Here is a 114,018-nt window from a genome sequence, read left to right as displayed (position 1 = left end):
CCGCCTGCCCTACCTGCGGCTCCTGCTCCGGCATGTTCACGGCCAACTCGATGAACTGTCTGACCGAAGCCCTCGGCCTGTCGCTGCCCGGCAACGGCTCGACGCTCGCCACCCACGCCGACCGCAAGCGCCTGTTCGTCGAAGCCGGCCACCTGATCGTCGACATCACCCGCCGCCACTACGAGCAGGACGACAACAGCGTCCTGCCGCGCAATGTCGCCTCGAAGAAGGCGTTTGAAAACGCCATGGCGCTCGATATCGCCATGGGAGGCTCGACCAACACCGTGCTGCACATTCTCGCCGCCGCCCATGAGGGCGAGGTCGATTTCACCATGGCGGACATCGACCGCCTGTCGCGCAAGGTTCCGTGCCTGTCGAAGGTCGCTCCGGCGAAAAGCGACGTGCACATGGAAGACGTGCACCGCGCCGGCGGTATCATGTCGATCCTCGGCGAACTGGAAAAGGGCGGCCTCATCAACCGCGATTGCCCGACGGTGCACAGCGCCACGATCGGCGACGCCATCGACCGCTGGGACATCACCCGCACGTCGAGCGAAACGGTCCGCAATTTCTTCCGTGCAGCACCGGGCGGCATCCCGACCCAGGTCGCCTTCAGCCAGGAAGCCCGCTGGGACGAGCTCGACACCGACCGCGAAAAGGGCGTCATCCGCTCGGTCGAACATCCCTTCTCCAAGGATGGCGGCCTCGCCGTCCTCAAGGGCAACATCGCCATCGACGGCTGCATCGTGAAGACCGCGGGCGTCGACGAGAGCATCCTGAAATTCTCGGGCCCTGCCCGGGTATTCGAAAGCCAGGACGCGTCGGTCAAGGCGATCCTTGCCAACGAGATCAAGGCCGGCGACGTCGTCGTCATCCGCTATGAAGGCCCGAAGGGCGGCCCGGGCATGCAGGAAATGCTCTATCCGACGAGCTACCTGAAATCGAAGGGCCTCGGCAAAGCCTGCGCGCTGATCACCGACGGCCGCTTCTCCGGCGGCACCTCGGGCCTGTCGATCGGCCACGTTTCGCCGGAAGCGGCCAATGGCGGCACGATCGGCCTGGTGCGCGAGGGCGACATGATCGATATCGACATCCCGAACCGCACGATCAGCCTGCGCGTCGACGAGGCGGAACTTGCCAAGCGCCGTACCGAGCAGGACGCCCAGGGCTGGAAGCCGACCGAACAGCGCAAGCGCAAGGTGACGACGGCGCTGAAGGCCTATGCGGCTTTCGCCACCTCCGCCGACCGTGGCGCCGTGCGCGACCTCGGCGAGCACTGACCAGCCACGTTCTGGCAGCGCTCGAGAGGCGCAAGAAACAACGAAGGGCTCCCGCGCGGCGGGGGCCCTTTTCTTTGATCTCGTCCTAGGGATAGGCCCGGCTTTGCCGGACAGGAACCATCTGTTATTTTAGTTTACCCTAAAATCACACAGGTGGATCATGGCGGACGAGTCTGGATTGCTCGGCACCTGGAAGATGCTTTCCTGGACGCGCGAGGTCGTCGCCACTGGCGAGGTCAGCGATGCCATGGGTCCTGACCCCATCGGTTATCTCTCGTATTTTCCGGATGGCCGGATGACTGCCGTCGTGGTGAAGCGCGATCGGCCACAGCTCAAAGGGCTCGTGCCCTCTCACAACGAAAAAGCGGCACTGTTTGATTCCATGCTCGCCTATTCCGGCTCCTATTCGCTCAAGGACGGCCGGATCATCCATCATGTCGAGGCAAGCTGGAACCCGGCCTGGGGCGTCTCCGACCTGATCCGCCCCTTTGCCCTGCAAGGCGACAAGCTGGTGATCTACGGCGCGCCGGGCGTGGACCCGGCAACCGGCGAGGAGGTCATCTACCACCTCGAATTTCGCAAGATGTGACCAGCTTGGCCACGGGCGTCAGAGATGACGCGTCTCGGCCGGCGCGTGGAACCAGTTGTTGTTGCGCCCGTCCATGTATTGCACCGGTGCTTCGGCCAGCACCGCCGGGTCGAGATCGTCGAGGCAGGCGACGTTGACGGAATAGTAGGCGCCGCCGATCTCCTCGATGTAGCCGTGACCGAAGGCGGCAACGCCGCAGGTCCTGCAGAAGCGGTGATGCACGCTGTTGCTGCCGAACTGGTAGTCGGCGATGTTGGCTTCGTCGCACTGCAGCCGGAAGGCGTCGGGCTTCACGACCACCCCCCAGTAGCGCCGCTTCCAGCAAATCGAGCAGTTGCATTTGCCGGTGCCGGCATCGAGGTCGATATCGGCCTCATAGCGGATGTTTCCGCAATGGCAGCTTCCTTTGTAGGTCAGTTTCATAGCTGTCGCTCCCGCTGGTGGGCCCGTCAGCCCCCATATTGCCGCCCACCCGGCAGGCGATATGCCTGCCGGGTGAAGCTCATGCAATGCAAGTGCCATATTGACAACATATTGTCAATTAAGAACCGAATCCCGGCACGCGTCAGAGATGACGGACTTCGGCGGGTGTTTGATCCCATCGGTCGTTCCGGCCATCCAGATATTGCACCGACACCTCGGCAAGTACCGATGGATCGATATCATCCAGCGTGGCAACATTGACGCTGTAATAGGCGCCGCCGAGTTCCTCGACATAACCGTGGCTATAGGAGGCGATGCCGCAGGCTGGGCAGAAACGGTGATTGCCAACCTTAGCGCCGAATTGATACCGGCCAACCTGATCTTCCGGCGACAGGAGGCGAAAATCTTCCGGCTGGACCTGCGCACCCCAGTAGCGGGCTTTGCCGCAGAACGAGCAATTGCATCGCGTCGTCCCGGCATCGAGATCGAAAGTCGCCTCGTATCTGAGCTTGCCGCAATGGCAACCGCCGCTGTAAGTCCTTCTCGCCATGCTCTCATCTCCCTTGCTAAAATGACTTGCCGAAACAACTGCATCATGACAACATGATGTCATATAAACATTCACACGACGCTGGTGCTGTCAACATGAAAGATCCTGATCGGACACCCGCCGGAGACGCCTTTGCGGAGTTCGCCATATCGGTATTACGGCTGGCGGGGCCCCTGACCCAGGCCGGCGATGCGCTCGCCAAACCTTCCGGACAAACGAGCGCCCGCTGGCAGGTGCTGGCCGCGGCAAACCATGCGCCGATGTCGGTGGCCGATGCGGCACGCGCGCTCGGCCTTGCGCGCCAGGGCGTGCAGCGCATCGCCGATCTCCTGGAGGCCGAAGGGCTGATCGCCTACAGGGGCAACCCGACCCACCAGAGGGCGAAGCTCATGGTCCTGACCGCGGCGGGAGATACAGCGCTGCACGATATCAAGGAGCGGCAGGCGGCCTGGGCGGATGGCCTGGGCGGCGCGCTCGGCGAAAGGCGGCTACGCCAGGCTTCCGCCTTGATCGCCGAGGTGATCGAGGTACTCAGGGAACGCCCCACGCCAGAGCGGTCCGAGGACTGACCGACTGCCGGTCAGGCCAGCCTTAGGAGATCCGCACGCAGGCGGTCCGGACCACCGTCCCCGAACACCGGATCGAGCGCCTCATGGAGGTCCCGCCAGATCGGCACGGCGCGCGCCAGCAGCCCCTGCCCCTCCAGCGTCAGCCGCAATCGGCGCGACCGCCGGTCGTCGGCATCCGGGAAGCTTTCGACCAGGCCGCGCCGTTCCAGCGGCTTCAGCGCCGCCGTCAAGGTCGTCCGGTCCATGGCGAGAAGCGATGCCACCGAGCCCATATTGGGCGCTACCGGGCGGTTGAGCGACATCAGCAGAGAGAACTGTCCGTTGGTGATATCGAGCGGGCGCAGCCCCTCGTCGAACCGGCGGGCAAGGGCGCGCGCGGCACGCTGCACATGCAGGCAGAGGCAGGTGTCCTTCACATGCAGGGTGGTATCGAACGAAACGAGCGGCATCTTTGACATGGCCGATTAATGTTGATATCAACGTAAATAGTCAAGTGCAACGTTGGAAGGAGGAACGGGCATGAGACAGGACCACGCAGTGGTATCGCCTGGAGAGTGGCTGAAGGCGCGCAGAGACCTACTTGCGCTGGAAAAGGAACACACCCACGCACGCGACAAGGTCAATGCCGCCCGGCTGGCCTTGCCCTGGGTGAAGATGGAAAAGACCTACGTCTTCGATACGCCGGCGGGCCGCAGATCACTCTCCGAGCTTTTCGACGGCCGCAGCCAGCTCATGGTCTATCATTTCATGTTCGGCCCCACCTGGGAGGCCGGCTGCCCCGGCTGCTCCTTCCTGGTCGATCACTTCGCCGGCATGCTGCCGCACCTCAACCATCACGACGTCACGCTGATCGCCACATCGAACGCGCCGCTGGTCAAAATCGAAGCCTACAAGAAACGCATGGACTGGCATTTCCCCTGGGTCTCGGCGCAAGGCAACGGCTTCAACCATGACTTCCACGTGGCCTTTTCGGCAGACGAACTCGCCAGTGGTAAGGTCGGTTACAATTTCACCGACATCGAAAGCGCCAATGCGCATGAGGAACTGCCCGGTCTCAGCGCCTTTCAGAAGAGCGAGGACGGCACGGTCTACCACACCTATTCGTCCTATGCCCGAGGGCTCGAGGAACTGGTGGGCACACTGATGCTGCTCGACCGCGCGCCGAAGGGCCGCAACGAAGACGGTACGATGGACTTCGTCCGGCGCCACGACGAATACGACAAGGAGCCGGGCCGCAAGGCAGGCTGACCTTCGCATCCGCCGCGGGCGGAACTTTTCGCCCGCGAAATCGTTTTGAGAACGCTCGCGTGCCGGGCCGCTTGCCTGTGCCCGCACGTGCCCAACAAGGAAATCCCGTGAGAGCAGAACCGGAAGAACCGCACCGCTGGCTTGAGCAATTGCTGGGCGACTGGCAGGTTCGCACAGCCGGATCCGATGGCGAGCCCGACGGCAGCGGCCCCTGGACCGAACATGTCCGGTCCCTCGAAGGCCTTTGGATCGTCTGCGAAGGTCAGGGAACGATGCCGGGTGGCAGTTTCGGCCAGACTTTGATGACGCTCGGCTTCAATCCGCAGACCGGGCGTTACGTCGGCACCTGGATCGGATCGATGATGAAGCACATGTGGATCTATGACGGCGAACTGGACGCGGCCGGCACGTCCCTCTCCCTCTCCTGCGAAGGGCCGGATTTCGAGACCCCCGACCGGACCGCGCGCTACCGTGACGTCATCACGCTTGACGGTCCATCCCGGCGGCTACTGACGGCGCAAATGCAGACAGCGGACGGACGCTGGAAAGATTTGATGACCGCGGAGTACCTGCGCCGGGATTGAAAGCGATGCTGGCGGCCGCCCTTCGGCTTTGCGGTCACACATCCCGTCAGGCTGCCCCTGCGACAGTTCATTCGAACAGGCAACCAAGCGGCGCGAAATACGCCGCGCCAAGGCAATCGGAGGAAGGCAATGGCAGATCACGGCAAATTCGTTTGGTACGAGCTGATGACAACCGACATGGCGGCCGCCGAACGGTTCTACAAGGACGTCGTCGGGTGGAATGCCGCCGATTCCGGCATGGCCGGCATCAGCTACACCCTGTTCAACGTCGGCGAGATTCCGGTGGCCGGCCTGATGACCATGCCGGAAGGCGCGCTTGAAATGAACGTGCCGCCCGCCTGGCTCGGTTATATCGGCGTCGACGATGTCGATGCGACCGCCGCCAGCATCGCCGCCAAGGGCGGCAAGGTGCACCGGGCGCCGGACGATATCCCCGGCATCGGGCGTTTCGCCGTCGTCACCGACCCGCACGGCGCGGTGTTCTCGGTCTTCAAGGGGACGGGCGATCCACCGCCGGTCACCGACCCGATGGCCCCCGGATTGATCGGCTGGCACGAGCTTGCCTCCGGCGACCTCGACACTGCCTTTCCCTTCTATTCCGAGCTCTTCGGCTGGACCAAGGACCAGGGCATGGACATGGGCGAGATGGGCATCTACCAGATCTTCGCCCATGGCGGCGCCCCGATCGGCGGGATGATGACCAAGCCGAAGGAAGTGCCCGCGCCCTATTGGCTCTACTATATCAACGTGCCGGCCATCGATGCCGCCATCGAACGCATCAAGGCTGGCGGCGGCAAGATCGTGCTGGAGCCGATGGAAGTCCCGGGAGGTGCCTGGATTGTTCAGGCGCTCGACCCGCAAGGCGCCCTTTTCGCACTGGTCGGGCCGAGGCGCTGAGACTGTTGCATGTCTCCTTAAATCTTCCTCGATTTAAGGCAAAAGACACGCAGCAGATCAAAGTGCCACGGCGACATTTGAGGGTTTGATGGGACGCGAGGCACTCCAGGCGCAGCACAGATCACGTTGCCGCGAAGAGTTACAGAAGTAAATCACGGCAGACCAAGTCCAGGCCCGCTTCCAGCAAGAAAACGGGCCTGATTTATTGTGATCATGGATCGGAAAGCGAACACCGAGACCACCAAAACCGTAGCCTGCCCTGCGCCGGACGCATCCCTCGGTTGCGGATTAGCCCCTAGTATTTCAGGGTATTTCAAGCTTATTTAACACCTTATACGATAACAGGGGCGACAAGCACACTGATTTCGGATGGGTTTCTTGTCGGGCGACAAGAATTTGTCGTGACTGTCGAGACGACGAGCGGCGACATGAGTGGAGCAACTTCGCGCAGATGAGCAATAAGGGCAGCAGCTATGCGTCCCCTCAGATGGGCGTCGGGGAAGCACGCACGGCCAAGGCCCTGCGACGCAAGCTCCAATGGCTGGTGGCCATTGTCGTTGCCTGCACGGGCATTCTTGCGACCGAAATCATCGCCGCGTCCTACAGCGATTTTGTCATCGCGCGCCGCAATCTGGCGGAAGTCATGGCCTTTTGCCGCGTCCTCGACGCCGCGAACTATCTCTCGGCCGAACGTGGTCCGTCGAACGGCATGCTCGGCCTCGGCGTGGCGCCCGGGTCCACCGTTCAGGCGCGGCTGGCGGAGTTTCGTACCCGCAGCGACGCGGCACTCGCCGAGATCACCGCCGACATCGACAATGCCAGCCGTTCCGAACCGGCCGGCGCACTCTCGCCCATCCTGGTCGAGGTGCACCGTCGCTTGATACTTGCGCGTGCGGAAGTCGATCGCATTGCAGCCCTTCCGCCGGAAGAGCGGAATCTTGCCGAAATCGAAGGGTCGATCGAGGCCATGTTCGGCGTGATCGATGCGCTCCGCCCCGCTATCGACTGGAACATTCAGCGCCTGACCAATACGGACCCGAACCTTGCGGGCATTGCTCTTGCGGCCCAGATGCTCGCCAATCTGCGTGAAGACGGTGGCCGCCTCGGCTCGCAGGTCATGGCGCCCGTTGCCGTCGGCAAGCCGCTCGCGATCAAGAACCTGGCCGACAGCGAGCGCACACGCGGCAGGCTACAGGAGGTCTGGGCGATCGTCGGCAAGCCGGGCGCGCTTCCCGGCCTCGATCCGGCGAAGATCGGCGATCTCGCCAAGATCGACCACGAATTCTTCGGCGAAGGTTTTGCGATCATCGACAACATCGTCGCGGTCGGCAAACGCTCGGGCAACTACCCGCTGACCGCCGAACAGCTCACCGACATTTTCGTCCCGAAGATGAAGCCGCTTGAAGATCTGCGTCGCGCCTTCATGGATTCGACCGTCGAGCGCCTGTCGACCAACAAGACGCGCGCGTCGATCAAGCTCGCCGTCGCGAGCCTTGCGACCTTCTCGCTTTTCCTGGTGCTCCTGGTGTTGATGCGCCGCGCCCGCTCGCTGGTCTTCGAACCGCTGCTCCTCGCGCGCCACAGCATCATCGAACTCGCCAACGACCGCCCGATCCCGCGCCTCCAGGGCAAGGGCGGAGAAGGCGAAATGGGGCGCCTGTTCGATGCGATAGACATCCTGCGCCAGCGCCTCGACGAGCGCACGCTGCTGATGCAGCATCTCGAGCGCCAGGCGGAAACGGACGAATTGACCGGCCTGCTCAATCGCCGCGCATTGGAGCTGATCGGCGGCGCGGAGGACACGAACGGCAAGGATCAGGACGCCTGTCTGATCCTGATGGATATCGACCATTTCAAGCAGATCAACGATACCCACGGCCACCTGATCGGCGACATCGTGCTTCAGGAAACCGCACGCATCATCCGCAATTCCGTGCGCAATTCCGATCTCGTCGCCCGTTTCGGCGGCGAGGAGTTCGCCGTGATCACGCCCGGCGACAGCATCGAATCCGCTCTTGCCCTTGCCGAAAGGATAAGGGTCAACCTCGCACGCGAACCGATCGTCCTTGCAGACGGGCAGAAGCTGAATGTTACCGCCAGCTTCGGCGTGGCCGAAGGCCGAAGCGCGGACGGTGGCTGGAAGCACCTGATCGAACTTGCCGATACGGAGCTCTATCGCGCCAAGTCCGAAGGCCGCAATCGCGTCTGCGGCCAGCCGGACGAAGCCGCGCACTCGCCGTTCAAGGCGATGAAATCCGCGCGCGCTTAGCCAGGAAATCGAGCACCACCCGCACACGCGCCGGCAGGGCTCCACCCTGCCCGTGGAACACCGCATGGAAGGCCTCGATGTCGCCCGGGTTCAAATGCTCGGCAACCGCCGTCAGCCGGCCGCAACGGATATCCTCCTTGACCGTAAACGTCGGCAGTCGCGCCAGGCCGACGCCGGCGAGCGCAAGCTGGCGCAAGCCCTCGCCGTCACTCACGCGGACCTGCTCCGTCGGTGCCAGCGTGATCGGCTCCCCGTTCGACAGGAGTGGCCAGCCATCGATCGAACGGGCGTAGCTATGGCTCAGCCTGTTCATCGCTTCGAGATCCTCAACACTCTCGGGCGTGCCGAACCGTTGAAGATAGGACGGCGCGCCGACGATCGTCATCGACGTGCTGCCGAGCTTGCGGGCGATCAGGCTTGAAGACTTCAGCGGACCAGCACGCACGGCGATGTCGGCCCGCTCCGCCATCAGGTCGACCACGGCATCGGTCTGCAAAATGTCGAGCGAGACAGACGGGAAGGCCGAAAGAAAATCCGACAGCACCGGCATCAGCACATGCACCGCATAGGAAGCGCTGACGTTCAGACGCACGCGACCCTCCGGCGTCTCGCCTGAACCCGCCTCGCGCTCCGCCTCGTCGATATCGGCAAGGATGCGCACCGCCCGCTCGTAGAAGGCGCAGCCCTCCGCCGTCAGTTGCAACCGCCGCGTAGAGCGGTTGACGAGCCGGACGCCGAGCCTTTCTTCAAGCCGCTGCACGAGCTTGCTGACGGCCGAGGGGGTCATACAGCAGACCTTTGCGGCGGCCGAAAAACCGCCTAGTTCCACCGCCTTGGCGAAAACCGCCATCTCCCCCGAACGATTGATCGACAAGCGCGACATGTGACTTCAGCTCACAAATGATGTTCTTTCATTATGTCTACATCGCAAATAGCAACGACACCACCTTCTCCTCGTGGGCGAGCGGACATCCGGTCTCGCAAAGGCCAACCATCGAGGAGTTTGACGACATGGAATACAGACGGCTTGGATCATCGGGACTGAAAGTGCCTGCCTTGAGCTTTGGCGCCGGCACGTTCGGCGGCAAGGGGCCGCTCTTCAGCGCCTGGGGCAACAGCGACGCCGCGGAAGCCAGGCGGCTGATCGACATCTCGCTCGAGGCCGGAGTCAGCCTCTTCGACACCGCCGACGTCTATTCCGACGGCGCATCCGAGAGCGTGCTTGGTGCGGCCATCAAGGGCCGGCGCGATGCCGTGCTGCTCTCCACCAAGATGGCATTGCCGATGGGCGACGGCCCGAATGACGCCGGCACGTCGCGCACGCGTCTCGTCAAGGGCGTCGACGATGCCTTGAAGCGGCTCGGCACCGACTATATCGACCTGTTGCAACTGCACGCCTTCGACGCGGGAACGCCGGTCGAAGAGGTGCTTTCGACACTCGACGGTCTCGTCACTGCCGGCAAGCTGCGCTACGTCGGCGCCTCAAACTTCGCCGGCTGGCAGCTGATGAAATCGCTGGCGGCGTCGGAGAAGCACGGCCTCGTGCGTCATGTGGCCCACCAGGTCTACTATTCGCTTGTCGGACGCGACTACGAGTGGGAACTGATGCCGCTTGGTGCCGACCAGGGCGTCGGCGCGCTGGTCTGGAGCCCGCTCGGCTGGGGGCGCCTGACCGGCAAGATCCGCCGCGGCAAGCCGTGGCCGGAAGGAAGCCGCCTGCATGACACAGCCGCCTTCGGCCCGCCGGTCGATGACGAAAAGCTCTACGATGTCGTCGACGTGCTCGACCAGCTTGCGGAGGAAACCGGCAGGACGATCCCACAGATCGCCATCAACTGGCTGCTGCAGCGCCCGACGGTCTCGAGCGTCATCATCGGCGCCCGCAACGAGGAGCAGCTTCGCCAGAACCTCGGCGCCGTCGGCTGGTCGTTGTCGCGGGAACAGATCGCCCGGCTCGACGCGGCGAGCAAGACGACTCCGGCCTACCCCTACTTCCCCTACTACCGCCAGGAGGGTTTCGCGCGGATCAATCCGCCGATCGTCTGATCGTCAGGCAACCGCTTTCGCACGCCCCGCACTGGCGTGCGAAAGCACTGCGCTGCCTCGATTTTCCAGGCACGCTTTCGCGCTTGCATTCTCGATTTGCATTGCACAAACTTCGTGGCGATGGGGGCACCAGACCCCCCACAACAGCGCCGCGCGCCGAAGGCGCGCTAAGGCCGCTGTCGCACTTAGAAGGGCAGCACGTTTTGGTCCTTAAATCGAAGGTGATTTAAGGAAACATGCTGCAGGGGGATCAAATCCGGCATGTCGATCAAGGCCAGTATCTATCACCTGACCCACTACACCTATGACCGTGCCGTCAGGCTGTCGCCGCAGATCATCCGGCTGAAGCCCGCCGCTCACTCTAAGACCAAGGTCATCAGCCACTCGCTGAAGGTTTCGCCCGGCAACCATTTCGTCAACCTGCAGCAGGACCCCTACGGCAACTACCTCGCCCGTTTCGTCTTTCCCGATCCGGTGAGCGAGCTGAAAATCGAAGTCGATCTCGTTGCCGACATGACGGTCTACAACCCCTTCGACTTCTTCGTCGAGGAAGAGGCGGAGCATTGGCCCTTCCCCTACCCCGAAGATCTCAGCGACGATCTGAGGATCTACATGACACCGGAGCCGCTCGGCCCGGCGCTCTCCGCCTTCATGGCAACGGTCGATCGTTCCCGCCAGCGTACCATCGACATGGTCGTCGGGCTCAACGCGCGCCTGCAGCAGGAAATCGGCTATGTCATCCGCATGGAGCCGGGCGTACAGGATCCGGAGCAGACGCTGACATCGGCGAGAGGATCGTGCCGCGATTCCAGCTGGTTGCTCGTGCAGATCCTGCGCAATCTCGGCTTCGCTGCCCGCTTCGTCTCCGGCTATCTCATTCAGCTGACGCCCGATCTGAAAGCCCTCGACGGCCCCTCCGGCACCGACCACGACTTCACCGACCTGCATGCCTGGGCGGAAGTCTATCTGCCCGGCGCCGGCTGGGTCGGGCTCGACCCGACCTCGGGCCTCCTGACCGGCGAAAGCCATATTCCGCTTGCCGCAACGCCGCACTATCGCAACGCCGCGCCGATCTCCGGCGGCTTCTTCGGCGATCCCGAGACCCGAACCGACTTCGCCTTCGACATGAAGGTAAAACGTGTCGCCGAGCACCCGCGCATCACCAAGCCGTTCTCCGACGAGAGTTGGGAGGCGCTGAATGCGCTCGGTGAAAGGGTTGACCGGGTGCTCGAGGAAAACGACGTCAGGCTGACGATGGGCGGCGAGCCGACCTTCGTCTCGATCGACGATTTCGAGGCGGAAGAATGGAACACAGCCGCCGTCGGCCCGACCAAGCGCGAGAAGGCGGACGATCTCATCCGCCGGCTGCGCGAGCGCTTCGCGCCGGGCGGCTTCCTGCATTACGGCCAGGGCAAGTGGTATCCCGGCGAAAGCCTGCCACGCTGGACCTTCTCGCTCTACTGGCGCAAGGACGGCGTGCCGATCTGGAGCCGGCCCGATCTCATCGCCGAGGAAGCCGGCCGCCACGACGTGACCGAAAAGGATGCCGAACGCTTGCTGCACGCGATCGCCGGCGAGCTCGATGTCGCGGCCGACATGGTGGTGCCCGCCTTCGAGGATCCGGCCGAATGGCTCTTGAAGGAGGCGAACCTCCCGGACAATGTCGATCCCGCCAATTCGAAGCTCAAGGACCCGGAGGAACGCAGCCGCATGGCGCGTGTCTTCGAGCGCGGGCTGACGACGCCGACCGGCTACGTTCTGCCGGTCCAGGCCTGGAACGCGCAGGCCTCCGGACGACAATGGATGAGCGAGAAGTGGAGCACCCGCCGCGGTCGGCTCTTCCTCGTGCCAGGCGATAGCCCCGTCGGCTACCGCCTGCCGCTCGGCACTCTGCCCTATATCGCGCCCTCGCAGTTTCCCTATATCCACCCGCTCGACCCGACCTTGCCGCGCGACGACCTGCCGGATTTCTCCGAGGAGATCAGCCGGCCGCAACAGGCACGCTTCCAACCCTCGGAAGCGCCGGAGACACCGCTGCCGGTCGCGCGGGACGAAATCGCCGGCCTGGTGCGCACCGCCATCAGCGTCGAACCGCGCGACGGCAGGCTCTGCGTCTTCATGCCGCCGACGGCAAGCATCGAGGAGTATCTCGACCTGATCGCGTCTGCGGAACGCGCCGCTGCCGCCATTGGCCTGCCGGTGCATATCGAGGGCTATGCCCCGCCGCAGGACGAGCGCATCAACGTCATCCGCGTCGCGCCCGATCCCGGCGTGATCGAGGTCAACATCCACCCGGCCGCCCATTGGCGTGACTGCGTCGATATCACGACCGCGATCTACGAGGAGGCGCGCCAGAGCCGGCTCGGCGCCGACAAGTTCATGATCGACGGGCGTCATACCGGCACCGGCGGCGGCAACCATGTGGTCGTCGGCGGCGCCAATCCCAATGACAGCCCGTTCCTGCGCCGCCCGGATCTCCTGAAGAGCATGGTGCTTCACTGGCAGCGGCATCCCTCGCTTTCCTACCTGTTTTCCGGCCTCTTCATCGGCCCGACGTCGCAGGCGCCGCGCATCGACGAGGCCCGCCACGACCAGCTCTATGAACTCGAAATCGCGCTGGCGCAGGTGCCGATGCCCGGCTCTGCAACGCCGCCGCCCCTGCCCTGGCTCGTCGACCGGCTGTTCCGCAACCTGCTCGTCGACGTCACCGGCAACACCCACCGGGCGGAAATCTGCATCGACAAGCTGTTCTCGCCCGATGGCCCGACCGGCCGTCTCGGCCTGGTCGAGTTCCGCGGCTTCGAGATGCCGCCGAACGCCCGCATGTCGCTTGCTCAGCAATTGCTGGTGCGCGCGCTGATCGCCCGCTTCTGGAAGCACCCGGTCGACGGACGCTTCGTGCGCTGGGGCACTGCGCTGCACGATCGTTTCATGCTGCCGCATCATGTCTGGCAGGACTTTCTCGACGTGCTCGCCGATCTCCGGGCGCATGGCTTCGATCTGAAGCCGGAATGGTTCGAGGCCCAGCTCGAGTTCCGCTTCCCCTTCTGCGGCGAGGTCGAATACGAGGGGGCGAAACTCGAGCTCCGCCAGGCGCTCGAACCCTGGCACGTGATGGGCGAACAGGGCGCGATCGGCGGCACCGTGCGCTATGTCGACAGCTCGATCGAGCGCCTTCAGGTCAAGCTCGATACCGCCAACCCCGAACGTTACATTGTCGCCTGCAACGGTCGGCCCGTGCCGCTCACACGCACCGGCTCGAACGGCGCGGCGGTGGCCGGCGTGCGTTACAAGGCGTGGCAGCCGGCGTCCGGGCTGCACCCGGTGCTGCCGGTCAACACTCCCCTTACATTCGATATCTATGATACATGGTCGAATCGGGCGATCGGCGGTTGCATCTACCATGTCGCCCACCCGGGTGGGCGCAACTACGACACGTTTCCGGTCAACGGCAACGAGGCGGAGGCGCGGCGCCTGTCGCGGTTCGAGCCTTGGGGCCATACGCCGGGAGGCTACCCGCTGCGCCCCGAAAGCCCGTCGACGGAATTCCCGATGACGCTTGATCTCAGGCGTCCACCAGGAGCGTAAATGCCGAAGAAGCAGACAGCCGCCGCAAGCCATCCGGGCACCGACGACGATCCGGTCTTCGGCTATCGGGCCCTTCCCGGTATTGCCGACGAAATGCTCGACCAGGAAGGCAATGTCCGCCCGGTCTGGCAGCGGCTGCTCGCGACGCTTGGGCGGCTCGACGAAACCGAGCTTGCCAACCGCTTCGCCCGCGCCGACCGCTATCTGCGCGATGCCGGGGTGTTCTATCGCGTCTATGGCGCCAAGGAGAGTTCCGAGCGCAGCTGGCCGCTGTCGCACATTCCGGTTCTGATCGACGAAAAGGAATGGGCGCACGTCTCGCAAGGCCTGGTGCAGCGCGCCGAGCTGCTGGAAAAGGTGGTCGCCGACATCTATGGCGAGAACCGGCTGGTGCGCGAAGGGCTGCTGCCGCCGGCGCTCGTTGCCTCCAATCCGGAGTTTCTGCGCCCGCTTGTCGGCGTAAAGCCGGCCGACGGCCACTTCCTGCATTTCGTCTCCTTCGAGATCGGCCGCGGCCCCGACGGAAACTGGTGGGTCCTGTCCGATCGCACCGAGGCGCCCTCGGGCGCCGGCTTCGCCCTGGAGAACCGGGTCGCGACCACGCGCGCCTTCTCCAATCTCTATGCGGAAAGCCACGTCCACCGGCTGGCCGGTTTCTTCGGCGAGTTCCGCGACACGCTGCAGAGCCGCCGGCTGCATCCGGACGACCGCATCGCCGTTCTTTCGCCGGGGATCGCCAACGAGACCTATTTCGAACATGCCTATATCGCCCGCTATCTCGGCTTCATGCTGCTTGAAGGCGAGGATCTGACCGTCGTCGGCGGCCGGGTGATGGTGCGCACCGTCGCCGGTCTCAAGCCCATCGGCGTGCTCTGGCGTCGTCTCGACGCCGCCTTTGCCGATCCGCTCGAACTCAATCAGTCCTCCCATATCGGCACGCCCGGCATCGTCGAGGCGCTTCGCGCCGGATCGGTCTCGATCGTCAACGCGCTCGGCACCGGCATCGTCGAAACCCGCGCTTTCCTCGCCTTCACGCCGGCGATCTGCCGCCATCTGTTGGGCGAGGAACAGAAGCTGCCCTCGATCGCCACCTGGTGGTGCGGCCAAAGCGCGGAACGCGAACAGGTCGCCGCCAACCTCGACCGCATGGTCATCGGCCCCGCCTACCAGACACGCCCCTTCTTCGACGACAATGGACAGTCGGTGCTCGGCCGCACGCTCGATGAGAAGGCCCGGGCCTCGATCGCAGACTGGCTTTGCGCCGAGGGCGGCAAGCTCGTGGGCCAGGAAGTGGTCACGCTCTCGACCACCCCCGCCTGGGTGCGCGGGCGGCTGACGCCACGGCCGATGAGCCTGCGCGTGTTTGCGGCACGCACCCGCGACGGCTGGCAGATCATGCCGGGCGGCTTTGCCCGCATCGGCTCCGGTGACGATGTCGCTGCGATCGCGATGCAGGCGGGCGGCACCGCTGCCGACGTCTGGATCGTCAGCGACCGGCCGGTCGAGCGCACGACGCTGCTTCCGGCCGAGGAAAGCTTCACCCGCAACATGCCGGGCAGCCTGCCAAGCCGGGCGGCCGACAATCTCTTCTGGCTCGGCCGCTACATCGAGCGCGCGGAAGGGGCGCTTCGCATCTTGCGCGCCTGGCACGGCCGCTTTGCCGAAACCGCCGATCCGGACCTGCCGCTCCTGAAGGATGTCGGCGACTACCTCGCCGCTCTCGACATCGATGCGCGCCAGCCGGTGCCCGACAGCCTGCTTGCCAATATCTCCAGCGCCCTTTTCAGCGCCGGCAACATCCGCGACCGTTTCTCTCCGGACGGCTGGCTGGCGCTGAACGACCTTTCGCAGACGGCGCGCAAGTTCCACGCGACGGTGCAGGCCGGCGACGACGCGACGCGGGCGATCACCGTACTCCTGCGCAAGCTCGCCGGCTTTGCCGGTCTCGTGCATGAAAACATGTACCGCTTCACTGGCTGGCGCTTTCTTTCGATCGGCCGCTACATCGAGCGCGGCCTGCACATGACGCGGCTGCTCGGCCACATGTCGGGGCCGGACGCACCCGACGGCGCCTATGACATGCTGCTCGAAATCGGCGACAGCGTCATGACCCACCGCCGGCGCTACAATGTCAGCACCGCCGCGTTGACCGTCACCGACCTCCTGGCGCTCGACCCGCTCAATCCGCGCTCGGTGCTTTACCAGTTGAACGAGATCAAGACCGAGGTCGAGCTCTTGCCGAACGCCTTCGTCAACGGACAGATGTCTCCCTTCTACCGCGAGGCGATGCGGCTGCATTCGGGCCTGGCGGTGATGACGCCGGAAGCCATGAACCTCGGCGTCTACAATCGGTTGGAGCGGGATCTCGAAAGCCTGTCCGATCTGCTCGCACGCACCTATCTCGGCTAGCCATGCTCTACGACATCAGCCTGAAGATCACCTATGACTACGAAGTGCCGGTGTCCGGCGGCCGCCACCTCGTGCGTGTGCTGCCGGCAACGCTGCCGGGCCGCCAGCGTCTCGTCGTCGGCTCGCTCAGCTGCCATCCCATGCCGGCCGAGCGCACCGAGAGCATCGACTTCTTCGCCAACCCGTTCACGTCGATCCTCTTTCGCAATTCGCATGCCGACCTGACGATCCGCATGCAGGCGCGCGTGCAGGTGGAGGCCCAGGCCTTGACCGCGGACTTCTCCCCCGATCTCGCCGGCCTGCCGGCAGAGCTTGCCGCCTGCTGGTCCGTCGATGCCGACGCTCCGCACCACTTCGCCGGCCCGAGCCCGCTCTTGCCCGAGGCCGCCGAAATCGCCGCCTATGCTCGCGACACGGTCACCGACGGAATGACCGTGCGCCAGATCGCCGTCGCACTGTGCGACCGCATCCATCGCGACTTCACTTATGATGGTGAGGCGACGACCGTGAACACGACGCCGGCAGAAGCGTTCAAGCTCAAGCGCGGCGTCTGCCAGGACTTCGCCCATGTCATGATCGTGGCGCTCAGAAGCCTCGGCATCCCTGCCGGCTATGTTAGCGGTTTCCTAAGGACGATCCCTCCGCCCGGCAAGGAGCGCCTGGAGGGGGCCGATGCCATGCACGCTTGGGTGCGCGTCTGGTGCGGCACAACCGGTGGGTGGCTCGAACTCGATCCGACCAACAATATTCCGGCTGGAACCGACCATATCGTCGTCGGCCATGGCCGCGACTATGGCGATGTCGCGCCCGTCATCGGGGTCCTGAAAAGCTACGGCAGCCAGACGACGAAACAGGCGGTCGACGTCATTCCGGTACCGTGACCCGATTTGGCACAGGCCAGTTCCCGCTTCAGGACAGATCGGATGCCGCAAAACCCCTTACAACAACTGGCTTTCCGGCGATCCATTAAAATTGCACGGATTGCCGGAACGATATCGTAAGCCATCGCCGCTATTGATGCCCCCAAGCTTGCAACGTGTTCCTTTGGGGTGTGCAAAGATGGGAAGACGATACACGGTAGGCCGGTCCTTCGTAGCCATGCTCAAGGACCGGGGTGGCAATTTTGGTGTGATGGCTGCACTCGCGGCGCCATTGGTCTTGGCAGCCGGCGGCGTCGCCGTCGATCTGGCCACCATGATGACGACGAAAAACCAGATGCAGGACGCGGCGGATGCCGGCGCGCTCGCTGCGGCTTCGGCGCTGGTCTCAAAGACACCGCCGACGACCGAAAAGGCCAAGGACATCGCGCTCGCTTTTCTCAAGGTGCAAACCTCCGGCTCCGACGTGGACGTCCCCGGTGGCAGCGATCCGGGCACAGCCAGCGCGTCTGGCACGTCGGATCCCGGAGCGACGGCAGGTGACCCTGCCACGCCTCAGACCACTGTGGACATCATCGAGAGCAAGAACGGCCCGACCGGCAAGGCTTACAAAGTCACGGTCCTCAACCGGAAGACGCTCCAGTTGAACGCAATGACGCGGCTGCTCGGCCAAAATTCGATCGATATCGAAACCCGGGCCACTGCGGAAAGCGCCACCGAGAGCAAGAACGCGCTGTCCATGTATCTGGTGCTCGACCGTTCCGGCTCGATGGCCTGGAAAACCAATACGCTGAACTCCAAAAAGACGTCCTGCCCGAACTACACAGAAGCGAATTGGGGCAAGTATCCGAACCTGGCGGCAACCAGCCCCTGCTATGTCACGAAGGTCGACGCGCTCAAAACCGCCGTCAGCGATCTGCTGAAGCAGTTGAACACGGCCGATCCGAACACGCTTTATGTCCGCACCGCAGCCATTTCCTACAACTCTGCGCAGGACACGGCGGGCAATCTCGACTGGGGCACGACCGGGACGTCGACCTATGTGAACGCCCTTGTTGCAACGGGCGGCACCGCATCGGGCAACGCGTTCAAGACGGCTTACAGCCGCGTGACCGCGACGACCGAGGACACAGCGCACAAGGCCAAAAACGGTCAGGTTCCGACGAAATACATCGTCTTCATGACCGATGGCGACAACAACAACACCAGCGACGACACGACGACGCTTTCGTGGTGCGACACGGCTCGAAAGAACAATGTCCAGGTCTACACCGTTGCGTTCATGGCGCCTGACCGCGGCAAATCGTTGCTGAAGTCCTGCGCCACGACCGAAGCGAACTACTTCCAGGCGGAAGAAGCAGGCGATCTGATCGCAGCCTTCAAGGCAATTGGCGAAAGAGCCTCGGCCCTGGCAACCCGCCTGACCAAATAAGCTCAGAGTTTTCCGATCTCGCGCCGCCCGGTCCCGCCGGGCGGCGTTTTGCATTTCCGACCCCTCCCCGCGCTTTTTATGCGCCCAAGACACCTGCTTCAGGCAAGTCTAATCCATTTAAAAACATCTGTTGCAAGCGCTTCGGATCGATGCATAAATTGCCTTTATCCCCGGTCGGGTCCGGCCTGCGATCTCCCAACGCAAAAGGGTAAAGACAGTTTCATGATGAACAGGCTCTCCACCAACGACGTGCCGCAGCCCGCCCCAAGGTCGTCTGAACCTAGCCAGCTCGCCGTCGAAATCCTCGAACGTCTGAAGTACCGCATCGGCAAGGACCCGAAGGTCGCCAAGCCCCATGACTGGCTGACGGCGGCGATCCTGGTTGTGCGCGACCGCATCACAGACAAGTGGATGGATTCCACCCGCAAGACCTATTCAACCGGTGCAAAGCGCGTCTACTACCTCTCGCTTGAGTTTCTCATCGGCCGGCTGATGCGCGATGCGATGACCAATATCGGCCTGATGGACGAGATGCGCGATGCACTCGCCTCCCTTGGCGTCGATATCGATGTCGTCGCCCAGCTCGAGCCGGATGCGGCCCTCGGCAATGGCGGTCTCGGACGGCTGGCTGCCTGTTTCATGGAATCGATGGCGACCGTCGACGTACCCGCCTATGGCTACGGCATCCGCTACATGCATGGCCTCTTCCGCCAGCAGATGGCCGATGGCTGGCAGGTGGAACTGCCGGAAACCTGGCTTGCCCACGGCAATCCCTGGGAATTCGAACGGCGCGAAAGCTCCTACGAAATCGGCTTCGGCGGCGTGGTCGAAACGGCCAATATTGATGAGGAGATCCAGCGTTTCGTGTGGAAACCGGCCGAGCGCGTCATCGCCACCGCCTTCGACACGCCCGCCGTCGGCTGGCGGGCAAAACGCGTCAACACGCTTCGTCTCTGGACCGCGCAGCCGATTGACCCGATCCTGCTGGCCGCCTTCAACGCCGGCGACCACATCGGGGCGCTGCGCGAAAGCAACAAGGCGGAAAGCCTGACCCGCGTTCTCTATCCGGCCGACGCTACACCGGCCGGCCAGGAACTGCGGCTGCGCCAGGAATACTTCTTCTCCTCGGCCTCGCTGCAGGACATCCTACGCCGTCACCTGCAGCAATATCCGGATTTCAGCTCGCTGCCGGATGCCGTCGCCATTCAGCTCAACGACACCCATCCGGCGATCTCGATTGCCGAACTGGTGCGGCTGTTGACCGACCTGCACGGCCTCGATTTCGAGCAGGCCTGGGACATCACCCGCCGCACGATCTCCTACACCAACCACACGCTGCTGCCCGAAGCGCTCGAAAGCTGGCCGGTGCCGCTGATCGAGCGGCTTTTGCCGCGCCACATGCAGATCGTCTATGCGATCAACGCCAAGATCCTGATCGAGGCCCGCCGCCAGAAGGGCGCGACGGACGACGAGATCCGCAACATCTCGCTGATCGACGAAAGCGGCGAACGGCGTGTGCGCATGGGCAACCTCGCCTTCGTCGGCTCGCACTCGATCAACGGCGTTTCGGCGCTGCACACGGAGCTGATGAAGGAAACGGTATTTGCCGACCTGCACAAGCTCTATCCCGACCGCATCAACAACAAGACCAACGGCATTACCCCGCGCCGCTGGCTGATGCAGTGCAATCCCGGTCTCTTCGGACTGATCCGCGAGGCGATCGGCGACGAGTTCATGGACAATACCGAGGCGCTGCAGGCGCTCGACGCCTTCGCCGACAAGGCGGAGTTCCAGGAGCGTTTCGCCGCGGTCAAGCGCGCCAACAAGGTTCGCCTCGCCCAGCTCGTGCAGAGCCGTCTCGGCATCCGGCTCGACCCGTCGGCGATGTTCGACATCCAGATCAAGCGCATCCATGAATACAAGCGCCAGCTCTTGAACATCATCGAGGCCGTGGCGCTCTACGACCAGATCCGCTCCCATCCGGAGCTCGACTGGGTCCCGCGCGTCAAGCTTTTCGCCGGCAAGGCGGCGCCGAGCTATCACAATGCCAAGCTGATCATCAAACTCGCCAACGATGTCGCGCGTGTCGTCAACAACGACCCGGCGGTGCGCGGCCTCCTGAAGATCGTCTTCGTGCCGAACTACAACGTCTCGCTTGCCGAGATCATGGTCCCCGCTGCCGATCTTTCCGAGCAGATCTCGACGGCCGGCATGGAAGCATCGGGCACCGGCAACATGAAGTTCGCGCTGAACGGCGCCTTGACGATCGGCACGCTCGACGGCGCCAATGTCGAGATGCGCGACTGGATCGGCGAGGAAAACATCAAGATCTTCGGCATGACCGCCGAAGAGGTGGCCCGCGCGCGAGCCGAAGGCCACAATCCTCGTGCCATCATCGAAGGCTCGCGCGAGCTGTCGCAGGCGCTGCAGGCGATTGCCTCCGGCGTATTCTCGCCCGACGACCGCAATCGCTTCGCCGGCCTCGTCGACGGCATCTACAATCACGACTGGTTCATGGTCGCTGCCGATTTCGAAGCCTACGCCAAGGCACAGCGCGAGCTCGACCAGCTCTGGACGACGCCGTCCGACTGGCAAGCACAGGCAATCCGCAACACGGCACGGATGGGCTGGTTCTCGTCCGACCGCACTATCCGGCAATATGCCGGGGAAATCTGGAGAGCCGGATGACGTCTTCGGCCGGCAAGGACCCGGAACCCGCAGCTTCAGGTCTGCTGTCAGCGCCGGATGTCGCGGCCATCCTCTCGGGCACGCACGAGGATCCCTTCGCGGTTCTCGGCGTGCACCCCGCCGGCAAGGCCATCCTTGCCCGCTGCTTCATCCCCGATGCCGAGACGGTGACCGTAGAAACGCTCGCCGGCAAGGAACTGGGCGCGCTCGAACGGCGCGACGATGCCGGTTTCTTCGAGGGGCCGATCGCCCTCAAGAAGCCTCAGCCGGTGCGCTACCGCGCACGCAACGAGGGCGGCGAATGGGTGGTGATCGATCCCTATAGCTTCGGGCCGGTGCTCGGGCCGATGGACGACTACTACATTCGCGAGGGCTCGCATCTTCGGCTGTTCGACAAGATGGGCGCACACGCGATCGAGCATGACGGCGCGCAAGGCTATCATTTCGCCGTCTGGGCGCCGAACGCCAAGCGCGTTTCGGTGGTCGGCCAATTCAACGACTGGGACGGCCGGCGGCACGTCATGCGGCTGCGCGCCGATACCGGCATCTGGGAGATCTTCATTCCCGGCGTTGAAGGTGGCCTTGCCTATAAATACGAGATCCTCGACCGCAACGGCACGTTGCTGCCGCTGAAGGCCGATCCCTTTGCCCGGCGCTCCGAGCTCCGCCCCAACACCGCCTCCGTCACCACGCCGGAAATCGCGCAGGTGTGGGACGACGAGGCGCACCGCAAGCATTGGGCGTCTGCCGACGCGAGGCGCCAGCCGATCTCGATCTACGAGGTCCATGCCGGCTCCTGGCAACGCCGCGACAATGGCGACATGCTCTCCTGGGACGAACTTGCCGACCGGCTGATCCCCTACTGCGTCGATATGGGCTTCACCCATATCGAGTTCCTGCCGATCTCGGAGTTCCCCTTCGACCCGTCCTGGGGCTACCAGACGACCGGCCTCTATGCGCCGACCGCCCGCTTCGGCGAGCCCGAAGGTTTTGCCCGTTTCGTCAACGGCTGCCACAAGGTCGGCCTTGGTGTCATCCTCGACTGGGTGCCCGCACATTTCCCGACCGACGAGCACGGCCTGCGCTGGTTCGACGGCACCGCACTCTACGAACACGAGGATCCGCGCCAAGGTTTCCACCCCGACTGGAACACGGCGATCTACAATTTCGGCCGCCAGGAAGTGCTGTCGTTCCTCGTCAACAATGCGCTCTACTGGGCGGAAAAATTCCATGTCGACGGCCTGCGCGTCGATGCGGTCGCCTCGATGCTCTACCTCGACTACTCGCGCAAGCACGGCGAGTGGGTGCCGAACGAATATGGCGGCAACGAGAACCTCGAGGCCGTCCGTTTCCTGCAGACGCTGAACACGGAAATATACGGCTCTCACAAGGGTATCCTGACGATCGCTGAGGAATCGACCTCCTGGCCGAAGGTCTCCCATCCGGTCCATGCGGGGGGCCTCGGCTTCGGCTTCAAGTGGAACATGGGCTTTATGCACGACACGCTGCAATATCTGTCGCGCGAGCCGGTGCACCGCAAGTTCCACCACAACGACCTGACCTTCGGCCTGCTTTATGCCTTCAACGAGAACTTCGTGCTGCCGCTGTCCCATGACGAGGTCGTGCACGGCAAGGGCTCGCTGATCGCCAAGATGGCCGGCGACGACTGGCAGAAGTTCGCCAATCTCCGGGCCTACTACGCCTTCATGTGGGGCTATCCCGGCAAGAAGCTCTTGTTCATGGGTCAGGAGTTCGCGCAGTGGCGCGAATGGTCCGAAGACCGCGCGCTCGACTGGAACCTGCTCGAATACCACCTGCACGAGGGCATGCGGCGGCTGGTGCGTGACCTCAACGGCACCTATCGGGCCAAGCCCGCCCTTCATGCGCGTGACTGCGAGGGCGAAGGCTTCGAGTGGCTGCTGGCCGACGACCGCGACAACTCCATCTTTGCCTGGCTGCGCAAGGCGCCCGGCGAAAAGCTCGTTGCCGTCATCACCAATTTCACACCCGTTTACCGGGAAAGCTACGCCATCCCGCTGCCGGTCAAGGGTCGTTGGAAGGAGATCCTGAACTCCGACGCGGAAATCTATGGAGGAAGCGGCAAGGGCAACGGCGGCGCCGTTTTTGCGGAGAAGAACAGCACGGGAGCGATCATGGCCAACATCACCTTGCCGCCGCTCGCGACACTGATGCTGGAACAGGAGTAATTTATCCGACCCGCCAGCCGAAGGCGGTGGGCGGAAGACTGCAAATATCGAGGGCCGCAAGGCGTCGCAGAAGGCCGCCGTGACGACCCCTTGAGGTTCAATGAATGGGGAGGACAAATGGTGGAAAAGCGTACGCAACCTCTGGCACGTGATGCCATGGCCTATGTTCTCGCCGGCGGTCGCGGCAGTCGCCTGAAGGAACTGACCGACCGACGGGCGAAGCCGGCCGTCTATTTCGGCGGCAAGGCCCGTATCATCGACTTCGCGCTGTCGAATGCGCTCAACTCCGGTATCCGCCGCATCGGCGTCGCCACCCAGTACAAGGCGCATTCGCTGATCCGCCACCTGCAGCGCGGCTGGAACTTCTTCCGCCCTGAACGAAACGAAAGCTTCGACATTCTGCCCGCCAGCCAGCGCGTTTCCGAAACGCAATGGTACGAAGGCACGGCTGACGCGGTCTACCAGAACATCGACATCATCGAGGACCATGGCGTCGAATACATGGTGATCCTTGCCGGCGATCACATCTACAAGATGGACTACGAACTGATGCTGCAGCAGCACGTCGATTCCGGCGCCGACGTCACCATCGGCTGCCTCGAAGTGCCGCGCATGGAAGCGACCGGCTTCGGCGTCATGCATGTCGACGAGAAGGACCGCATTATCGCCTTCGTCGAGAAGCCTGCCGATCCGCCCGGCATCCCCGGCAATCCGGAAATGGCGCTTGCCTCGATGGGCATCTATGTCTTCCACACGAAGTTCCTGATGGATCTTCTGCGCCGCGACGCCGCCGATCCGAAATCGAGCCGCGACTTCGGCAAGGACATCATTCCCTATATCGTCGACAACGGCAAAGCCGTCGCACACCGCTTTGCCCAGTCCTGCGTGCGCTCCGATTTCGAGCGCGAGGCCTACTGGCGCGACGTCGGCACGATCGACGCCTACTGGCAGGCCAATATCGATCTCACCCATGTGACGCCGGAACTGGACATCTACGACAGCACCTGGCCGATCTGGACCTTCGCCGAGATCAAGCCGCCGGCCAAATTCGTGCATGACGACGAGAACCGCCGCGGCTCGGCGACATCGTCGCTCATCTCCGGCGACTGCATCATCTCAGGCGCAGCTCTCAACCGCAGCCTGTTGTTCACAGGTGTGCGGGTAAATTCATATTCCCGTCTGGAGAATGCCGTAGTTCTTCCCGATGTGAAGATCGGTCGCCATGCGACGCTGCGCAACGTGGTCATCGACAGCCGTGTCGTGATCCCGGAAGGCCTCGTCGTCGGGGACGATCCGGTGCTCGATGCCAAGCGTTTCCGGCGTTCGGAAAACGGCGTCTGCCTGATCACGCAAACGATGATCGACAAATTGGGAATGTAGGCACTTCATGAACGTCCTGTCCGTTGCGTCCGAAGTCTATCCGCTGATCAAGACCGGGGGGCTCGCCGATGTCGTCGGCGCGCTTCCGGCAGCGCTTTTGCCGCACGGCGTCAAGACCCGCACCCTGGTGCCCGGCTATCCAGCCGTGCTGCAGAAGCTGAAGAAGAAAAAGAAGGTTGGCAGTTTCGACAACCTGTTCGGCAATCCGGCGGCAGTTCTCGCCGCTGAAATCGACGGGCTCGACCTGCTGGTCCTCGACCAGCCGGAACTCTACGCCCGCGACGGCGGTCCTTACGTCGATGCGACCGGCCTCGACTACGTCGACAATTTCCGCCGCTTTGCCGCACTCTCGCTTGCGGCGGCCGAGATTGCCGGCGGCGATGTCGTCGCGGGCTTTAAACCCGATATCGTTCACGCCCATGACTGGCAGACCGCGCTGACGCCGGTCTACATGCATTTCGGCCCGGCAGCCGCAACGCCGACTGTGATGACCATCCACAACATCGCCTTCCAGGGCCAGTTTGGCGCCTCGGTCTTCCCGGAGCTTGCCCTTCCCCCTGAAGCCTTCTCGATGCAGTTCGTCGAATATTACGGCGATGTGGGCTTCCTGAAGGGCGGCTTGCAGACCGCCGACGCTATCACCACCGTCAGCCCCTCCTATGCGCAGGAGATCCTGACGCCCGAATTCGGCATGGGTCTCGAAGGTCTGTTGAAGAGCCGCGTCGCCGACCTCTCCGGCATCGTCAACGGGATCGACGCCGATATCTGGGATCCGCAGACCGACCCGCACATCGCCCAGCACTTCAGCGCAACGAGCCTGAAGCAGCGCGCCGCCAACCGGCGTGCGCTCGAGGAACGCTTCGGCCTTGAAAAAGGCAACGGCCCGATCTTCTGCGTCGTCAGTCGGCTCACCTGGCAGAAGGGCATGGATCTGGTCGCCGAGATCGCCGACGAGCTCGTCGCCATGGGCGGCAAACTCGTGGTGCTCGGCTCCGGTGATGCGGCGCTCGAAGGCGCGCTGCTCGCCGCCGCCTCCCGCCATCGCGGCAATATCGGCATGGTCACCGGCTACAACGAGCCGCTGTCGCATCTGATGCAGGCGGGCTCCGACGCGATCCTCATTCCGTCGCGCTTCGAGCCCTGCGGTCTTACCCAGCTCTACGGCCTGCGCTACGGCTGCGTGCCGGTCGTCGCCCGCACCGGCGGCCTCGCCGATACCATCATCGACGCCAACGAAGCCGGGCTTGCGGCCAAGGTCGCCACCGGCTTCCAGTTCGCGCCTGTCAATGCCGATGGGTTGCGGCTTGCGATCCGGCGGGTGCTGCGTGCATACAGCGAGCCCAAAGTCTGGTCGAAAATTCAGACGCAGGGCATGAAATCGGACGTTTCCTGGGCCACAAGTGCCGAGCGTTACGTCTCTCTTTATTCCGGACTTCTCGGGAAAGGTTAAGTCAGCATGATAAGAACGGTTACCACAACCCCCTACGGCGACCAGAAGCCTGGCACGTCAGGGCTGCGCAAGAAGGTCCCGGTCTTCCAGCAGAAGAACTATGCCGAGAACTTCATCCAGTCGATCTTCGACGCGCTCGAAGGCTTTCAGGGCGAAACCCTTGTCATCGGCGGCGACGGCCGCTTCTACAACCGCGAAGTCATCCAGATCGCCATTAAGATGGCGGCGGCCAACGGCTTCGGCCGCGTGCTCGTCGGCCGCGGCGGCATCCTGTCGACGCCGGCTGCCTCCAACGTCATCCGCAAGTACAAGGCCTTTGGCGGCATCGTGCTGTCGGCCAGCCACAATCCCGGCGGCCCGACCGAAGACTTCGGTATCAAGTACAACATCGGCAATGGCGGCCCGGCACCGGAAAAGGTCACCGATGCGATCTTTGCCCGCAGCAAGGTGATCGACAGCTACAAGATCTCCGACGTTGCCGACATCAACCTCGATGCCGAAGGCACGCAGGCGCTTGACGGCATGACCGTGACGGTCATCGACCCGGTCGCCGACTATGCCGAACTGATGGAAAGCCTGTTCGACTTCGACGCCATCCGCAAAATGATCGGCGGCGGCTTCCGCGTCGTCTTCGACGCCATGAGCGCCGTCACCGGGCCTTACGCCAAGGAGATCATCGAGAAGCGTCTTGGCGCGCCCAAGGGCTCGGTGATGAACTTCATTCCGCTGCCCGATTTCGGCGGCCACCATCCGGATCCGAACCTCGTGCACGCCCGCGCGCTCTACGAGACCATGATGGGACCGGATGCACCGGATTTCGGCGCCGCCTCCGACGGCGACGGCGACCGCAACCTCGTCATCGGCCGCGGCATCTTCATCACGCCCTCCGACAGTCTGGCCATGCTTGCCGCCAACGCGCATCTGGCGCCCGGCTATGCCAAGGGCATTGCCGGCATCGCCCGCTCGATGCCGACCAGTGGTGCGGCCGACCGCGTGGCCGAGAAGCTCGGCATCGGCCTCTACGAAACGCCGACCGGCTGGAAGTTCTTCGGCAACCTGCTCGACGAGGGCATGGCGACGATCTGCGGCGAGGAAAGCGCCGGCACCGGCTCCAACCACGTGCGCGAAAAGGACGGCCTCTGGGCGGTCCTGCTGTGGCTCAACGTTCTCGCCGCCCGCAAGGAAAGTGCGCTCGACATCGTCAAGAGCCACTGGGCGACCTACGGCCGCAACTACTATTCGCGCCACGACTACGAAGAGGTCGACAGCGATGCCGCCAATGGCCTGATCGCCAACCTGCGCGACCAGCTTGCCACGCTGCCCGGCAAGTCCTTCGGCGCGCTCAAGGTCGCGACCGCGGACGACTTTGCCTACAACGATCCGGTCGACCATTCCGTCAGCAAGAACCAGGGTATCCGTATCCTGTTCGAAGGCGGCTCCCGCGTCGTCTTCCGCCTCTCGGGCACCGGCACATCGGGCGCAACGCTGCGCGTCTATATCGAGCGCTTCGAGCCGGACGCTTCGCGTCACGATATCGAGACGCAGACGGCGCTTGCCGATCTCATCGCCGTTGCGGAAGAGATCGCCAGCATCAAGACCCGCACCGGCCGCACCGAGCCGAGCGTCATTACCTGAGAAACCAGACGATCGGGGCCGCCTTCGGGCGGCCCTTTTCTGTAGCCGCCTACCCTCACTGCCTCGCCTGGCGGAGGGGGCTGACGGGATATGAGTTCGATAACAGGAAGAGGGAAGCTTTCATGCCGACGATCGGAAACCCACCCCTCGGTGCCACCGTCACCCCCGACGGCACGGTGTTTTCGGTCTGGTCGCGCAACGCCGCCCGTATTGACCTCTGCCTCTTCGACAAATCAGGTGCCAAACAACTGCGCCAGCTGCCGATGACACGGAACGGCGACATTCACAGCCTGACGGTTGCCGACGCGCCGAAGGGAACGCGCTACGGCTTCCGGGCCGATGGCGTCTATTCGCCCGATCACGGTCTCTGGTTCGATCCGTCCAAGCTTCTCGTCGATCCCTACGCCCTGGAGCTCGACCGCCCGTTCCGCCACGATCCACGCCTGACGATCTTTGGCGAAGACACCGCCGACCTCGTACCGAAAGCGATCGTCACCGAGGTGAAGGCCGCCAAGGTGAAGGCGCCGCTCTTCAAGGCCGGCGGCCTCCTCTACGAAATCGCCGTCAAGCCTTTCACCTTCCTCCATCCCGACGTGCCCGAAGCCAAGCGTGGCACGGTGGCGGCGCTTGCCGAGCCTGCCATCATCGCGCACTTGAAGCGCCTCGGCGTTTCGACGGTCGAACTGATGCCGATCGTTGCCTGGATCGACGAACGCCATCTGCCGCCGCTCGGGCTGAAGAACGGCTGGGGCTACAATCCGATCGCCCCGATGGCGCTCGATCCGCGCCTCGTTCCGGGCGGCCTCAAGGAATTGCGCAAGACTGTCGAAGCGCTGCGCAAGGAGGGCATCGGCGTCATCCTCGATCTCGTCTTCAACCACTCCGGCGAGAGCGACCGCTTCGGCACGACCTTGTCGATGCGCGGCCTCGACAACCTCACCTATTACCGCCATGTAACCGACGGGCCGGGCGAACTGATCAACGACACCGGCTGCGGCAACACGATCGCCTGCGACAACCCTGTGGTCGAGGCGCTGATCCTCGACAGTCTGCGCCATTTCGTCCGCGCCGCCGGCGTCGACGGCTTCCGTTTCGACCTCGCCTCGATCCTCGGCCGCGACATGGGCGGCTTCCACCGCGATGCTCCGCTCTTCCAGGCGATCGCGGCCGATCCGCTGCTTGCCGACCGGGTGATGATCGCCGAGCCCTGGGATATCGGCCCGGGCGGCTACCAGCTCGGCAACTTCCCCGCCCCATTCCTTGAGTGGAACGACCGCGCCCGCGACGATATCCGCATCTACTGGCGCGGCGACCGCCATTCGATCGGCGCGCTGGCGACAGCGCTTGCCGGCTCGTCGAACAGTTTTTCCCGTTGGGGCGAGGCAGGAACCCGCACGGTCAACTTCATCGCCGCCCATGACGGCTTCACGCTGGCCGATCTCGTCTCCTATGCCGGCAAGCACAACGAGGCGAACGGTGAGGAAAACCGCGACGGCCACAACGAGAACCACTCCTGGAACAACGGCGCCGAAGGGCCGACCGCGGATCCGGAAATCAAGGCGGCTCGCCGCCATGACGTGATCGCGCTCGTCGGCACGCTCTTTGCCACCCGCGGCACGATCATGCTGACCGCCGGCGACGAAGCCGGGCGCAGCCAGCACGGCAACAACAACGCCTATTGCCAGGACAACGCCATCACCTGGCTCGACTGGACGGCGATGGACGACGAGATCGTTGCCCACACCGCAGCCCTCTCAGCCATGCGCTCTCGCTTCGACGTTTTCGACGAGACTACGTTCCTGACCGGAAGCGGCGACGTCGAGTGGTGCCGTCTCGACGGTCACCCGATGACGGTTGGCGACTGGGAGCATCCGGCAACGGACAATCTGATGATGGTGCTGGCCACCCGCGACCGAACCCAGAAGCGGGCAACGCGGCTGGCCGTCGTCATCAATCGCAGCCATGCGCCGCATCCCCTCCGCCTGCCCGACAGCGTCAATGGGAAATGGCAGGACGCGCTCGCAGCGTCAGCCCCCGCCGATCACGTAGCGCCGCGCTCCGTCACCTTCCTCGTCGAAGTTTTCTAAGCTTTTCCACCACTTGCAGGTTGCAACGGGCGAGCCTATAGATCGCTTGGGGGGCTTGTTTCGAGGCGTTCACATGCTGCAGGACATATCACTTTCTGAGATCAAGGTACTGGTCGGCAAGGAAGTCGGCGTTTCCGACTGGATCACGGTCACCCAGGAAACGATCGACAAATTCGCCGAAGCAACCAGCGACTATCAGTATATTCACGTCGACCCGGTGCGGGCCGCTGCCGAAACGCCCTTCGGCGGCACGATCGCGCATGGCTTCCTGTCGCTCTCGCTGCTTTCGGCGATGAACTACAATTGCCTGCCGAAAATCCGCGAACAGACGATGGGCATCAACTACGGCTTCGAGAAGGTGCGCTTCGTCGCGCCGGTGAAGAGCGGCGCCAAAGTGCGCGGCCACTTCACCATGGCCGACGCGCGCTTTCGCGGCGCCAGCATGCTGATGATCACCTATGACGTCAGCGTCGAGATCGAAGGCGAGCGCAAGCCGGCGCTGACGGCAACCTGGCAGACCATCATCCAGTTCGATCCTAAGGATCGACCCGCCGATGCCTGAGGCGGTTTGAGCAGGCAGATCCCATGACAGCAGCAGTCAACGTCGCGCCGGCCGACGGACGTTTCGTCAGCGACTTTGCCGGCTGCGACTTCTCCTTCGAGATCACGTCCGAGGCGCTGCCCTTCACCGGCCCCGGTCTTCGCGACATCGCCCCGGTCGAGCGCTACATCAAGGCTTATGAATCCGACCCGGACGAGCTTGTGGCGGCGGCCGGGCCGGATGCCGCTCTCTTCGCAGCACGTCTCGACGGCCGGCTCGCCGGTTACATCGCGCTCTCGAAGACGTGGAACGGCTTTGCCGAAGTCGACGATATCGCCGTCGACAGCAATGCGCGCCGAGCCGGCGTCGCGCGGGCCCTCATGGACCGGGCGGTGTTATGGGCGCGGGAACGGGGCCTGCCGGGGATCAGGCTCGAGACCCAGTCGAACAATGTCGCCGCCTGCCGCTTCCACGAGCGCTACGGCTTCGAACTTGCTGGCTACGACCGCCATCTCTATTCGGCATTGACGCCGGGAACGCACGAGATTGCGCTCTTCTGGTACTTGCGCTTCGCGTAAAAAGGCCAGGCGGCTGTCGTGGTCGCAAAATCAGTAAATGGAGAAGTCATTGCGCCAGCGTATCATCGTCTGCCCGCTCGTTCAGAACAGGGGCGCCTACTTGCTCTGCAAGATGCCGCCGGATCGCGGCGTGTTTCCCGGGCAATGGGCGCTTTCGGGTGGCGGCCTCGAGCCGGGCGAACGTCTCGATGAGGGCTTGCGCCGTGAAATCCGGGAAGAGCTCGGAGACCGTCTGGAGATCGGAACGATCAAGCCCTGGACCTTCCGGGACGACATCCGGACAAAGTCCTACGCCGACGGCTCAACCGAAGAGCTGCATATGATCTATCTGATCTTTGACTGCGAGGCCGAAAATCGCGAGGTCAGCCTCAACGACGAATTCGTCGAACACGCCTGGGTCGCGCCCGAGCAGCTCCAGGATTACGACCTCAACGACGCAACGAAGCGCACATTCCAGGAAAAAGGCATCCTGCCGGCTACGCGATAAGAGCCAACGGTTGCCGACAGACTTGAGCCGGGAAACGCTTGAGCGCTTCCCGGCCTTTTTATCTCAATGCCCGGCGTCGGCCGCACCCTCGGACAGCAGTCCGAAGACGAAGGGCGAGAACGACCGCCAGCACTCGACCCGGAACTGATCCTCAGCAGTGCGGAAGAGGATGATCTCCGCCTTGCCGAGGATCGTGCGCGAGCAGCCGCCGACCGGGAAGATCGCCAGGGACAGATCCTGCGGGCAGCCGCTGTTGATGGCCACGTCCGCGCCTGGGCCGCTGACGATGACGGCGACGTTGCGATGCGAAATGTCGACCGCCGAATGCAGCGTGCCGCTCGAGGCGGCCGCCGCCAACAGGTCGGCCTCGCTTTCGTCGATGACCAGCCACTCGTCCGGGCCGATCCACAGCGCATGGCGCTGGCCGGAAGAAGCCGAGGTCTTCGGCCGGGTCGGCAGCGTCACGCCAAGTGCGGCCGAAAGGGCCGGCAGTGCGTCGGCGCCGGCGCGCAGCGAAATGCGCGTTGCTGCCGGTGCAGGCGTCAGGATCGCCTCGGCCGAGCCCCCGCGCGCGGTGAGTGCCGCCTTGCGGCTTGCAGTAACCTGGTCAGCCATGGAGGCGGCCCCCTTCCTTGTCAAAGAACACCATGTCGCTCACTTCGACGGCAATGGTGCGATCGGTCATCGGCACGTAGAGCGTCTGGCCGAGGCGCGCGCGGCCACCGGCCACCATGGCGAGCGCAATCGAGCGACCGCAGTTTGCCGACCAGTAGGACGAAGTCACGTGACCGAGCATGGTCATCGGCTTCGGCTGGTTCGGGTCGGCGACGATCTGCGCGCCTTCCTCCAGCACCACCTTCGGATCCTTGGTGAGAAGACCGACGAGCTGCTTGCGGCCGTCCTTGACGAGATCCGGGCGTTTCAGGCCGCGGATACCGACGAAGTCGGGCTTCTTCTTCGAGACAGCCCAGGAGAGGCCGGCATCGTCCGGCGTCAGCGTACCGTCGGTATCCTGGCCGACGATGATGTAGCCCTTCTCGGCGCGCAGCACGTGCATGGTTTCCGTGCCGTAGGCGCAGGCGCCCATCGGCTCTGCCCGCGCCCAGATCGCCTCCCAGACAGCCTGGCCGTAGTCAGCCGGCACGTTGACTTCGAAACCGAGCTCGCCGGTGAACGACATGCGGAAGAGCCGTGTCGGCACGCCGCAGATCTTGCCTTCGGCGACGCTCATATGCGGGAAGGCCTCGTTGGAGAGGTCGATGCCCTCGACGAGCGGCGCGATGATCTCGCGCGCCTTCGGTCCCTGCACGGCGATGACGGCCCACTGTTCCGTCGTCGAGGTCAGCCATACCTTCAGGTGCGGGAACTCGGTCTGCAGATAGTCTTCCATGTGGTTCATGACGCGCGGCGCACCGCCGGTCGTGGTCGTCACGTGGAAGCGATCCTCGGCCAGTCGACCGACCACGCCGTCGTCATAGACGAAGCCGTCGTCGCGCAGCATGATGCCGTAGCGGCAGCGGCCGGGCTTCAGGTTGTCCCAGGCGTTGGTGTACATGAGATTGAGGAACTGCGCCGCATCCGGGCCAACAACCTCGATCTTGCCGAGCGTCGAGGCATCGAAGACACCGGCGACATCACGCACCGTCTTGCACTCGCGCGCCACCGCCTCATGCATGTCTTCGCCGGAGCGCGGGTAGAACCAGGCGCGCTTCCAGTTGCCGACATCCTCGAACTCGGCGCCATGCGCTTCCTCCCAAGCATGGATGGGTGTCTTGCGCGCAGGGTCGAAGAGAGTGCCGCGCGAATGGTTGACGATCGCGCCGAAGGTCACCGGCGTATAGGGCTGGCGGAAGGTCGTCAGGCCCACCTGCGGAATGTCCTTGCCGAGCGCTTCTGCAGCAATCGCCAGGCCATGCATGTTGGAAAGCTTGCCCTGGTCGGACGCCATGCCGTTTGTGGTGAAGCGCTTGATGTGCTCGATCGAGTGCATGCCTTCGCGCACCGCCAGACGGATGTCCTTGGCGCAGACGTCGTGCTGGAAGTCGATGAACGCCTTGACGGTCGTGTCCGGCCCCGCACCTTCAGCGGCACCGATCATGCCGCCGGTCCAACCGTAGCGGTTTTCGCCCGAAAGCGTCACCTGCGCACCGCCCTCTGTACCGGCCGCACGCGCGGTCAGTTCGCCGGCTGCAAGCGCCTCGTCGATGGTTGCCTGCAGGTCGTCGGTGCCGTTGCAGGCACCGACCGACAGGCAATCCTGCAGGTACGTGCCCGGCAGGAAGCGCTGCGTCGCCGCATCGAACTTCACCTTGCCGCGCGACTGCGAGAACAGGTGCACCGACGGCGTCCAACCGGCCGAAACCAGCAGCGCGTCGACGGCGAACTTGCGGGCCGAGCCACCGCCGTTGCGGGCGACGCTGATCGAGTTGACCCTAAGCTTGCCGCCGGCCTTGATCACAGAATGGCTGGTCAGCACTTCGATGCCGAGCTTGCGCGCTTCAGCCAGAACCGCTTCACCAGGGTTTTCGCGGCAGTCGACGATGACGGGAACCGAGACGCCGGCCCGCTTCAGGTCGAAAGCCGCCTCATAGGCCGAGTCATGGGCGGTGTAGACGCCGACCTTGGAGCCGACGGCAACGCCGAAGTGGTTGAGATAGGTGCGCCCGGCCGAAGCGAGCATGATGCCCGGGCGGTCGTTGTTGGCAAACACCATGTGCCGCTCGATCTGGCCGTTGGCGAGGATCACCTTCTTGGCGCGCACCTGCCAAAGCCGCTCGCGCGGCAGCGACTTGTCGAGAGCCGCCAGATGATCGGTCACGCGCTCGACGAGGCCGACGAAATTGTGGTTGTAGTAGCCGAAGCCGGTGGTGCGGGTGAGCACCGTGACGTTGTCCATGGAGGCAAGCGTCTTGGCGGTCTCCTGCGCCCAGTCCCAGCCGTCCTTGCCGTCGATAGTCGTGCCGCTCTCGTAGCGAAGCGCGCCGCCCATTTCCGGCTGCTCGTCGCAGATGATCACCTTGGCGCCGGCCTTGGCAGCGGCAAGTGCTGCGGATAGACCGGCAACACCCGCACCGATGACAAGCACGTCGCAATGGGCGTAGCGGCTGGCATAGTGATCCGGATCCGCTTCCGTCGGCGCGACGCCGAGGCCGGCAGCGCGGCGGATGAAGGGCTCATAGATCGCGTGCCAGGCGGCCTTCGGCCACATGAAGGTCTTGTAGTAGAAGCCGGCGGCGAAGAACGGCGACATCAGGTCGTTGAGGCCGCCGATGTCGAAGGCGAGCGACGGCCAACGGTTCTGCGAACTCACCTTCATACCGTCGAAGACTTCCTGCACCGTGGCGCGCACGTTCGGCTGACGCCGGGCGGCATCACGCGAGACGTCCATCAACGCGTTCGGCTCCTCGGCACCGGCCGAAAGAATGCCGCGCGGGCGGTGATACTTGAACGAACGGCCGACCAGGTGAATGCCGTTGGCAAGTAGCGCCGAGGCAACCGTGTCGCCTTCGAGCGCCGTCAGCGTGCGGCCGTCGAAGGTGAAGCGCGCGGTGCGGGCGGGGGTCAGGCGGCCGACGCCTGGAATGCGGTTGGCGCCCATCATTTCGCGGCTCCCTTGTCCTGGCCGTTCTTGTCCTGCTCGCTCTGGAGAATGGTGGCGATGTCAGGCTTTGGCTCGCCCGCCTTGTAGGTGGTGTAGAAACGGTCGCTGACCGTGTCGCGGGCGGCGTTGAAGAAGCGGCCGCAGCCATGGATATGACGCCAGCGCTCGAAGATCAGACCCTTGGGGTTCTGACGCAGGAAGAAGTATTCCTCGAACTGTTCGTCGGTGATGTCGGCGATGTTTTCCGGACGGGCGATATGGGCGTCGCCGGCACCGCGGAACTCGAGCTCGGAACGCTCTTCCTCGCAATAGGGGCAGTAGATCAGAAGCATCTCGAAATCCTCAGTGCGCAACGGCGGCGGCGGCCGCCTCGTCGATCAGCCGGCCGGTGCGGAAACGCTCCAGCGTCAACCCTGCGGCCAGACGATGCGGCTCACCCTTGGCGATCAGATGGGCGAAGAGATGGGCCGAGCCCGGCGTCGCCTTAAAGCCACCCGTACCCCAGCCAGCGTTGAGGTAGAGGCCCGGAACCGGCGTGACGCCCTGGATCGGCGAGCGGTCCTGGGTGACGTCGACGATGCCGCCCCACTGCCGCATCATCTTTACGCGGCGGAACATCGGGAAGAGCTCGCAGATCGCATCGAGCGTATGGGTAATGATCTGCAGGCCGCCGGTCTGCGAATAGGAATTGTACTGGTCGGTGCCGGCGCCGATGACGAACTCGCCCTTGTCGGACTGCGAGATATAGGCATGCACCGAGTTCGACATGACGACGCAGGGGAAGATCGGCTTCAGCGGCTCGGAGACCAGCGCCTGCAGCGGCTGGCTCTGCAGCGGCACACGCACATCCGCCATCTGCATCAGCACCGAGGTGTGGCCGGCGGCGGAGATGCCGACCTTCTTGGCGCCGATGTAGCCGCGGCTGGTGTCGACGCCTACGACCCGGCCGGTCTCGTCGCGGCGGATGCCGGTCACTTCGCAGTTCTGGATGATGTGGACACCGCGGTCGGAGGCTGCGCGGGCATAGCCCCAGGCAACGGCGTCGTGGCGGGCCGTGCCGCCGCGGCGCTGCAGGGCGGCACCGTTGATCGGGTAGCGCGCGGTCTTGGCGATATCGAGCGGCGGGCAATAGGCCTTGGCCTGTTCCGGCGTCAGCCATTCGTTGTCGATGCCGTAGAGGCGGTTGGCATGGATATGGCGCCTGAACGACTGCTGGTCATGGATGTTGTGCGACAGCATCATCACGCCGCGCGGCGAATACATGACGTTGTAGTTCAGGTCCTGCGACAGGTTTTCCCAGAGCTTCAGCGAATGCTCGTAGATGTCCATGCTCTCTTCATAGAGATAGTTGGACCGGATGATCGTCGTGTTGCGGCCGGTATTGCCGCCACCGATCCATCCCTTTTCGAGCACCGCGACATTGGTGATGCCGTGCTCCTTGGCAAGATAGTAGGCAGCACCGAGACCATGGCCGCCGCCGCCGATGATGATGGCGTCATACTCCTTGCGCGGCTCCGGCGACGCCCAGTGCGGGCCCCATCCCTTGTGGCCGCGCAGCGCCTCGCGCGCCACGGCGAAAACTGAATATTTGCGCATCGGCCCGTTACTCCCGGTGTTCATTCTCGTTGGCGTTAGAAATCGCAAATCCGGGGCCTGCGCAACGTTTCTTTTGCGACGCATTTGCGTGGACTTGCGCGCAGTTGCGACATGACTATGGATTGGTTAAGCGGCAGACGGGAACCAGCGCCGACCCTGCATCTCAGGATTTTTCAGCGTCTCCTCATGTCGTCGCTGGACTTTCGCCTGACGATCTGGTATCCGCTCATCTAATCGTAAAGCTTCCAGCTTAGCGAATGTCATTCTTTTGCCTCCGTACCTGACGGAGCTGCAAAATAACTCGAACCAAGGAACGGGATTCACGTGCAGGTACTAGTCCGCGATAACAATGTCGATCAGGCGCTCCGCGCTCTTAAGAAGAAGATGCAGCGCGAAGGCATTTTCCGCGAAATGAAGATGCGTGACTACTACGAGAAGCCGTCCCAGAAGCGCGCTCGCGAAAAGGCTGAAGCCGTACGCCGCGTCCGCAAGCTGGCACGCAAGCGTGCACAGCGCGAAGGCCTCCTGGCTCGCTGATTTGTCGTTTTTTCGACGCTATTCGATGTAAGTCGTGGCGGGGGCGAAATATCGCCACCGCCTTTTTTTGGTATGGACATCTTTTCCGCCGACAGGCTAGCGTGCTCGACGCTGCCACCGACGGACGACCGACCGGAGTGTTTGGACCGGTGGTCTGCCAAGGCCGACTTTGGCCCGGCTTGAGGAGCCCGCGGGGAGTTCAGCGGCTCCAGAAACGGAAAGCCGATGGCTTTCGAGACCTTGTCGATTTGAGGGATCAACCTTTGACACTTGCTGCCATGACTGCGGACGTCTCCGGTTTTAATGTCCATGAGGCGTCTCGCCGCCACCAGCGCAAGCCGAGGCTTGCCGCCATGCTGCTTCTCGGCTCGGCCCTCCTCATCGCCGGCTGCACGACCGACGGTCCGGACTCCGTCACCAACAAGGTCGAGCGCGAACAGGGCTCGCAGGAAAACATCGCCTCGCTTTCGAGCGTCATCGCCTCCAACCCGAGCGACCCGGAAGGCTACAATGTTCGCGGCTCGGCTTACGGCCGCGCCGGCGAATACCGCCGCGCGATTGCCGATTTCGACCAGGCGATCAAGCTGAACCCGCGCTTCTACCAGGCCTATGCCAACCGGGCGCTGGTTCATCGCAACATGGGCAATACCCAGGCAGCGCTTGCCGACTACAACACGGCCCTGCAGCTCAACGCCAACTACGACGTCGCCTATATCGGCCGCGGCAATCTTTATCGCCAGGCCGGCCAGCTCGATTCCGCCTTTAACGATTTCAACAAGGCGATCCAGCTCGATACCACCGATCCGCGCGCCTATCACAATCGCGGCCTGATCTACCAGGCGCGCAACCAGCACGGCCAGGCGATCGAAGACTTCTCGACCGCGATCTCGCTTTCGCCGAGCTCGCCGGAGCCCTATAACGGCCGCGGCATTTCCTATGTCGCCCAGGGCGACGACGACAACGCGTTCTCCGACTTCAACACCGCGATCAACCTCAACGGCAAGGTCGCTGAATCCTGGGCCAACCAGGCGCTGATCTACGAGCGCAAGGGCGACAAGGCCAAGGCGTCGAAGTCCTACTCGCACGCGCTGCAGCTCGACCCGAAATACGAGCCGGCCCGCGCCGGCCTTGCCCGCGTCAAGGCATCCTGAGCCGACCCGATCACACATTTCGAAACGCCCGCGACCACATCGCGGGCGTTTTGGTTTGCGGGCCCCGAGCGCTGCACGGCGGAACCTTCCTGCCGGCCATCCGTTTGCTTGAAGCATCAAAAACGGAGACCAAGCCATGATCAAACGAACCCTCGTTACTGCGCTGGCGCTCGCCGCGCTTGCCACGGGCCCGGCCGCCGCACAGAACTATGTCGCCCTTGGCCGCCTCGTTTGCGGTTCGGAAGGCGGCACCGGCATGATCCTGACCTCGACCAAGAACCTGATGTGCACCTTCACGCCCGCCAATGGCGCGCCGAAGGCCGTCTATGCCGGCACGATCCGCAAGATCGGCATCGACATCGGCAAGACGGGCAAGAGCACGATGATCTGGGATGTTTTTGCCAAGACCGGCACCCCGGTCAGCGAATTCGCGCTCGCCGGTGAATATTACGGCGTCGGCGCCGATGCGAGCATGGCCGTTGGCGCGGGTGCCAAGGTGATCGGCGGCGGCACCAACAAGGCCTTCATGCTGCAGCCCGTCAACGTCCAGGTGCAGGAAGGCCTGAATGTCGCCGTCGGCATCGACGAACTGACACTGGCGCCGGCTGGCTAAGGCGGCCTCGACAAAAGCACCGACGCACGTAGCGCGCGCCATATCCTTCAACGCAAAACGCCCGCCGAAAGGCGGGCGTTTCTTTATCGGGCGACGCGGACAGCCCTCAGGCGTGCAGCGCCTTGACGATGTCTTCCGTCACCTTCTTGGCGTCGCCGAGCAGCATCATCGTGCCGTCCTTGTAGAACAGCGTGTTGTCGATCCCGGCATAGCCCGAGCCGAGCGAGCGCTTGACGAACAGGCAGGTTTTGGCCTTGTCGACATCAAGGATCGGCATGCCGTAGATCGGCGAGGACTTGTCGTCGCGCGCCGCCGGGTTGGTGACGTCGTTGGCGCCGATGACATAGGCAACATCGGCCTGCGCGAACTCGGAATTGATGTCCTCGAGCTCGAACACCTCGTCATAGGGAACGTTTGCTTCGGCGAGCAGCACGTTCATATGGCCGGGCATGCGGCCCGCGACCGGGTGGATCGCATACTTGACCTCGACGCCGGCCGCCTTCAGCTGGTCGGCCATTTCGCGCAACGCATGCTGGGCCTGGGCGACCGCCATGCCGTAGCCGGGCACGATGATCACCTTGGAGGCGTTCGCCATCAGGAAGGCCGCGTCATCCGCCGAGCCCTGCTTGACCGTGCGCTGGACGCCGTCGTCGCTGCCGGCCGCCGCCGTCTCGCCGCCGAAGCCGCCGAGGATGACCGAAATGAACGAGCGGTTCATGCCCTTGCACATGATGTAGGAGAGGATCGCGCCGGAGGAGCCGACGAGCGCCCCGGTGATGATCAGCGCCAGGTTGCCGAGCGTGAAGCCGATACCGGCCGCCGCCCAGCCCGAATAGGAGTTGAGCATCGAGACCACCACCGGCATGTCGGCGCCGCCGATCGGGATGATGATCAGCACGCCGAGCGCCAGCGACAGCAGGACGATCAGCCAGAACACCGTCGTGCTCTGGGTCAGCACCAGCATGATCACCATAACGACGAGCGCGGCCGCAAGACCGGCATTGATGGCATGGCGGCCCGAAAGCATGATCGGCTTGCCGGACATGCGACCGTCGAGCTTCAGGAAGGCGATGACCGAGCCGGTAAAGGTGATGGCGCCTATGGCGACGCCGAGCGACATTTCGACCAGCGCCTGCGCGTGGATGTCACCGATCGTGCCGATGCCGAAGCTCTCCGGCGCATACATGGCGGCTGCCGCCACCATGACGGCCGCAAGACCGACCAGCGAGTGAAAGGCGGCGACGAGTTGCGGCATCGACGTCATGGCGATACGGCGGGCAATGACCGCACCGATACCGCCGCCGATGGCAAGGCCGAGCACGATCAGCATCAGGCCGCCGAAGCTCGGCTTGGCGAGCAGCAGCGTCGTGACGATGGCGATGCCCATGCCGACCATGCCATAGGTGTTGCCCTTGCGGCTGGTGGTCGGATGCGAGAGGCCGCGCAGCGCCATGATGAAGAGGACGCCGGAGACGAGATAGAGGAAGGCTGCGAAGTTGGCGTTCATCGGGCCGGCCTCACTTGTCTTTTTTCTTGTACATGGCGAGCATGCGCTGGGTGACGAGGAAGCCACCGAAGATGTTGACGGAGGCGAGCACCAGCGCAATGAAGCCGAAGCCGGTCGCAAGCCCAGAGGCCGAAATGCCGACGGCCAGCAAAGCGCCGACGACGATGACTGAGGAGATCGCGTTGGTGACCGCCATCAGCGGCGTGTGCAGCGCCGGGGTCACCGACCAGACGACGTAATAGCCGACGAAGATCGCCAGTACGAAGATCGCCAGGCGAAAGACGAAAGGATCGATCGCCCCGCCTGTGGCGCCATGGGCAACGACGCCAGCGGCGTCCGGCACGTATTCGGCGGCGGTGCGGACCGCTTCCACGGCCCGGTCGAGATCGGCGAGCGCCTTGTCGAGAAGTTCATTCGCCATCACTTGTCCCCCTTGCTGGCACCGAAGTTCGGATGCACGACCTGACCGCCATGGGTGAGCGCCGTCGCCTTGACGAGTTCGTCCTCCATGTTGAGAGCCAGCGCCTTGGTCTCCTTGGAGACCATCGTCTCCAGGAAGGTGACGAGGTTCTTGGCATAAAGCCCGGAAGCGGAAGCGGCGATGCGGCCCGGTACATTCAGATGGCCGATAACCTTGACGCCTTCGACCTCGGCAACCTTGCCGGCCTCTGCACCTTCGACGTTGCCGCCGCGCTCGACCGCAAGATCGACCGCGATCGAGCCTGGCTTCATGCTCTTCAGCATCTCGCGGGTAACGAGCCGCGGCGCCGGGCGGCCGGGAATGAGCGCGGTGGTGATGACGATGTCCTGCTTGGCGATATGCTCGGCGACGAGTGCCGCCTGCTTGGCCTGGTAGTCCCTGGACATTTCCTTGGCGTAGCCGCCGGCGGTTTCGGCCGCCTTGAACTCGTCGTCTTCGACGGCGATGAACTTGGCCCCGAGCGAGGCGACCTGTTCCTTGGCGGCCGGACGCACGTCCGTCGCCGACACCACGGCGCCGAGGCGGCGAGCCGTCGCGATCGCCTGCAGGCCGGCGACGCCGGCGCCCATGACGAAGACCTTGGCGGCAGGCACCGTACCGGCCGCCGTCATCATCATCGGCAATGCCCGGTCATATTCGTAGGCCGCATCGATCACCGCCTGGTAGCCGGCGAGGTTGGCCTGGCTCGACAGCACGTCCATCGACTGCGCGCGGGTGATGCGCGGCATCAGCTCCATCGCAAAAGCGGTCAATCCGGCATTCGCCATCTCGGCGATCGCCGCCTCGTTGCCGTAGGGATCCATGATGGCGATGACGATGGCACCCGGCTTGTAGCCGCCGATTTCGGCAGTCGTCGGTCGACGGACCTTGAGCACGACATCCGCCGCCTTGGCGTCTGCCGTCGTGCCGATCCGGGCTCCGGCCTTTTCGAACTCTGCATCCGGAATGCGCGACGGCACGCCGGCCCCCGCCTCGACGACGACGTCGAAGCCGAGACCTTTCAGTTTCTTCACGGTATCCGGTGATGCGGCAACGCGACCCTCGTTCGGATCCGTTTCCTTGGCGACGAAGACGATCTCGCTCACAAGTCCCCCCTCCTGGCCGCAATCGAGCCAGGGCCGGAATGCGGGCATTCTCTCCGACTGCAAAGCGGGTGGGCCTATCGGGCCGACACGCCCTCCTATGCGCGGCGCATCTGTGCCCGGCGCAATCGTCTGGAGCAAGCCGTCGCCTGGATGCGGGACCTTGGGCGGTCCACCGGCATCGAGCCTCGATCGGACTCTGCGGGCCTGCTCTTCACTCCTCCCTCACGTGGGTGAGGATTATCCGCCCGTGCCCTTTTGCGGGCATCCGGGCCTCAAGCCACATGCGGCGGCACCTCCAGCCAGCGACATGCAACTTCTTCCGGGCAAACGCCCGGTCGCCGAGGAAGCACCATCTACGCTCCCTCAACGGTCGGTTCGATCGCGCCGGTTAGCGAAGGAAGAAGAAACCGGCGACGTTGATCAGGATGAAAAGCACGATCGAGGAGATCAGGCCCATCGTCGTGAAGAAGCCGGCAGCCATCGCGATCAGCAGGGCGACGCAGAAAAGCGTGCCGTACTTCGAGGCGCTCAGGAACATGAGGTAGGTCTTCTCGTGTTCCGGATAGTCCATCGGAGCGCCCAAATCGACCGGTCCAGAATGATGCTCAGCCATCGTTCAAAATTCTCCCTGAATGCCGCGGCGCCACCTTGGGGTCATCGCCGCTCCTAATCGAAGCATGGTCCCGCGAAAAGCCGCGAAACCCTTATAGCTGCCCTTACACAATGCGCAGGGCCGGCGCAACGAAAACCCGTTCTTTAGCCGCACCTGATGGGCGAAATGTCGCGCCATTCCGCAAGGGGTGACACGCCTCGGCGCGCCCGAAATTCGCCTGCGCAATCAAGGCCGCTTAGCGAAAAACGGACGTCCGGTAGGAGCGGCCGTATCCGGTCTGCGCCATGCGCGCGGTCGGCAGGATCGTCAGCGGCGCAAACGGCACTTCGTTGCGGTCGGCAAACATCATGCGGCGTTCGAACGGCTCGGAATCGAAAACCGGGTAACGGTCGAGGATCGAAGGCCGCTGCCCCCGCACCTGCGCCACCAGAAGCGCGCCGTCGGCATTGTAGACGCCGAGGTTCTCGCGCTTGGCGACAACCGTCTCCGACGCAAAGATGCGCTTGTAGAAAGCCGCGTGGCGCGGACGGCACGCCGTCAGGCAGCGGTCGGCAGCGAAATACTCGCAGGCCATGGCGACCGGTCGCAGCGTCAGATAGGGAAGCGCCCGCATCTCGTCGCCGATCACGTCAGGATCGACCGCCAGCCGGCCGGGATCGACCAGCACCATGCCGGCATCGAGGAACGCGTCGATCTCGGGCGCGAAGATCACGCCCGACGTGCTGGCGCGATGATCCGGCGTCACGTGATGAACGCGCACGGTGCTGACAAGCACTTCGTCGAGATAGAGACCGAAGACATAGGCGTGACTGTCGAAATCGAGATCGTCGATCAGCGTCGAGCCGGTCAACTCCATCAGATTGACGGACTTGTAGGACTTGTAGCGCAGCCGCGCAATGTCCTCCATGTCCTCGCCGGTTTCGACCCGCCGGTATTCGACGCGATCGAGCAATTGCATCAGTTTTTCAGAAAAGCGCCCAGGCTCAGCCTGGTGAACCGTCTCACCCATACTCAACACCTCATGGTTAACAAATCGTTAACCTATTGACGGGAGATGGGTCGGCAACCGCAAATCGAAACAGTTCACCGTTAACTTTTTGTTAACCATAAAAATTCGTGAACGTATTTGTTCGATTTGAAATCAAGCGCACCAAATCGGGATGAATTTGGCGCGCCTAATCAATGGCTTGCTACCGGAAAATCAGCAACAAAACAGGACGGATTCCAGAAGATTTCAGGGGTTAGGCGATGCGCTTGCTGGTGGTTTTTGCGCCTCGTTTTGGCACACCATTCTTGCAAAGCGTAGCAATGGCCGAAGCCGGCATGGGCGCGGCAAAGACGAAACCCTGTATCAAATCGGCACAATTGTGCTCGTTGATAAGTTGTAGCTGGTCCGCCGTCTCGACGCCTTCGACGACGATGCGAAGGCCGAGCGCGCGGGCCAGGTTGGCGGTCCCGCGCAGGAGCTTGAAGCGCCGCGAATCCTCGCGGATGTTGCGCACGAAGGAACGGTCGATCTTGATGATGTCGACCGGCAGGGCATCCAGATAGCTGAGGCTCGAATAGCCGGTGCCGAAATCGTCGATGGCGATCGTGATGCCGAGCCCGCGCAACTCGCGCAGGATCGCCTGCACCTTGAGCGGCTCGTCCATCAGGCAGCTTTCCGTCACCTCCAGATGTAGCCGCGCGGCATCGAGACCGGTGAGGTGAAGTGCGTTCGTCACCATCACCACGACTTCGCTGCTGCGCAGGTCGAGCACCGACAGGTTGACCGACACGGATACGTCGCTCGGCCAACTCATGCAGTCCCGGCACGCCTGATCGAGCACAAAGCGGGTGATCTCGGTGACCAACCCGAGCTCTTCGGCGAGCTGGATGAATACGTTCGGCGGCACCGGCCCGCGTTCGGGATGCGTCCACCGCGCCAGCGCCTCGCAGCACTCCACACGCCCGCCGTTCGGCGCGAACATCGGCTGATAGGAGAGCGTCAGGCTGCGGGCGTTGATCGCCTCGCGCAAATCGGCCTTCAGCTTCTGGCGGTCGACGTAGCGCGCATCCATCTCAGCTTCGAAGGCGGTGCAGCCGCCGCGGTTGCGCAGCTTCGTTTCCGAAAGCGCAAGATCGGCCTTGATCTGCAGGTCCTCGAGCTTGAGGTCGACGCTCGAAGCGATGACGAAGCCGGCGCTCATCGTCATGCTGAAGGTGAAGCCGCCGGCTTCGTAAGTGTCGCGCAGATCGGCATGCAGTCCGCGCATCCGCTCTTCGAGAGCAATCGCGTCACTGCCATCGGGAATGAACACGACGAACTCGTCGCCCATCAGCCGCGCGACGATCGCATCGTCGCCGGCGAGCACCCTTAGCCGGCCGGCAATCGCCTGAAGCAGTCGGTCGCCGACGATATGGCCACGCATGTCGTTGACGTGCTTGAATTCGGTTACGTCGAGAACCATCAGCCCGACCAGCCGTTCGGCCGTGTCGTCGGCGCTCACCGTCGCCTGCACCAACTCTCCGAAATAGTCACGGCTCGGCAGCCCCGTGAGCTTGTCGAACCGCACCATATGCAGGATCTGCTTTTCCGCCTGGACGCGCGCGGTCACGTCTTCAAAGATCAGCACCGTGTCGCCGTTGTCGCGGCGGCTCGCCGAAAACTCCAGATGCAGCTCTTCGCTGACCGGGATCAGCACCTGCGGCCGCTTGCCCTTGAGCAGAAGGTCGAGCTGACGCGAAATGACCTTGGTCTTGTCCGGATCGAGGCGCATGCGCCGTGCACCGCGCCGGATCACGTCGCCGAGCAGCCAGCCCTTGAGCTCGGTGCGGTCGCCGAGCGCCAGCAATTCGCAGGCCCGCTCGTTGGCCACAACCACGCGACCATCGGCATCAAGCATGAACAGCCCGTGCGTCATGTTGTTGAGCGCGGTGTCGAACTGGCCGGCGATCGTGGCGATCTCGCGCGCCGCCATCACGTTCTCGTAGAGAAAGGCGCGCACGTTGTTGGCCATCATCCAGGTGGACAGGATGAAGGGCAGGATCAGCACGGCAAGCGCCAGCATGAACACGTCCTGCAGCGTGATCAGACCGATGACGATCGGCAGACAGGCCGAGGAAGACAAGAGGAGCACGGCCCGCTCGGAGCCGTAATTGCGACCGACGAGCGAAATCATCGACGCAAGCGTCACCGAAATGGTGGCGAGCTCGGAAAAGGAGTCCTGGCTGATGGCGATGGAGTAGCCACAGGCAATACCGCAGGTGAGCGTGACGCTGACGCCGCCGACGATGTAGCGGTTCTCCCACTTGCGGACCATCGCCCGATCGGCATTGGAGAAATCCTGCCGGTCGAACCGCGCCATGTCGAGATTGCGCAGCGCCCAGAGGACGAAGATCACACCGGAGCAGGCGAGATAGAGCGGATCACTGGTTTTCAGATAGACGAGCAGGAACGTCACGACATGCGACAGCATGCCGATCACCAGCGTTTTGCGATGTTCGTAGAGCGAGCTCACGGATGACAGATACACGTCAGTCGGAAGAGCGCTCTGTCCAAGTCGCATCATGAACCAAGCTCCGGTTTACCGGATTGTTAGGGGTGATGACTTAACGAAAGATTTCGTCTAACGCCCCGAAAAATGTACCGAATCCCAGCAAAATCACGGGTCTTCGCCGGCATCGCCCAAGAGTTCAACTCAGTAGTGCGAACCGCGCGGGACAACACTCGGTTTCTACAACCAAACATAGGCATTCGCACAATAAAACGGCTTGATCGCAACTTCGACAATTCTGCGACGCCGGTAGTTGATCCCAAACTTGCGCCTATGATGGTTACTCGTTCTTGAAGAATTACCTGTGATTTCCTGCCGTTTCGGACCGCTCCTCCTGTCTCGATGCCCGGGATCGGCGCGACGATCGCGCTCACCACCTTCTCAGTTGACTTTCATCTGCAACTGAAGGCAAGGCTTTTCTCAAGCATCCAACGGAGCCTGATGATGTCGAAACCTGTCGTTGCCATCCCCTGCGATTTCCGCGAATTCGACGGCAATGTCTGGCATGTCGTTGCCCATCAATATGTGCGCGCCGCCGTCGAAGGCGCCGGCGTTATGCCCTTCCTCATCCCGGCGCTCGAGACCGGCAACGACATCGACGAGATCCTCGACCGGGTCGACGGCGTGCTGGCCAGCGGCGCCCGTTCGAACGTCCATCCCGCGCTTTATGGAGCCGAGGCCAAGGAGAGCGACGGCCCCTTCGATCCCGGCCGCGACGCGACCAGCCTGCCGCTCATTACGCGCGCGCTGGAACGCGGCGTGCCGCTTCTCGCCATCTGTCGCGGCATCCAGGAACTGAACGTCGCGCTCGGTGGCACGCTCGCCTCCGAAATTCAGGACCAGCCTGGCATCTGGGATCACCGCAAGCCCGACGTGAAGGAACTCGACGTCGCCTACGGCATCCGCCAGGACGTGATCGTCAAGGAAGGAAGCTGCCTTGCGCCGGTGCTCGGCGCCGGCCGCATCCGCGTCAACTCGCTGCATCGCCAGGCGATCGGCGCAGCCGCGCCCCGTCTTGCGGTCGAAGCGGTTGCCGACGACGGCACGATCGAGGCGGTTTCGGTGATCGGCTCCAAGGCCTTTGCCGTCGGCGTACAATGGCATCCGGAATACTGGGTGCGCACCGACACGCCGTCCGCGAGCCTGTTCAAGGCATTCGGCGATGCGGTCAGGACCTATGCGGCCGGTCGTCTGGCGGCTTGATCTGGCCGCTTGAGCTTAAGCTCGGCCCGTCGTCCTCGGGCCTTAGTGCGCGCGACGCGTGAACGGCGTTTCCGGCACTGGCGTCAGCGCCTTGCCGGTCGAAAACCACGCCAGAATGTTGTCGGCGACGAGATCGGCCATGGCGTTGCGCGTCACCACCGACGCCGAGGCCACATGCGGCAGCAGCGAAACATTCGGGAGGGCCACCAGCGCCTCGGGCACCTGCGGCTCGTTCTCGAAGACATCGAGACCGGCACCGGCGATCACGCCGCCCTGAAGCGCTGCGATCAAAGCCTGTTCGTCGACCGTCGAGCCTCGCCCGACATTGATCAGCACCCCGTTGCTTCCGAGCGCGGCAAGCACCTCGGAATTGACCGTGCGCCGCGTCGCCTCGGTGCCCGGCACGATGACGACGAGCGTGTCGACCGCACCGGCCATCCCGACAAGTGTCGGATGGTAGGCATAGGCAAGGCCCTCGCGCGGGCTGCGGGTGTGATAGGCGATCGACACGCCGAAGGCTTCGAGCCGCTTGGCAATTGCGAGACCGATGCGTCCGAGACCGTAAAGACCGACGCTTCGACCCCGCAGCGACAGCGGCGACAGCGGGAAGGCGCCCTCGCGGCTCCAGCGACCCTGGCGCAGCCATTGCTCCGCCTGCGGCAATTGACGGAGCGTGTTGAGCAGCAGTCCGACCGCGGTATCGGCCACTTCTTCCGTCAGGACGTCGGGCGTGTTGCTGACGGCAATTCCCTTGGCCGCGGCATGCCCGACCTCCACCCCGTCGTAGCCGACGCCGAAATTGGCGATGATCTCAAGCTGCGGCAGGGCGTCCATCAGTGCAGCCGGCACGCGCCCAGAAACGGCGATCGCCTTGACGTCCTGCATCTGCGGCGTCACCAGCGTCGCATCGGCACCTTCGATCCGCACCACGTCGAACCGTTCCGCCAGACGATCGATCACCCGCGGATTGATTTTTCCGGGCACGAGAACGCGAATGCGGGCAGACATGGCAATTTTCCTTGCGGGTGATGGACCTCAGGCGATGACCCGCAAGGGGCCGGTCGACTGCCGGATGCGCATCTCCGGCTTGATCAGGTGAATTCCATCCGGCTCATGGCTGCCGGAGAGCTTGTCGAGTAGTGCGCGGGCAGCACTACGGCCGACATCGGCCTGCCCATTCCAGACGGTGGTGAGCGCCGGCGTCGCGATCGACGCCTCTTCCAGGTCGTCGTAGCCGGTCACGGAGATGTCGACGCCCGGCACGAGACCGGCGCGCGCGATGCCGTTCATCATGCCGATCGCCACGAGGTCGTTCCAACAGACGACCGCGGTCGGCTTCTGCGGCAACGAAAGCAGGTGCACCGCGGCCTCGAAGCCGCCCTGCTTCGTGCGGGGCCCGGGAATGCGCAGTTCCGGATCGACCTCGATATTGGCCTTGCGCAGCGCGTTGACGTAGCCCTGGTAGCGGTCGCGTCCGGTGGACGTCTCGTCCGTGCCGCCGACCATGGCGATACAGCGGTGGCCAAGGCCGATCAGGTGGTTGGCGGCAAGCGAGATGCCGTAGGCGTCGTCGCCGCGGAAGATCGGCACGTCCACACCCTCGATCGAGCGGGCGATCAGGATCGCCGGCATGCCGTTGTCCTCGGCGAGCTGGATGTCCTCCAGCGGCGTGCCGATCGCTGGCGACATGATCACGCCGTCACCGCCGAGCTGCAACAGCGTCTCGATGAAATCGCGCTGCTTGTCGACGGAATCGTAGTGATTGGAAAGAATGAAGGTCTGCTTGTCGCGGTCGAGTTCGGCCTCGATCGCCTTGAGGATTTCCCCGTAGAACGGGTTCATGATGTCGTGCACGACGACGCCGATGATGCCCGATCGCGATGTCCTGAGACTGGCGGCGCGGCGGTTGTAGATATAGCCGAGCGCGCGCGCCTGTTCCTTGATCTTGTCGCGGGTGACGGTCGCCACCAGCGGGCTGTCACGCAGGGCCAGAGATACCGTCGCCGTCGAAAGACCGAGTGTTTCCGCGATCGTCGAAAGCTTGACCTTTTGCGCCACGATGCCCCCTGTAAGCCCTGTTTCGCCCCATCCGCACGAACCCCAGCCGGGAGCGGTGCGTCAAACCGTTCGGCATCCTTCGCGCGCCTGTGAGACGGCACGCGTGCCATAAATTTAAATCCCTATTTAAACTGTTTAAATCGCCGCGGCAATATGCGGCAAATCCGGTTCAATCGGCCGCGCGCGCAGCCTGTAGATTGCTGTCGACGGCGCGCAGTAGCTTCATCAGCGTGCGAACCTGCTTGTCGGTCAGACCACGGGTCGCGAGCTTTTCAGAATGCTGACCGGCCTCGGCGATTGTCTGAAGCCGGTTGCGGCCGGGTTCGGTGAGATAGACCTTCGTGAGCCGGGCATCATCGTCGTCCGGCCGCCGCTCGAGAAAGCCCTGCGCTTCCATGCGGCCGATCGTGCGGGTCATGGTCGGCGCCTTGACGCCGAGCTTGACCGCAAGCCCGCCGGCCGTCAGGCCATCGGTCTCGGCCAGCGCCAGCATGACGCCATCCTGTCCGGCATAGAGGCCGCTTTCGAGCAGATTGCGGGAGAGCACGGTGCGCATGGACCGCGCAGCCTGGACAAGGACGGCGGCAAGATCGTGAGGCTCGATCAGGAGCTCGTCCTTCTTCTTGCCGTTCTTGCCCTTCTTTTCGGCCTTGTTCTTCTTGCCCATTGGACCTCCTGCCGAATCCCGTCTCGCACTCTTATAACAATACAGCTTGCGATTACGAACTGTATGACTCAAATAACAATTTTACGACAATTGACGTGGAGGATCGAAGAGAAATGTCGATGCCCCAGCCGCGATGGCAGGACAATCCGGCCGACCTTCCACCAGACGCCCGCCGCGACTGGATCGCCGTGCTGCCGCTCGGCGCGCATGAGCAGCACGGACCGCACCTGCCCTTCGAAACCGACACGCTGATTGCCGAGGGGATCGTCTCCCGCACGATCGCCGCCCTTCCCGCCGATCTGCCCGTCACCTTTCTGCCGGCCGAGCCGGTCGGCTACTCGATCGAACACATGGATGTCGCCGGCAGCCGCACGCTTGATTACGCAGAGGCGGTCGAGCGCTGGCTCGGCATCGCCGCCGGACTTCACCAGCAGGGCATCCGCAAGTTCGTGATGCTGAACGCCCATGGCGGCAACTCGCCCCTGATGACCATCATCGCCACCGAAGCGCGGGTGCGGTTCAACATGCTGGCGGTCGCGACGAGCTGGACCCGTTTCGGCCAGCCGGACGGCTGGATTTCGCCGGCGGACAAGGCACTCGACATCCACGGCGGCGACATCGAAACCTCGGTCATGCTGGCGCTCCATCCCGACAGGGTCGACGTGGCCAAGGCCGACCGCTTTTCCTCCCGCCAGGAACAGTTTGCGGAGCGCTTCAAGCATCTGCGCGCCTATGGGCCCCACGCCTTCGGCTGGAGGATGCGCGACCTTAACGCCATAGGCGTCGCCGGCAACGCCGCTGCGGCAACGGCAGCACGCGGCGAAATCCTGATCGCCCATGCTGTCCGAGGCTTCATCGAACTTCTCGAAGACGTCAGGGATTTCGATCCGAACGATCTGGCCTGAATGGCCGGCAAACACTTTGTTTGCGCTTTTGCGCTATCAGAACTGCAGCTGACAGCGTCCGACAGAGAACCCCATGGCGAAGATCATTGCGCTCGGCGCCTATTTCTACCAGGCCGTCATCGCCTTCGGCCTGCTGATCGTCGTCGCCCATTGGCTGGCGCCGGCCGACTATGCCAGCTACTCGCTCTTCATCTCCATCTGCCAGTTTGCTGCGATCGCCGCCTTCGAATGGGTGCGGTTTGCCTGCACGCGCTTCTACCCTGGGCCGGATGCTGCAAGCGAAGCGGCGGAGGGGCGCGCGATCCTCGTGGAAGCATTCGCCTGCGCCGCCCTCTGCCTGATCGCGGCTTGCCTGTCGCTGTTCTTTGGCGTGCCACCTGTCGTGGCGCTTGTCGGCGGCCTCGTCTCGATCGCGCAGGGCGGCAGCGACCTGCACCTGACCACGCTGCGCTTCCGCCAGGACTTTCGCGCCTTTTCCGTACTGCAGGGATCCCGTGCCACCATCCTCGCCGCTGGCACACTTCTCGGCGCGCTGGTCTCCCCCAGCTTCCTTTCGACGGTCACCGGCCTGCTCGGCGGCTATGCGGCCTATGGCCTGCTCGCGCTTCTTCTGTCGCGCCGCGCGAAGACCCGCCCTGCCGCAGCGCTCGACAGCGCCCGGGTCCGCAAACATCTCGTCTATGGCAGCGTTTCGGCAGGTGCCGCGACAGCCGCCATGTTCGCGCCGCTGGCGCTGAAGGCGATCTTCACCGCAGCGCTCGGAACCACGGGCGCCGCCGGCGCGCTGCTCGCGCTCGACCTTTTGCAGCGCCCCTTCGTGCTGATCGTTTCCGCCCTCCAGGCGATCCAGTATCCCGAAATCGTCGCCGCGCATGACCGGGCCGAAGATCGCGCCGCCCTCCCCCGCCAGCTCGGTCATTACTACGCCTTGCTGACGAGCTTCGCGCTGATGATGGCAGCCGGCATCTTTGCCGTGCTTTTGCCCGCCGCCTGGCTCGTCATCAGCCCCGACCTGCAGCAAGGTTTCCTCGCCACCGCGCCCGCCATCATCGTGCTCTCGCTTGTTCGCACGCTGACGCAGATCATGCTGCCGACGCCGCTGCACTTGAAGCAGCGCCTGGCGCTGATCCTGCTGCTCGCGGTGATCGACTGTGCGTTCCTGAACCTCGGCGCGCTGACGGCCCTGCTCACCGCCGGGCCGGATGGTGCGGCACTCGCCTGGGGCAGCGCCGTCGGCGCGCTCCTCGCCGCCTTGGTCGGCCTGCGACTGATGTCCTCGCTCGCCTTCGAGTTTTCCTGGCCGCCGGTCCTCTTCGCCGCCGCCGGACTTGGCGCGGCCGTGCTTGCCTTCACCCTCTCCGGCGAAACCAGCTTTGCCACAATCGGCGCCGGCATCATCGGCGGCGGCTTGCTTTGCCTGCTCTCGCTCAACCAACTGCGCCTCATGCTGCGGGCGCCGGGACCTGGATCGGCATAGGCGCTAACTGAAACTGCACGATTTTCCGGTTAGATCGCCGCCGAAACGAGCGGGGAGCACATCCATGAACATCGTCGTCGGCATAGCGACCGCGGGCCGCCGCGAAGTCCTCTCCGAAACTCTGCTGCATCTGACGCGCCAGGCCCGTCTGCCCGACGCGATCTTCGTCTGCCCGAGTGCTGCGGATGATATCGACGAAGCCTTCGCCCGGACGTTGCCGGTTCCCGTCACCATCGTCGCGGGCGAGCGCGGGCTCACGAAACAGCGAAATGCCATTCTCGACCGCGCTGGAGCCGCGGATCTGTTCGTCTTCTTCGACGACGATTTCCTGCCGCGCGGCGATTTTCTTGCAGAGGCGCAGAGGCTTTTCGAGGCAGCACCCGATCTCGTCGTTGCTACCGGGCTCGTGCTCGCCGACGGCATTCATGGGCCGGGCATATCGGTCGAAGACGGCCTGGAAATCCTGCGACGTGATGGCGCAACGACCGCGGGCCACCCGCCGACCCCGGTTTACAACGCCTACGGCTGTAACATGGTCTTCCGATTTTCCGCCATCGCCGCCGACAAGACCCGCTTCGACGAGCGCCTGCCGCTCTATGGCTGGCAGGAGGATGTCGATTTCTGCCGCCGCCTTTCCAAGCGCGGGCGGATCGTGAAGTCTGACGCTTTGCGCGGCGTGCATCTTGGCAACAAGCGCGGCCGCACCTCCGGGCTTCGGTTCGGCTACTCGCAAGTTGCCAATCCGCTCTATCTCTTTCGCAAAGGCACCGTCAGCCTGAAATGGGCGCTGCGCCTGATGGGGGGCAACATAGCCGCCAATCTCGCCGGCAGCCTCAAGCCGCAAGGCCTCGTCGATCGGCGCGGCCGCCTCAAGGGCAACGCCATCGCCTTTCTCGATCTCCTGCGCGGGCGCATGGATCCGCAACGCATGCTGGAACTCTGATCGTTTCGCGCGCCGTAGGCTGCGACGACTAGGCTCGCTGTGCCGCCAGCATATTGAGCAGCACCACCGCACTTCCATCCCAGGAAAAGCGCTTGGCATTGTCGTGGCCGGCCTGCGTCAGCTCGCGGCGCAAAGGCGCGTCGGTGGAGATCGTCCGCATGGCCTCGACCAGCGTTTCCGTCTTCAACGGATCGAAGTAGCGCACCGCATCGCCGCAGGCCTCGCGCACCGGTGGAATGTCGGCAGCAAGCACCGGGCAGCCTTGTGTCATCGCCTCGAGCGGCGGGATGCCGAAGCCTTCGTAGAGGCTCGGGAAGACGAAGGCGACGGCGCGGCGTTGCAGCATCGCGATCTCCGCGTCGGTCAGACGTCCCGGAAAGATCAGATTGCCCTTCGACGTCGGCGCGATATCGCGAAACACCGATGGATCCGTGCCGCCCACCACGACCAGCTTGTGGTCAGCGGCACCCAAGGCCTCGAAAGCGCGCACGGCAAACTCGACATTCTTGTTTGGCTTCAGCGTGCCGACCAGGAGGAAGAAGGGCGTGTCGGCAAGTCCGAGCCGCGCGATGACGCCGTCGTCGGGCTGAAGGCCCGCGAAGTGGTCGGTCGCATTGTAGATCACGTCGATACCGGCCGAAGGCACGCGGAAGACCTCGGCAAGTTCCTTGCGTGAGAAGTTCGAGACCGTACCGATCTTCGCCCTCCGCGCAAGAAGATAGCCGAGCGTTCCATGGAATATTCGGTAGCCTCGACCAAAGGAGGCCGGATGGCGAAAGAGCGTGACGTCGTGGATCACCACCACCTGGTCGCCATGCAGCACCGGTCCGCTGCCGCCGAAGCCGATGAGCGTGTCGCGGCGCGACCGCCAGAAGAGCGCCCCCTGCTCCCAGAGATGGCCTGGGCCGGAGCCGAAGCGCTCCACCGAAATCGCCTTGAGGCCGAGATCGTCGACAGCCTTGCCCGGCGCAAGCAGCCGCCAGCGCACGTCCTTCAGCGCATGCGGCACGGCACCCGATGCGATGCGGTGATCCAGCGCCCGGGTCATCTCGCGGGCGAAGCGCTGCACGCCGGTAAGCGGCTGGGTCAGGAACCGGCCGTTGATGGAAATCGTCTTCACGCGCGCACCCCTTCGATGTGCCCCGCACTCTCGCCGATCTTGATGAAAGGAGGGTTATCGGGATCGTAGCGAGCCACGCCGCCCGACCGGCAAAATCGCCTGCGCCATTTGCGCATCGCCGCCGCATCTCCTATATGAGACGCGACTAGGATGCCTGCTCCCGCATCCGGAAATCCCAGAGGTTCCCATGACCGAAACATCCCCGCAGAAGCCGATCCCCGTCACCGTGCTCACCGGCTATCTCGGCGCCGGCAAGACGACGCTTTTGAACCGCATCCTCAGCGAGAACCATGGCCGCAAATACGCGGTCATCGTCAACGAGTTCGGCGAGATCGGCATCGACAACGACCTGATCGTGGAATCCGACGAGGAAATCTACGAGATGAACAACGGCTGCGTCTGCTGCACCGTGCGCGGCGACCTGATCCGCGTGGTGGAAGGCCTGATGCGCCGCCCCGGCCGCTTCGACGCGATCATCGTCGAGACGACAGGCCTTGCCGATCCGGTGCCGGTTGCCCAGACCTTCTTCATGGACGATGACGTGCGCGCCAAGACCGAGCTTGACGCCGTTGTCGCGCTCGTCGACGCCAAGCATCTGCCGCTGCGTCTCAAGGACAGCCGCGAGGCGGAAGACCAGATCGCCTTTGCCGACGTCGTGCTTTTGAACAAGACCGACCTCGTCAGCCCCGAGGAACTGGAGCGCATCGAGGCGACCGTGCGGGTGATCAACCCGTCGGCCCGCATCTACCGCACCCAGCGTTCAGACATCGATCTCGCCAAGGTCCTCGACCAGGGCGCCTTCAACCTCGAACGGGCGCTCGAAAACGATCCGCATTTCCTCGACCAGGACGATCACGAACACGATCACACCTGCGGTCCCGACTGCGGCCACGATCATCACCATCACCACCATGATCACGACCACCACCATCATGATCATGACCACGATCACGACCATCACCACCACCACGATGCCCCCTCGCCGATCCACGACGTGACGGTGCAGTCGATCTCGCTGCGCGGCGGTGAGATGAACCCGGATCGCTTCTTCCCCTGGATCCAGAAGATCACCCAGACGGACGGCCCGAACATCCTGCGTCTGAAGGGCATCATCGCTTTTGCCGGTGACGCCGAGCGTTACGTCGTTCAGGGCGTGCACATGATCATCGAGGGCGATCACCAGCGTGCGTGGAAGGAAGGCGAAAAGCGCGAAAGCCGCCTCGTCTTCATCGGCCGTGACCTCGACCGCGAAAAGCTCGAACGTACGTTCAAGGCCTGCGAGGCGCAGCCGAACTGATGCCGACTGTCGCTCCCCTCGATCTCGAAGGTCACGTTGTCGGCGTGGCCTTTCTCAAAGGCGTCCCCTTCTTCGCCGAAGCAACCGGCGCCATTCACCGCCTCGATCTCGGCCACAAGACGACGGAGGTCCATGAGGGCCTGCTATCGCTCGTCGTCGACGAAGCCAACGACACGCTGCTGACCGGCGGCGAAGACGGCAAGGTCATGCGCACCGCCGCAGACGGCACGACGTCGCTCGTCGCCGAAGCGCCGCGCAAGTGGATCGCCCAGGTTGCCGCCGGCCCGCAAGGTGCCGTTGGCTATGCCTATGGCAAGACCACGCACGTGAAGCTTGCCGACGGCAAGACGAAGGAATTCGCCGAAGACCGCACCGTCGAGGGCCTGGCCTTCGCGCCGAAGGGTCTGCGCATCGCCGCCGCCCGCTACAACGGCGTGTCGCTGCACTGGGTCGGCATGTCTGGGCAGCCGATCGATCTCGAATGGAAAGGCGCCCATACCGGCGTCACCTTCTCGCCCGATGGCCGCTTTCTCGTCACCACCATGCAGGAAAACGCGCTGCATGGCTGGAAGCTCGACGCCAAGCCCGGCGCCGAAGCGCGCCACATGCGCATGACCGGCTATCCGGCCAAGGTGAAGTCGGTCTCCTGGTCGGCCAAGGGCAAGTGGCTCGCCTCCTCGGGCGCGCCGGCCGCCATCGTCTGGCCCTTCCAGGGCAAGGACGGCCCGATGGGCAAGGCGCCGCTCGAACTCGGCACCCGCGCTGACATCATGGTGACCTCCGTCTGCTGCCATCCGGCCGAAGACATCGTCGCCATCGGCTACCAGGACGGCATGATCCTCGGCGCCCGTTTTGCCGACAGCAAGGAAGTGCTTCTGCGCCGCCCCGGCAAGGGCGCGATCACCGCCATGGCCTGGAACAAGGATGGCCGGCAGCTCGCCTTCGGCTCGGCCGAGGGTGATTGCGGCGTCGTCGATATCGCCGGCTGACGGGTGGCGCATGACCGCATTGATTGAGACGCAGCGCTACGAAGGCTCGCTCGCCACACCGCTCGCCGATGGCGCGGTCTGGAGCCTGATCCGGGCGGAAGCGCGCGCGCTTGCCGCACGTGAACCGGTCATGGCACCCTCCCTGATGCCGATCATCGACGCCGGGTCGGATGCCGAGTTGCTGGCCGGCGTGCTTGCGGCCGGCTTGGCCGTCGCGCGTGTCGACGAACGCTCGCTTGCCCAACTGCTCGCCGGCATCTTCAAGGCAAACCCTCAGATCCTGCTGGCGACGGAAGCCGACCTTCAGGCGGTGAAAGAACGTGACCCGGCCTGCCCGGGCCTCATGCATGTGCTGTTGAACCTCAAGGGCTTTCAGGCGCTGCAGATCTATCGCGCAGCCCACCAGCTCTGGGTCGATGGCCGCCGCGAGGTCGCGAGCTGGCTTTCGAACCTCGCCTCGCTCGTCTTCGGACCCGACATTCATCCGGCCGCCTGCATCGGCAAGGCTGTCATGCTCGACCATGGCTCCGGCATCGTCATCGGCGAAACCTCCGTCATCGAAGATCAGGTCTCGATCCTGCAGAACGTTACGCTCGGCGGTACCGGCAAGGAAACCGGCGACCGCCACCCGAAGATCCGTCGCGGCGTGATGCTCGGCGCCGGCGCCAAGATCCTCGGCAATATCGAGGTCGGCGCCTATAGCAAGGTCGCCGCCGGCAGTGTCGTCCTCAAGACCGTTCCGCCGCGCACCACCGTCGCGGGCGTGCCGGCAACCGTCGTGCGCATCCATCGCGTCGATGAAATTCCGGCAGCGGAGATGGACCAGACGATCGTCTGACCCATCCTGTTGCCCGTCAGATCTTCACCAGCGCCGCGGTGGCATACATGAATGCCGCACCGGCTGCGAGGCCGGCCAGAACTGGCGGCCTCAGGAACACGTCGCTCCTGCGCTCGCTCTGGCGCATCAGATAGGCGCCCACTTCGACGATCACCTGCAGGATCGCGCCTGCCCCGATCGCCAGCGCCAAGGCGGACCATTGCGCCGAGGCGGCAAGGCTCCCGAGCCACATGCCGATGACGGCAGGGCTGCCAGCAAGCAGCGTCAAGCCGACGAAGACCGGGAACGGCGGCCTCTTCTTCAGGATCGGCGCGGCGATGCCGATGCCTTCGGTGACATTGTGGAGCGCAAAGCCGAGCACGAGGAAGGTGCCGAGCCCGGCGGAGCCGGCCGTAAAGGCGGCGCCGATCGCCAGCCCCTCGCCAAGATTGTGCAGGCCGATGCCGAGCGCGATGTAGGTGGAGAGCGCCAGCCCCGTTGGGGCACCGCTACGCCGGCCGATTGCCATCAGCAGGAGGAAACTGCCCAGGCCTGCCAGCACCACCATGACAGGGCCCTGGAAGATCGCCGCCGCCTCGCCGGCAAGCTCGAGCGCCTCGCCGCTCGCATCGACCAGCAGGAAGCCGAGCAGGCCGATCGTCAGCGACAGCAGGAAGGCCATGCCCTCGCGCCCAACGCCACGCAGGACCGGATAGAACATCAGGCCGACGGCCACGGGCACGATGCCGACGATGATGCCGACCAGGGCTTGCAGCCGCAATTGGCCCGTCGTCGCCTGGGGCGTCGGCACGGCAACCGCTATGTCATGCACAAAGGTGGCGCCGGTGTTGGTCACCACCTTCACGGCATGCGCCTCACCCAGCATCCAGGGAAACGGCAGCTTCAGCCATGCGGCCCCGCCACGCGCGATCGGCCCCGGCGGATCCTGGGTGAATCGCCAATAGGCGTCGTCCACCTGGACCTGCGCCACCGTCATCGGTTCCGACCCGCCGGCGCGAACAAGCAGGCTGAGACCGCTGTCGTCGAACACGGTCCTTTCGAAGGTCAGGTTCTCGACCGGCGGCGCACCGTTGCGGAAGCCCGACAGCGGATCGGTCGACACGAGCCAGGCAACGGCGATGCCAAAGACGATGAGAGGCAATGCCAGCCACACCAGGTTGGTCTTTGCCGCGCGAATGGCAGCTCTTGGCATCTCGTTCATGCGAGCGCCTCCACCACATCGAACATGCCGACCCAGCCGAGCTCGGTGAACTCGGTCTGGTGCGGGTGAAACATGTAGAGCCCGGGTTCGTGCTCGGCAAAGGTGAATTCGAGGATGCCGCGCTGCGCCTGGCACTGGGTGATGAGATCGACGGTTTTCAACGTCGGCGTCAGCGTCGTGCCCTGATCGTAATAGTCGAAGAAATTGGCGTGCAGGTGAAAGGAGTTGATCGGATCGAACTCGATGACGTTGACGAGATAGATGCGCACCGGCTTGCCCTTCACGATCCGGATCGGCCGCTTCATGAAGGCGTGCGCGACGGTGTTGACCGCATAGAATTCGTTCTCGGCATCGAAATTGGTGTCGAAGGCGTTCATTACCATCACCAGTTCCTGCCAGCCGGCATTCTCTGGTGTGCCGAGCAACCTGGAGCGGGCGACCTCCACATGCTCCGGCCGCCGATCCGGGTCCGGATCGATGACGAAGGCGCCGTACATGCCCTTGTGGATATGCCGGCGCAGCGGCATCGCGTGGCAATGGTAGAGATGGCAGCCGAAGGGCTTGGCATCGAACTCATAGATAAATTCGTCACCGGGATCGACCATCCCGGCACCCGGCACACCATCCATGCGCGCCGCGTGAATACCGTGGAAATGGATCGAGTGGGGGTGTGACGCGTAGTTGCGGAAAACGATCCGCAGCCGCTCGCCTTCCTTGGCCCGCAGCGCCGGGCCGGGAACCCGGCCGTTATAGGTCCAGGCGGGAAATTTGATGCCGGGCGCGATCTCGATTTCGCGATCCTCAGCCGTCATCTCGAAGGTGCGCAGCGTCCGCCCGTCTGGCAGCGTCGAAACCGTGCCGGTATCCCAGTCGGTGAGCATGTCCGTCGGATCGAAGCCGTTGACGGCGCTATCGACCTCGCCGACCGTCATCATCGCGCCATGTCCCATGGCGGGCATTGGCTCTTGCCCCGCCGCTGCCGGTGGCGCGGCATGACCGACATGGCTCGTCTGTTGTTGTCCCAAGGCGGCACTGGTGCAGATCGCCGTCCCGCCTGCGGCCGCCAGCCCACCCATCAGCAGACTGCGCCTTCGCATCAGGTCCGGTCTTGTCGGATTGTCCATATTCGTCCCTCTCCCTCATTGCGTAACACGCGCCGCGCTGTGCCCGACTGGGCGGCAGAAAAGCGACCCACATGCTTCTGCAAATCATTTGCAACAACAGCAATAGTGCAAATGCAACCCATTCGCAACTGACTCGGGCACGCGTGACGATCCGCAGGGACCGGCAGGACCGCGCGCTCGAGGCGACACCCTGTCAGCGGACCCTGAAACGAAAACGTCCCCGGAAAGCGCGCGGCTTCGGGGACGTTGGGTTGGACTTCGGCGCCGGACCGGAAACGGACATGTCCGCATGGCCTCGGCAGGCGGTGGTCGCGCCTCACCATTCAAGTTCGAGTTGCGGCACCCCGTTGGAGGTTTTTTCGATCGTACGGCCGTTCTCGTCCACCGTCGCCGTGACCCGCTGGCGGAAGGCCGAGAAGCTGTCGAAGGTGACGACGTCGACGGGCTCGTCGAACTTCATCGTCAGGCGGTAGCGCCCCGGCTGCGCCGTCAGCGCCTGCACCGAGAGGATCTCGCCCTCGAAGGCCTGGCCGAGATAGCGCCCCTTGACGCGGGATCCGAGCATCCAGGGATTGAACGGCGGACGGTTGCCGACAGCGGCGTGCAGCGTGTTCCAGTCGCGGTAGCCGTACTGGGCGGCGATCAGTTCGAGCGAGCGGGAATGGCCGATGGTTTCGCCTTCGGATGCAAGGCGGGTACGCAGACGCTTGGCCTGGTCTTTCAGGGCGTCGAGCGAGGGAAGCGGGCTTGATCCGCGCGTCATGAGAAGGTCTCCTGCAGCGGCATGCTTTCTTGAAGATGGGAGCCCGCATTGCCACCGGTTCGCATGCCGTTTCGGCTGACCGTGTCTCAAAAGAAGGACTTCACCAAAGCATGACGCTCGCGGACGGCAGGGACCTTCACCCTGCCGCTTCCATAGGGGATGCCGCTTCGGCTGTCAAACATGCCGCTGAACCGGCGTCCGCGCGAAAGACGATTGCGCACGCGCAGAAGCTGTGGGACGACTACCGGAGACGACGGAGGAGGACGTGATGACCGAAATGACGATACTCGCATTCGCGCTGGTTGCCTTCATCGGCATCGCGACACCGGGCCCGACGGTCCTGCTCGCACTCACCAATGGATCACGCTACGGCGTCAGGCGCGCAACTGCCGGCATGGTCGGTGCCATGCTCTCCGATTTCGTGTTGATCGGCGCCGTCGCGCTTGGCCTCGGCGCGCTGCTGGCGGCCTCCGAATTCTGGTTCACCGTCGTCAAATGGCTGGGTGCTGGCTATCTCGCCTTTCTCGGCATCATGCTGCTGCGGTCGAAAGGGACGATCCAGGTGGCAACCGAAGCCGGCGGTTCCGCTCCCGTTTCCTCTATGGCGATCTTCCTGAAAAGCTTCCTGGTCGCTGTCACCAATCCCAAGGGCTATCTATTCTTCACGGCGTTCCTGCCGCAGTTCATCGATCCGGCGGCGCCGCAGGCGGCGCAATATGCCGTTCTCGCCCTCGTCTTCGCCACCGTCGATTTCACCGTGATGTTCGGCTATGCGCTGCTCGGCGCGAAAGCCGCGGTCTTTCTCAAGCGATCCGGGGCCATATGGCTCGATCGCCTGTGCGGCGGCGCCTTGCTGGCACTGGCCGGCTCGCTCGCGCTTTACCGCCGCGCCACCGCCTGAAATGCTGTTTCGCCAACACGTCCTTGGGCAGATCGCGAGCGGCGACGCGACCTTGGCGTTCCGACGCTGGACCAAGCCGACGGTCAAGGCCGGCGGCACCTTGCGTACCGCAGTCGGTGTTCTCGCCATCGATGCCGTCGACGAGATCGAGGAAGGCGCGATTACCGACAGCGATGCCCGCAAGGCCGGCTTTGCCGATCGCGCCGCCCTCGCGAAGGAACTGGCCGCGCGCGCCGAAGGGCGCTGCTACCGCATCGCCTTCCACCGGGCCGGCGACGACCCGCGCATCGCCCTGCGGGAAGCGGCCGACCTCGACGGTGAAGGGCGGGCAGAAATCGACCGCAAGCTTACGCGCTTCGACGACGGCGCCGGCATGGCCTGGACCCGTCCGGTGCTGCAACTGATCGCCGCCCGTGACGGAACGACTGCGGCGGAGCTGAGCGCCGCCATCGGCATGGAAAAACTGAAGCTCAAGGCGCACATCCGCAAACTGAAGGAGCTCGGCCTCACCGAAAGCCTCGATGTCGGCTATCGCCTGTCCGGCCGCGGGCGTGCCTATCTCGGCGGAAAATAGCTCGCGTGAAAAAGCGGACGGTGACGCGGACGCGATCGGTCATTCCTTCCAATCCCGATCGCCGCTGTTGCGTGCCTAAAGCAGGTGTGAGACGACTTGCCACCGAAAGGGACCACACCCATCAGGCAGGACGAGGAGACAGGCATGATCGGCTATACGATGGTCGGAACGGCGGACCTGAGGCGCGCCGAGCGCTTCTATGATCCGGTGATGGCGCTGATCGGCCAGGAGCGCTGCTATTGCGACGAGCAGGTTTCCTCCTGGGGCCGTAAGGACGATGACAAGGCGCCGCGTTTCTTTGCCTGCCATCCCTTTGACGGCGGGACGGCCTCCGTCGGCAACGGCGCCATGACCGCCTTCCTGGTGGAGAGCCCCGGCGTGATCGACCGGCTGTTCGAAACAGCCATGGCGCGCGGCGGCAGCGAAGAGGGAAAACCGGGTTTCCGCCCGCAATATGGCGATGGCTTCTACGCTGCCTATGTGCGCGATCCCGACGGCAACAAGCTGGCCTTCGTCTGCTACGATGCCCGCGAGACGCAGAGTACGTCCTAGTCCGTCTTAGCGGCGCGTTGACCAGCCGAACCAGATCGCGACGGCATCAAGCATCAGTGCGAGCACGCGCCGCACCAGCCGCTCGCGTGCCGGCGAGTTGAGGACCGGCTCCAACGCACCGGCCAGAAGCATGATCGCGGCGTGAACCGCGGTCGCAACACCCACATAGAGCGCGGCAAGCGTCAGGTGCTACGGCAATAGCGGCCGGGTATCGTCGACGAAGGTCGGAAGCACGGTGACGAAGAACAGCGCCGCCTTCGGATTGAGCATATTGGTGATCAGGCCGCGCCGGAAATAGAAGGATGCGGGCTTGCCGCTCGGCCCCGCCTCCTCGCCGTCACCGTTCCAGGCTTCGAAGGCGAGATAGAGCAGGAAGCCGACGCCTGCCCAGCGAAGCGCCCCATAGAGCATGTCCGACTGACCGACGAACTCGGCAACGCCGAAGGAGGCGGCAAGGCCGACGATCGCGAGGCCCAGCGCCACGCCGGCGACGGTCGCCATGCCGGGCCTGCGCCCCTCCGAGGCCGCGACCATGGCGAGATAGGCCATGTTCGGCCCCGGCGTCAGTTCGATGATGAAGGATGTCAAAAGAAAGGGCAGCAGGGTCGCTGCCCGAAAATGAACGGATCCATGCGCGAGACTTCCATCCGCTTGCAACAGGGCCCACCGGCTTGCGGCAAGGCCTTGTCTGCAAGGTCAGGTCAGCGACACCGCATTGTCAAGGAAGATCACGAACCCATCAGCAGGGAGCGCCCGGCATTGCATGCGTCTGCCCCCTCGCCGATCAGATCGAACCAGCGAGGGAGCAGCGAAAAATCCGTCACTGCAGGGTTGGCGACGGAAAGCGATCTCAGGCGGCGCGGCGAACCGGCGGCATGGCGAGCTTGCGGCCGCTGGCGACGATCAGGCCGGCAGCACCCTCGAGCCAGCTGTCGCGAAGCTCGAGCGCCAGGAACCGGTCGCGTTCGAACGGACCCGGCATGACGAGATGCTGGGTGCGGCTGGCAAAAAAGCCGAAGCGCTCGTAATAGGCCGCGTCGCCGACGAGCAGGATCGCGCCGTGGCCGCGGTTCTTGGCCTCTTCGATGGCAGCGCGCATCAGCATGGCGCCGATGCCCTTGCCCTCATGCGCCGGGTCGACGGCGAGCGGACCGAGCAGCAGCGCCGGCACTGCATGGCCTTCGCGGCTGACGCCGGCCTCGACGTTCCAGAGGCGCACGGTGCCGATCACGTGACCGTCGACATCGCGGGCGACGAAAGCAAGGCCTTCGGCCGGCAGCCGGCCGCTGCGCAGCTTCTCCGACGACTTGCGACGCCGCTCCGGCCCCATGGCACGGTCGAGCAGGTTCTCGCGCGCGACGACGTCGCCCGGATTCTCGGCATCGATTACAAATGTAGTGGGCGCGAAAAACGCGCGCAGAGCGTCAACAACAGCGGCCATCGGGGCCTCCCGTCATACGACAGCGCCGCGCGTCTATTCAGACGCGCAAAGGTCGCTGTAACACCTTTAGCTGCTGCATAATTTTGTCCTTAAATCGAAACCGATTTAAGGAATTATGCAGTAACCGCTTCAGGCGGACCGAACGAAAATTGTGAAATGGCGCTCCCGCCCAAGGACGGGAGCAGACCGGATCAGATCACATAGGCCTTCAGCGGCTCGAAGCCGTTGAAAGCGACGGCCGAGTAGGTCGTCGTATAGGCACCGGTGCCTTCGATCAGAACCTCATCGCCGATCGAAAGCGTGATCGGCAGCGGATACATGTTCTTCTCGTAGAGCACGTCGGCCGAATCGCAGGTCGGGCCGGCGAGAACGCAAGGTTCCATTTCGTCGGTGTCGCGCGCCGTGCGGATCGGGTAGCGGATCGCCTCGTCCATGGTCTCGGCGAGACCACCGAACTTGCCGATGTCGAGGAACACCCAGCGATGGGCGTCGTTGTCCGACTTCTTCGAGACGAGAACGACTTCCGCCTTGATCACGCCGGCGTTGCCGACCATGCCGCGGCCGGGCTCGATGATCGTTTCCGGGATGTGGTTGCCGAAGTGCTTCTTCAGGGCACCGAAGATCGCCTGGCCGTAGGCTTCCGCCGTCGGCACGTCCTTCAGGTACTTCGTCGGGAAGCCACCACCCATGTTGACCATCTTGAGCTCGATGCCCTGCTTGGCCAACTGCACAAAGACGCGCTTGGCATCAGAGAGCGCTGCATCCCAGGCATCCAGCTTCGTCATCTGCGAACCGACATGGAACGAGACGCCGTAGGAAACGAGGCCATGCTGGTGAGCGTAGACGAGCACGTCGACGGCCATCTGCGGGACGCAGCCGAACTTGCGCGACAGCGGCCATTCGGCGCCTTCGCCATCGGTCAGGACGCGGCAGAACACGCGGGCGCCGGGGGCTGCGCGGGCAACCTTCTCGACTTCCTCGTGGCTGTCCACCGCAAACAGGTTGACCCCAAGCGCGTGGGCGCGGGCAATGTCGCGCTCTTTCTTGATGGTGTTGCCGTAGGAGACGCGGCTCGCGGTCGCACCGGCGTCGAGCGCCATTTCGATTTCTGCGACGGACGCGCAATCGAAGGAGGAACCCATGCCGGCGAGCAGGCGCAGAATTTCCGGCGCCGGGTTTGCCTTGACCGCATAATAGATCGAGCTGTCCGGCATCGCGTGGCGGAAAGCCTTGAAATTGTTGCGCACGACGTCGAGGTCGACAACAAGGCACGGGCCTTCCGGTCGTCGGGTGTTGATGAAGTCGATGATGCGAGCCGTGGTCATGGCCATATTCCCCTGATCCAAGATGCCCCGCTTTCGCGGAGGACAAAGGGCATACGCGCACATGCTCTGGAACCAGCCGGTGGAGACCCCGGAACCATGCATGCGCTCGATGCGCGAACGGTGAATCAAAGCCCGCCTAGGCTTCAATTCGGCTTTGTCTGCCATGGATTGGAGGGGGTAACCCAACCGCACTTCCGGCAATGAAGGTGTGCCTCTTCAGTAACCCCGGCTGTTGGAAAGCCGGCAGACACCAGAAAGGCCCGCACCGTCGTTGCTTCAAGATGTCCTCGCATTTCCCGGTTGGCCGGAATAGCGACTGGAGGGGTTAGTTCCAGGTACCTTACCGATACCCTCACCTAATCGAGGGTCGGCGGACACCCACAGGCACGTGCGACTTTGGGCAAGGGCGTAGGTAAGAAAAAAGCCCGTCGTAATCAAGAGTTTTTTCACAACCGCGGTTGAATTTTTTTCCAACCGGGCAAAACTGTCGATGTTCACAAATCCTGAACGACAACCGCCGGATCGATCACCGATCTAAAGCATTGAAAGAAGACTATTATTTCGAAAAGCCGGCGCCAACGGCGGAACCCGGCGCGATGACGCAAGCGACGGACAATCTGCCGCCGGCATCATCGACGCGGAAAGAGGCCTTCGCCGGCGAATCGGCGAAGCACGATTGAGAGCACGAAAGAAAGATCGCCATGGACACACTCACCCGTATCCGCGCCTTTATCGATGTCGTGGACGCCGAGGGGTTTTCGGCCGCCGCAAGGCGTGTCGGCAAGTCGAAGGCGCTGCTTTCCAAATATGTGCGCGAACTCGAGGATGAACTGGGTGCGCTGCTCCTCAACCGCACGACACGGCAATTCTCGCTGACCGAAGCCGGCCACACCTATTACCGCACCGCGTCGGAGATCCTGAAGGAGATCGACAATCTCGCCGACCTCGTGCGCGCCAACAATTCCGACCTTAAGGGACGGCTGCGCATCACCGCGCCGCGCACCTTCGTCGATGCGGAGATCGGCCAGTCGCTGGTCGATTTCGGCAAGCAGCATCCCGAACTCTCGCTCGAAATCATCTCCGACGACCGGTTCGTCGATCTGGTCGAGGAAGGCTTCGACGTCGCCATCCGCATCACCCGGCTCGAAGATTCGACGCTGATCGCCCGCAAGCTCGACGATTTCCAGGTGCTGATCTGCGCCGCCCCCGAATTCCTGGAAAAGGCTGGCCCGATCGCTCACCCGACGGACCTTTCCAAGCTGCCCTGCATTCTCGATACGAACGGCCGCTCCTATTCCAACTGGCGCTTCGTCGAGCCTGACGGTTCTGCCTTTACCGTGCCCGTCAGCGGCCCGATCGAGGTCAACAGCCCGCTTGCCGCCCTCAGGGCCACCGTCTCCGGCCTCGGCGTATCGATCATTCCGGATTTCATCGCCCGCCCGAAAGTCGCCACCGGCGAACTCGTAACGCTGTTCGACGATTTCCTGCCCCGCGACCGCGGCATCTATGCGATCTATCCGCATCGCCGCTACCTCCCGGCCAAGGTCAGGACCCTCGTCGACTTCCTGCACGCCTGGTTCCGCAAGCCGCGGTGATCGGTCACCTAAGCCTCAAAGTCCCAATTCTGTCCCATTTCCGGTACATTCCCGGAAACGAATCGCGGAGCGATCGCTCCAGCCGAAAGGATTGCCGCCACATGAGAACCAAATGCCTCGTCATGGCCGGCCTTGCCACCTTGGCTGCCCCGTCGCTGGCCTTTGCTCACCCGCATATCTTTGCGGAAGCGCGCCTCGAGGTGGTCTCCGACGACAAGGACGAGATCAGCGAACTCCGCAACGTCTGGCGCTTCGACGAACTGTTCTCCTCCAGCGTCGTGCTCGATTTCGACAAGAACTCGAACGCGACACTCGATCCGGACGAGCTGGCGGAAGTCGGCCAGACGGTGATGGAGTCCCTGTCCGAGTACAATTACTACACGACGATCCTCGACAACGGCAAAACCATCAAGGTCAACAAACCGGACCACATCACCGTCGACTACAAGGACGGGCAACTGCTGATGATGTTCGCGGTCAAGCCGGCCGAGCCGATGCCGCTCAAGGGCAAGCTCTCCTTCGGAGTCTACGATCCAACGATGTATACCGCGATGGACTTCGCGAACGACGATGACCTGACGGTCGTCGGCGACAAGATCAATGCCTGTGAGCACAAGGTCGTCCGCCCTGATCCCGACGAAGTTCTCGCCGAGAACAAGGACACCTTGACCGATGCCTTCTGGAGCGATCCGACGGGCACCGACATGTCGAAGCTCTTTGCAACCAGGATCGAGATCTCATGCTGAATACCCGCGGGATTGGACGCCTGGTCACGGCAGCGCTCATCGTCACGGCGCTCTCCGCAACGATCGCCGCGGCCCAGTCGCCCCTCGGCATCGGCACGGCCGAGCCGGCGTTCAAGACGACCGGTTTTCTCGGCGGTTTCTTCGCCTGGATCAACATGGAGCAGCAGGGCTTCTATCGGCTGATGACCAACGCGCTGAAGGGGATGCGTGAGAACCCCTGGCAGCTCTGGTCGCTGGTCGGCCTCTCCTTCACCTATGGCGTGCTGCATGCCGCTGGCCCCGGCCATGGCAAGGCGGTGATCTCCTCCTACATGATCGCCAACGAGACGGAGCTGAAGCGCGGCGTGCTGCTCTCCTTCCTCTCCTCGATCCTGCAGGGCGTGGTCGCGATCCTTTTGATCGGCGCCGTCTACCTCATCCTGCGCGGCTCATCGATCAGCATGACCAGCGCGACGCGCTGGCTGGAGATTGCGAGCTACGCACTGATCGCTGCCTTCGGCGGCTGGCTGCTCCTGCGCAAGCTGCGGTCGATGCTGCGTCCGGCTTCCGTGGCCGGCGGCGGGCAGGTCCATCTCGCGCACGATCACCATCACGATCATCACGATCATCATCACAGCCACCGTCATGAACACCACGGGCACAGCCATGGTCCGGGCGAGGTCTGCGCGAGCTGCGGCCATGGACACGCCCCCGATCCGTCGATGCTGAAGGGCGATCGTTTTGCGCTGCGCGAAGCCTGGTCGGCGGTCATCGCCGTCGGCCTGCGTCCCTGCTCCGGCGCGCTGATCGTGCTGTCCTTCGCACTCCTGAACGGGCTTTACCTCGGCGGCGTGCTTTCGGTCTTCGCCATGTCGATCGGCACGGCGATCACCGTCTCGATTCTCGCCACCATGGCCGTTACCGCCAAGGGCTTTGCGCTCCGTTATGCGGCAAACGGCGCGGCGGCTGCCCGGATCTCGAACGGTATCGAGATCGCCGGCGCTGTCCTTGTTCTGTTGCTGGGATTGGCGCTGCTCGGCGCGGCGCTACAGAGCTGACACAGACGGCCTGATCAGGCCGTCACAGTCCGCGCTTGCGCTGGTAGCGCGCGCGGAGCCAGAAGAGCAGGAAGAAGCCGAGAACGAAGATCACGCCGAAGGCGGCGGCAAGCCAGGGCGAGATATTCCCGAGCTTGAGCATGATGGACGGCAACACGAAGAAGCCGAGGCCGGCGACGACGAGAATGATCGCAGCGGCGATCGCCGGTGACTTTTCCTTGTTCTGCATGACTTCCCTGCTGTTGTCTGCTGCGGCCTGAGCAGCCGGCGCCTATTTCGACGCCTGCCGCTCCAGGTCCGAGCGTATATCTTCAAGCCGCCGCTTCTGGCGACCGTCTTCATCGAAATTATCAGCTGCAAGCCAGGTTTCGAATGCGGCATTGAGCAGCGGCCATTCGCTATCGATCATCGAAAACCAGGCCGTGTCGCGGTTGCCGCCCTTGGAAATCATGTGCTGCCGGAAAATGCCTTCGAAAGTGAAACCGAGGCGTGCCGCCGTCTGACGGCTGGCCATGTTGTCGCTGTTGCACTTCCATTCGTAGCGGCGGTAGCCCAGATCCTCAAAGACGTGTTTTGCCATCAGGTAGTGGACTTCGGTCGAAAGCGGCGACCGCGCCATGGCAGCGCCATGCGCCACGGAGCCGACCTCGACGACGCCATTGGCCGGATCGGGGCGCATGTAGTTGGCCATGCCGACGACAATGCCGGTTGCCTGGTCGCGGAACACTTCGGTGACCCAGCTGGACTTCTGCTGAGCCGCCGTCAGCCAGGCGTCGAAGTCTTCGATCCCGGCGAAGTCCGGCTGCGCGAAATACTTCAGCAGCGGATTGATCGCCATGCCGCCGAGGCCGTCCCAGAGATCCTGCAGATGCCGGTCGCGCTCATAGGGCTCAAGCTTGACGAAACGCCCTTCGAGCGCGACGCCCTTCGGCGCCGGGCACCCTTTCCAGTTCTTCAGGTCCTGCATCCGCCGCTCCTCCTTCATCCCTGCCCTTCGGCATAGGCCAGAGTGGCGGCCGACACAAATTCAAACTGGTGATGACCCCTGTTCGAACCGGTGATGAAACCATGCCGGCCGAACCGATCCCCTACGCGGTGGCCGGCACCTTGGCGGCCGAAACCGTCGCCTCGATGTGATCGACCAGCGCATCGGGAAGTCCGAGGCGGCCGGCGAGCAGGTCGAGATAGCCGCGCTCCGCACGGGTTTCCGGCTCGATCGTCAGGCGCGACGCGGTGTAGACCTCCACGCGCTCCTCTTCGGTCTTTGCCGCGCCGACAATCGCGTCGATATCGACCGGGTTGGCAAGCTCGCCCTCGAGGAAGCTGGCGGCATCGGCCGAGAGGCCCGATACCGACAGCTTGTCCATGATGTGCTGGCGCTCGGCATCGTCGATATGCCCATCGGCGCGCGAAGCGGCGATCATCGCGCGCACCAGCGTCAGCGCAAAATCATGGCTGACGGCTTCCGGCGCGGAGGCAAAACCGGAATCGGCCGGCGGCGGCAGAAGTTCCGGGTCGCCCTTGGCGACCGTTGCGCCGCCGGGCGTGTTGCCGGCCTGATAATTCTTGTAGGCCTGGTAACCGAGGCCGGCGATCGCCGCGAGGCCGCCGAGCACGGCGGCGTTGCCGGCCAGCTGGCGACCCGACTTGGTGCCGAGCAGAACAGCGGCGATGGCGCCGCTCGCCAGCGGATTGTCCTTGGCAAGCTGCGTCGCCTGGGTCGCGCGATCGCGCACCGTGCCGCCGGCACCGGGCACTTGCGATCCCAGAAACTGATCCAGCAATTTCTTCGCGTCGAACATCGGGTTTCGCTCCTTGTCGGTTCCGGGCGTGTGAAGACAAATGGGATGGCGCGCCGCCCGCGATCGCGCCGTCGAATGGAGTGAGACATAGGAACGTTGCAGCGGAAATACAAATTCGCGCGAGAGATGCGCCTCCAACAAAAAAGCCGGGCTCTCGCCCGGCTTTCGAAATCGGATCGTGCCTTTTGTTGCTCAGCCCTTGAGGGCAAAGGCTTCTGCCGCAAGCTTGGTGATGCCGGCCCAGTCGCCCTTGGCAACCAGTTCCTTCGGCGCAACCCAGGAGCCGCCGACACAAACGACGTTGGGCAGCGTCAGATAGTCGCGCGCATTGGCAAGGGAAATGCCGCCCGTCGGGCAGAAGAGCGTGCCGGCAAGCGGCGAGGACAGCGACTTGAGGTAGGCCGCACCGCCGGCCTGCTCGGCCGGGAAGAACTTCATGACGTCGTAGCCTTCTTCACGCAGACCCATGACTTCGCTCGCCGTCGCCGCACCCGGCAAAAGCGGCACCTCGTGGTCGTTGGCCACATCGATCAGTTCCTGCGTCGTGCCGGGGCTGACGATGAACTTCGAGCCGGCTTCGACCGCGGCTTCGAACTGGGCGGCGTTGAGGATCGTACCGGCGCCGGCAACGGCACCTTCCACTTCGTTGGCAACGGCGCTGATCGCTTCGAGCGCTGCCGGCGTGCGCAGCGTGATTTCGATCGCCTTCAAACCGCCGGCGACCAGGGCGCGCGCCAGGGGCACAGCAGTGGCGACGTCATCGATGACGAGAACCGGCACGACCGGCTGCAATTTGAGGATGGAAAGAAGCCTGTCGGATTTCGCGCTCATGCCGATCGTCCTTTTTAAAACGATTGAATATGCCCTCCGCATACTCCCCCGGCCACCGGTTGTCGAGACCCAAGGCGGCGGGAGCGCGGCTTTCGCATGTAAGGCAACGGTAATATGCAACTTGCGACAAAGAGATGACTTGAGCCTTTGCGTGAAAGCGATAGGTTGAAGGCCGCGGGCCCTCGAAATGGCGGATTTTCCATGGCGAAGGAAATAGAGCGCAAGTTTCTGGTCGCTTCCGATGGGTGGCGAGAGCGTGCGGACAAGGGCATTGACCTCAGGCAGGCCTATGTCGTGACCATGGACGACCGCTCGCTGCGCGTGCGCATCCACGGCGACAAATGGGCGCGGCTGACCATCAAGATCGGCAAGTCGGCACTGGTCAGAAACGAATACGAGTACGACCTGCCGATGGACGATGCCCGCGAGATGCTGACCCAGGCGGTCGGGATCGTTATCGAGAAACGTCGCTACCGCGTGCCGCACAAGGGCTTTACCTGGGAAGTGGACGTCTACGAAGGCGCGCTCAAGGGCCTCGTCGTTGCGGAAGTGGAAATGAAGCGCGAGACCGACATGCCGGCGCTGCCCGATTGGGTCGGGCAGGAGATTACCGGCGATCGCCGCTACTCCAACCAGTCCCTCGCCACCGAAGGACTGACGGAACCGCAACCATGACTTACGCCTTCGAACCTGGACGGCCTTTTTCTGAAGACTTCCGCACGATCGCCGCCGAACAGCTCACACAGGCGGTGATGACGCTCGAGGATCGGCCTGACGGGGTGCACGAGGCGATCCATGACGCCCGCAAGAATTTCAAACGCCTGCGCTCGCTGTACCGTCTCGTCGCAGCGGACGTGCCGCTTTTTCAGAAGCATGAAAATGCGCGCATCTGCGACATGGCCCGCAACCTCTCAACCGTTCGGGACGCGGCCGCACTGGTCGAGAACGCCCATTACCTCAAGGCAGCCGCGTGCAACGAGGAGGAAGAACGGGCGCTCGACCATGTCTGCGAGCGGCTGACGACCCGCCGGGACCGCATCACCGCAAGCGCGACCGATATCGAGGACCGCGTGGCAGCCACCATCGTGCGCTGCGAGCAGGCACTGCAGGCCCTCAGCCAAGTGACATTCGACGATCGACGCCGCAAGACCGCAGACCGGCTGACGAAGGGATGGCGGCGCACTCTGAGGCGGGCCAAGCGCGCCAGGCAGGCATGCAGCGAGACTTCGGAAGCCCCGGCGTTCCACGAGCTGCGAAAGCGGGCGCAGGACTACCGCATGCATCTCGGCCTGATGCACGCGGTCTGGCCTTCCGCCCTGCAGGCCAAGCGTACCGAGGCTAAAGCGCTGGTCGACACGCTCGGGCACCTCAACGATCTCGCGGTCATGACCCAGTTGATCAACGAGGATCCGGGGCTTGCCGGTAACAGTCAGGATCAGGCCCACCTCATCGCGGCCGTCATCGACCGACAGGGAAGCTTGCGCAAGCACGCTCTTGATCTCGCCGCCGAGGTCTTCCAGGAGGAACCGGACGACGAAAGCCGAACGATCCGGTTGCTCTGGCTCGACGCCGCGCGCTGATGTTTCGGCGAAATTTCGGCGGGCGGACCGACTGTCCGCGCCGCGACAGAGTGCCCCTGGGCCCCGCCGCGATTGCGCTTGCGGCGCGAAAGCTGTATTTGCACCGGCCATGACCGACATTTTCACGACCCCGCGCCCTGAGCCCCATGGTGAGACGCATGGCCAGTTTCTGGTGGCCGCGCTCTATCATTTCGCACGCTTCCCGCGTTTCGCCGATTTTCGCGAACCGCTGCAGGCCGTCTGCGACGAAAACGGCGTCAAGGGAACGCTGCTTCTGGCGCATGAAGGCATCAACGGCACGATCGCCGGCACGGATGCCGGCATCGCCGCGGTGCTCTCCTTCCTGCGCGCGCAGCCCGAATTCGGCGCACTGGAGCACAAGGAAAGCCGTGCATCGTCCATGCCGTTCCTGCGCATGAAGGTGCGGTTGAAGAAGGAAATCGTCACCATGGGCGTCGAGGATATCGACCCCAACAAGATCGTCGGCACCTATGTCGATCCGAAGGATTGGAACGCGCTGATCTCCGACCCCGAGACGATCGTCATCGACACGCGCAACGACTACGAGACGGCGATCGGCATCTTCAAGGGTGCGGTCGATCCGCAGACCAAGACCTTCCGCGAGTTTCCGGACTGGGTGCGCAACCACACCGGCCTGCACAACAAGCCGAAGATCGCCATGTACTGCACCGGCGGCATCCGCTGCGAGAAGGCGACCGCCTTCATGAAGGAACAGGGCTTCGACGAGGTGTACCACCTCAAGGGCGGCATCCTGAAATATCTCGAGGAAGTTCCGCAGGAAGAAAGCCTGTGGGAAGGCGCCTGCTTCGTCTTCGACGACCGCGTCTCCGTCACCCATGGCCTAGAGGAAGGCGAGCACACGCTCTGCCACGCCTGCCGCCAGCCGTTGACCAAGGCGGACTTGGCTTCACCACACCACGAGGACGGCGTCGCCTGCATTCATTGCCACGAGGTCCGCACCGACGAGGACCGCGAACGCTACCGCCAGCGCCAGAAGCAGATCGAGCTGGCCAGGAAGCGTGGCGAACGCCACCTCGGCAGCTGATATCCGCTTGGGCGTCCACCTTTCGCTGGCGCGAGAGGGAAGCGCACCTCATCCGCCTGCCGGCACCTTCTCCCCGCAAGCGGGGCGAAGGGACTTGCGGCATCGCTCCAGCCCACAAAACGAACCCCACCTTGCGCCTGCGACTTGCAGGCGGTCCGCGAGTACCGAGAGCTCCGGTCCGCGGCGCCCAAGCGTGGCAGGTCCCCTCGCCCCGCTTGCGGGGAGAGGGTGAGGGGCGGTTTCACTCGCGAACGCAGTCAACCCGGCAACGCTTCGCATTCCTCAAGCGCCAACGCGCTGCGGTCCCATTCATGGCGGCTACGGGTAAAAATCGCGTCGGTCGGGCGAAACACCGAGGGGTCGTCGAGCGTGCCGGCATAGATCGACACACGCGGATCATCCGGCGGACCTGAGCCGTATACCTGGCTGCCGCAGGTCTCGCAAAAATAGCGGATCGAGGGATTGCCGTTTTCGGCGCGCGTCTCGTAGCCGCGGCCTGTACCCGACATCGTCACATCGGCGCGGTCGAAGATCATATAGCAGCAATGGCCGGTCCCGGTCGTACGCTGGCAGTCGCGACAATGGCAGAAGCCGGAAAAGAGAGGCTGAGCCTTCAGCTCGTACCGGATCGCACCGCAGAGACATCCGCCCTTCATGACACTCATGGTTCGTCCTCCTCGAAGTGCCAGGAGGATAGCCATGCAAGTCATGCGGTCAAAGAAAAACCGCGCGCCGGGGTGCGGCGCGCGGTCGATGGTTCGCTTAGGCGAGATGCTTACCAGCTCGGGATCAGCGCGCCCTTGAAGGTGTCGTTGATGAAGGCACGCACCTTTTCGTCGTGGTAGGATTCGACCAGCGTCTTCACCCACGGCGCATCCTTGTCGGCCTTGCGCACGGCAATGACGTTGGCGTAGGGCGACTTTTCGCCTTCAATCGCAATTGCGTCCTTCTTTGGATGCAGGCCGGCTTCCATCGCGTAGTTGGTGTTGATCACGGCCGCGTCGACGTCCTGCAGCGAGCGCGGCAGCTGGGCGGCGTCGAGCTCGGCAAACGTGATGTTCTTCGGGTTTTCGGTGATATCGGCCGGCGTGACCTTGAGGCCAGCTTCTTCCTTGACCTTGATCAGGCCCTTGGACGCGAGAACGAGCAGCGCGCGGCCGCCATTGGTCGGGTCGTTCGGGATCGCGATCGTGGCGCCGTCCTTGATCTCGTCGAGGCTCTTCACCTTCTGCGAATAGACGCCCATCGGGGTGGTGATGGTGGTGCCGACGCTGACGATGTCGAAGCCGCGATCGGCGATCTGGTTGTCGAGATAGGGCTGGTGCTGGAACGAGTTGGCGTTGAGGTCGCCGTCAGCCAGAGCCTGGTTCGGAACGACGTAGTCGGAGAATTCGAGGATCTCGATGTCGAGGCCCTTGGGAGCTGCGACTTCCTTCACCTTCTCCATGATCTGGGCGTGTTCGCCCGGCGTGACGCCGACCTTGATGGTCTCGGCGAATGCCGCGCCGGCGGAAAGAGCGGCAATCGCTGCCGCGATGATAAGCTTCTTCATGGTGGTCTCCTTGTTCACGTTTAAGCCTTGGGAGGAAATCAGGTCTTGCGGTTCTTCTTGTCGAAGCGTCGCGCGAGGCCATCGCCGGCGCTCTGGACGAGCTGCACCAGCACGATCAGCACGATGACGACGACGAGCATCACGTCGGGCATGAAACGCTGGTAGCCGTAGCGGATGCCGAGGTCGCCAAGCCCGCCGCCGCCGACGGCGCCGACCATCGCCGAATAGCCGATGAGGCTGACGGCGGTCATGGTGAGCGCCAGGGTCAGCGCCGGCCGCGCTTCGGCGAGCAGCACCTTGAAGACGATCTGCATCGGGGTCGCGCCCATGGCGCGCGCCGCCTCGATCAGCCCCTTGTCGATTTCGCGGATCGCCGCTTCCACCAGCCGCGCGACAAAGGGAATGGTGGCAATCGTCAAGGGCACAATCGCAGCCTTCGTACCGATGGAGGTGCCGGTGAGCAGTCGCGTAAACGGAATGATGGCAACGACGAGGATGATGAACGGCGTCGAGCGCGTGGCGTTGACGATCAGCCCGACGATGCGGTTGAGCGTCGGCGCCGGGAAGAGCTCGCCCTTGCCGCTGGTGGCGAGAAAGATGCCGATCGGCCCACCGATCAGCGAACCGATCAGGCCGGCGATGGCGACCATGTAAATCGTGTCGACGGTGGCGCCGCCGATGCGCAGGAGAATATCAGGCGACATAACCGAGCACCTCCGTAACCAGACCGTTTTCGACAAAGAAGCGTTCGGCACGGCCGGACGTCTCGGTATCCGCGCCATAGGCGACGACCAGCGAGCCATAGGGCGCGCCGCCGATCTCGTCGATCGTGCCGGCTATGATGTTGACCTCGGCGCCGACCGATTTGATCAGCTGCGAGATCAGCGGCTTTTCGGCCGCAGCCCCGAAGAAGGTGAGCCGCACGACGGCGCGATCGCCGGCCGCCGGTGCAGGCTTCAGCGCGCGGGCGACCGCGTCTGGAAGCTTCGAGCCCGGCAGGCCCGAAAGCAGCGCCCGCGTCGTCTCGTGCTTCGGATGGGTGAAGACATCGAAGGTGTGGCCACGCTCGACGATGCGGCCGTGATCGATGACGGCAACATCCGAAGTTACCGCCTTCACCACTTCCATCTCGTGGGTGATGAGCAGCACCGTCAGGCCGAGATCGGCATTGATGCGCTTCAAAAGCTCCAGGATCGACTGGGTCGTCTCCGGATCGAGCGCCGAGGTCGCCTCGTCGGAGAGCAGGAGCTTCGGCTCGGTCGCAAGCGCGCGGGCGATGCCGATGCGCTGTTTCTGGCCGCCTGAAAGTTCGGCCGGATAGCGCCCGTGCTTGTCGGCGAGACCGACGAGATCGAGCAGCGGCCGAACGCGCTGTTCGATCGCGCGCTTGTCCATGCCGGATATTTCGAGCGGCAGCGCGACGTTTCCGAACACGGTGCGCGAGGACAGCAGGTTGAAGTGCTGGAAGATCATGCCGACGGAGCGGCGAAGGCTGCGCAGCGCCGCCTCGTCGAGCCCGCCGACATCGACGCCGTCGACCAGCACCTTGCCGCCCGTCGGCTTTTCGAGCCCGTTGACGAGCCGGATCAGCGTCGACTTGCCAGCGCCGGAGCGGCCGATGATGCCGGTGATCGAGCCACGATCGACCGTCAACGAGACCTTGTCGAGCGCAGTGAAGGCGCCGCTGGTGCCGGAAGCGGGGAAATGCTTGGAAACGCCGTCGAAGACGACGGCCGCGTCAGCCGATGGCGCGGTGTTTTGGGCGGAAACGCTCATCGTTCGGAAATCCCCGAATGAGGCGCAGTCGGAATGTGCGGGTACATAAGTGCTCTCGGATGTTCAAAACTCATGATCCCGGGCCTGGCCGGGATGGAACGCGCGTCTGGTCAGGCCGACATTCGACAACGCATTCGGAACAGGGAGCACTTCTCTAACATCAAGCAACCAGTCAGTTCAACTTTGGCGCCGCATGGCCCGCACGCGACATAATCTACGGCTCTTATGGAGAATTGCCGCGCCCTTTCACAGGCATGATTTTCCTGATTATGGCAAACAGCGGCAAAACCATGCTCTTTTGCGTGGCAGGGCACCGTCATCCCGCAAATCGCCATCTTGGATATCCTTGTTCGGGCGGACTGTGCCCGACCGCATTTCATGCTAACGGGCAGGAACAGGATTACGAGGTGAGAAATGCGCATCGTCTTGACCGGAAGTTCCGGCCGCATCGGCAGAGCGATCTACAACGCGCTCGCCGCCGCCGACCATGACGTCATCGGCATCGACCGTGCCCCGTTCGGCACCACGGCCATCGTCGGCGACTTCGTCGATGGCGAACTGCTGGAGCGCGCGATGGAAGGGGCGGACGCCGTGATCCATACGGCTGCCCTGCACGCGCCGCATGTGGATGCGGTTGCCGATCAGGAATTCGAGCGCGTCAACGTGATGGGCACCCATCTGGTGATCGCCGCAGCGCAGGCCGCCGGTGTCGGCCGCATCGTCTTTACCAGCACGACGGCACTCTACGGCCACGCGGTCACGGAAGGCGGTTGCGCCTGGATCACCGAGGAGACGCCGCCGAAGCCGCACACCATCTACCACCACACCAAGCTTGCGGCCGAAGCCCTGCTCGAAAACGCGGCGGATCGTGCTTTGCATGTGCGGGTGCTGCGCATGTCGCGCTGTTTCCCGGAGGCCGCCGATCGTATCGCAAGCTACCGCCTGCACCGCGGCATCGATGCGCGCGACGTGGCTGCCGCGCATGTGGCAGCACTCGACAATGGCGGCCCGGCTTTTCAGCGCTACATCATCTCGGGCGAAACGCCGTTCCTTCCAACGGATTGCCGCCGGCTGGCGGAGGATGCCGCGGGGCTCCTGCGTGAGCGTGCGCCAAAACTGTCGCAGGCCTTTGCCGATCGCGACTGGTCGCTGCCCGCCACCATCGACAGGGTCTACGACCCGAGTGCTGCGATCGAAAAACTCGACTGGAAGCCGCGTTACGGCTTCAAGGAAGTGCTGGCCCAACTCGACCGACAGAGCCTGGAAGTCCTGCCGGTCTGGCGGTGAATTGACCGAGCCGCACCGAAGCGTTGCGAGCCGGTGAGCCCGCCCGCTTGAGCGTCAGACGTGGTTGCCCTTCGGAAACTGTTCGGCCAGCGCCTGGTACCACTGACCGCTCTTCTTGATGGTGCGGACCTGGGTGTCGTAGTCGACATGCACGATGCCGAAACGCATCTTGTAGCCCTCGGCCCATTCGAAATTGTCCATCAGGCTCCAGGCGAAATATCCGCGCATCGGATACCCCTCGGCGATCAGATCCGCCGTCACCGACAAGTGGTCGGCGATGTAGTCGAGTCGCGGCTGGTCGTCGACGATGCCGTTCTCGACGCCCATGTTGTAGCAGGCACCGTTCTCGGTGATGTAGCAGTCCGGCAGCTCGTATTTTGCGTTCAGCGTCTTGACCAGGCTGCCGAGCGCGGGAGCGTAAACCTCCCAACCGATATCCGTCTTTGTCTCGCTCACCGGCTTTGCATTGATGGTTGCCGGGTATTCTGCGTCCTTGGCCGGATCGTCGCTCACCCGCATCGGCGTGTAGTAGTTGAGCCCCCACCAGTCGAGCGGCCGCGAGATCGTCTCCATGTCACCGTCTTCGATCGCTGGCATGCGGTGCCCGAGCGCACTCATGAAACTCTCGGGGTACGCCCCCCCAAAGATCGGGCCGAAGAAGACGCCGTTGTGGAAGTCGAAGGCGCGGTCGGCGGCTTTCTTGTCGGCCGCGCTTTCGCTGCCCGGATAGACCGAATGCGCGTTGATGACGATGCCCGTCGGCAGGTTCGGCCGCTCGGAGCGGATGGCGTCGACGCCGAGTCCGTGCGCCAGATTGGTGAAGTGCAGCGCATGCAGGGCTGCATCCATGTTGCGCTCGCCCGGCGCATGGATGCCGTAGAGATGGCTGAGCCACACCGAGCACCAGGGCTCGTTGAAGGTCGCGACCGCATCGAGCCGGTCGCCGAGCCGGGCGATCACCGTCTTGGCGTAGCGCTGGAAGGCATAGGCCGTCGTGCGTGCCGTCCAGCCGCCATCGCCCATCAGCGCCAGCGGCAGGTCCCAATGGTAAAGTGTGGCGAAGGCCTTGATGTTGCGGGCCTTGAGGCCGTCGACGAGACGGTCGTAGAAATCGAGACCCTTTTCGTTGATCGGACCGGTACCCTCAGGAATGATGCGCGGCCAGGCGATCGAGAAACGGTATGCGTCAACGCCGAGGCTCTTGATCAGGTCCAGATCTTCTTCCAGCCGGTTGTAGTGGTCGCAGGCGACATCGCCGTTGTGACGCCCGAAGACACGGCCCGGCATGTTCGAAAAGGCATCCCAGATCGACGGCTTGCGCCCGTCAGCCTTGGTCGCGCCTTCGATCTGGAAGGAGGCGGTCGCCACCCCGAATACGAAATCGCCCGGAAAGCGCTCTGCCAGGATCTTGGGATCGGTCATCTCTTTGTCTCGTCTCGTTCCGACCCCGCTGTCAGCGGGACCTTGTCTTTCGGTTTGTAGAGGGCCGACCTAAAACGATGCCGGCAAATGTCAACTCGCGAAAAAGGGCGGGAAAGCCCCGCCCCTGCGCCGGTATTGGCCTGTGGCTATACCTTTACCCACGCCCCGTCTCGTTTGGATGACTGGACGCAGGCATCGACGAAGACCATGCCCTTCATGCCGTCGTCGATGGTCGGATAGGTGACGGCCGGATCGATCTTCTCGCCCTTGCGCTTGGCAAATATGGCGCGCGCCGCCTCCGTGTAGATGTTGGCGAAGCCTTCGAGATAACCTTCCGGATGGCCCGACGGAATGCGGCTGACGCGGTTGGCTGCAGCCCCCGCACCGGCACCCGCGCGCGTGAGCAGGCGCTTCGGCTCGCCGAACGGCGTGTACCAGAGATAGTTCGGGTCCTTCTGCGTCCATTCGAGCCCGCCCTTGGTGCCGTAGACGCGCACCATCAGACCGTTCTCGTGGCCGGGCGCCACCTGGCTGCACCAGAGCAGGCCCTTGGCGCGCTCGCCGTCCTTCGCCTTGAAGCGCATCATCACATGGGCATTGTCATCGAGCTGGCGGCCGCCAACGAAGCTGTCGAGATCGGCAGCGAGCTCTTCGAGTTCGAGACCCGAGACGAAGGCACCGAGATTATAGGCGTGCGTGCCGATATCACCGGTCGACCCGCCGGCGCCGGAGCGGGCCGGATCGGTGCGCCAGGCGGCCTGCTTCTGGCCGGACTGTTCGATGTTTTCCGTCAGCCAGTCCTGCGGATACTCCATCTGCACCAAGCGCACCGCACCGATCTCGCCATTGGCGACCATCTCGCGCGCCTGGCGAACCATCGGGTAGCCGGTGTAATTGTGCGTCAGCACGAACAGCGCGTCGCTCTCGTCCGCCGCCTTTTTCAGCTTCTTGGCATCGCCAAGCGTCGAGGTCAGCGGCTTGTCGCAGATCACGTGAATGCCGCGCTTCAGGAATTCCTTGGCCGCGGCATAATGCACGTGGTTCGGCGTGACGATCGCCACCGCCTCGATGCCATCCTTCAGCTTCGCCTCACGGATCGCCATCTGCTTGAAGTCGGAATAGACACGCGACGGATCGAGCCCAAGCTCGCGGCCGGAGCTTTCCGCCTTTTCCGGCGTCGACGACAGTGCGCCAGCCACCAGTTCGTAGTGGTCGTCGAGCCGGGCTGCGATACGGTGCACCGCACCGATGAAGGCGCCGGAGCCGCCGCCCACCATGCCGAGCCGGATGCGACGCTCGCGCTTCTCGCTCGTTCCTTCGATTGCCATGGTCTTCTCCCCTGTTTCCGTTCCGTGTCGTTTGTTCGTTTCGCAGATACCCGCGCCGTGAGGCTGCCCCTTATCCGCCTTCCGGCACCTTCTCCCCGCTCGCGGGGAGAAGGGATATGCCGCACTCTCTCGCCCGATCTCAACGCTTCTCACTGCCCGTGGTCCAACGTCACCCTCACCGCACAAAGGCATTTGACAAGTGAGGGCCTCGCCGCGATCCGCGTCCCCTCTCCCCGCCTGCGGGGAGTGGGTTAGGGTGAGGGGCAGACGGTCAAGATCCTACAAGGGGTAAACGCTTAGATCCCCAGCATGCGCCGGTTGGCCGCCTCGTCCGTACCGGCACCGGCAAAGTCGTCGAACGCCTTCTCGGTCACGCGGATGATGTGGTGCTTGACGAAATCAGCACCTTCGCGGGCACCATCCTCCGGATGCTTCAGCGCGCATTCCCACTCGACCACCGCCCAGCCGGCGAAATCGTTGGCGGCCATCTTCGAGAACACGGCACCGAAATCCACCTGGCCATCGCCGAGCGAACGGAAACGGCCGGCGCGGTTGACCCAGCCCTGGTAGCCGCCATAGACGCCCTGGCGCCCGGTCGGGTTGAACTCCGCATCCTTGACGTGGAACATCCGGATGCGGTCCTTGTAGATGTCGATATTGTCGAGATAATCGAGGCACTGCAGCACGTAGTGCGAAGGGTCATAGAGCATGCAGGCGCGGGCATGGTTGCCGGTGCGCTCCAAGAACATCTCGTAGGTGACGCCGTCGTGCAGGTCTTCGCCCGGATGGATCTCGTAGCAGACGTCGACGCCGCAATCCTCGGCGTGATCGAGGATCGGCTTCCAGCGCTTGGCCAGTTCGTCGAAGGCCGTCTCGACGAGGCCGGCCGGCCGCTGCGGCCAAGGATAGACGAAGGGCCAGGCAAGCGCGCCGGAGAAACTGGCCATTGCGTTGAGCCCGAGGTTCTTCGAAGCCGTCAGCGCCAGCTTCACCTGCTCCACCGCCCAGGCCTGACGTGCTTTCGGGTTGCCGCGCACCTCGGGTGCTGCAAAGCCCTCGAAGGCTTCGTCATAGGCCGGATGCACGGCGACGAGCTGGCCCTGCAGATGGGTCGAAAGCTCGGTTACCTCGACGCCGTTGTCGCGGGCCGTACCGGCAAACTCGTCGCAATAGGCTTTCGAGGTCGCTGCCTTTTTCAGATCGATCAGCCGCGCGTCCCAGCTCGGCACCTGCACGCCCTTGTAGCCGCAATCGGCCGCCCATTTGGTGATCGCATCCCAGGAATTGAACGGCGCCGCATCGCCTGCGAATTGCGCAAGAAAGAGCCCTGGCCCCTTGATGGTCTTCATGCTGATTTTCCTCCCGATGGAACGGCCGAAATTGGTGTTGGCCCTGTCCTGACAGTCGGCAATGAAAGGCGATTGTACGCCTTCGTTTTCTCGCAGAACTGCCGGATCTGAAACGTTGCAGGCGCCGAAGCTAGCAGATTTTCAGCGAGGGGCAACAGCGCACGACCGGATTCCGAAAAGTTTTGTAATCGATTTCATTTCGAACGGCACTGGGCACGCCGCCGCCGGTGCTTAAGGCAGAAATCCGCGACATCAATCATCGCCGCCCGTGCGCGTCGACGAAGAAAAGGGCGCCATCATGGCGCCCTTTCGATACCCATTCTCTGCTCAGACGTAGCGGTTGACGACGTTTTCGAGCAGTTCCTGCTTGCCGGACTTCGGCTGCGGGTTGAGATCCGACTTCAGCACCCAGGCCTCGATCTCTTCCAGCGAGAAGCCGCCGTCGAGCATCTTCTTGGCTTCCGGCACCTGCCAGCCGGCATAGCGGCTTTCGAGCGGTGCGGAGAGCGCCTTGTCCTCGATCATCTTTGCCGCTGCCTTCAGGCCGCGGGCGCAGCAATCCATGCCGCCGATATGGCCGATCAGAAGATCCTCCGGATCGATCGACTGACGGCGCAGCTTGGCGTCGAAGTTCGTGCCGCCGGTCGCAAAGCCGCCGCCGGAAAGAACCTGGTAATAGGCAAGCGCCATTTCCGGCACGTTGTTCGGGAACTGGTCCGTATCCCAGCCGGACTGGTAATCGTTGCGGTTCATGTCGATCGAGCCGAAGATGCCGAGCGCGTTGGCAAGCGCCAGCTCGTGCTCGAAGGAGTGGCCGGCGAGGATCGCATGGCCCTGCTCGATATTGACCTTCACCTCGTTTTCCAGGCCGTAGTTCTTCAGGAAGCCGTAGACCGTCGCGACGTCGTAGTCGTACTGGTGCTTGGTCGGTTCCTGTGGCTTCGGCTCGATCAGGATGGCGCCCTTGAAGCCGATCTTGTGCTTGTACTCGACGACGAGGTTGACGAAACGGCCGAGCTGGTCGAGCTCGCGCTTCATGTCGGTGTTGAGCAGCGTCTCGTAGCCTTCACGACCGCCCCAGAGCACGTAGTTCTGGCCGCCGAGGCGCTTGGTGGCGTCAAGGCAGGTTTTCACCGTCGCGGCTGCGAACGCGAAGACATCCGGATCCGGATTGGTCGCCGCACCCGACATGTAGCGCCGGTTGGAGAAGAGGTTCGCCGTGCCCCAGAGCAGGTTGACGCCGGACTCGGCCTGCTTCTTTTCGAAGTAGTCGACGATCTCGTTGAGGTTCTTCGTGTTCTCGACGAAGCTTTTGCCTTCCGGACGCACGTCGGCATCGTGGAAGCAATAGAACGGGACGCCGAGCAGATCGAAGAATTCGAAGGCGACATCGGCCTTCAGCTTGGCCGCCGCCATGTCGTCCTTGAACCAGGGGCGCTCGAAGGTCTGGCCGCCAAAGGGGTCGCCGCCCGGCCAGACGAAGGTGTGCCAGTAGGCAACCGCGAAACGCAGGTGGTCTTCCATACGCTTGCCGAGCACGACCTCGTCCTTGTTGTAATGGCGGAAGGCGAGCGGGTTGGTGCTTTCAGGTCCTTCATACTTGATCTTGGCGATATCGCCGAAAAAGCCAGTGCTCACGGGTCTTGCTCCTCTTTCAAGAGTGGTGTCGGCCGGCATCGCCATTGCGATAGGCGCGGCCATTACGTGGAAGGTAATTGGTTTCATTCCCTCGACCGGCGATATCGGAAGCATCGAAACGCCAAACGGAAGGAACACTTCGATGCACGACTTCAACGCCATCGCCGAAGCCTACATGACCGCCTGGAACGCCACCGACGCTGCTGAGCGCGCGGCCCTGATCGAGAAGACGTTCGCCGCCGACGTCGCCTACCGTGATCCGATCATGCAGGGCGACAGTCATGCCGGCATCGATGCGCTCATTGCCGGTGTGCAGGCGCAATTTCCCGGCTTCCGCTTCACGCTGAAGGGTGACGCCGACGGTTATGCCGACACGATCCGCTTTTCCTGGGCGCTCGGTCCGGACGACATTCCCTCTGTCATCGAAGGCACCGATGTCTGCCAGATCGAAAAGGGCCGCCTGAAGACGGTCACCGGTTTCCTCGACAAGGTTCCGGCCCGCTGAACACGTGGCAGCGGATCGAGAGATAGGGCGCCGTATCACGACGCGGCGCCCTTGATTGCCGGATAGAGGCGGCGGTAGCGCTGATAGCTCTCCTCATAGGCCGAAACCAGCGACGCCTCCGGCGCGATGGTCTCGGCTGTGCGCGGCGCGTCGCAGGTGGCGACCGGATCGGCGCCGGTCGCGGCAATGAGGCCGAGGCGGGCCGCCCCGAAGGCAGCACCGAAATCGCCGTCGGCCGGCAGATCGACCGGCAGGTTGAGCGCCGTCGCGATCGATTTCAGCCAGTAGCGCGAGCGCGAACCGCCACCGGTCGCGGTCACCCGCGTGAGCGTCGTGCCGGCGGCGCGAAGGGCTTCGAGGCTGTCGCGAATGGCGAAGGACACGCCTTCCATCACCGCCTGGGTCAGCACCACCCGGCTGCTTTCATGACCGAGCCCGACGAAGGCGCCGCGGATCGCCGCGTCGTTGTGCGGCGTGCGCTCGCCCGAGAGATAGGGCAGGAAGGTGACGCCCGAGGGCGCCTTGATGGCATCGCCGAGCTCGGCGCTCAGGTCGGCAGCACTGCGGCCGGCGATGCCGGAGTACCAGTTCAGCGCATCGGTCGCCGACAGGATCACGCCCATCTGGTGCCAAGTATTCGGCAGCGCATGGCAGAAGGCATGCACGGCGCTTTCCGGGTTGGGCAGATAGCTGGCATTGGCCGCAAAGAGCACGCCCGAGGTTCCGAGCGAGACGAAGGCATTGCCCTCGCCGACCGTGCCCATGCCGCAGGCCGAGGCCGCATTGTCGCCGGCGCCGCCGGCAACCACGACGTCACCGGAAATCCCCCAGCGGGCGGCGAGTTCCGAACGCAGCTTCCCGGCCGCATCGGTCCCCTCGACCAGGCTCGGCATTTGCTTTTCGTCCATGCCGGTGGCGGCAAGCAGGCTTCCCGACCATTGCCTCTTGCCGGTGTCGAGCCAGGCGGTGCCGGCGCTGTCGGACATTTCCGACATGTGCTCGCCGGTCAGCCACAGGCGCAGATAATCCTTCGGCAGCAGCACCCAGCGCACCTTGGCGAAGATATCTGGCTCGTTGGCCCGCACCCAGGCAAGCTTCGGTGCGGTGAAACCCGGGAAAACGATGTTGCCGGTGATGGCGCGGAACTGCGGGTCCGCATCGAGCGCTGCCGCCTCGCGGAAGCTGCGGGTGTCGTTCCAGAGGATGCAGGGCCGAAGCACGCGGTCGTCGGCGTCGAGCAGCGTCGCGCCGTGCATCTGGCCCGAGAGCCCGATGCCTCTGACGGCCGCAAGCTCCTCGGGATGCGCCGCCTTCAGCCCGGCAATCGCCTCTTCGGTGGCGCGCACCCAATCGGCCGGGTCCTGTTCCGACCAACCGGGATGCGGCCGCGAAACGTCGAGCGCGGCGGAGGCCGAACCGACGATGCGCTGGCCGCCGTCGATCAACATTGCCTTGACGCCCGAGGTGCCGAGATCCAGTCCGAGATACATGCTTGCCTCCATTGAGCAGTTCCTCGAAGGAACTGCGTAAATTCAAAGCACTACGCCGGATCGACCGGCAGATTGTCCTTCAGGAAAATCTCGATGCGGATGCGCTCCTGCGCGCCGATCACCGCAAGCCCGTCAGCACGGGCCTTCAGCACCCGGATGGCGCTGCGCACCTCATGGCCGGCGTCCTGATTGAGGAGCGCGTCGAGCGTGCCGGAAAGAAGTGCCGCACGGCTATGCGGCGTCAGTTCATGGGCAATGGCGCAAACGGCCTTCTCCCGACCCGCCTTTTCCAATGCCGCGATCAGGCCGCGGTTGCCGGCGCCGAGACTGTAGATGCCGGCAAGCTCCGGGTGATCGGCGAGCAGGCTGGAGACGAGGCGATCGACCTCGGCCGGATCGTCATGTCCTTCGACGACGGGTAGAAGCTGGCGCCCGGGCGCGCTCTCCGCCATGGCCGCGCCAAAACCTTCGAGACGGTCGCGATGGTCGCGCACCAGCATCGAGCCGGCGACGATCGCGACCGGGCCGTTTCGGCCACCAAGGAAACGCCCCATCAGGGTGCCGGCGGTCCGGCCGGCAGCAACGTTGTCGACACCGGCAAAGTGATCGCGCGAAGACCCCGGCAGGTCGGACACCAGCGTCACGACGGCGATGCCGTCCTCACGCAGCGCGTCCACCGCGCTCACGACTTCGGGCGCATCGATCGCGACGACCGCAACGCCGGCCGGGTCAAGCGCCCGCGCTTCACGAAGCGCAGCAGCCAATGCTGCCGGGTCGAACGCCGGCACGGACAAGACCGTGATCGCCGTGCGCTCGACGGCGGAGCGGACCTTCGCCGCCTCCACCTCGGCCGCAAGGCCGCGCATGAAGGTGTTGTCGCCCTCCGGCAGGATGAAGACTAGCGGATAGATCCGGCTCTTGGCGAGGTTGGCGGCCGCCACATCGCGCACATAGCCGAGCGTTTCGATGGCGCGCTCGACCTTGTCGCGGGTGACGCTGCGCACGCCCGGGCGGTTGTTCAAAACCCGGTCGACGGTCGCGAGGCTGACCCCGGCTCTGGCAGCGATATCGTGAACTGTCGGGCGCATGTTTTCCTCCGGGTTCTGCCTTTAGAGGAATTTCTGATGTACGTAAATCAAAAATCCGCAAGACGTAGAAAACGGAGCGCCGCGCCGCTGACCGGAGAAGACGGATCCGACGCCTTAACGATTTGATTAAGCTCGTTTTTTTACCTAGGAAAGGTGCTTGCTGAAGGCAGCGGTAAAGACGACCTCGCCATGGCTCTGTCCGGCCTCCGCCAGCGCCACGTCCATGAAACCATCGGTAACGCGCACGAGGGCAAAGCCGCCTATATAGGCGGCCTTCGGCTTGACGAGATCGAGCCCGCCCTGGCGGTAGATCATCGCCGTTTCGTGCTGGTGGCCGTGGAACAGGCCGATGACGTTGCTGCCCTTGACGGTATCGAGCAGCGCCTGGCGCTGAGGCACGCTCCACCAATGCGCAGCGCCGTCGCCATCGTCGTCGAAGGTTTTCGCCTTGGCATCCCACACCTCGGTCGAAAACGCGTCCCAGCCATAGTGCTGGAAGAGGATCACCGGCCGGCCATCGCCGGCATAGTTCGCAAGATCCTGTTTCAACCAGGGCAGCGCATTGACGGCGCCCTTGGTTTCGTCGCCACCGAAGCGCTGCAATTGCACCAGATGCAGCCCGCCCCAGTCCCAGGAGTAGCAATCCGAAAGCGGATCGTAATTGGTGACCGGCACAGGCGGCTTGTAGAAAACCGACTGGCGGTGGTTGAGTTCGACATAGTCGCGCAGTTCGCGGCGATACCAGTCGACATGCGGCGGCGGCCCGTCCTGGTCGAGGTCGTGGTTGCCGAGGCCGACATAGACGGGCATATGGACGTGGTCCGGCCCTGCCCCTTCCTGGTAGCGGCTGGAGAACTGCTGCAGCTGCCGCCCCTCGCGCGGCTGACGCACCTGGCCGCCGCCGTCATCGGTGAGGTCACCGCCAAGCACCAGGCCGAGCGGCTTGCCGATCTCCCGCCCGGCGCTTGCAAGCCCGCTCGGCTTGCCGGCGACCGTTTCCGGCCAGCGCATGGCGTGCACGGCGTTTAGCGCTGCCACATGGCGCAGCAGGCTGGCGTCCGTCTTGCCTTCGGCCGCGCAGTTGGGAGCAAGCCCTTCGATCGAAACGAGGCAGGCATGGATGTCGTTGGAAAACAGGAACGTCGCGTCGATGGCCGGGACGGCAGCACGACTCCGGGAGGCCGCAAGCGCCGCCCCGAGACCGGCAAGGCCGGTCAGGAAAGACCGTCGTGAAAAAGACGCCAGAGCCGATCTGCGCATGCTTCCACCCCTCCGCTATCCGTGGAGAGGAGTGTGCCGCACGGCTTCGTTCGCGTAAACCGTGCGGGCTGCGTTATGCCGGTGTCAGTGACCGCCGCCGCTGGGGCCGACGCCCTCGGGCTTCTTGATCATCATCACGCCGAGGATCAGCGACAGGAACAGCACCGTCAAAAGCATGAAGATATCGCCGAAGGACAGGATGATCGCCTGCTTCTGCGCCATGCCGGCAAGCTGCTTGATGGCGATCGTCGTGCCGTCGAGACCATGGGCGTTGAAGTTGGCGGCCATGTTGTTGAACCGCTCCATCGCCTCCGGGTTGCCCCACTGGATATGCTCGGCAAGCCGCGCATAGTGGAAGTCCTGGCGCTGCGTCAGGATCGTGTTGATCACCGCAAGCCCGACTGCACCACCGAGATTACGGGTCAGGTTGAACAGGCCCGAGGCACCGCGCATGCGCGCCGGCGGCATGGTGCCGAGCGCGATGTTGTTGATCGGCACCATGCACAGCATCAGCCCGACGCCGCGCAAGATCTGCGGGATGAACAGCTCGTAGAAGTCCCAGTCGGCCGTCAAGTGGCCCATGATCCAGGTGCCGCTAGCAAAGCTGGTGAAGCCGATCGTCATCAGCACGCGCGGGTCGAGCTTGCCCGAGAGAATGCCCGCGACAGGCGCCGTGAAGAACATGGCAAGGCCCGAGACGAACATGGTCTCGCCGATCATCAGCGAATCGTAGCCGCGGATACGGCCGAGATAGAGCGGATAGAGATAGGTGAGGCCGTAGAGGCCGATGCCCATGACAAAGGAGAACATCGAGCCGAAGGCGAAGTTTCGGTTGGCAAAGGCTCTGAGGTCGACGACCGGGAATTCCACCTTGAAGGCGCGGTAGAAGAACACGATGGCGGCAATCGCCGAAGCGACCGCACCCATGACAATGTGCTCGTCGTTGAACCAGTCGTTGGTGTTGCCCTCTTCCAGCACGTATTCGAGCGCGCCGAGGAAGACCGCCATCGAGGCCAGGCCCCACCAGTCGAACTTCTTGAACAGGCTGAGCTCCGGCTTGTCGAAGTCGATGAAGGTCCAGGTGAGCGTCGCGACGATGATGCCGGGAATGACGTTGACGAGGAACAGCCAGTGCCAGGAGAAGGCGTGGCTGAGATAACCGCCGACCGTCGGGCCGATCGTCGGCGCGAGCGTCGCGATCAGGCCGATGATCGGCGAGACGATGTTGCGCTTGGATGGCGGGAAGATGGTGAAGGCGGCCGCAAAGACCGACGGGATCATGCCGCCGCCGATGAAGCCCTGGATCGCGCGATAAACGATCATCTGGTCGATGTTCGTCGCGGTCGCCGCCAGCGCGCTTGCCGCGGTGAAACCGGCCGCTGAAACCGAGAACAGCACACGCGTCGAGACGATGCGCGCAAGCGTGCCCGAGAGCGGGATCATAATGACTTCGGCAATGAGGTAGGAGGTCTGCACCCAGCCGATTTCGTCCGAACCGGCGGAAAGGCCGGCCTGGATTTCAGCAAGCGAGGCCGAGACGATCTGGATGTCGAGGATGGCCATGAACATGCCGACGACCATGGCGAAGAAGGCGATCAGCCTCTTCGGGTCCATGTGTTCCTCGACCTTCGGTGCGGCGGCCGCCACCGAGCCTGCTGTTGCCGTTGCGGCCATCTCAGCCACTCCTTGCATGGGCGCGCTTGGGCGCCAGCGTTTTGGACATGCGCGTGTTTCGCCGCGCCGGCGTTCCGGATTTCACCCGCGCTCCGTGGCGCCGGGGTCTCGGCAAAAGGCGCGCCCAAGGGCGCGCCAGCATTGCGTCCGCTTACTTGGTCGCGGCAACCTTGGTCTGGTCCGGCGCCGTGCGCGTGTCGACATCGACGACGACGCTCAAGCCCGCGCGCAGGTGCCCTTCGGCCAACACATCGGCCGGCAGGGTGATGCGCACCGGCACGCGCTGGATCACCTTGGTGAAGTTGCCGGTGGCGTTTTCCGCCGGCAGCAGCGAGAAGACCGAACCGGAAGCCGGCGAGATCGAGGTGACCGTGCCTTCGATCGCATGGTCCTCATAGGCGTCGACATGCACCTTCACCTTGGAGCCCGGCACCAGGTGTGCGATCTGGGTCTCCTTGAAGTTGGCGTCGATATAGAGCTGATCGACCGGAACGAGCGCGGCAAGCCGCTGGCCGGCCGACACGAGGTCGCCGACCTGGACTGCGACGTTGCCGACGATGCCGTCATAGGGCGCCTTCAGCACGGTGAAGCCGAGGTCGCGGTTGGCCTTGTCGCGCGCAAGCTCCAGCGAACGGATCTCGCTTTCGGCTTCCGTGCGCTGCGCTTCGAGAACAGTAATGCTGGCATTGGCAGCGGCAATGTTGGCGTCCGCGCCGGCAAGGTTTGCCCGTGCCTGGTCGAGCGCCACATCGGCGTTGTCGAGCGAAGCGACGGTGCCAACGGCCTTGGACTGGAGGTCGCTCGCGCGCTTCTGCGCGAGTTCGGCGCCGCGCACCGTCGCTTCGAGAGCCTTCTTCTGCGCTTCGGTCTGGGCAAGGCTCGCCTTGGCGCCGGCAATCTGCGCATCGAAGCGGCTGAGCGCCAGCTTCTGGGTGGCGATCTTCGCCTCGGCCTGCTCGGCGGCGATGCGGTAGTCGCCGTCGTCGAGTGTGACCAGCGGGTCGCCAGCCTTCACCTTCTGGTTGGCGACAGCGTCGACCTTGGCGACATAGCCGGAAACCTTCGGCGAAATCGTCGCGATGTCGCCTTCGATATAGGCGTCGTCGGTGGAGATCATGAAGCGGCCATTGGTCCACCAGTCGTAGCCATACCAGCCGCCGGCAGCCAGAAGCGCCAGGCCGAGCACCGGAAGGATGGGCTTGCGCGCCTTCTTCTGCGGCGCGGCGGCTTCCTTTGCCGGAGCCGGCGCGACCGCCTGCTCCGCAGCGGGGGCCTTCGCCTCGAGCGCGGTTTCCTGCTGCACTTCGAAAGTCTCGTCGACGGGACGGACGCGGGCAGCGCTGGACGTGTTGGATGCGGACATTGGGCACCGGCCTGGTTAAAGATTGCTGAACGAACTGAACCGTTCGGTTCGATTGGAACTTGACATAAGCCCTTTCTGGTCGCATATCAAGAGGAAATCGAACCGCGCGGTTCGATGACTAAGATTTAATTCGATGACTAAGATTTAATATGAGCAGGACGGAAACAAGCGACCATCATGAGTGGGGCAAAGAGCGGAACCCAGGACATCATGCAGCCGGCAGCCGGCATGGATGAGGATCTCTGTTCGGGCGGCGGCCGACACGCTGCCGGCGAGGATCCCGCCAAGCGTGAGCAGATCCTCGAAGGCGCGCGACGCGCGTTCCTGAGCCAGGGCTTCGACGCCGCCAGCATGAACGACATCACCCGCGAGGCCGGCGTCTCCAAGGGCACGCTCTACGTCTATTTCGAGAACAAGGAAGACCTTTTCAAGGCGCTGATCGTCAAGGGCAAGACCCGGGTGGTCCAGACCGCCAAGCACGCGCTCAACGATCACGACGACGTGGAAGAGTCGCTCTACGATTTCGGTGTGACTCTGACGACCAGCATGACGGCGGAAGAGACGATCCGCTCCATGCGCATGGTGATCGGCGTGATCGACCGCATGCCGCATCTGGCCGAGCGCTTCTTCAGCGAAGCACCGGAGAACGGCTACACTGTGCTCAAGGCCTATCTCGACCGCCAGGTCCCGACCGGCGTGCTCGACATCGACAACACAGAAATGGCCGCCCGCCAGTTTATCGAGATGGCCCAAGCCGGCCTCTTCAAGCACCGGCTTTTCGGCGGCATGTGTTCGGCACCGCCGAAAGAACAGATCGAGGCGACGGTCACCGCCGCTGTCCGCGTCTTCATGTCCGCCTACGGTCCGAAGAAGAAGAAATAGGCGGACTGACGCCGAACCTCATTCAGCCCTCCTGCGTTTCAATCGAGCAATTTCGATCAAGCGCGCCTTCAGCCGAGCCCCTATCAAAAGGGCGTTGCCAGGGGAGTGAAGATGAGTGCAATCGGACGGGCGGTCTGGTTCATCGAGAGCCATTTCGCAAAAGAGATATCGCTGGATGAAATCGCCGGGGCCGCGGGCCTTTCGCGCTTCCATCTTTCGCGCGTTTTCGGGCTGGTCACCGGCCGCTCGATCACCGCCTATATCCGCGGACGGCGTCTCAGCGATGCCGCCAGCGCGCTTGCCGATGGCTCCATCAGCATTCTCTCGGTGGCACTCGATGCGGGCTACAGCTCGCACGAGGCTTTCACCCGTGCCTTTCGCGACCAGTTCGGCGTGACACCCGAAACGGTTCGCAAGCAAAGGCACATTCGAAACATCGAACTGATGGAACCTTTAAGGATGGACGATACCCGCCTTCTCAAGATCGACCCGCCCCGCTTCGAAGACAGCCCGCCGTTGCTTTTGGCGGGCCTTTCGGAAACCTACGCCTACGGCCGCACCCAGGGCATCCCGTCGCTCTGGCAACGATTCAACCGCCATTTCGGGTCGATACCCGGGCAGAGGGGCGACATCGCCTATGGTGTGTGCAGTGACAGCGACGGCGAGGCCGGCACCTTCCGCTACATGGCGGCGGCCGAAATCAGCGACGCCGACGATTTGGCCGAGGGCTTTTCGACAGTGAGGTTGCCGAAACAGCGCTACGCTGTCTTTCTGCATCGTGGCCACATCTCCGCGATCGCCAAAACCGCCGACTACGTCTTCGGAACATGGCTGCCGGAATCCGGGCTGCAGCACGGAGAAACACCTGACCTTATCGAACGCTATGACGAGCGCTTTGACCCGCATTCGGGCATGGGCGTCGTCGAAATGTGGATTCCGGTCAAATCGTAAACGGTAAAGCGCCGCCACAATAAGGCGGCGGCGCTTGTCTCTTCCGCAATGTTTCTTAAATACTTTCGGCGATTCTCGCGCGACGACGCGCCATCCCCCACAACGCCGCGCGTTTATCGGACGCGCAAAGGCTGCTGTGGAACTTTTGAAGTGCTGAAAGAGAAAGATCGCCGATGCAGGATATCCTGTTGCTTGCCCAAGACCCCGCCGCCTGGGTCGCCCTCGTCACCCTCGTCGTCATGGAGGTGGTTCTCGGCATCGACAACCTGATCTTCATCTCGATCCTCACCAACAAGCTGCCGCCCGAACACCGGGAAAAGGCCCGCCGCATCGGCATCGGCCTTGCGCTCGTCATGCGCCTGGCGCTGCTTGGCACCGTCGCCTGGATCGTCAAGCTGACGACGCCTGTGTTCGAGGCCTTCGGCCACGGCTTCTCCTGGAAGGACATGATCCTGATCGCCGGCGGCCTGTTCCTCGTCTGGAAGGCGACCAAGGAAATCCACCACAGCGTCGATCCGAGCGATCACGGCGAGGATTTCATTGCCTCCTCGGCGATCAACAGCTTCGGCGCCGCGATCGGCCAGATCCTTCTGCTCGACCTCGTCTTCTCCGTCGACAGCATCATCACCGCCGTCGGCATGACCCCGCACCTGCCGATCATGGTCATCGCCGTGGTTGCCGCCGTTACGGTCATGCTCGTTGCCGCCAATCCGCTTGCCAACTTCATCGAGAAGAACCCGACGATCGTCATGCTGGCGCTCGCCTTCCTCCTGATGATCGGTACGACGCTGATCGCCGAAGGCATGGGCCTGCATGTGCCGAAGGGCTACATCTACGCCGCCATGGCCTTCTCGGCACTGGTCGAAATCCTCAATATGGTGGCGCGCAATGCGCGCCTGAGGAAGGCCGGAAAGCTCGACTGACGAGCCGGCTGAAAAACAATCCCGTCATGAAAAAGGCCCGCATCTAGGATGCGGGCCTTCTGCTTACGGGAGTTCTGGAAGACGCGGAGCCCGAAACCGGCCGTCAACCGCGAGCCATCGGCGGCAAGACAAACGGGGTCGTTTCCCCTTGCCGTCGAGCCTGCCGGGGCCGGTCTCCACGCCTTCTGGTTGGACAACGCATCTCTTCAGGAAACGTTCCGATCCGGCTTCAACCCGTCAAACATCCGGACGATGGCCGACCTCGACCAGGATGTTGCCCGGGATCGTCGCGTAAAAGACGTAGGCACCGTGCCGGTCGGCAGGCGGGATCACCTGGACACCGGCTTCGCGCACCCGCTGGTAGACGTCGTCGACCTCGGCCCGCACCGGCAGCAGAAAGCCGATGTGGTAGGTCTGGGCCCCGAGGCTGACCTGGTCGCCGCCGCCGAGCGCGGTGATCGGCGGACTGACGACAAGCACCAGGCCGGAACTGTCCGTCAGGCGATAGAAGGCATCCTTGCCGCGTTTTTCGACCAGCGTCAGGCCGAAGTGATCGATGAGGAAGGACGCCGTTTCGGCAACGACAGGGCTATGGAGGTCGATATGGTTCAGTCGCATGTTACAGTCTCCGTGTTCGAGAAACGCGGCGGACTGCGTCGATTGCATACACCCCGCCGCGGACCGATGCGATTGCATCGGAACCACGTCGTGGGTTCGAACGGGACGTTCGAGCAGAGCTTCGTTTATAAAACCGAAGGGACCGGGCTTACCTTATCCGGTCCTGCCTTTTTCGACGTCCCCTGCTTAGCGCAGAATTGCCAGGGACGGAAGACGGGCAGCGATCAGTTCTTGCCGGCGCCGGGGTCGATGTGCTGGAGTTCCTGCAGATAGGCGTCGAGACGGTCGAACTTCTGCTCCCAGAAGCGGCGGTAGCCGTCGAGCCAGCTGTTGACGTCCTTCAGCGGAGCGGCTTCAAGCTTGCACGGTCGCCACTGCGCTTCGCGGCCGCGGCTGATCAGCCCGGCGCGCTCGAGAACCTTGAGATGCTTGGAGACTGCCGGCAGGCTCATTTCGAAGGGCTCCGCCAGCTCGCCGACCGAGGCCTCGCCAAGTGCGAGGCGGGCGAGAATGGCCCTTCGCGTTGGATCGGCCAGGGCTGAGAGCGTCGTCGACAAGCGATCTTCCGGCATTTTCTAAAAAACCTTTCAGTTAAATAACCTTTTGGTTCATTAACGCCCGCAGGCGGCAGTGTCAACAAAAACCGGCGTGATCGGGTTTCCGTTGACATGATCGGCGTTCTATGGTCTCACGCGAGCCTATTGGAATAGCCTGCCGATACCGTTGTTGCGGCACCCTTGCGGGCCTTTCCTTCCCATAAAATGCGCGCCCCCGGCGGCCGGTTTCTTCTCCGGCAAGGGGCGAAAAGCACGTCAGACGGGCAAAGACCATGGCAAATTCAGCAGTCCGGGTACGCATCGCACCCTCCCCCACCGGCGAGCCGCATGTCGGCACCGCCTATATCGCTCTGTTCAACTACCTCTTCGCAAAGAAGCACGGCGGCGAATTCATCCTGCGCATCGAAGACACCGATGCCACCCGCTCGACGCCGGAGTTCGAACAGAAGGTGCTGGACGCGCTGAAATGGTGCGGGCTCGAATGGTCGGAAGGTCCTGATGTCGGTGGCCCTTACGGTCCCTACCGCCAGAGCGACCGCAAGGACATGTATCGCCCCTACGTCGAAAGGATCGTCGAGAACGGTCACGGCTTCCGTTGCTTCTGCACGCCCGAGCGGCTTGAGCAGATGCGCGAGAGCCAGCGCGCCGCCGGCAAGCCGTCGAAGTATGACGGCCTGTGTCTCCACCTGTCCGCCGAGGAAGTGACCTCGCGCGTTGCCGCCGGCGAGCCGCATGTCGTGCGCATGAAGATCCCGACAGAGGGCTCGTGCAAGTTTACTGACGGCGTCTATGGCGACGTGGAAATTCCGTGGGATGCCGTCGACATGCAGGTCCTCCTGAAGGCCGACGGCATGCCGACCTACCACATGGCCAACGTGGTCGACGACCACCTCATGAAGATCACCCACGTCGCCCGTGGCGAGGAGTGGCTGGCCTCCGTGCCGAAGCACATCCTGATCTACCGCTATCTCGGCCTCGAACCGCCGGTCTTCATGCACCTGTCGCTGATGCGCAATGCCGACAAGTCGAAGCTGTCGAAGCGCAAGAACCCGACGTCGATCTCCTACTACTCCGCTCTTGGCTACCTGCCGGAAGCGCTGATGAACTTCCTCGGCCTGTTCTTCATCCAGATCGCCGAAGGCGAGGAGCTGCTGACGATCGAGGAACTGGCTGCAAAGTTCGACTCGGAAAACCTCTCCAAGGCCGGCGCGATCTTCGACATACAGAAGCTCGACTGGCTGAACGCCCGCTGGATCCGCGAGAAGCTTTCGGAAGAAGAATTCGCCGCCCGCGTCCTTGCCTGGGCCATGGAAAACGACCGCCTGAAACAGGGCCTGAAGCTCAGCCAGTCGCGCATTTCCAAGCTCGGCGAACTGCCCGATCTCGCAGGCTTCCTTCTGAAGTCGGACCTTGGCCTCAAGCCCGAAGCCTTCGCCGGCGTCAAGTCGACGCCCGAAGAGTTGCTCGAGATCCTCAACACCGTTCAGCCGGACCTTGAAAAGATCCTCGAATGGAACAAGGAATCGATCGAGGCCGAACTGCGTGCGATCGCCGAGCGCATGGGCAAGAAGCTGAAGGTGATCCTGGCGCCGCTCTTCGTGTCCGTGTCCGGCTCGCAGCGCTCGCTGCCGCTGTTCGACAGCATGGAAATCCTCGGCCGCGCCGTGGTCCGCCAACGCCTGAAGGTCGCGTCCCAGGTGGTCGCCTCCATGGTCGGCAGCGGAAAGTAAGGAGAGCACGATGAACGACAAGACCGAGACCACTGGCCTCTCCTCCGACGCCACGGAAGTGCGCGCACAGAAGCTGAAGCTTTTGCGTGAGCAGATCGGCGACGTCTATCCGGCGCATTTCCACCGGACGATGAGCAATGCCGAGCTGACCGCCAAGTACGAGAGCCTGGAGCCGGATACCGAGACGCAGGATGTCGTGACCGTCGCCGGCCGCGTCTACTCCTCGCGCAACTCCGGCATGTTCATGGACATCCATGACGCGTCGGGCAAGATCCAGATCTTCAGCCACAAGGACGTGACAAGCGAGGAAGCCCGCGGACTGCTGCCGATGATCGACATCGGCGACATCATCGGCGTGACCGGCGTCGTGCGCCGCACCAAGCGTGGCGAGCTGACGATCAACGCGCAGGCGATCACGATGCTGACGAAGTCGCTGCTGCCGATGCCCGAGAAGTGGCACGGCCTCTCCGACATCGAGATCCGCTACCGCAAGCGTCACCTCGACATCATGACCAACGAGGAATCGAAGCTGCGCTTCCAGCAGCGCAGCAAGATCGTCTCGGGCATCCGTCGCTTCATGGAAAACGACGGCTTCATGGAAGTCGAGACGCCGATGCTGCATTCGGTCTATGGCGGCGCCACCGCCGAGCCGTTCAAGACGCATCACAACACGCTGAAGCTCGACATGTTCCTGCGCATCGCGCCGGAACTGTACCTGAAGCGCACGCTGGTCTCGGGCCTCACCGACAAGGTCTTCGAGATCAACCGCAACTTCCGCAACGAAGGCGTCTCCACCCGGCACAATCCGGAATTCACCATGATGGAGTGCTACTGGGCCTATGCCGACTACGAGGACATCATGGACCTCGTCGAGCGGCTGTTCGGTGAGCTGGCCATGGCGATCCACGGTTCGACCGAGTTTGCCTATGGCGATAAGGAAATCTCCTTCAAGGGTCCGTTCCGTCGCGTGCCGATGCCTGACGCCGTCAAGGAAGCGACCGGTATCGACTTCCTGGCGATGAAGACCGACGAGGAAGCCCGCGCTGCCGCCAAGGCTGCCGGCTTCGAGGTCGAGAAGGACTGGACCTGGGGCGAGTGCCTCGCCTTCATCTTCGAAGAGAAGGTCGAAGGCACGCTGATCCAGCCCGCCCACGTCACGCATTTCCCGAAGGACATCTCGCCCTTTGCCAAGGAAGTGCCGGGCGAGCCGCGCCTCGTCGAGCGTTTCGAGACCTATTGCAACGCCTGGGAACTGGGCAATGCCTTCTCCGAACTGAACGATCCGGAAGAGCAGCGCGCCCGCATGGTCGAGCAGCTGGAGCAGGCGCATGCGCGCGGCGAAAAGGCCAAGCAGCTCGACGACGAGTTCCTTGACGCGATCGATCAGGGCATGCCGCCTGCCGGCGGCCTCGGCATCGGCGTCGACCGCCTGATCATGCTTTTGACCAATGCACCGTCGATCCGCGACGTCATCCTCTTCCCGGCCCGCCGGCAGAAGGCTGACTGATCAAGGTCGCATCGCCACGAACACGAAGGCCCGCCGCTCACGCGCCGGGCCTTTTTCAGTTGAGGGATCGGATAGCCGGACGTGATCCGGGCCTAGTGGCCCGCGGGCGCCTCGGCGGTCTCGGCCGGTTTGGCCTCGTGTTCGCCGGCGCCGCCCTCGGCGGTCGCGCCATCGGCCGGTGCGGCCGACGGATCGATGCATGGCGAATGGTCGTCCATGGCCGCCATCATCGTGCGGATGTCATCCATCGAAAGGTCGACGGTCTTGCCATGGAAGACGCCGACAGAATTGGCCGTGCCGTCATTGTAGAACGCTCGAAACGTCTCGCTCATGCCCGGAACGCTCTGTGGACCGGGGGCGAAGAGCACCTCCGCACCGATCGCGGCACCGCGCACATCGGCCCGGTTTTCAGGGCCGGCGGAATCGAGCACGACGACCTGATAGAGATCTGCCCGCTCAGCCTTCGCCAGGGCGCCGACGACGCGCAACGCCGTGCGCATGCGCGCCTGGCCGTCGGCGCGGTCGGTCTTGACGTGCATGCGGATCCAGCGTTGGCCGTTGTGGCCGAGCTTCAGCGTGCGAATGGCCGTGCATTCGAGGCCCGACACCTTCGGTTTGGAAAGTTCCGCCATCAGCGCGTCGCGGCTGACATAGACGGCAGCGCCGCCCGAAGCGGCGGAAACACCGAAGGCCGCCGTGAGAATGACGAGCAGTCTCTTTGATGGCCTGATCTTGCCGAGGATAGCCTTCACGAGGGTGGACTCCGCCGTCATATCCAGAAATTGCAAAAAGCCCTGAACGGGCAGCACAACATTAGGCGCGCGACCTTTCGGAAAGTTTAAATTGCGGTAGCGATCTGCCGGCAACCCGCAGAAGACCGGCGGCAGGAGATCAACAAAAAGGGAGGCGGGCGATTGCGCGCCCGCCTCCCTCTCAAAGCTCTACGTCGATCAGTCCACGGCGATATCGATGCGGTCACGGCACTCGCGGTAAGGCGAAAAATGCACCTTGCCCGAGGCGTCGACCCATCGGCGGTTTTCGACGCAATAGGCGCCCGACTTCGTCAGGATGACCTTGGGGCGCCGCCGGTTGTAGCTGTCGTTGGAATGGGTGAAGGAACCGATGCCGGCATACCAGTCGCTGCTGTCGGAAGAACCGTTGCCGCCACCACCGCCGCCACGGCTTTTGCCGCCGGCGCTTTGGGCAAAGGAGGGAGCGGCAAACGACGTTGCCGCGGTGACGACGATCATGGAAACAAGGACCAGCCTATGCATGACATTACCTCCCGGTTGACTGGATGAGCCGTTCCCATCCACACGCAAAGCTTGCCATGCTCGCCCCGTTGGTGATGTTCCCTTGGAAACCATGGACAGAGCCACGGCCGCTCCTCGCGTCAACCCGGAGGGCGATTGACATTCGCGGCCATCTTGCCTCCATTGCGAGCCGTCAAACACAAGAACAAGAAAAGAAGAACGAGAATGCATAAAGTTATCTTTGATACGGATCCGGGCATCGACGATGCAATGGCGCTGCTCTTCCTGCACCGTCACCCGGCCATCGACCTGATCGGCGTCACCACCGTTTTCGGCAATGCCTCGGTCGAAACCACGACGCGCAACGCGCTGTTCCTGAAGCAGCGTTGGGGCATCGGCGCGCCCGTCGCCAAGGGTCTCGACAAGACCTTCAATCCCGACCGCCCGCATGTCGGCTGGCCGACCTTCATCCACGGTGACGACGGCCTCGGCAATATCGACGTGCCCGAGACGATCGACCTGCCGGTCGACCCGCGCCCGGCGCACCGCTTCATCATCGACACCGTTCGCGCCCATCCCGGCGAAGTGACGCTGATCGCCGTTGGCCGCATGACCAACCTGGCACTAGCGCTGCGCGAGGATCCCGAGTTCGCAGCGCTCGTGCGCGAAGTCGTCATCATGGGCGGCGCCTTCGACGTCAACGGCAACATCACGCCGGCTGCCGAAGCCAACATCCACGGCGACCCGGAAGCCGCCGACGTCGTCATGACTGCGCCCTGGCCGGTCACCGTCGTCGGTCTCGACGTCACCACCCAAACCGTGATGACAAAGGCGATGATCGCCGATGTCGCCGAACGCGGCGGCGACGCCGGCAAGCTGCTCGCTGACATCTCGAAGTTCTACGTCACCTTCTACGAGCAGCACGTGCCCGATGGCATGGTCGTGCACGACAGCTGCGCCTGCGCCTATGTCGTGGCGCCCGACCTGTTCACCGTCAGAAGCGGCGCGATCCGCGTCGTCTGCGGCGGCATTGCCGATGGCCAGACGATCCAGAGCCCCGACACCAGGCTGTTCCCGCCGAGCCCCTGGGACGGTCTGCCGAGCCAGAAGGCCTGCATCGACATCGATGCCGCCCGCACGCTGAAGCTGATCATCGACACGCTGGTTCTACCGGGTTGAACCGGATCGAGGCGCAGCAAATGTTGCGCCTCGAAAAACTTGAACAAGACGGCTGGCGAATGTGCATTCGCCGGCTATCTTTCAGTCCATGAAACCGGATGCCCTGCTCTATCCCGCCCCCAAAGGCCTCTATTGCCCGATCGGTGACTTCTACATCGACCCGGTTCAACCGGTCGAAAGGGCGCTGATCACCCACGGACATTCCGACCATGCCCGCGCCGGCCATGGCCAGGTGCTCGCCACCCGCGAGACCCTGGACATCATGCGCATCCGCTATGGGGACGACTTCTGCGGCACGAGCCAGCCGATCGCCCTTGGCGAAACGCTCACCGTCAATGGCGTCGAGGTGGGCTTTTATCCTGCCGGCCACGTGCTCGGCTCGGCGCAGATCTCCGTTCGCACAGACGGCACGCGCATCGTGGTATCTGGCGATTATAAGCGACGGCGGGACCCGACCTGCGCCGGCTTCGAGCCGGTCGCCTGCGATGTCTTCATCACCGAAGCGACCTTCGGCCTGCCGGTCTTCCATCACCCGGACGACCGCGCGGAAACGAGCAAATTGCTGACGTCGCTCGCGCAATTCCCCGAGCGCACCCATGTGGTCGGCGCCTATGCGCTGGGCAAGGCGCAGCGGGTGATCGCGCTGCTGCGCGAAGGGGGGTATCACCAGCCGATCTTCATCCATGGCGCCCTGCAACGGCTGTGCGACTACTATCAGAGCCAGGGCGTCGACCTTGGCGACCTGCGCCCGGCAACGCTTGCAGCCGACGACAAGCAGGATTTCAGGGGCACAATCGTGATCGGCCCGCCCGCCGCCTTCGCCGATCGCTGGTCGCGGCGCTTCTCCGACCCGATTGCCAGCTTCGCTTCCGGCTGGATGCTGATCCGGCAAAGGGCAAAACAGCGCGGCGTCGAGCTGCCCTTGATCATCTCCGACCATTGCGATTGGGCCGAACTGACGGCGACGATTACCGAAATTGAGCCGGCCGAAGTCTGGGTCACGCACGGTCGGGAGGAGGCACTGGTGCGCTGGTGCGAGCTCAAGGGCATCGCCGCCCGTCCGCTGCATCTCGTCGGCTACGACGACGAGGGAGAGTGACGGATGCGCGCTTTCGCCGAACTGCTCGACCGCCTCGTCCTCAGCCCGCAGCGCAACGCCAAGATCCGCCTGCTTGTCGATTACTTCCGCACCGCGCCGGACCCCGATCGCGGCTATGCGCTTGCCGCAATCGCCGGCACGCTGTCGCTCAACGCCGTCAAACCGGCGATGATCCGCGACCTCCTGCTCGAACGCATGGACGCGGTGCTTTTCCAGTATTCCTACGATTATGTCGGCGACCTTGCCGAAACGGTTTCGCTCGTCTGGGAGCCGCCTGCCGGCACCGTGGAGGCGGACATTCCGCTTGGCGAGGCCATCGAGCGCCTGCAAAGGACCGGACGCGCCGATGTGCGCGGCGTCGTTCGCGACATGCTCGACCGATTGGACACCTCGGCGCGCTTCGCCTTCCTCAAGCTGGTGACGGGAGGCCTTCGCATCGGCGTTTCAGCCAAGCTCGCCAAGCAGGCGCTCGCCGACATGGGCGGCCAGGACGTCGCCGAGATCGAGACCCTCTGGCACGGCCTGTCGCCGCCCTACCTGCCGCTCTTCCGCTGGCTTTCGGGAGAGGCGGAGAAGCCCGCTCTTTCGACGCCGGCCGTCTTCCACCCGGTCATGCTCGCCAACCCCGTCGGCGACGGCGATCTCGACGGGCTCGAACCAAAGGATTTTGCCGCCGAATGGAAGTGGGACGGCATCCGCGTTCAGCTTGCCAACATCGGCGGTGTGCGCCGGCTCTATTCCCGCAGCGGCGACGAGATTTCCGGCGCCTTTCCCGATGTGCTGGAAGCCGCCGACTTTACCGGAGTGATCGACGGCGAACTGCTGGTCGGCGGCACCGCGCGCACCAATCGTGCAACGCGAACCTTCGCCGACCTGCAGCAACGGCTGAACCGCAAGACGGTCAGCCACAAGCTCATCGAAACCTATCCCGCTTTCGTTCGCGCCTATGACATTCTCTTCTCAGGCGAAGAGGACGTTCGCCCGCTGGACTTCGCCGCAAGGAGAGCAATGCTCGCCGGTCTCGTCGAGCGCGCCTCGCCGCAGCATTTCGACCTCTCGCCGCTGGTGCCCTTCTCGTCCTGGGAAGAACTCGACCGGCTGCGCGCCGATCCGCCGGATCGCGTCATCGAAGGCATCATGCTGAAACGGCTGGATTCGCCCTATACGCCGGGCCGCGCCAAAGGCCCGTGGTTCAAGTGGAAGCGCGCGCCCTTCAATATCGACGCGGTGCTGATGTATGCCCAGCGCGGCCACGGCAAGCGCTCGAGCTATTACTCCGACTACACCTTCGGCGTCTGGACCGACATCGAGGGCAAGGAAACGCTGGTGCCCGTCGGCAAGGCCTATTTCGGCTTCACCGATGCGGAACTCGAAATCCTCGACCGCTTCGTCCGGGACAACACGACCGAACGCTTCGGCCCGGTGCGGGCCGTGAGGGCGGAACCCGATTTCGGTTTCGTCGTCGAGGTCGCCTTCGAGGGTATCAACCGCTCGAGCCGCCACAAGTCGGGCGTCGCCATGCGCTTCCCGCGCATCGCGCGCCTGAGACAGGACAAGCTGCCGCGTGACGCCGACCGGCTGGAGACGCTGCAGGCGATGATCGAGGCGCGAGAGAGCACATAGGAGCGCCTGCAAAGATTGAGGGAACACTGACGACGGCTGCGCGTTGGGACCGGGCAACCAACCGAAAGGCCCAACCGAAAGGCAATGTGCCATGCCAGCCAAATCGAAAGCCCAGCAGCGTGCAGCCGGCGCTGCCCTTGCCGCCAAGCGCGGCGACGTCAAGAAATCCAGCCTCAAGGGCGCGTCGCGCGAGATGGAAAAATCTATGAGCGAAGGTGAACTCGAAGAGCTTGCAGAAACCAAGCACAAGAAGCTGCCCGAGCGCAAAGGTGACTGAGACACGAAGGAATAAAAGCGGAACCTAAAACAAGGTTTATTAAGACCCTTTTGGGATTATCCGGCTCAAGACATAGCCATTCGCGTGCCGCCGGGGTGTTTCGTGCCTGCCAGACATGCTTTCAACCTCGGAATGAAGAGGCTCTCCAGGGTTTTGACGCCGAGCTATCTTCCGGCGATCATCGCCGCCTTCGTGGTTCTGGTCGCCGGCATCCTTGCGGACAACCAGAACCAGGTGGTCGACGAGGCGCGCCAGCGCGCACGCGTCGCCGAGGAACTCAACCCCATCCGCTCCAAGCTCGAGGCCAACGTCAATGGCAACGTCCAGCTCGTTCGCGGGCTGATCGGCACCCTGGTCACCGAGCCGGCGATGGACCAGCCGCGTTTCGCCGCTCTGGCGCGCAGTGTCTTCACCGAGCGCTCGCAATTGCGCAGCATCGCCGCTGCGCCCAATCTGATCGTCTCGCTCGTCTATCCGCTCGAACAAAATCGCCGCGCACTCGGCCTCGACTATCGCAAGAACGAGGCGCAGCGCGCCGCCGTCATGCGTGTAAAGGACACCGGCCAGATGGTACTTGCCGGGCCTGTCGATCTCGTCCAGGGCGGCAAGGGCCTGATCGGCCGCTTCCCCGTGTCGATCGATGCGGGCGGCGGCAGCAACCGCTTCTGGGGCATCGTCTCGGCCATCATCGACGTGGACCGGCTCTATCGCGACAGCGGCCTTTCTTCCGATGAACTCGGCATCGACGTCGCCATTGCCGGTCGAGACGGCACGGGCGCGCAGGGTCCGGTCTTTTACGGCGACGCAAACATTTTCCGCGATGCACCGGTCGAAATGACCGTGTTTCTGCCCGGTGGCTCCTGGCATATCGCCGCCGTTCCAAAAGGCGGCTGGCCGACGACGGCTGGCAATGCCTGGCTCATTCGCGGCCTCATCGTCATCGGCGGCCTGATGATCATCCTGCCGATGGTGTTGACCGGGCGCCTCCTGAGCGAGCGGCAAGGCAACATTCGTGCCCTCAGGCACAGCAAGGCGCAACTCCAGGAGCTCTCCCATCGGCTGAAGATCGCGCTCGACTCCTCCCAGATCGGTATCTGGGAACTCGACGTCGCCAGCAGGAAGCTCCTCTGGGACGATCGGACCAAGGAGCTCTATGGGCGGACGGCATCGTTGCGGCAGGCCTACGACGACTGGAAGGACACGCTGCACCCGGACGATCTCGAGCGCGCCGAACGGGAATTTGCCGAGGCGCTGGAATCCGGGCTCGCCTACAATTCCGACTTCCGCATCCGCCTGCCCGACGGCGGCACGCGCCACATCCGGGCCAACGGTTCCTTCTATATCGGCGCCGACGGCCACCGGAAGATCGTCGGGGTCAACTGGGACGTGACCGCCGACTTCGAGACCCGCGAAACGCTTTTCGAAGCCAAGCGCACGGCCGAGGCGCACAGCGTCGAGCTCGAAGCGGCGCGCCACCGTATGGAGTTCAACGCGCTGCACGATCCGCTGACCGGCCTGCCGAACCGCCGGTTCCTCGACCAGGTCCTGGCTGAGCGCGACCGGCATTTCGCGCGCGAGGCGAAGCTCAGCATCTTCCACATGGATCTCGACCGGTTCAAGCAGATCAACGATACGCTCGGCCACGCGGCCGGCGACGAGATCCTCAGGCATGCCGCCGAACTGCTGCGCGGCAATGCCGACGAAAAGGACTTCGTCGCCCGCATCGGCGGCGACGAATTCGTCCTCGTCCGCCAGGATGGCGGCATGGAGCCGGACGCCCGGCTGGCGTCGCGCATCATCGAGGCAATGAGCGTGCCCGTCCGCTACAAGGACCAGGAGTGCCGCATCGGCGTCAGCATCGGCATCGCCGCCCAGAACCAGGCGAACGAAGAGCTGTCGCACGTGCTCGTCAATGCCGACATTGCGCTCTATGAAGCCAAGCGCCGCGGCCGCAACCGGCACGAGATCTTTACCGGCGAACTGAAGACGGCCGTCTTCAAGACCAAGCAGACCGCCGACGAGATCCTGCGCGGGCTCGAGCACAACGAGTTCATCGCGCATTTCCAGCCGCAGTTCTGTCCGCGCTCGCTGGACATTATCGGTGTCGAGGCGCTGGCGCGCTGGGATCATCCGACCAAGGGCCTGCTTGGTCCGCACACGTTCCTGAAGACGGCCGAAGACATCAACGTCGTGGCCTCGATCGACCAGGCGATCCTGGAGCAGGCGCTGTTCCAGATCTACCGCTGGGAAGCGAGCGGCATTCATATCCCCAAGGTCTCGGTCAATCTCTCCTATGCGCGGCTTCACGACGAAAATCTGATCGAGCGCCTGGAGCAGTTGCAGATCCCGGCGGGCCGCCTGTCGTTCGAACTGTTGGAATCGATCTCCTTCGACGAGAGCGACATGACGGTTCTGTCGAACATCCGTCGGATCAAGGGGCTCGGCATCGACATCGAGATCGACGATTTCGGCACCGGCTATGCATCCATCGTCAGCCTCTTGAAGCTGACGCCGCGGCGCTTGAAGATCGACCGCCAGCTCGTCTTGCCGATCCTGAAGTCGCCGGCCGAAAAACGCCTGGTCGAGTCCATCATCGATATCGGCACCTCGCTCGGCATCGAGGTAATCGCCGAAGGCGTCGAGACCATCGAACACGCTGCCATCCTGAAGGAACTCGGCTGCCACGGGCTGCAAGGTTATGCCTTCGCGCGGCCCATGAGCGCCAACGACCTTGCGACCTTCGCCTTCGAGCGCCGGTGGCTGGCAGCCTGAGATAGGCTTCGGCGCCTGTTAAAAACGCGGGTGCGTGCATTTTTCGCAGGCCTGAGGCTTGGCAGCCCTGCCGCGAATCGCCATAAAAACAATTGCCTGCCTCCGCTTCATGGGAATGGCGGCATCACCTGCGGCAGTCGCTGATGCGACCGCCCTTTCGGGCCTCTAGAGTGTCCCGCTTCAAGTGGAACCACTGAAAGCGGAAAAGATGCTCTAGAATCAAAATTCTGGTGCGTTTCCTGTGCATTCTTTCGGAAAGCACGGCGCTCGGGTGCCCGCTCTCCATGAACCCGAACGAAGGGAACGGTACGATCGAATACGCGGGAAAATTGCTTTCTGTCTTCATTCTCGCCCCATTTGCGGGAAGCCTCCTTGCAATCTTCTTTCCGCCCGATCAGCGCGGTGCGACAGCCTGGTTTGCAGGAGCGATCGCGCTCCTGTGTTTGCTCGTCGCCGCCGGTCTCTATCCCTTCGTCACCTCCGGCGGCGTCCTGCGCTACGACATCGCCTGGCTTCCGGAACTCGGCCTCAACTTCACGCTCCGGATGGACGGATTCGCCTGGCTCTTCACGGTTCTGGTGACCGCGATCGGCGTGCTTGTGGTGCTTTACGCCCGCTACTACATGGCGGCGGAAGACCCGGTGCCGCGCTTCCTGTCGCTGTTCCTCGCCTTCATGGGCTCGATGCTCGGCGTCGTGCTTTCAGGCAATCTCATCCTGCTCGCCGTCTTCTGGGAACTGACGAGCATCGTCTCCTTCCTATTGATCGGCTACTGGCACCACAATGCGCACGCCCGTGACGGCGCACGCATGGCGCTGACGGTGACCGGCACCGGCGGCCTCTGCATGCTCGTCGGCCTGCTTCTGATGGGCCGCATCGTCGGCAGCTACGATCTCGACGTCGTGCTCGCCTCCGGCGACCTCATCCGCAACTCGCCGCTCTACATGCCGGTCTTGATCCTGGTGCTGCTCGGCGCGCTGACGAAGAGCGCGCAGTTCCCGTTCCATTTCTGGCTGCCGCACGCCATGTCGGCGCCGACGCCGGTCTCGGCCTACCTGCACTCGGCAACAATGGTGAAGGCCGGCGTCTTCCTGCTGGCGCGCCTCTGGCCGGTCATGGCCGGCACCGAAGCCTGGTTCTGGATCGTCGGCCTTGCCGGTCTTTCGACGCTGCTGCTCGGCGCCTATTTCGCCATCTTCCAGCAGGACCTCAAAGGCCTGCTCGCCTATTCCACCATCAGCCATCTCGGCCTGATCACCGTGCTCCTGAGCCTCGGCAGCCCGCTGGCCGCCGTCGCCGCAGTCTTCCACATCGTCAACCACGCGACCTTCAAGGCGTCGCTGTTCATGGCGGCCGGCATCATCGACCACGAGACCGGAACGCGCGACATGCGCAAGCTCGGAGGGCTGATCAGGTACATGCCTGGAACGGCGGTGCTCGCCATGGTCGCGAGCGCGGCCATGGCCGGCGTGCCGCTCTTGAACGGCTTCATCTCCAAGGAAATGTTCTTCGCCGAAGCGATCGAAACGCACCAGGCCAATATTCTCGACACGATGACGCCCTATGTCGCGACGCTCGCCGGCATGTTCGCGGTCACCTATTCGCTGCGCTTCATCCACAGCGTCTTCTTCGGCAAGACGCCGGAGGACCTGCCGAAGGTGCCTCACGAGCCGCCGCGCTGGATGCGCGTGCCGATCGAGTTCCTGGTGCTTGCCTGCCTCGTCGTCGGCATTATCCCGGCGATCACCATCGGCCCATTCCTGCACACGGCGGTCGTCTCCATTCTCGGTGCCAACACGCCCTATTACAGCCTGTCGGTCTGGCACGGCTGGAACCTACCGCTGATCATGAGCTTCGTCGCGCTTGCCGGCGGTGTCGGCCTCTATTTCCTGATGCGCAACTATCTCGCCACCAGCGTCGAAGGGCCGCCGGTCTTCCGCCTGCTGCATGGCCAGCGCATCTTCGAGCGCGTGCTGGTAACGCTCTCCTGGAAATGGGCGCGCTTTCTCGAGCAACGCCTCGGCACGCGGCGGCTGCAGCCGCAGATGCGCTTCCTCGTCTTCATCGCGATCGTCGCCGGCGCGCTGCCACTGCTTCTCAATCATTTCGAGCTTCCGCCGCTTCTCGTGCGCAGCATCGATCCGGCCTTCGCCCTGCTCTGGGCGATCGGCATCGCCTGCGCCATCGGTGCGGCGATCCTGGCAAAATTCCACCGGCTGGCAGCACTCGTGCTGCTCGGCGGCGCCGGGCTCACCACCTGCCTGACGTTCGTCTGGCTTTCCGCGCCGGATCTGGCGGTAACCCAGCTGCTCGTCGAGATCGTCACCACCGTGCTGATCCTGCTCGGCTTGCGGTGGCTGCCGAAGCGCATCGAGGACACCGAGGAAACCGAACTGTTGTCGCTGAAGGTCCGCTTCCGGCGCCTGCGTGACTTCCTGCTGGCGGTCGTCGCCGGCTGCGGTGTGGCGCTGATCGCCTATACGATGATGACCCGGCCCATGCCCGACACGATCGCAAGCTACTTCCTCGAGCGCGCCTACAAGGAAGGCGGCGGCACCAATGTCGTCAACGTCATCCTCGTCGACTTCCGCGGCTTCGACACGCTCGGCGAGATCGCGGTGTTGGCGATCGTCGCGCTCACCGTCTTCGCCCTGTTGCTGCGCTTCCGCCCGCAGGCCGACAGCCTGGAGGCGCCGGAACAGCAGCGCGTCCAGAACGCCTTCGACGACGATCATCCAGACCGCAACAAGGGTGACAGCGTCGCCGAATACCTGTTCGTCCCGTCGGTGATCATGCGCTGGATGTTCCCGGTCATCGGCATGCTGGCAGCCTACCTCTTCCTGCGTGGCCATGACCTGCCGGGCGGCGGCTTTGCCGCCGGCATCGCCATGTCGATCGGCTTCATCCTGCAATACATGTCCGGCGGAACCCGCTGGGTCGAGGAACGGCTGCGCATCCATCCGCTGCGCTGGATGAGCATCGGCCTTCTGGTGGCGGCCGCAACCGGCATCGGTTCCTGGTTCTTCGGCTATCCGTTCCTGACGTCCCATGCGCAATACGTGACGCTGCCGATCATCGGCAAGTTCCCGCTGGCGAGCGCCCTGTTCTTCGATCTCGGCGTGTTCTCGCTGGTGCTCGGCGCAACCGTGCTGATCCTGATCGCGCTTGCCCACCAGTCGATCCGCGCGCCGCGTGCCCATGCACGCGCCATGCGAAAGGAGGCACGCTGATGGAGATCATTCTGTCTGCCGCAATCGGCGTCCTTACAGCTTCCGGCGTTTACCTGCTGCTGCGTCCGCGCACCTATCAGGTGATCATCGGCCTCTCGCTGCTCTCCTACGCCGTCAACCTCTTCATCTTCGGCATGGGGCGCCTTCGGGTGAACGCGCCGCCGGTGCTGGAACCCGGTGGTGTCGGCGATCTCAGCCGTTTCACCGATCCGGTGCCGCAGGCCCTCGTCCTGACGGCCATCGTCATCGGCTTTGCCATGACGGCACTCTTCCTCGTCGTGCTGCTCGCCTCGCGCGGCTTCACCGGCACCGACCATGTCGACGGCAGGGAGCAGCGCCATGACTAACTGGATGCACCACCTGCTGATCCTGCCGATCCTGCTGCCGCTGATGGTCGGCGCCGCAATGATCCCGATCGACGAGCGCAACCGCTCGCTCAAGGGCGTGATGAGCTTCGTCTCGACGCTCGCGCTCTTCATCCTCTCGATCGTGCTGATGCGGATCGCCTCGATGGACGGAGCGCCCGCGGGCAACGGCGTCTATCAGCTCGGCAACTGGCCCGCCCCCTTCGGCATCGTGCTCGTTCTCGACCGTCTGTCGGCGCTGATGCTGTGCCTGACGAGCGGACTGGCGCTGGCCGCCCAGGCCTATTCGATCGCGCGCTGGCACACCGCCGGCCATCACTTCCATTCGCTGTTCCAGTTGCTGATCGCCGGCCTCAACGGCTCGTTCCTGACCGGCGACCTCTTCAACCTCTTCGTCTTCTTCGAGATCATGCTGGCGGCGTCCTACGGGCTGCTGCTGCACGGCTCCGGCCCGCTGCGCGTCAAGGCAGGCCTGCACTATGTCGCGATCAACCTCGCCGCGTCCTCGCTCTTCCTGATCGGCGTCAGCCTGATCTACGGCGTGACCGGCACGCTCAACATGGCCGATCTCTCGATGAAGCTGGCAACGCTCTCGCCGGAGGATCGCCAGATGGTCGAGGTCGGCGCCGGTGTGCTCGGCGTCGCCTTCCTGGTGAAGGCCGGCATGTGGCCCTTGAGCTTCTGGCTGCCGACGGCCTATTCGGCCGCGACGCCGCCGGTCGCCGCCGTCTTTGCGATCCTCACCAAGGTCGGCATCTATGTCATTCTCAGGCTTTCGCTGCTGGTCTTCGGTGCGAGCGCCGGCGCGTCTGCCGGCTTCGGCCAGCCGGTCCTGCTTGCCGGCGGCCTGCTGACGATCGCCTTCGGCGCCATCGGCGTGCTCGCATCGCAGGCCATGGGGCGCCTCGCCGCCTATTCGGTGCTGGTCTCCTCCGGCACGCTGCTCGCCGCCATCGGCCTCGGCCATCCGAGCATGATCGCCGGGGCGCTCTTCTATCTCGTCAGCTCGACACTGACGATCGCCGCCTTCTTCCTGCTGATCGAACTGGTCGAGCGCGGCCGTGACGCCGGCGCCGACGTTCTGGCGGTGACGATGGAAGCCTATGGCGACGCCGACGAGGACGAAGAGGAAGAAGAAGTCGGAGCCGCGATTCCCGGCACGATGGCGATCCTCGGCCTCTGCTTCTGCCTTTGCGCCCTCCTGCTTGCGGGCCTGCCGCCGCTCTCCGGCTTCGTCGCCAAGTTCGCCATCCTGGGTGGTCTCTTCGGCCTTTCGGGAGCGGAAGCCGCGCCGGCGATCTCCGCCGCCGACTGGACCTATGTCACGCTGTTGATCCTTTCCGGTCTCGCCGCGATGATCGCAATGAACCGCGTCGGCATCCGTACCTTCTGGGCGTCGATCGAAAACACCGTGCCGCGCGTCGTCGTCATCGAGATCACCCCCGTCGTCGTGCTGCTCGCGGCTTGCATCTTCTTGAGCGTGCAGGCCGGGCCGGCCATGCGCTACATGCAGGCAACGGCGGATTCGCTGTTCGATCCCGCGGGTTACACGGAACGGGTGCTCACGGCGCCCCGGGCGGGAGGGCAGTAGGCGATGCGCACCTGGCTCCCCTATCCGCTTCTCTCCGTCGGGCTGCTCGTCATCTGGCTCCTGCTCAATCAGTCGGTCGCGCCCGGCACCTTCCTCATGGGGACGATACTGGCAACCGGTCTCGGCTGGGTGACGCTGAAGCTCGGCCTCATGCGATCGCACCCGCGTAGGATCCTGTTGATCGTGCGCTTCGGCTTTGCCGTCGCCCTCGACGTGATCCGCTCGAACATCGCGGTCATCGCTGTCATCCTGCGTGGCCAGCGCCGCCCGCCGAACTCGGGCTTCCTGACCATCGATCTCGATCTGGAAGACGAAAACGCCCTGGCGCTGCTTGCCTGTGTCATGACCGCGACGCCGGGAACAGCCTGGCTCGAATACGATCGCGGCCGCAAATCGCTGCTCTTCCACGTGCTCGACATGGAAAACGAGGACATCTGGCTCGATACGGTCAAGCGCTACGAGACCGCCCTGAAGGAGATATTCGGATGATGGAACTTTCAATCATCTGGTCGATCCTGGTTGCCCAGATCATGCTCGGCCTGGCGATGGCCTTTGCCTTCTATCGCATGGTGCGAGGACCGCGCGCCCAGGACCGCATCCTCGGCCTCGACACGCTCTACATCAACGCCATGCTGATGCTTTTGACCTTCGGCATCCGCACGGCCAACTCGCTCTATTTCGAGTCTGCACTGATCGTGGCTTTGATCGGCTTCGTCTCGTCGATCGCCTTCGGCAAGTTCCTGATGCGCGGGGAGATCATCGAATGAGCCACCTCACCGATCTTCCCGTCTGGGCCGCCGTGCTCGTCTGCGGGCTGACCGTTCTCGGTGCCGCGGTGGCGCTGATCGGCTCCGTCGGCCTACTCCGGTTCACGAGCTTTTACGAGCGCCTGCACGCGCCGACGCTCGCGACCAGCGGCGGCGTGCTGATGCTCTGCACCGCCTCCATCATCTGCTTTGCCGTGCTGCAGAGCCGCTGGGTGTTCCACGAGATCTTGATCATCGTCTTCGTCGTCGTCACCACGCCGGTGACGCTGATGCTGCTCGGCCAGGCGGCGCTCTACCGCGACCGCGTCGAGGAAAAGCGCGGTGTCCCGCTCAAGCAGCGACCGCCCCGCGAAGAACCGGGGGAATAGGTTTCAAGCCGTTCCTGGACCTGG

At 63.7% G+C, this 114,018-nt stretch carries 104 protein-coding genes (1 of these 104 running past the window's edge); 58 read left to right on the top strand and 46 right to left on the bottom strand.

Going from position 1 to position 114,018, the window contains the following annotated elements; genetic code table 11:
• Positions 1–1,280 carry the 3' portion of a dihydroxy-acid dehydratase gene (ilvD, locus tag JVX98_RS25015; protein WP_205237774.1) on the top strand. It extends 559 nt beyond the left edge of the window, so the window shows 1,280 of its 1,839 coding nt (coding positions 560–1,839); the start codon falls outside the window, past its left edge; it ends in the stop codon at positions 1,278–1,280.
• 160 nt (positions 1,281–1,440) lie between these two features.
• Positions 1,441–1,869, top strand: a complete 429-nt coding sequence (locus tag JVX98_RS25010; RefSeq protein ID WP_205237773.1) for a lipocalin-like domain-containing protein — start codon at positions 1,441–1,443, stop codon at positions 1,867–1,869.
• An 18-nt stretch (positions 1,870–1,887) separates the two neighbouring features.
• Here JVX98_RS25010 and JVX98_RS25005 read toward each other — a convergent pair whose 3' ends face one another.
• Positions 1,888–2,292 (bottom strand): GFA family protein, encoded by a 405-nt coding sequence (locus tag JVX98_RS25005; RefSeq protein ID WP_043610686.1) that lies wholly within the window; start codon positions 2,290–2,292, stop codon positions 1,888–1,890.
• Between the two features lie 142 nt (positions 2,293–2,434).
• Complete coding sequence (locus JVX98_RS25000; protein WP_192450759.1) at positions 2,435–2,842, bottom strand: GFA family protein; 408 nt, start codon at positions 2,840–2,842, stop codon at positions 2,435–2,437.
• Positions 2,843–2,937: 95 nt separating this feature from the next.
• Between JVX98_RS25000 and JVX98_RS24995 the strand changes: the two genes are divergently transcribed.
• Complete coding sequence (locus tag JVX98_RS24995; protein WP_205237771.1) at positions 2,938–3,411, top strand: MarR family winged helix-turn-helix transcriptional regulator; 474 nt, start codon at positions 2,938–2,940, stop codon at positions 3,409–3,411.
• Positions 3,412–3,422: 11 nt separating this feature from the next.
• Here JVX98_RS24995 and JVX98_RS24990 read toward each other — a convergent pair whose 3' ends face one another.
• Positions 3,423–3,869, bottom strand: a complete 447-nt coding sequence (locus JVX98_RS24990; RefSeq protein WP_192450761.1) for a MarR family winged helix-turn-helix transcriptional regulator — start codon at positions 3,867–3,869, stop codon at positions 3,423–3,425.
• A 61-nt stretch (positions 3,870–3,930) separates the two neighbouring features.
• On the opposite strand from JVX98_RS24990, the gene JVX98_RS24985 reads away from it, so the two are divergent.
• The 4 genes from JVX98_RS24985 to JVX98_RS24970 all read left to right on the top strand — a co-directional run bounded on the left by JVX98_RS24985 (position 3,931) and on the right by JVX98_RS24970 (position 8,409).
• Positions 3,931–4,659, top strand: a complete 729-nt coding sequence (locus JVX98_RS24985; protein ID WP_192450762.1) for a thioredoxin family protein — start codon at positions 3,931–3,933, stop codon at positions 4,657–4,659.
• Positions 4,660–4,766: 107 nt separating this feature from the next.
• Complete coding sequence (locus JVX98_RS24980) at positions 4,767–5,243, top strand: DUF1579 domain-containing protein (RefSeq protein WP_205237770.1); 477 nt, start codon at positions 4,767–4,769, stop codon at positions 5,241–5,243.
• A 129-nt stretch (positions 5,244–5,372) separates the two neighbouring features.
• On the top strand, positions 5,373–6,140 hold the full coding sequence (locus tag JVX98_RS24975; protein ID WP_205237769.1) for a VOC family protein: 768 nt from the start codon (positions 5,373–5,375) through the stop codon (positions 6,138–6,140).
• A 451-nt stretch (positions 6,141–6,591) separates the two neighbouring features.
• A complete protein-coding gene (locus JVX98_RS24970; protein ID WP_205237768.1) occupies positions 6,592–8,409 on the top strand; it encodes a GGDEF domain-containing protein in 1,818 nt (605 codons plus the stop codon).
• On the opposite strand, the gene JVX98_RS24965 is transcribed toward JVX98_RS24970, so the two are convergent.
• Complete coding sequence (locus JVX98_RS24965) at positions 8,381–9,292, bottom strand: LysR family transcriptional regulator (protein WP_205237767.1); 912 nt, start codon at positions 9,290–9,292, stop codon at positions 8,381–8,383. The two genes, JVX98_RS24970 and JVX98_RS24965, sit on opposite strands and share 29 nt — an antisense overlap.
• A gap of 128 nt (positions 9,293–9,420) precedes the next feature.
• On the opposite strand from JVX98_RS24965, the gene JVX98_RS24960 reads away from it, so the two are divergent.
• The 14 genes from JVX98_RS24960 to nudI all read left to right on the top strand — a co-directional run bounded on the left by JVX98_RS24960 (position 9,421) and on the right by nudI (position 31,815).
• On the top strand, positions 9,421–10,455 hold the full coding sequence (locus JVX98_RS24960) for an aldo/keto reductase (protein WP_205237766.1): 1,035 nt from the start codon (positions 9,421–9,423) through the stop codon (positions 10,453–10,455).
• Positions 10,456–10,716: 261 nt separating this feature from the next.
• Positions 10,717–14,043 (top strand): DUF2126 domain-containing protein, encoded by a 3,327-nt coding sequence (locus tag JVX98_RS24955; protein ID WP_205237764.1) that lies wholly within the window; start codon positions 10,717–10,719, stop codon positions 14,041–14,043.
• Positions 14,044–16,452 (top strand): circularly permuted type 2 ATP-grasp protein, encoded by a 2,409-nt coding sequence (locus JVX98_RS24950; RefSeq protein ID WP_192450768.1) that lies wholly within the window; start codon positions 14,044–14,046, stop codon positions 16,450–16,452.
• A 2-nt stretch (positions 16,453–16,454) separates the two neighbouring features.
• Positions 16,455–17,333 carry a transglutaminase family protein gene (locus tag JVX98_RS24945; protein ID WP_205237762.1) on the top strand — a complete coding sequence of 293 codons (879 nt, stop codon included), beginning with the start codon at positions 16,455–16,457 and terminating at the stop codon, positions 17,331–17,333.
• A 178-nt stretch (positions 17,334–17,511) separates the two neighbouring features.
• Positions 17,512–18,762 carry a vWA domain-containing protein gene (locus JVX98_RS24940; RefSeq protein ID WP_205239522.1) on the top strand — a complete coding sequence of 417 codons (1,251 nt, stop codon included), beginning with the start codon at positions 17,512–17,514 and terminating at the stop codon, positions 18,760–18,762.
• Positions 18,763–18,984: 222 nt separating this feature from the next.
• On the top strand, positions 18,985–21,450 hold the full coding sequence (locus JVX98_RS24935; protein WP_371826535.1) for a glycogen/starch/alpha-glucan phosphorylase: 2,466 nt from the start codon (positions 18,985–18,987) through the stop codon (positions 21,448–21,450).
• The gene (gene glgB / locus JVX98_RS24930; RefSeq protein WP_192450771.1) at positions 21,447–23,657 is read left to right on the top strand and encodes a 1,4-alpha-glucan branching protein GlgB; all 2,211 of its coding nucleotides are present in this window, start codon (positions 21,447–21,449) and stop codon (positions 23,655–23,657) included. Before JVX98_RS24935 ends, glgB begins: the two co-directional genes overlap by 4 nt.
• Positions 23,658–23,774: 117 nt before the next feature.
• Positions 23,775–25,037 (top strand): glucose-1-phosphate adenylyltransferase, encoded by a 1,263-nt coding sequence (gene glgC / locus JVX98_RS24925; protein WP_043610706.1) that lies wholly within the window; start codon positions 23,775–23,777, stop codon positions 25,035–25,037.
• Positions 25,038–25,044: 7 nt separating this feature from the next.
• A complete protein-coding gene (gene glgA / locus JVX98_RS24920; protein ID WP_205237761.1) occupies positions 25,045–26,487 on the top strand; it encodes a glycogen synthase GlgA in 1,443 nt (480 codons plus the stop codon).
• A 6-nt stretch (positions 26,488–26,493) separates the two neighbouring features.
• Entirely contained in the window at positions 26,494–28,122 is a 1,629-nt protein-coding gene (locus JVX98_RS24915) for an alpha-D-glucose phosphate-specific phosphoglucomutase (protein ID WP_192450773.1), read from the top strand.
• Between the two features lie 122 nt (positions 28,123–28,244).
• Positions 28,245–30,209, top strand: a complete 1,965-nt coding sequence (gene glgX / locus JVX98_RS24910; protein ID WP_205237760.1) for a glycogen debranching protein GlgX — start codon at positions 28,245–28,247, stop codon at positions 30,207–30,209.
• Positions 30,210–30,282: 73 nt separating this feature from the next.
• Complete coding sequence (locus JVX98_RS24905) at positions 30,283–30,771, top strand: MaoC family dehydratase (protein ID WP_043610712.1); 489 nt, start codon at positions 30,283–30,285, stop codon at positions 30,769–30,771.
• Between the two features lie 23 nt (positions 30,772–30,794).
• Positions 30,795–31,328 (top strand): N-acetyltransferase, encoded by a 534-nt coding sequence (locus JVX98_RS24900; protein WP_205237758.1) that lies wholly within the window; start codon positions 30,795–30,797, stop codon positions 31,326–31,328.
• Positions 31,329–31,377: 49 nt separating this feature from the next.
• A complete protein-coding gene (gene nudI / locus JVX98_RS24895) occupies positions 31,378–31,815 on the top strand; it encodes a nucleoside triphosphatase NudI (protein WP_246764951.1) in 438 nt (145 codons plus the stop codon).
• A 63-nt stretch (positions 31,816–31,878) separates the two neighbouring features.
• Here nudI and soxG read toward each other — a convergent pair whose 3' ends face one another.
• The 4 genes from soxG to JVX98_RS24875 are packed head-to-tail and all read right to left on the bottom strand — an operon-like array spanning position 31,879 to position 37,012.
• Complete coding sequence (gene soxG, locus JVX98_RS24890; RefSeq protein ID WP_112985146.1) at positions 31,879–32,430, bottom strand: sarcosine oxidase subunit gamma family protein; 552 nt, start codon at positions 32,428–32,430, stop codon at positions 31,879–31,881.
• Entirely contained in the window at positions 32,423–35,416 is a 2,994-nt protein-coding gene (locus JVX98_RS24885) for a sarcosine oxidase subunit alpha (protein WP_205237755.1), read from the bottom strand. The genes soxG and JVX98_RS24885 overlap by 8 nt, the downstream gene beginning before the upstream one ends.
• On the bottom strand, positions 35,413–35,748 hold the full coding sequence (locus JVX98_RS24880; protein ID WP_034786877.1) for a sarcosine oxidase subunit delta: 336 nt from the start codon (positions 35,746–35,748) through the stop codon (positions 35,413–35,415). Before JVX98_RS24880 ends, JVX98_RS24885 begins: the two co-directional genes overlap by 4 nt.
• Before the next feature lie 10 nt (positions 35,749–35,758).
• Positions 35,759–37,012 carry a sarcosine oxidase subunit beta family protein gene (locus tag JVX98_RS24875; protein ID WP_192450779.1) on the bottom strand — a complete coding sequence of 418 codons (1,254 nt, stop codon included), beginning with the start codon at positions 37,010–37,012 and terminating at the stop codon, positions 35,759–35,761.
• A gap of 324 nt (positions 37,013–37,336) precedes the next feature.
• Between JVX98_RS24875 and rpsU the strand changes: the two genes are divergently transcribed.
• From rpsU to JVX98_RS24860, 3 genes are all read left to right on the top strand, one after another.
• Positions 37,337–37,549: a 30S ribosomal protein S21 gene (gene rpsU, locus JVX98_RS24870; protein WP_034786884.1), complete on the top strand. Its 213-nt coding sequence runs from the start codon at positions 37,337–37,339 to the stop codon at positions 37,547–37,549.
• Between the two features lie 263 nt (positions 37,550–37,812).
• Positions 37,813–38,700 carry a tetratricopeptide repeat protein gene (locus JVX98_RS24865; RefSeq protein WP_034786887.1) on the top strand — a complete coding sequence of 296 codons (888 nt, stop codon included), beginning with the start codon at positions 37,813–37,815 and terminating at the stop codon, positions 38,698–38,700.
• 136 nt (positions 38,701–38,836) lie between these two features.
• Complete coding sequence (locus JVX98_RS24860; protein ID WP_043610725.1) at positions 38,837–39,313, top strand: DUF992 domain-containing protein; 477 nt, start codon at positions 38,837–38,839, stop codon at positions 39,311–39,313.
• Positions 39,314–39,419: 106 nt separating this feature from the next.
• On the opposite strand, the gene JVX98_RS24855 is transcribed toward JVX98_RS24860, so the two are convergent.
• The 6 genes from JVX98_RS24855 to JVX98_RS24830 all read right to left on the bottom strand — a co-directional run bounded on the left by JVX98_RS24855 (position 39,420) and on the right by JVX98_RS24830 (position 46,550).
• Positions 39,420–40,820, bottom strand: coding sequence for an NAD(P)(+) transhydrogenase (Re/Si-specific) subunit beta (locus JVX98_RS24855; RefSeq protein WP_192450780.1), 1,401 nt, complete (start codon positions 40,818–40,820; stop codon positions 39,420–39,422).
• A 10-nt stretch (positions 40,821–40,830) separates the two neighbouring features.
• Positions 40,831–41,241 (bottom strand): NAD(P) transhydrogenase subunit alpha, encoded by a 411-nt coding sequence (locus JVX98_RS24850; protein ID WP_205237753.1) that lies wholly within the window; start codon positions 41,239–41,241, stop codon positions 40,831–40,833.
• Positions 41,241–42,386, bottom strand: coding sequence for a Re/Si-specific NAD(P)(+) transhydrogenase subunit alpha (locus JVX98_RS24845; RefSeq protein ID WP_205237752.1), 1,146 nt, complete (start codon positions 42,384–42,386; stop codon positions 41,241–41,243). The genes JVX98_RS24850 and JVX98_RS24845 overlap by 1 nt, the downstream gene beginning before the upstream one ends.
• 388 nt (positions 42,387–42,774) lie before the next feature.
• The gene (locus JVX98_RS24840; protein WP_192450783.1) at positions 42,775–42,999 is read right to left on the bottom strand and encodes an aa3-type cytochrome c oxidase subunit IV; all 225 of its coding nucleotides are present in this window, start codon (positions 42,997–42,999) and stop codon (positions 42,775–42,777) included.
• Positions 43,000–43,234: 235 nt separating this feature from the next.
• Positions 43,235–44,008: a hypothetical protein gene (locus JVX98_RS24835; RefSeq protein ID WP_192450784.1), complete on the bottom strand. Its 774-nt coding sequence runs from the start codon at positions 44,006–44,008 to the stop codon at positions 43,235–43,237.
• A 232-nt stretch (positions 44,009–44,240) separates the two neighbouring features.
• Positions 44,241–46,550 carry a bifunctional diguanylate cyclase/phosphodiesterase gene (locus JVX98_RS24830; RefSeq protein WP_205237750.1) on the bottom strand — a complete coding sequence of 770 codons (2,310 nt, stop codon included), beginning with the start codon at positions 46,548–46,550 and terminating at the stop codon, positions 44,241–44,243.
• A 429-nt stretch (positions 46,551–46,979) separates the two neighbouring features.
• Here JVX98_RS24830 and JVX98_RS24825 point away from each other — a divergent pair, with 429 nt between their 5' ends.
• A complete protein-coding gene (locus tag JVX98_RS24825) occupies positions 46,980–47,738 on the top strand; it encodes a gamma-glutamyl-gamma-aminobutyrate hydrolase family protein (protein ID WP_192450889.1) in 759 nt (252 codons plus the stop codon).
• Positions 47,739–47,780: 42 nt separating this feature from the next.
• On the opposite strand, the gene JVX98_RS24820 is transcribed toward JVX98_RS24825, so the two are convergent.
• From JVX98_RS24820 to JVX98_RS24810, 3 genes are all read right to left on the bottom strand, one after another.
• Positions 47,781–48,746 carry a 2-hydroxyacid dehydrogenase gene (locus JVX98_RS24820; protein ID WP_205237748.1) on the bottom strand — a complete coding sequence of 322 codons (966 nt, stop codon included), beginning with the start codon at positions 48,744–48,746 and terminating at the stop codon, positions 47,781–47,783.
• Positions 48,747–48,773: 27 nt separating this feature from the next.
• Positions 48,774–49,796, bottom strand: a complete 1,023-nt coding sequence (locus JVX98_RS24815) for a LacI family DNA-binding transcriptional regulator (protein WP_034786913.1) — start codon at positions 49,794–49,796, stop codon at positions 48,774–48,776.
• A gap of 169 nt (positions 49,797–49,965) precedes the next feature.
• Positions 49,966–50,463: a MarR family winged helix-turn-helix transcriptional regulator gene (locus tag JVX98_RS24810; RefSeq protein ID WP_034786917.1), complete on the bottom strand. Its 498-nt coding sequence runs from the start codon at positions 50,461–50,463 to the stop codon at positions 49,966–49,968.
• Positions 50,464–50,576: 113 nt separating this feature from the next.
• On the opposite strand from JVX98_RS24810, the gene JVX98_RS24805 reads away from it, so the two are divergent.
• The 3 genes from JVX98_RS24805 (at position 50,577) to JVX98_RS24795 (ending at position 53,788) form a co-directional block, all read left to right on the top strand.
• Positions 50,577–51,368: a creatininase family protein gene (locus JVX98_RS24805; protein WP_205237745.1), complete on the top strand. Its 792-nt coding sequence runs from the start codon at positions 50,577–50,579 to the stop codon at positions 51,366–51,368.
• A gap of 73 nt (positions 51,369–51,441) precedes the next feature.
• Complete coding sequence (locus tag JVX98_RS24800) at positions 51,442–52,845, top strand: hypothetical protein (RefSeq protein ID WP_205237743.1); 1,404 nt, start codon at positions 51,442–51,444, stop codon at positions 52,843–52,845.
• A gap of 64 nt (positions 52,846–52,909) precedes the next feature.
• Positions 52,910–53,788: a glycosyltransferase family 2 protein gene (locus JVX98_RS24795; protein ID WP_205237740.1), complete on the top strand. Its 879-nt coding sequence runs from the start codon at positions 52,910–52,912 to the stop codon at positions 53,786–53,788.
• Positions 53,789–53,816: 28 nt separating this feature from the next.
• On the opposite strand, the gene JVX98_RS24790 is transcribed toward JVX98_RS24795, so the two are convergent.
• Entirely contained in the window at positions 53,817–54,908 is a 1,092-nt protein-coding gene (locus tag JVX98_RS24790) for a glycosyltransferase family 1 protein (protein ID WP_205237737.1), read from the bottom strand.
• A 187-nt stretch (positions 54,909–55,095) separates the two neighbouring features.
• Between JVX98_RS24790 and JVX98_RS24785 the strand changes: the two genes are divergently transcribed.
• The 3 genes from JVX98_RS24785 to cysE are packed head-to-tail and all read left to right on the top strand — an operon-like array spanning position 55,096 to position 58,032.
• The gene (locus JVX98_RS24785; RefSeq protein ID WP_043610746.1) at positions 55,096–56,205 is read left to right on the top strand and encodes a GTP-binding protein; all 1,110 of its coding nucleotides are present in this window, start codon (positions 55,096–55,098) and stop codon (positions 56,203–56,205) included.
• A complete protein-coding gene (locus JVX98_RS24780; RefSeq protein ID WP_205237734.1) occupies positions 56,205–57,194 on the top strand; it encodes a WD40 repeat domain-containing protein in 990 nt (329 codons plus the stop codon). Before JVX98_RS24785 ends, JVX98_RS24780 begins: the two co-directional genes overlap by 1 nt.
• Positions 57,195–57,204: 10 nt before the next feature.
• Positions 57,205–58,032 carry a serine O-acetyltransferase gene (cysE, locus tag JVX98_RS24775; RefSeq protein ID WP_205237732.1) on the top strand — a complete coding sequence of 276 codons (828 nt, stop codon included), beginning with the start codon at positions 57,205–57,207 and terminating at the stop codon, positions 58,030–58,032.
• 16 nt (positions 58,033–58,048) lie between these two features.
• On the opposite strand, the gene JVX98_RS24770 is transcribed toward cysE, so the two are convergent.
• The 3 genes from JVX98_RS24770 to JVX98_RS24760 form a co-directional block, all read right to left on the bottom strand.
• The gene (locus JVX98_RS24770) at positions 58,049–59,233 is read right to left on the bottom strand and encodes a ZIP family metal transporter (RefSeq protein WP_205237731.1); all 1,185 of its coding nucleotides are present in this window, start codon (positions 59,231–59,233) and stop codon (positions 58,049–58,051) included.
• Positions 59,230–60,357 carry a multicopper oxidase domain-containing protein gene (locus JVX98_RS24765; protein WP_246764950.1) on the bottom strand — a complete coding sequence of 376 codons (1,128 nt, stop codon included), beginning with the start codon at positions 60,355–60,357 and terminating at the stop codon, positions 59,230–59,232. Before JVX98_RS24765 ends, JVX98_RS24770 begins: the two co-directional genes overlap by 4 nt.
• 316 nt (positions 60,358–60,673) lie before the next feature.
• Positions 60,674–61,120, bottom strand: a complete 447-nt coding sequence (locus JVX98_RS24760) for a glyoxalase superfamily protein (protein WP_205237730.1) — start codon at positions 61,118–61,120, stop codon at positions 60,674–60,676.
• A 268-nt stretch (positions 61,121–61,388) separates the two neighbouring features.
• Between JVX98_RS24760 and JVX98_RS24755 the strand changes: the two genes are divergently transcribed.
• The 3 genes from JVX98_RS24755 (at position 61,389) to JVX98_RS24745 (ending at position 63,147) form a co-directional block, all read left to right on the top strand.
• Positions 61,389–62,021 carry a LysE family translocator gene (locus JVX98_RS24755; protein ID WP_205237729.1) on the top strand — a complete coding sequence of 211 codons (633 nt, stop codon included), beginning with the start codon at positions 61,389–61,391 and terminating at the stop codon, positions 62,019–62,021.
• Positions 62,022–62,073: 52 nt separating this feature from the next.
• On the top strand, positions 62,074–62,595 hold the full coding sequence (locus JVX98_RS24750) for a hypothetical protein (RefSeq protein WP_246764949.1): 522 nt from the start codon (positions 62,074–62,076) through the stop codon (positions 62,593–62,595).
• A gap of 144 nt (positions 62,596–62,739) precedes the next feature.
• The gene (locus tag JVX98_RS24745; RefSeq protein ID WP_192450798.1) at positions 62,740–63,147 is read left to right on the top strand and encodes a VOC family protein; all 408 of its coding nucleotides are present in this window, start codon (positions 62,740–62,742) and stop codon (positions 63,145–63,147) included.
• Between the two features lie 6 nt (positions 63,148–63,153).
• On the opposite strand, the gene JVX98_RS32730 is transcribed toward JVX98_RS24745, so the two are convergent.
• From JVX98_RS32730 to odc2, 4 genes are all read right to left on the bottom strand, one after another.
• Positions 63,154–63,312, bottom strand: a complete 159-nt coding sequence (locus tag JVX98_RS32730) for a hypothetical protein (protein WP_371826534.1) — start codon at positions 63,310–63,312, stop codon at positions 63,154–63,156.
• A 24-nt stretch (positions 63,313–63,336) separates the two neighbouring features.
• Positions 63,337–63,804, bottom strand: a complete 468-nt coding sequence (locus JVX98_RS24740) for a LysE family translocator (RefSeq protein ID WP_371826533.1) — start codon at positions 63,802–63,804, stop codon at positions 63,337–63,339.
• Positions 63,805–63,997: 193 nt separating this feature from the next.
• Positions 63,998–64,588, bottom strand: a complete 591-nt coding sequence (locus tag JVX98_RS24735) for a GNAT family N-acetyltransferase (RefSeq protein WP_192450799.1) — start codon at positions 64,586–64,588, stop codon at positions 63,998–64,000.
• A 191-nt stretch (positions 64,589–64,779) separates the two neighbouring features.
• Positions 64,780–65,919 (bottom strand): ornithine/lysine decarboxylase, encoded by a 1,140-nt coding sequence (odc2, locus tag JVX98_RS24730; protein ID WP_246764948.1) that lies wholly within the window; start codon positions 65,917–65,919, stop codon positions 64,780–64,782.
• Positions 65,920–66,614: 695 nt separating this feature from the next.
• Here odc2 and JVX98_RS24725 point away from each other — a divergent pair.
• The 3 genes from JVX98_RS24725 (at position 66,615) to JVX98_RS24715 (ending at position 69,291) form a co-directional block, all read left to right on the top strand.
• Positions 66,615–67,508, top strand: coding sequence for a LysR family transcriptional regulator (locus tag JVX98_RS24725; RefSeq protein WP_043619535.1), 894 nt, complete (start codon positions 66,615–66,617; stop codon positions 67,506–67,508).
• 101 nt (positions 67,509–67,609) lie between these two features.
• A complete protein-coding gene (locus JVX98_RS24720) occupies positions 67,610–68,254 on the top strand; it encodes a DUF1007 family protein (protein ID WP_192450802.1) in 645 nt (214 codons plus the stop codon).
• The gene (locus tag JVX98_RS24715; protein WP_205237727.1) at positions 68,248–69,291 is read left to right on the top strand and encodes a nickel/cobalt transporter; all 1,044 of its coding nucleotides are present in this window, start codon (positions 68,248–68,250) and stop codon (positions 69,289–69,291) included. The genes JVX98_RS24720 and JVX98_RS24715 overlap by 7 nt, the downstream gene beginning before the upstream one ends.
• A gap of 22 nt (positions 69,292–69,313) precedes the next feature.
• Here JVX98_RS24715 and JVX98_RS24710 read toward each other — a convergent pair whose 3' ends face one another.
• The 4 genes from JVX98_RS24710 to JVX98_RS24695 all read right to left on the bottom strand — a co-directional run bounded on the left by JVX98_RS24710 (position 69,314) and on the right by JVX98_RS24695 (position 71,924).
• On the bottom strand, positions 69,314–69,520 hold the full coding sequence (locus JVX98_RS24710) for a hypothetical protein (protein WP_205237726.1): 207 nt from the start codon (positions 69,518–69,520) through the stop codon (positions 69,314–69,316).
• A gap of 42 nt (positions 69,521–69,562) precedes the next feature.
• Entirely contained in the window at positions 69,563–70,258 is a 696-nt protein-coding gene (locus tag JVX98_RS24705; protein WP_205237725.1) for a GNAT family N-acetyltransferase, read from the bottom strand.
• Positions 70,259–70,379: 121 nt separating this feature from the next.
• Positions 70,380–71,093: a tellurite resistance TerB family protein gene (locus JVX98_RS24700; protein WP_043619545.1), complete on the bottom strand. Its 714-nt coding sequence runs from the start codon at positions 71,091–71,093 to the stop codon at positions 70,380–70,382.
• Between the two features lie 192 nt (positions 71,094–71,285).
• Positions 71,286–71,924: a 2-dehydro-3-deoxy-phosphogluconate aldolase gene (locus JVX98_RS24695; RefSeq protein WP_192450806.1), complete on the bottom strand. Its 639-nt coding sequence runs from the start codon at positions 71,922–71,924 to the stop codon at positions 71,286–71,288.
• A gap of 201 nt (positions 71,925–72,125) precedes the next feature.
• Between JVX98_RS24695 and JVX98_RS24690 the strand changes: the two genes are divergently transcribed.
• The 3 genes from JVX98_RS24690 (at position 72,126) to JVX98_RS24680 (ending at position 74,570) form a co-directional block, all read left to right on the top strand.
• Positions 72,126–72,599 (top strand): CYTH domain-containing protein, encoded by a 474-nt coding sequence (locus tag JVX98_RS24690; protein ID WP_205237724.1) that lies wholly within the window; start codon positions 72,126–72,128, stop codon positions 72,597–72,599.
• Entirely contained in the window at positions 72,596–73,504 is a 909-nt protein-coding gene (locus JVX98_RS24685) for a CHAD domain-containing protein (RefSeq protein ID WP_205237716.1), read from the top strand. The genes JVX98_RS24690 and JVX98_RS24685 overlap by 4 nt, the downstream gene beginning before the upstream one ends.
• Before the next feature lie 109 nt (positions 73,505–73,613).
• Entirely contained in the window at positions 73,614–74,570 is a 957-nt protein-coding gene (locus JVX98_RS24680; protein ID WP_205237714.1) for a rhodanese-related sulfurtransferase, read from the top strand.
• A 257-nt stretch (positions 74,571–74,827) separates the two neighbouring features.
• On the opposite strand, the gene JVX98_RS24675 is transcribed toward JVX98_RS24680, so the two are convergent.
• The 4 genes from JVX98_RS24675 to JVX98_RS24660 all read right to left on the bottom strand — a co-directional run bounded on the left by JVX98_RS24675 (position 74,828) and on the right by JVX98_RS24660 (position 77,898).
• The gene (locus JVX98_RS24675) at positions 74,828–75,235 is read right to left on the bottom strand and encodes a GFA family protein (RefSeq protein ID WP_246764947.1); all 408 of its coding nucleotides are present in this window, start codon (positions 75,233–75,235) and stop codon (positions 74,828–74,830) included.
• 110 nt (positions 75,236–75,345) lie between these two features.
• Positions 75,346–76,122 (bottom strand): MetQ/NlpA family ABC transporter substrate-binding protein, encoded by a 777-nt coding sequence (locus JVX98_RS24670; RefSeq protein WP_205237713.1) that lies wholly within the window; start codon positions 76,120–76,122, stop codon positions 75,346–75,348.
• A 38-nt stretch (positions 76,123–76,160) separates the two neighbouring features.
• A complete protein-coding gene (locus tag JVX98_RS24665; protein ID WP_192450810.1) occupies positions 76,161–76,826 on the bottom strand; it encodes a methionine ABC transporter permease in 666 nt (221 codons plus the stop codon).
• Positions 76,816–77,898, bottom strand: a complete 1,083-nt coding sequence (locus tag JVX98_RS24660) for a methionine ABC transporter ATP-binding protein (protein WP_205237712.1) — start codon at positions 77,896–77,898, stop codon at positions 76,816–76,818. Before JVX98_RS24660 ends, JVX98_RS24665 begins: the two co-directional genes overlap by 11 nt.
• A 414-nt stretch (positions 77,899–78,312) precedes the next feature.
• Between JVX98_RS24660 and JVX98_RS24655 the strand changes: the two genes are divergently transcribed.
• Positions 78,313–79,185 (top strand): NAD(P)-dependent oxidoreductase, encoded by an 873-nt coding sequence (locus JVX98_RS24655; RefSeq protein ID WP_205237711.1) that lies wholly within the window; start codon positions 78,313–78,315, stop codon positions 79,183–79,185.
• A 54-nt stretch (positions 79,186–79,239) separates the two neighbouring features.
• Here the strand turns inward: JVX98_RS24655 and JVX98_RS24650 are convergent, their stop codons facing one another.
• The 4 genes from JVX98_RS24650 to xylA all read right to left on the bottom strand — a co-directional run bounded on the left by JVX98_RS24650 (position 79,240) and on the right by xylA (position 84,922).
• Positions 79,240–80,607 carry a GH1 family beta-glucosidase gene (locus JVX98_RS24650; RefSeq protein WP_205237710.1) on the bottom strand — a complete coding sequence of 456 codons (1,368 nt, stop codon included), beginning with the start codon at positions 80,605–80,607 and terminating at the stop codon, positions 79,240–79,242.
• A 146-nt stretch (positions 80,608–80,753) separates the two neighbouring features.
• Entirely contained in the window at positions 80,754–81,935 is a 1,182-nt protein-coding gene (locus tag JVX98_RS24645; RefSeq protein ID WP_205237709.1) for a Gfo/Idh/MocA family protein, read from the bottom strand.
• Between the two features lie 296 nt (positions 81,936–82,231).
• The gene (locus JVX98_RS24640) at positions 82,232–83,284 is read right to left on the bottom strand and encodes a sugar phosphate isomerase/epimerase (RefSeq protein ID WP_205237708.1); all 1,053 of its coding nucleotides are present in this window, start codon (positions 83,282–83,284) and stop codon (positions 82,232–82,234) included.
• A 327-nt stretch (positions 83,285–83,611) separates the two neighbouring features.
• Positions 83,612–84,922 carry a xylose isomerase gene (gene xylA, locus JVX98_RS24635; RefSeq protein WP_205237707.1) on the bottom strand — a complete coding sequence of 437 codons (1,311 nt, stop codon included), beginning with the start codon at positions 84,920–84,922 and terminating at the stop codon, positions 83,612–83,614.
• A 142-nt stretch (positions 84,923–85,064) separates the two neighbouring features.
• On the opposite strand from xylA, the gene JVX98_RS24630 reads away from it, so the two are divergent.
• Positions 85,065–85,427, top strand: a complete 363-nt coding sequence (locus JVX98_RS24630; RefSeq protein WP_205237706.1) for a nuclear transport factor 2 family protein — start codon at positions 85,065–85,067, stop codon at positions 85,425–85,427.
• A gap of 35 nt (positions 85,428–85,462) precedes the next feature.
• Here JVX98_RS24630 and xylB read toward each other — a convergent pair whose 3' ends face one another.
• From xylB to JVX98_RS24605, 5 genes are all read right to left on the bottom strand, one after another.
• Positions 85,463–86,917 (bottom strand): xylulokinase, encoded by a 1,455-nt coding sequence (xylB, locus tag JVX98_RS24625; RefSeq protein WP_205237704.1) that lies wholly within the window; start codon positions 86,915–86,917, stop codon positions 85,463–85,465.
• A gap of 50 nt (positions 86,918–86,967) precedes the next feature.
• Positions 86,968–88,005, bottom strand: coding sequence for a LacI family DNA-binding transcriptional regulator (locus JVX98_RS24620; RefSeq protein ID WP_205237702.1), 1,038 nt, complete (start codon positions 88,003–88,005; stop codon positions 86,968–86,970).
• 144 nt (positions 88,006–88,149) lie between these two features.
• Complete coding sequence (locus tag JVX98_RS24615; protein WP_205237700.1) at positions 88,150–89,265, bottom strand: metallophosphoesterase; 1,116 nt, start codon at positions 89,263–89,265, stop codon at positions 88,150–88,152.
• Positions 89,266–89,349: 84 nt separating this feature from the next.
• Entirely contained in the window at positions 89,350–90,939 is a 1,590-nt protein-coding gene (locus JVX98_RS24610) for a DHA2 family efflux MFS transporter permease subunit (protein WP_156134123.1), read from the bottom strand.
• A 151-nt stretch (positions 90,940–91,090) separates the two neighbouring features.
• Entirely contained in the window at positions 91,091–92,302 is a 1,212-nt protein-coding gene (locus JVX98_RS24605; RefSeq protein ID WP_192450820.1) for an HlyD family secretion protein, read from the bottom strand.
• A 177-nt stretch (positions 92,303–92,479) separates the two neighbouring features.
• Between JVX98_RS24605 and JVX98_RS24600 the strand changes: the two genes are divergently transcribed.
• The 3 genes from JVX98_RS24600 (at position 92,480) to JVX98_RS24590 (ending at position 95,058) form a co-directional block, all read left to right on the top strand.
• The gene (locus JVX98_RS24600; RefSeq protein WP_192450821.1) at positions 92,480–93,184 is read left to right on the top strand and encodes a TetR/AcrR family transcriptional regulator; all 705 of its coding nucleotides are present in this window, start codon (positions 92,480–92,482) and stop codon (positions 93,182–93,184) included.
• Between the two features lie 111 nt (positions 93,185–93,295).
• On the top strand, positions 93,296–94,135 hold the full coding sequence (locus tag JVX98_RS24595; RefSeq protein WP_205237698.1) for an AraC family transcriptional regulator: 840 nt from the start codon (positions 93,296–93,298) through the stop codon (positions 94,133–94,135).
• Positions 94,136–94,308: 173 nt separating this feature from the next.
• The gene (locus JVX98_RS24590) at positions 94,309–95,058 is read left to right on the top strand and encodes a TerC family protein (protein WP_205237696.1); all 750 of its coding nucleotides are present in this window, start codon (positions 94,309–94,311) and stop codon (positions 95,056–95,058) included.
• 237 nt (positions 95,059–95,295) lie between these two features.
• On the opposite strand, the gene JVX98_RS24585 is transcribed toward JVX98_RS24590, so the two are convergent.
• Together JVX98_RS24585 and JVX98_RS24580 are read right to left on the bottom strand one after the other, a co-directional pair.
• Entirely contained in the window at positions 95,296–95,676 is a 381-nt protein-coding gene (locus JVX98_RS24585) for a VOC family protein (RefSeq protein ID WP_205237695.1), read from the bottom strand.
• A gap of 224 nt (positions 95,677–95,900) precedes the next feature.
• Positions 95,901–96,248: a helix-turn-helix transcriptional regulator gene (locus tag JVX98_RS24580; RefSeq protein WP_043618487.1), complete on the bottom strand. Its 348-nt coding sequence runs from the start codon at positions 96,246–96,248 to the stop codon at positions 95,901–95,903.
• A gap of 257 nt (positions 96,249–96,505) precedes the next feature.
• Here JVX98_RS24580 and gltX point away from each other — a divergent pair, with 257 nt between their 5' ends.
• Entirely contained in the window at positions 96,506–97,963 is a 1,458-nt protein-coding gene (gene gltX, locus JVX98_RS24575; RefSeq protein WP_205237693.1) for a glutamate--tRNA ligase, read from the top strand.
• A 10-nt stretch (positions 97,964–97,973) separates the two neighbouring features.
• Positions 97,974–99,470, top strand: a complete 1,497-nt coding sequence (gene lysS, locus JVX98_RS24570; RefSeq protein ID WP_113187302.1) for a lysine--tRNA ligase — start codon at positions 97,974–97,976, stop codon at positions 99,468–99,470.
• Positions 99,471–99,562: 92 nt separating this feature from the next.
• Here lysS and JVX98_RS24565 read toward each other — a convergent pair whose 3' ends face one another.
• Both JVX98_RS24565 and JVX98_RS24560 read right to left on the bottom strand, forming a co-directional pair.
• Positions 99,563–100,222, bottom strand: coding sequence for a hypothetical protein (locus JVX98_RS24565; protein ID WP_246764946.1), 660 nt, complete (start codon positions 100,220–100,222; stop codon positions 99,563–99,565).
• Positions 100,223–100,420: 198 nt separating this feature from the next.
• Complete coding sequence (locus tag JVX98_RS24560; protein ID WP_205237691.1) at positions 100,421–100,744, bottom strand: hypothetical protein; 324 nt, start codon at positions 100,742–100,744, stop codon at positions 100,421–100,423.
• 204 nt (positions 100,745–100,948) lie between these two features.
• Here JVX98_RS24560 and JVX98_RS24555 point away from each other — a divergent pair, with 204 nt between their 5' ends.
• The 11 genes from JVX98_RS24555 (at position 100,949) to mnhG (ending at position 113,994) form a co-directional block, all read left to right on the top strand.
• A complete protein-coding gene (locus tag JVX98_RS24555) occupies positions 100,949–101,902 on the top strand; it encodes a nucleoside hydrolase (RefSeq protein WP_205237690.1) in 954 nt (317 codons plus the stop codon).
• Positions 101,903–101,990: 88 nt separating this feature from the next.
• The gene (locus JVX98_RS24550; RefSeq protein ID WP_205237688.1) at positions 101,991–103,001 is read left to right on the top strand and encodes a ligase-associated DNA damage response exonuclease; all 1,011 of its coding nucleotides are present in this window, start codon (positions 101,991–101,993) and stop codon (positions 102,999–103,001) included.
• A gap of 3 nt (positions 103,002–103,004) precedes the next feature.
• Positions 103,005–104,624 (top strand): cisplatin damage response ATP-dependent DNA ligase, encoded by a 1,620-nt coding sequence (locus JVX98_RS24545; RefSeq protein ID WP_205237687.1) that lies wholly within the window; start codon positions 103,005–103,007, stop codon positions 104,622–104,624.
• A 91-nt stretch (positions 104,625–104,715) separates the two neighbouring features.
• Positions 104,716–104,901, top strand: a complete 186-nt coding sequence (locus JVX98_RS24540; protein ID WP_043618506.1) for a DUF3008 family protein — start codon at positions 104,716–104,718, stop codon at positions 104,899–104,901.
• A gap of 132 nt (positions 104,902–105,033) precedes the next feature.
• Entirely contained in the window at positions 105,034–107,673 is a 2,640-nt protein-coding gene (locus JVX98_RS24535; protein ID WP_205239518.1) for an EAL domain-containing protein, read from the top strand.
• Positions 107,674–107,957: 284 nt separating this feature from the next.
• Complete coding sequence (locus JVX98_RS24530; RefSeq protein WP_205237685.1) at positions 107,958–110,903, top strand: monovalent cation/H+ antiporter subunit A; 2,946 nt, start codon at positions 107,958–107,960, stop codon at positions 110,901–110,903.
• Positions 110,903–111,250: a Na+/H+ antiporter subunit C gene (locus tag JVX98_RS24525; RefSeq protein ID WP_034787081.1), complete on the top strand. Its 348-nt coding sequence runs from the start codon at positions 110,903–110,905 to the stop codon at positions 111,248–111,250. The genes JVX98_RS24530 and JVX98_RS24525 overlap by 1 nt, the downstream gene beginning before the upstream one ends.
• Positions 111,243–112,859 (top strand): monovalent cation/H+ antiporter subunit D, encoded by a 1,617-nt coding sequence (locus JVX98_RS24520; protein WP_205237683.1) that lies wholly within the window; start codon positions 111,243–111,245, stop codon positions 112,857–112,859. The genes JVX98_RS24525 and JVX98_RS24520 overlap by 8 nt, the downstream gene beginning before the upstream one ends.
• Positions 112,860–112,862: 3 nt before the next feature.
• Positions 112,863–113,348 (top strand): Na+/H+ antiporter subunit E, encoded by a 486-nt coding sequence (locus JVX98_RS24515; protein WP_192450831.1) that lies wholly within the window; start codon positions 112,863–112,865, stop codon positions 113,346–113,348.
• Positions 113,345–113,626, top strand: a complete 282-nt coding sequence (locus tag JVX98_RS24510; protein ID WP_192450832.1) for a K+/H+ antiporter subunit F — start codon at positions 113,345–113,347, stop codon at positions 113,624–113,626. Before JVX98_RS24515 ends, JVX98_RS24510 begins: the two co-directional genes overlap by 4 nt.
• Positions 113,623–113,994, top strand: coding sequence for a monovalent cation/H(+) antiporter subunit G (gene mnhG, locus JVX98_RS24505; RefSeq protein WP_205237681.1), 372 nt, complete (start codon positions 113,623–113,625; stop codon positions 113,992–113,994). Before JVX98_RS24510 ends, mnhG begins: the two co-directional genes overlap by 4 nt.
• The last annotated feature ends 24 nt before the right edge of the window (positions 113,995–114,018 follow it).

The sequence above is a fragment of the Ensifer sp. PDNC004 genome, from assembly GCF_016919405.1.
Taxonomy (GTDB): domain Bacteria; phylum Pseudomonadota; class Alphaproteobacteria; order Rhizobiales; family Rhizobiaceae; genus Ensifer.
Note: the sequence above shows the minus strand (reverse complement) of the source record. Positions and strands in the feature narration are given on the sequence as shown.

Bases quoted from the DNA above. Each gene is read 5' to 3' on its own strand.
- JVX98_RS25010 (WP_205237773.1), top strand. From the start codon at position 1,441: ATGGCGGACGAGTCTGGATTGCTCGGCACCTGGAAGATGCTTTCCTGG.
- JVX98_RS25005 (WP_043610686.1), bottom strand. From the start codon at position 2,292: ATGAAACTGACCTACAAAGGAAGCTGCCATTGCGGAAACATCCGCTAT.
- JVX98_RS25000 (WP_192450759.1), bottom strand. From the start codon at position 2,842: ATGGCGAGAAGGACTTACAGCGGCGGTTGCCATTGCGGCAAGCTCAGA.
- JVX98_RS24995 (WP_205237771.1), top strand. From the start codon at position 2,938: ATGAAAGATCCTGATCGGACACCCGCCGGAGACGCCTTTGCGGAGTTC.
- JVX98_RS24990 (WP_192450761.1), bottom strand. From the start codon at position 3,869: ATGTCAAAGATGCCGCTCGTTTCGTTCGATACCACCCTGCATGTGAAG.
- JVX98_RS24985 (WP_192450762.1), top strand. From the start codon at position 3,931: ATGAGACAGGACCACGCAGTGGTATCGCCTGGAGAGTGGCTGAAGGCG.
- JVX98_RS24975 (WP_205237769.1), top strand. From the start codon at position 5,373: ATGGCAGATCACGGCAAATTCGTTTGGTACGAGCTGATGACAACCGAC.
- JVX98_RS24970 (WP_205237768.1), top strand. From the start codon at position 6,592: ATGAGCAATAAGGGCAGCAGCTATGCGTCCCCTCAGATGGGCGTCGGG.
- JVX98_RS24965 (WP_205237767.1), bottom strand. From the start codon at position 9,292: ATGTCGCGCTTGTCGATCAATCGTTCGGGGGAGATGGCGGTTTTCGCC.
- JVX98_RS24960 (WP_205237766.1), top strand. From the start codon at position 9,421: ATGGAATACAGACGGCTTGGATCATCGGGACTGAAAGTGCCTGCCTTG.
- JVX98_RS24955 (WP_205237764.1), top strand. From the start codon at position 10,717: ATGTCGATCAAGGCCAGTATCTATCACCTGACCCACTACACCTATGAC.
- JVX98_RS24950 (WP_192450768.1), top strand. From the start codon at position 14,044: ATGCCGAAGAAGCAGACAGCCGCCGCAAGCCATCCGGGCACCGACGAC.
- JVX98_RS24945 (WP_205237762.1), top strand. From the start codon at position 16,455: ATGCTCTACGACATCAGCCTGAAGATCACCTATGACTACGAAGTGCCG.
- JVX98_RS24940 (WP_205239522.1), top strand. From the start codon at position 17,512: ATGGGAAGACGATACACGGTAGGCCGGTCCTTCGTAGCCATGCTCAAG.
- JVX98_RS24935 (WP_371826535.1), top strand. From the start codon at position 18,985: ATGATGAACAGGCTCTCCACCAACGACGTGCCGCAGCCCGCCCCAAGG.
- glgB (WP_192450771.1), top strand. From the start codon at position 21,447: ATGACGTCTTCGGCCGGCAAGGACCCGGAACCCGCAGCTTCAGGTCTG.
- glgC (WP_043610706.1), top strand. From the start codon at position 23,775: ATGGTGGAAAAGCGTACGCAACCTCTGGCACGTGATGCCATGGCCTAT.
- glgA (WP_205237761.1), top strand. From the start codon at position 25,045: ATGAACGTCCTGTCCGTTGCGTCCGAAGTCTATCCGCTGATCAAGACC.
- JVX98_RS24915 (WP_192450773.1), top strand. From the start codon at position 26,494: ATGATAAGAACGGTTACCACAACCCCCTACGGCGACCAGAAGCCTGGC.
- glgX (WP_205237760.1), top strand. From the start codon at position 28,245: ATGCCGACGATCGGAAACCCACCCCTCGGTGCCACCGTCACCCCCGAC.
- JVX98_RS24905 (WP_043610712.1), top strand. From the start codon at position 30,283: ATGCTGCAGGACATATCACTTTCTGAGATCAAGGTACTGGTCGGCAAG.
- JVX98_RS24900 (WP_205237758.1), top strand. From the start codon at position 30,795: ATGACAGCAGCAGTCAACGTCGCGCCGGCCGACGGACGTTTCGTCAGC.
- soxG (WP_112985146.1), bottom strand. From the start codon at position 32,430: ATGGCTGACCAGGTTACTGCAAGCCGCAAGGCGGCACTCACCGCGCGC.
- JVX98_RS24885 (WP_205237755.1), bottom strand. From the start codon at position 35,416: ATGATGGGCGCCAACCGCATTCCAGGCGTCGGCCGCCTGACCCCCGCC.
- JVX98_RS24880 (WP_034786877.1), bottom strand. From the start codon at position 35,748: ATGCTTCTGATCTACTGCCCCTATTGCGAGGAAGAGCGTTCCGAGCTC.
- JVX98_RS24875 (WP_192450779.1), bottom strand. From the start codon at position 37,012: ATGCGCAAATATTCAGTTTTCGCCGTGGCGCGCGAGGCGCTGCGCGGC.
- JVX98_RS24860 (WP_043610725.1), top strand. From the start codon at position 38,837: ATGATCAAACGAACCCTCGTTACTGCGCTGGCGCTCGCCGCGCTTGCC.
- JVX98_RS24855 (WP_192450780.1), bottom strand. From the start codon at position 40,820: ATGAACGCCAACTTCGCAGCCTTCCTCTATCTCGTCTCCGGCGTCCTC.
- JVX98_RS24850 (WP_205237753.1), bottom strand. From the start codon at position 41,241: ATGGCGAATGAACTTCTCGACAAGGCGCTCGCCGATCTCGACCGGGCC.
- JVX98_RS24840 (WP_192450783.1), bottom strand. From the start codon at position 42,999: ATGGCTGAGCATCATTCTGGACCGGTCGATTTGGGCGCTCCGATGGAC.
- JVX98_RS24835 (WP_192450784.1), bottom strand. From the start codon at position 44,008: ATGGGTGAGACGGTTCACCAGGCTGAGCCTGGGCGCTTTTCTGAAAAA.
- JVX98_RS24830 (WP_205237750.1), bottom strand. From the start codon at position 46,550: ATGATGCGACTTGGACAGAGCGCTCTTCCGACTGACGTGTATCTGTCA.
- JVX98_RS24825 (WP_192450889.1), top strand. From the start codon at position 46,980: ATGTCGAAACCTGTCGTTGCCATCCCCTGCGATTTCCGCGAATTCGAC.
- JVX98_RS24820 (WP_205237748.1), bottom strand. From the start codon at position 48,746: ATGTCTGCCCGCATTCGCGTTCTCGTGCCCGGAAAAATCAATCCGCGG.
- JVX98_RS24810 (WP_034786917.1), bottom strand. From the start codon at position 50,463: ATGGGCAAGAAGAACAAGGCCGAAAAGAAGGGCAAGAACGGCAAGAAG.
- JVX98_RS24805 (WP_205237745.1), top strand. From the start codon at position 50,577: ATGTCGATGCCCCAGCCGCGATGGCAGGACAATCCGGCCGACCTTCCA.
- JVX98_RS24800 (WP_205237743.1), top strand. From the start codon at position 51,442: ATGGCGAAGATCATTGCGCTCGGCGCCTATTTCTACCAGGCCGTCATC.
- JVX98_RS24795 (WP_205237740.1), top strand. From the start codon at position 52,910: ATGAACATCGTCGTCGGCATAGCGACCGCGGGCCGCCGCGAAGTCCTC.
- JVX98_RS24785 (WP_043610746.1), top strand. From the start codon at position 55,096: ATGACCGAAACATCCCCGCAGAAGCCGATCCCCGTCACCGTGCTCACC.
- JVX98_RS24780 (WP_205237734.1), top strand. From the start codon at position 56,205: ATGCCGACTGTCGCTCCCCTCGATCTCGAAGGTCACGTTGTCGGCGTG.
- cysE (WP_205237732.1), top strand. From the start codon at position 57,205: ATGACCGCATTGATTGAGACGCAGCGCTACGAAGGCTCGCTCGCCACA.
- JVX98_RS24770 (WP_205237731.1), bottom strand. From the start codon at position 59,233: ATGAACGAGATGCCAAGAGCTGCCATTCGCGCGGCAAAGACCAACCTG.
- JVX98_RS24765 (WP_246764950.1), bottom strand. From the start codon at position 60,357: ATGGACAATCCGACAAGACCGGACCTGATGCGAAGGCGCAGTCTGCTG.
- JVX98_RS24760 (WP_205237730.1), bottom strand. From the start codon at position 61,120: ATGACGCGCGGATCAAGCCCGCTTCCCTCGCTCGACGCCCTGAAAGAC.
- JVX98_RS24755 (WP_205237729.1), top strand. From the start codon at position 61,389: ATGACCGAAATGACGATACTCGCATTCGCGCTGGTTGCCTTCATCGGC.
- JVX98_RS24745 (WP_192450798.1), top strand. From the start codon at position 62,740: ATGATCGGCTATACGATGGTCGGAACGGCGGACCTGAGGCGCGCCGAG.
- JVX98_RS24735 (WP_192450799.1), bottom strand. From the start codon at position 64,588: ATGGCCGCTGTTGTTGACGCTCTGCGCGCGTTTTTCGCGCCCACTACA.
- odc2 (WP_246764948.1), bottom strand. From the start codon at position 65,919: ATGGCCATGACCACGGCTCGCATCATCGACTTCATCAACACCCGACGA.
- JVX98_RS24725 (WP_043619535.1), top strand. From the start codon at position 66,615: ATGGACACACTCACCCGTATCCGCGCCTTTATCGATGTCGTGGACGCC.
- JVX98_RS24720 (WP_192450802.1), top strand. From the start codon at position 67,610: ATGAGAACCAAATGCCTCGTCATGGCCGGCCTTGCCACCTTGGCTGCC.
- JVX98_RS24715 (WP_205237727.1), top strand. From the start codon at position 68,248: ATGCTGAATACCCGCGGGATTGGACGCCTGGTCACGGCAGCGCTCATC.
- JVX98_RS24710 (WP_205237726.1), bottom strand. From the start codon at position 69,520: ATGCAGAACAAGGAAAAGTCACCGGCGATCGCCGCTGCGATCATTCTC.
- JVX98_RS24705 (WP_205237725.1), bottom strand. From the start codon at position 70,258: ATGCAGGACCTGAAGAACTGGAAAGGGTGCCCGGCGCCGAAGGGCGTC.
- JVX98_RS24700 (WP_043619545.1), bottom strand. From the start codon at position 71,093: ATGTTCGACGCGAAGAAATTGCTGGATCAGTTTCTGGGATCGCAAGTG.
- JVX98_RS24695 (WP_192450806.1), bottom strand. From the start codon at position 71,924: ATGAGCGCGAAATCCGACAGGCTTCTTTCCATCCTCAAATTGCAGCCG.
- JVX98_RS24690 (WP_205237724.1), top strand. From the start codon at position 72,126: ATGGCGAAGGAAATAGAGCGCAAGTTTCTGGTCGCTTCCGATGGGTGG.
- JVX98_RS24685 (WP_205237716.1), top strand. From the start codon at position 72,596: ATGACTTACGCCTTCGAACCTGGACGGCCTTTTTCTGAAGACTTCCGC.
- JVX98_RS24680 (WP_205237714.1), top strand. From the start codon at position 73,614: ATGACCGACATTTTCACGACCCCGCGCCCTGAGCCCCATGGTGAGACG.
- JVX98_RS24675 (WP_246764947.1), bottom strand. From the start codon at position 75,235: ATGAGTGTCATGAAGGGCGGATGTCTCTGCGGTGCGATCCGGTACGAG.
- JVX98_RS24670 (WP_205237713.1), bottom strand. From the start codon at position 76,122: ATGAAGAAGCTTATCATCGCGGCAGCGATTGCCGCTCTTTCCGCCGGC.
- JVX98_RS24665 (WP_192450810.1), bottom strand. From the start codon at position 76,826: ATGTCGCCTGATATTCTCCTGCGCATCGGCGGCGCCACCGTCGACACG.
- JVX98_RS24660 (WP_205237712.1), bottom strand. From the start codon at position 77,898: ATGAGCGTTTCCGCCCAAAACACCGCGCCATCGGCTGACGCGGCCGTC.
- JVX98_RS24655 (WP_205237711.1), top strand. From the start codon at position 78,313: ATGCGCATCGTCTTGACCGGAAGTTCCGGCCGCATCGGCAGAGCGATC.
- JVX98_RS24650 (WP_205237710.1), bottom strand. From the start codon at position 80,607: ATGACCGATCCCAAGATCCTGGCAGAGCGCTTTCCGGGCGATTTCGTA.
- JVX98_RS24645 (WP_205237709.1), bottom strand. From the start codon at position 81,935: ATGGCAATCGAAGGAACGAGCGAGAAGCGCGAGCGTCGCATCCGGCTC.
- JVX98_RS24640 (WP_205237708.1), bottom strand. From the start codon at position 83,284: ATGAAGACCATCAAGGGGCCAGGGCTCTTTCTTGCGCAATTCGCAGGC.
- JVX98_RS24630 (WP_205237706.1), top strand. From the start codon at position 85,065: ATGCACGACTTCAACGCCATCGCCGAAGCCTACATGACCGCCTGGAAC.
- xylB (WP_205237704.1), bottom strand. From the start codon at position 86,917: ATGTATCTCGGACTGGATCTCGGCACCTCGGGCGTCAAGGCAATGTTG.
- JVX98_RS24620 (WP_205237702.1), bottom strand. From the start codon at position 88,005: ATGCGCCCGACAGTTCACGATATCGCTGCCAGAGCCGGGGTCAGCCTC.
- JVX98_RS24615 (WP_205237700.1), bottom strand. From the start codon at position 89,265: ATGCGCAGATCGGCTCTGGCGTCTTTTTCACGACGGTCTTTCCTGACC.
- JVX98_RS24610 (WP_156134123.1), bottom strand. From the start codon at position 90,939: ATGGCCGCAACGGCAACAGCAGGCTCGGTGGCGGCCGCCGCACCGAAG.
- JVX98_RS24605 (WP_192450820.1), bottom strand. From the start codon at position 92,302: ATGTCCGCATCCAACACGTCCAGCGCTGCCCGCGTCCGTCCCGTCGAC.
- JVX98_RS24600 (WP_192450821.1), top strand. From the start codon at position 92,480: ATGAGTGGGGCAAAGAGCGGAACCCAGGACATCATGCAGCCGGCAGCC.
- JVX98_RS24595 (WP_205237698.1), top strand. From the start codon at position 93,296: ATGAGTGCAATCGGACGGGCGGTCTGGTTCATCGAGAGCCATTTCGCA.
- JVX98_RS24590 (WP_205237696.1), top strand. From the start codon at position 94,309: ATGCAGGATATCCTGTTGCTTGCCCAAGACCCCGCCGCCTGGGTCGCC.
- JVX98_RS24585 (WP_205237695.1), bottom strand. From the start codon at position 95,676: ATGCGACTGAACCATATCGACCTCCATAGCCCTGTCGTTGCCGAAACG.
- JVX98_RS24580 (WP_043618487.1), bottom strand. From the start codon at position 96,248: ATGCCGGAAGATCGCTTGTCGACGACGCTCTCAGCCCTGGCCGATCCA.
- gltX (WP_205237693.1), top strand. From the start codon at position 96,506: ATGGCAAATTCAGCAGTCCGGGTACGCATCGCACCCTCCCCCACCGGC.
- lysS (WP_113187302.1), top strand. From the start codon at position 97,974: ATGAACGACAAGACCGAGACCACTGGCCTCTCCTCCGACGCCACGGAA.
- JVX98_RS24560 (WP_205237691.1), bottom strand. From the start codon at position 100,744: ATGCATAGGCTGGTCCTTGTTTCCATGATCGTCGTCACCGCGGCAACG.
- JVX98_RS24555 (WP_205237690.1), top strand. From the start codon at position 100,949: ATGCATAAAGTTATCTTTGATACGGATCCGGGCATCGACGATGCAATG.
- JVX98_RS24550 (WP_205237688.1), top strand. From the start codon at position 101,991: ATGAAACCGGATGCCCTGCTCTATCCCGCCCCCAAAGGCCTCTATTGC.
- JVX98_RS24545 (WP_205237687.1), top strand. From the start codon at position 103,005: ATGCGCGCTTTCGCCGAACTGCTCGACCGCCTCGTCCTCAGCCCGCAG.
- JVX98_RS24540 (WP_043618506.1), top strand. From the start codon at position 104,716: ATGCCAGCCAAATCGAAAGCCCAGCAGCGTGCAGCCGGCGCTGCCCTT.
- JVX98_RS24535 (WP_205239518.1), top strand. From the start codon at position 105,034: ATGAAGAGGCTCTCCAGGGTTTTGACGCCGAGCTATCTTCCGGCGATC.
- JVX98_RS24530 (WP_205237685.1), top strand. From the start codon at position 107,958: ATGAACCCGAACGAAGGGAACGGTACGATCGAATACGCGGGAAAATTG.
- JVX98_RS24525 (WP_034787081.1), top strand. From the start codon at position 110,903: ATGGAGATCATTCTGTCTGCCGCAATCGGCGTCCTTACAGCTTCCGGC.
- JVX98_RS24520 (WP_205237683.1), top strand. From the start codon at position 111,243: ATGACTAACTGGATGCACCACCTGCTGATCCTGCCGATCCTGCTGCCG.
- JVX98_RS24515 (WP_192450831.1), top strand. From the start codon at position 112,863: ATGCGCACCTGGCTCCCCTATCCGCTTCTCTCCGTCGGGCTGCTCGTC.
- JVX98_RS24510 (WP_192450832.1), top strand. From the start codon at position 113,345: ATGATGGAACTTTCAATCATCTGGTCGATCCTGGTTGCCCAGATCATG.
- mnhG (WP_205237681.1), top strand. From the start codon at position 113,623: ATGAGCCACCTCACCGATCTTCCCGTCTGGGCCGCCGTGCTCGTCTGC.